Source organism: Iodobacter arcticus (genome assembly GCF_042664895.1).
Lineage (GTDB): Bacteria > Pseudomonadota > Gammaproteobacteria > Burkholderiales > Chitinibacteraceae > Iodobacter > Iodobacter arcticus.
In genome coordinates this window covers 1-115,343 of the sequence record NZ_JBHTBQ010000033.1, presented here as the reverse complement: position 1 = coordinate 115,343, position 115,343 = coordinate 1, and the positions used below count along the sequence as shown (strand labels likewise).

The 115,343-nt window shown below is 49.1% G+C and carries 96 protein-coding genes and 2 pseudogenes (1 of these 98 running past the window's edge); 46 read left to right on the top strand and 52 right to left on the bottom strand.

What is annotated here, in order from left to right; translation table 11 throughout:
- On the bottom strand, window positions 1-733 hold the 5' portion of the coding sequence (locus tag ACFQNF_RS14615) for a GNAT family N-acetyltransferase (protein ID WP_380188671.1). The gene continues 8 nt to the left of window position 1, outside the view; only the first 733 of its 741 coding nucleotides appear in the window; its start codon is at window positions 731-733; its stop codon lies off the left edge, out of view.
- A 224-nt stretch (window positions 734-957) separates the two neighbouring features.
- Window positions 958-1,404 carry a rhodanese-like domain-containing protein gene (locus ACFQNF_RS14610; RefSeq protein ID WP_380188670.1) on the bottom strand — a complete coding sequence of 149 codons (447 nt, stop codon included), beginning with the start codon at window positions 1,402-1,404 and terminating at the stop codon, window positions 958-960.
- 77 nt (window positions 1,405-1,481) lie between these two features.
- On the opposite strand from ACFQNF_RS14610, the gene pdxR reads away from it, so the two are divergent.
- Entirely contained in the window at window positions 1,482-2,936 is a 1,455-nt protein-coding gene (gene pdxR, locus ACFQNF_RS14605; protein WP_380188669.1) for a MocR-like pyridoxine biosynthesis transcription factor PdxR, read from the top strand.
- Between the two features lie 70 nt (window positions 2,937-3,006).
- On the opposite strand, the gene ACFQNF_RS14600 is transcribed toward pdxR, so the two are convergent.
- From ACFQNF_RS14600 to ACFQNF_RS14575, 6 genes are all read right to left on the bottom strand, one after another.
- The gene (locus tag ACFQNF_RS14600) at window positions 3,007-5,163 is read right to left on the bottom strand and encodes a putative bifunctional diguanylate cyclase/phosphodiesterase (RefSeq protein WP_380188668.1); all 2,157 of its coding nucleotides are present in this window, start codon (window positions 5,161-5,163) and stop codon (window positions 3,007-3,009) included.
- An 83-nt stretch (window positions 5,164-5,246) separates the two neighbouring features.
- On the bottom strand, window positions 5,247-7,055 hold the full coding sequence (locus tag ACFQNF_RS14595; RefSeq protein ID WP_380188667.1) for a M61 family metallopeptidase: 1,809 nt from the start codon (window positions 7,053-7,055) through the stop codon (window positions 5,247-5,249).
- Window positions 7,056-7,131: 76 nt separating this feature from the next.
- On the bottom strand, window positions 7,132-8,394 hold the full coding sequence (locus tag ACFQNF_RS14590) for a diguanylate cyclase (protein WP_380188666.1): 1,263 nt from the start codon (window positions 8,392-8,394) through the stop codon (window positions 7,132-7,134).
- A 141-nt stretch (window positions 8,395-8,535) separates the two neighbouring features.
- Entirely contained in the window at window positions 8,536-8,940 is a 405-nt protein-coding gene (locus tag ACFQNF_RS14585; RefSeq protein WP_380188665.1) for an RNA-binding S4 domain-containing protein, read from the bottom strand.
- Between the two features lie 71 nt (window positions 8,941-9,011).
- Window positions 9,012-10,832 carry a translational GTPase TypA gene (gene typA, locus ACFQNF_RS14580; protein WP_380188664.1) on the bottom strand — a complete coding sequence of 607 codons (1,821 nt, stop codon included), beginning with the start codon at window positions 10,830-10,832 and terminating at the stop codon, window positions 9,012-9,014.
- A 160-nt stretch (window positions 10,833-10,992) separates the two neighbouring features.
- Window positions 10,993-11,835 (bottom strand): phytanoyl-CoA dioxygenase family protein, encoded by an 843-nt coding sequence (locus ACFQNF_RS14575; RefSeq protein WP_380188663.1) that lies wholly within the window; start codon window positions 11,833-11,835, stop codon window positions 10,993-10,995.
- Between the two features lie 381 nt (window positions 11,836-12,216).
- Between ACFQNF_RS14575 and ACFQNF_RS14570 the strand changes: the two genes are divergently transcribed.
- The 3 genes from ACFQNF_RS14570 to ACFQNF_RS14560 are packed head-to-tail and all read left to right on the top strand — an operon-like array spanning window position 12,217 to window position 18,498.
- Entirely contained in the window at window positions 12,217-15,951 is a 3,735-nt protein-coding gene (locus ACFQNF_RS14570; RefSeq protein WP_380188662.1) for a hybrid sensor histidine kinase/response regulator, read from the top strand.
- Window positions 15,929-16,318 (top strand): response regulator, encoded by a 390-nt coding sequence (locus ACFQNF_RS14565; protein ID WP_380188661.1) that lies wholly within the window; start codon window positions 15,929-15,931, stop codon window positions 16,316-16,318. The genes ACFQNF_RS14570 and ACFQNF_RS14565 overlap by 23 nt, the downstream gene beginning before the upstream one ends.
- Window positions 16,315-18,498, top strand: coding sequence for an EAL domain-containing response regulator (locus ACFQNF_RS14560; RefSeq protein WP_380188660.1), 2,184 nt, complete (start codon window positions 16,315-16,317; stop codon window positions 18,496-18,498). The genes ACFQNF_RS14565 and ACFQNF_RS14560 overlap by 4 nt, the downstream gene beginning before the upstream one ends.
- 1 nt (window position 18,499) lies before the next feature.
- Here the strand turns inward: ACFQNF_RS14560 and ACFQNF_RS14555 are convergent, their stop codons facing one another.
- From ACFQNF_RS14555 to ACFQNF_RS14535, 5 genes are all read right to left on the bottom strand, one after another.
- Window positions 18,500-19,465 (bottom strand): transposase, encoded by a 966-nt coding sequence (locus tag ACFQNF_RS14555; protein WP_380188659.1) that lies wholly within the window; start codon window positions 19,463-19,465, stop codon window positions 18,500-18,502.
- An 84-nt stretch (window positions 19,466-19,549) separates the two neighbouring features.
- On the bottom strand, window positions 19,550-20,641 hold the full coding sequence (locus ACFQNF_RS14550) for a T6SS immunity protein Tli4 family protein (protein ID WP_380188658.1): 1,092 nt from the start codon (window positions 20,639-20,641) through the stop codon (window positions 19,550-19,552).
- On the bottom strand, window positions 20,642-21,739 hold the full coding sequence (locus tag ACFQNF_RS14545; RefSeq protein WP_380188657.1) for a T6SS immunity protein Tli4 family protein: 1,098 nt from the start codon (window positions 21,737-21,739) through the stop codon (window positions 20,642-20,644).
- 2 nt (window positions 21,740-21,741) lie between these two features.
- A complete protein-coding gene (locus ACFQNF_RS14540; RefSeq protein WP_380188656.1) occupies window positions 21,742-23,415 on the bottom strand; it encodes an esterase/lipase family protein in 1,674 nt (557 codons plus the stop codon).
- 18 nt (window positions 23,416-23,433) lie between these two features.
- Window positions 23,434-26,127, bottom strand: coding sequence for a type VI secretion system Vgr family protein (locus ACFQNF_RS14535; RefSeq protein WP_380188655.1), 2,694 nt, complete (start codon window positions 26,125-26,127; stop codon window positions 23,434-23,436).
- A 364-nt stretch (window positions 26,128-26,491) separates the two neighbouring features.
- Here ACFQNF_RS14535 and ACFQNF_RS14530 point away from each other — a divergent pair, with 364 nt between their 5' ends.
- The 11 genes from ACFQNF_RS14530 to ACFQNF_RS14480 all read left to right on the top strand — a co-directional run bounded on the left by ACFQNF_RS14530 (window position 26,492) and on the right by ACFQNF_RS14480 (window position 36,487).
- Window positions 26,492-27,652 carry a benzoate/H(+) symporter BenE family transporter gene (locus tag ACFQNF_RS14530; RefSeq protein ID WP_380188654.1) on the top strand — a complete coding sequence of 387 codons (1,161 nt, stop codon included), beginning with the start codon at window positions 26,492-26,494 and terminating at the stop codon, window positions 27,650-27,652.
- Between the two features lie 476 nt (window positions 27,653-28,128).
- Entirely contained in the window at window positions 28,129-28,830 is a 702-nt protein-coding gene (locus tag ACFQNF_RS14525; protein WP_380188653.1) for an ABC transporter permease, read from the top strand.
- 12 nt (window positions 28,831-28,842) lie between these two features.
- Complete coding sequence (locus ACFQNF_RS14520) at window positions 28,843-29,721, top strand: glycine betaine ABC transporter substrate-binding protein (RefSeq protein ID WP_380188652.1); 879 nt, start codon at window positions 28,843-28,845, stop codon at window positions 29,719-29,721.
- Between the two features lies 1 nt (window position 29,722).
- On the top strand, window positions 29,723-30,373 hold the full coding sequence (locus tag ACFQNF_RS14515; protein ID WP_380188651.1) for an ABC transporter permease: 651 nt from the start codon (window positions 29,723-29,725) through the stop codon (window positions 30,371-30,373).
- Window positions 30,370-31,488, top strand: coding sequence for an ABC transporter ATP-binding protein (locus ACFQNF_RS14510; protein WP_380188650.1), 1,119 nt, complete (start codon window positions 30,370-30,372; stop codon window positions 31,486-31,488). The genes ACFQNF_RS14515 and ACFQNF_RS14510 overlap by 4 nt, the downstream gene beginning before the upstream one ends.
- A gap of 150 nt (window positions 31,489-31,638) precedes the next feature.
- Entirely contained in the window at window positions 31,639-32,457 is an 819-nt protein-coding gene (locus ACFQNF_RS14505) for a siderophore-interacting protein (protein ID WP_380188649.1), read from the top strand.
- Window positions 32,458-32,876: 419 nt separating this feature from the next.
- A complete protein-coding gene (locus tag ACFQNF_RS14500; RefSeq protein ID WP_046351320.1) occupies window positions 32,877-33,089 on the top strand; it encodes a hypothetical protein in 213 nt (70 codons plus the stop codon).
- 138 nt (window positions 33,090-33,227) lie between these two features.
- Window positions 33,228-33,908, top strand: a complete 681-nt coding sequence (gene tsaB / locus ACFQNF_RS14495; RefSeq protein WP_380188648.1) for a tRNA (adenosine(37)-N6)-threonylcarbamoyltransferase complex dimerization subunit type 1 TsaB — start codon at window positions 33,228-33,230, stop codon at window positions 33,906-33,908.
- Window positions 33,909-33,910: 2 nt separating this feature from the next.
- Entirely contained in the window at window positions 33,911-34,351 is a 441-nt protein-coding gene (rimI, locus tag ACFQNF_RS14490; RefSeq protein ID WP_380188647.1) for a ribosomal protein S18-alanine N-acetyltransferase, read from the top strand.
- Complete coding sequence (locus ACFQNF_RS14485; protein ID WP_380188646.1) at window positions 34,348-35,187, top strand: uracil-DNA glycosylase; 840 nt, start codon at window positions 34,348-34,350, stop codon at window positions 35,185-35,187. The genes rimI and ACFQNF_RS14485 overlap by 4 nt, the downstream gene beginning before the upstream one ends.
- Window positions 35,188-35,284: 97 nt before the next feature.
- Complete coding sequence (locus ACFQNF_RS14480; RefSeq protein WP_380188645.1) at window positions 35,285-36,487, top strand: EAL and HDOD domain-containing protein; 1,203 nt, start codon at window positions 35,285-35,287, stop codon at window positions 36,485-36,487.
- Between the two features lie 119 nt (window positions 36,488-36,606).
- Here ACFQNF_RS14480 and ACFQNF_RS14475 read toward each other — a convergent pair whose 3' ends face one another.
- A complete protein-coding gene (locus ACFQNF_RS14475; RefSeq protein WP_380188644.1) occupies window positions 36,607-37,047 on the bottom strand; it encodes a hypothetical protein in 441 nt (146 codons plus the stop codon).
- A 385-nt stretch (window positions 37,048-37,432) separates the two neighbouring features.
- The gene (locus tag ACFQNF_RS14470) at window positions 37,433-38,491 is read right to left on the bottom strand and encodes an ABC transporter substrate-binding protein (protein ID WP_380188643.1); all 1,059 of its coding nucleotides are present in this window, start codon (window positions 38,489-38,491) and stop codon (window positions 37,433-37,435) included.
- Between the two features lie 205 nt (window positions 38,492-38,696).
- Here ACFQNF_RS14470 and ACFQNF_RS14465 point away from each other — a divergent pair, with 205 nt between their 5' ends.
- From ACFQNF_RS14465 to ACFQNF_RS14450, 4 genes are all read left to right on the top strand, one after another.
- The gene (locus tag ACFQNF_RS14465; RefSeq protein WP_380188642.1) at window positions 38,697-40,382 is read left to right on the top strand and encodes a glutamine--tRNA ligase/YqeY domain fusion protein; all 1,686 of its coding nucleotides are present in this window, start codon (window positions 38,697-38,699) and stop codon (window positions 40,380-40,382) included.
- Window positions 40,379-40,756 carry a hypothetical protein gene (locus ACFQNF_RS14460; RefSeq protein ID WP_380188641.1) on the top strand — a complete coding sequence of 126 codons (378 nt, stop codon included), beginning with the start codon at window positions 40,379-40,381 and terminating at the stop codon, window positions 40,754-40,756. The genes ACFQNF_RS14465 and ACFQNF_RS14460 overlap by 4 nt, the downstream gene beginning before the upstream one ends.
- A 93-nt stretch (window positions 40,757-40,849) precedes the next feature.
- Window positions 40,850-41,923: a uroporphyrinogen decarboxylase gene (hemE, locus tag ACFQNF_RS14455; RefSeq protein WP_380188640.1), complete on the top strand. Its 1,074-nt coding sequence runs from the start codon at window positions 40,850-40,852 to the stop codon at window positions 41,921-41,923.
- 291 nt (window positions 41,924-42,214) lie between these two features.
- Complete coding sequence (locus ACFQNF_RS14450) at window positions 42,215-44,401, top strand: primosomal protein N' (RefSeq protein WP_380188639.1); 2,187 nt, start codon at window positions 42,215-42,217, stop codon at window positions 44,399-44,401.
- 183 nt (window positions 44,402-44,584) lie between these two features.
- On the opposite strand, the gene rnk is transcribed toward ACFQNF_RS14450, so the two are convergent.
- From rnk to ACFQNF_RS14435, 3 genes are all read right to left on the bottom strand, one after another.
- Window positions 44,585-44,968, bottom strand: a complete 384-nt coding sequence (rnk, locus tag ACFQNF_RS14445) for a nucleoside diphosphate kinase regulator (protein WP_380188638.1) — start codon at window positions 44,966-44,968, stop codon at window positions 44,585-44,587.
- Window positions 44,969-45,116: 148 nt separating this feature from the next.
- Window positions 45,117-45,617, bottom strand: a complete 501-nt coding sequence (locus ACFQNF_RS14440) for a DUF934 domain-containing protein (RefSeq protein ID WP_380188637.1) — start codon at window positions 45,615-45,617, stop codon at window positions 45,117-45,119.
- Complete coding sequence (locus ACFQNF_RS14435) at window positions 45,617-47,278, bottom strand: nitrite/sulfite reductase (protein ID WP_380188636.1); 1,662 nt, start codon at window positions 47,276-47,278, stop codon at window positions 45,617-45,619. The genes ACFQNF_RS14440 and ACFQNF_RS14435 overlap by 1 nt, the downstream gene beginning before the upstream one ends.
- Before the next feature lie 432 nt (window positions 47,279-47,710).
- Between ACFQNF_RS14435 and pepN the strand changes: the two genes are divergently transcribed.
- The 8 genes from pepN (at window position 47,711) to ACFQNF_RS14395 (ending at window position 61,943) form a co-directional block, all read left to right on the top strand.
- Complete coding sequence (gene pepN / locus ACFQNF_RS14430) at window positions 47,711-50,329, top strand: aminopeptidase N (protein WP_380188635.1); 2,619 nt, start codon at window positions 47,711-47,713, stop codon at window positions 50,327-50,329.
- A gap of 478 nt (window positions 50,330-50,807) precedes the next feature.
- Window positions 50,808-52,442, top strand: a complete 1,635-nt coding sequence (locus ACFQNF_RS14425; RefSeq protein ID WP_380188634.1) for a DUF2138 domain-containing protein — start codon at window positions 50,808-50,810, stop codon at window positions 52,440-52,442.
- Window positions 52,443-52,902: 460 nt separating this feature from the next.
- Window positions 52,903-53,544, top strand: a complete 642-nt coding sequence (locus tag ACFQNF_RS14420) for a DUF1175 family protein (protein ID WP_380188633.1) — start codon at window positions 52,903-52,905, stop codon at window positions 53,542-53,544.
- Window positions 53,472-58,013, top strand: a complete 4,542-nt coding sequence (locus ACFQNF_RS14415) for an alpha-2-macroglobulin family protein (protein ID WP_380188632.1) — start codon at window positions 53,472-53,474, stop codon at window positions 58,011-58,013. The genes ACFQNF_RS14420 and ACFQNF_RS14415 overlap by 73 nt, the downstream gene beginning before the upstream one ends.
- A complete protein-coding gene (locus ACFQNF_RS14410) occupies window positions 57,994-58,503 on the top strand; it encodes a DUF2300 domain-containing protein (protein ID WP_380188631.1) in 510 nt (169 codons plus the stop codon). Before ACFQNF_RS14415 ends, ACFQNF_RS14410 begins: the two co-directional genes overlap by 20 nt.
- 340 nt (window positions 58,504-58,843) lie before the next feature.
- Window positions 58,844-59,620 carry a YfaP family protein gene (locus tag ACFQNF_RS14405; RefSeq protein ID WP_380188630.1) on the top strand — a complete coding sequence of 259 codons (777 nt, stop codon included), beginning with the start codon at window positions 58,844-58,846 and terminating at the stop codon, window positions 59,618-59,620.
- A 54-nt stretch (window positions 59,621-59,674) separates the two neighbouring features.
- Window positions 59,675-60,454: a hypothetical protein gene (locus ACFQNF_RS14400; protein ID WP_380188629.1), complete on the top strand. Its 780-nt coding sequence runs from the start codon at window positions 59,675-59,677 to the stop codon at window positions 60,452-60,454.
- Window positions 60,405-61,943, top strand: coding sequence for a YiiX/YebB-like N1pC/P60 family cysteine hydrolase (locus tag ACFQNF_RS14395; protein WP_380188628.1), 1,539 nt, complete (start codon window positions 60,405-60,407; stop codon window positions 61,941-61,943). Before ACFQNF_RS14400 ends, ACFQNF_RS14395 begins: the two co-directional genes overlap by 50 nt.
- A gap of 162 nt (window positions 61,944-62,105) precedes the next feature.
- On the opposite strand, the gene ACFQNF_RS14390 is transcribed toward ACFQNF_RS14395, so the two are convergent.
- Window positions 62,106-63,581, bottom strand: a complete 1,476-nt coding sequence (locus ACFQNF_RS14390; protein ID WP_380188627.1) for a B12-binding domain-containing radical SAM protein — start codon at window positions 63,579-63,581, stop codon at window positions 62,106-62,108.
- 493 nt (window positions 63,582-64,074) lie between these two features.
- Between ACFQNF_RS14390 and ACFQNF_RS14385 the strand changes: the two genes are divergently transcribed.
- Genes ACFQNF_RS14385 through ACFQNF_RS14375 form a run of 3 tightly spaced genes read left to right on the top strand, consistent with a single transcriptional unit; the run spans window position 64,075 to window position 67,239 of the window.
- On the top strand, window positions 64,075-64,509 hold the full coding sequence (locus ACFQNF_RS14385; RefSeq protein ID WP_380188626.1) for a hypothetical protein: 435 nt from the start codon (window positions 64,075-64,077) through the stop codon (window positions 64,507-64,509).
- Window positions 64,506-65,810, top strand: a complete 1,305-nt coding sequence (locus ACFQNF_RS14380) for a KGGVGR-motif variant AAA ATPase (protein WP_380188625.1) — start codon at window positions 64,506-64,508, stop codon at window positions 65,808-65,810. Before ACFQNF_RS14385 ends, ACFQNF_RS14380 begins: the two co-directional genes overlap by 4 nt.
- The gene (locus tag ACFQNF_RS14375; RefSeq protein ID WP_380188624.1) at window positions 65,803-67,239 is read left to right on the top strand and encodes a hypothetical protein; all 1,437 of its coding nucleotides are present in this window, start codon (window positions 65,803-65,805) and stop codon (window positions 67,237-67,239) included. Before ACFQNF_RS14380 ends, ACFQNF_RS14375 begins: the two co-directional genes overlap by 8 nt.
- 102 nt (window positions 67,240-67,341) lie before the next feature.
- Here ACFQNF_RS14375 and ACFQNF_RS14370 read toward each other — a convergent pair whose 3' ends face one another.
- From ACFQNF_RS14370 to ACFQNF_RS14360, 3 genes are all read right to left on the bottom strand, one after another.
- The gene (locus ACFQNF_RS14370) at window positions 67,342-68,439 is read right to left on the bottom strand and encodes a site-2 protease family protein (RefSeq protein WP_380188623.1); all 1,098 of its coding nucleotides are present in this window, start codon (window positions 68,437-68,439) and stop codon (window positions 67,342-67,344) included.
- Between the two features lie 138 nt (window positions 68,440-68,577).
- Window positions 68,578-69,171, bottom strand: coding sequence for a GNAT family N-acetyltransferase (locus ACFQNF_RS14365; RefSeq protein WP_380188622.1), 594 nt, complete (start codon window positions 69,169-69,171; stop codon window positions 68,578-68,580).
- A 107-nt stretch (window positions 69,172-69,278) separates the two neighbouring features.
- Window positions 69,279-70,307, bottom strand: coding sequence for a hypothetical protein (locus tag ACFQNF_RS14360; protein WP_380188621.1), 1,029 nt, complete (start codon window positions 70,305-70,307; stop codon window positions 69,279-69,281).
- A gap of 127 nt (window positions 70,308-70,434) precedes the next feature.
- On the opposite strand from ACFQNF_RS14360, the gene ACFQNF_RS14355 reads away from it, so the two are divergent.
- The gene (locus ACFQNF_RS14355) at window positions 70,435-70,983 is read left to right on the top strand and encodes a ClbS/DfsB family four-helix bundle protein (RefSeq protein WP_380188620.1); all 549 of its coding nucleotides are present in this window, start codon (window positions 70,435-70,437) and stop codon (window positions 70,981-70,983) included.
- Here ACFQNF_RS14355 and ACFQNF_RS14350 read toward each other — a convergent pair.
- Window positions 70,929-71,744: an isocitrate lyase/PEP mutase family protein gene (locus tag ACFQNF_RS14350; protein WP_380188619.1), complete on the bottom strand. Its 816-nt coding sequence runs from the start codon at window positions 71,742-71,744 to the stop codon at window positions 70,929-70,931. The two genes, ACFQNF_RS14355 and ACFQNF_RS14350, sit on opposite strands and share 55 nt — an antisense overlap.
- Before the next feature lie 290 nt (window positions 71,745-72,034).
- On the opposite strand from ACFQNF_RS14350, the gene ACFQNF_RS14345 reads away from it, so the two are divergent.
- Both ACFQNF_RS14345 and ACFQNF_RS14340 read left to right on the top strand, forming a co-directional pair.
- The gene (locus ACFQNF_RS14345) at window positions 72,035-72,904 is read left to right on the top strand and encodes a bifunctional transcriptional activator/DNA repair enzyme AdaA (protein ID WP_380188618.1); all 870 of its coding nucleotides are present in this window, start codon (window positions 72,035-72,037) and stop codon (window positions 72,902-72,904) included.
- 25 nt (window positions 72,905-72,929) lie between these two features.
- Complete coding sequence (locus tag ACFQNF_RS14340; RefSeq protein WP_380188617.1) at window positions 72,930-73,481, top strand: DNA-3-methyladenine glycosylase family protein; 552 nt, start codon at window positions 72,930-72,932, stop codon at window positions 73,479-73,481.
- 30 nt (window positions 73,482-73,511) lie between these two features.
- Here ACFQNF_RS14340 and ACFQNF_RS14335 read toward each other — a convergent pair.
- From ACFQNF_RS14335 to ACFQNF_RS14315, 5 genes and pseudogenes are all read right to left on the bottom strand, one after another.
- Window positions 73,512-73,655: pseudogene (locus ACFQNF_RS14335) on the bottom strand (IS3 family transposase); the annotation flags it as partial.
- Window positions 73,656-73,804: 149 nt separating this feature from the next.
- Window positions 73,805-75,025: a C-terminal helicase domain-containing protein gene (locus ACFQNF_RS14330; protein WP_380188616.1), complete on the bottom strand. Its 1,221-nt coding sequence runs from the start codon at window positions 75,023-75,025 to the stop codon at window positions 73,805-73,807.
- 50 nt (window positions 75,026-75,075) lie between these two features.
- Entirely contained in the window at window positions 75,076-76,500 is a 1,425-nt protein-coding gene (locus ACFQNF_RS14325; protein ID WP_380188615.1) for a DEAD/DEAH box helicase family protein, read from the bottom strand.
- Entirely contained in the window at window positions 76,497-78,494 is a 1,998-nt protein-coding gene (locus ACFQNF_RS14320) for a phospholipase D-like domain-containing protein (protein ID WP_380188614.1), read from the bottom strand. Before ACFQNF_RS14320 ends, ACFQNF_RS14325 begins: the two co-directional genes overlap by 4 nt.
- Entirely contained in the window at window positions 78,494-79,813 is a 1,320-nt protein-coding gene (locus ACFQNF_RS14315) for a hypothetical protein (RefSeq protein ID WP_380188613.1), read from the bottom strand. Before ACFQNF_RS14315 ends, ACFQNF_RS14320 begins: the two co-directional genes overlap by 1 nt.
- Window positions 79,814-80,004: 191 nt before the next feature.
- Between ACFQNF_RS14315 and ACFQNF_RS14310 the strand changes: the two genes are divergently transcribed.
- Window positions 80,005-80,403 (top strand): DNA glycosylase family protein, encoded by a 399-nt coding sequence (locus ACFQNF_RS14310; RefSeq protein ID WP_380188612.1) that lies wholly within the window; start codon window positions 80,005-80,007, stop codon window positions 80,401-80,403.
- A 15-nt stretch (window positions 80,404-80,418) separates the two neighbouring features.
- On the opposite strand, the gene ACFQNF_RS14305 is transcribed toward ACFQNF_RS14310, so the two are convergent.
- Window positions 80,419-81,309 carry a LysR substrate-binding domain-containing protein gene (locus tag ACFQNF_RS14305; protein ID WP_380188611.1) on the bottom strand — a complete coding sequence of 297 codons (891 nt, stop codon included), beginning with the start codon at window positions 81,307-81,309 and terminating at the stop codon, window positions 80,419-80,421.
- An 85-nt stretch (window positions 81,310-81,394) separates the two neighbouring features.
- Here ACFQNF_RS14305 and ACFQNF_RS14300 point away from each other — a divergent pair, with 85 nt between their 5' ends.
- Window positions 81,395-81,727 carry a DUF2917 domain-containing protein gene (locus tag ACFQNF_RS14300; protein ID WP_380188610.1) on the top strand — a complete coding sequence of 111 codons (333 nt, stop codon included), beginning with the start codon at window positions 81,395-81,397 and terminating at the stop codon, window positions 81,725-81,727.
- On the opposite strand, the gene ACFQNF_RS14295 is transcribed toward ACFQNF_RS14300, so the two are convergent.
- Complete coding sequence (locus ACFQNF_RS14295; RefSeq protein ID WP_380188609.1) at window positions 81,614-82,495, bottom strand: PhzF family phenazine biosynthesis protein; 882 nt, start codon at window positions 82,493-82,495, stop codon at window positions 81,614-81,616. The genes ACFQNF_RS14300 and ACFQNF_RS14295 overlap by 114 nt on opposite strands.
- Window positions 82,496-82,932: 437 nt before the next feature.
- Here ACFQNF_RS14295 and ACFQNF_RS14290 point away from each other — a divergent pair, with 437 nt between their 5' ends.
- From ACFQNF_RS14290 to ACFQNF_RS14280, 3 genes are all read left to right on the top strand, one after another.
- Window positions 82,933-85,053, top strand: a complete 2,121-nt coding sequence (locus tag ACFQNF_RS14290; protein WP_380188608.1) for a heavy metal translocating P-type ATPase — start codon at window positions 82,933-82,935, stop codon at window positions 85,051-85,053.
- A 282-nt stretch (window positions 85,054-85,335) separates the two neighbouring features.
- Window positions 85,336-85,542, top strand: coding sequence for a heavy-metal-associated domain-containing protein (locus ACFQNF_RS14285; RefSeq protein ID WP_380188607.1), 207 nt, complete (start codon window positions 85,336-85,338; stop codon window positions 85,540-85,542).
- A complete protein-coding gene (locus ACFQNF_RS14280; protein ID WP_380188606.1) occupies window positions 85,529-85,846 on the top strand; it encodes a metal-sensitive transcriptional regulator in 318 nt (105 codons plus the stop codon). The genes ACFQNF_RS14285 and ACFQNF_RS14280 overlap by 14 nt, the downstream gene beginning before the upstream one ends.
- Window positions 85,847-86,138: 292 nt before the next feature.
- Here the strand turns inward: ACFQNF_RS14280 and fabG are convergent, their stop codons facing one another.
- Window positions 86,139-86,879 (bottom strand): 3-oxoacyl-ACP reductase FabG, encoded by a 741-nt coding sequence (fabG, locus tag ACFQNF_RS14275; RefSeq protein WP_380188605.1) that lies wholly within the window; start codon window positions 86,877-86,879, stop codon window positions 86,139-86,141.
- 315 nt (window positions 86,880-87,194) lie between these two features.
- Window positions 87,195-87,482: pseudogene (locus ACFQNF_RS14270) on the bottom strand (DUF3579 domain-containing protein); the annotation flags it as partial.
- Between the two features lie 341 nt (window positions 87,483-87,823).
- Between ACFQNF_RS14270 and argF the strand changes: the two are divergent.
- The 8 genes from argF (at window position 87,824) to ACFQNF_RS14230 (ending at window position 93,994) form a co-directional block, all read left to right on the top strand.
- A complete protein-coding gene (gene argF / locus ACFQNF_RS14265) occupies window positions 87,824-88,738 on the top strand; it encodes an ornithine carbamoyltransferase (protein WP_380188604.1) in 915 nt (304 codons plus the stop codon).
- A 67-nt stretch (window positions 88,739-88,805) separates the two neighbouring features.
- On the top strand, window positions 88,806-89,426 hold the full coding sequence (gene leuE / locus ACFQNF_RS14260; RefSeq protein WP_046351288.1) for a leucine efflux protein LeuE: 621 nt from the start codon (window positions 88,806-88,808) through the stop codon (window positions 89,424-89,426).
- A 30-nt stretch (window positions 89,427-89,456) separates the two neighbouring features.
- Window positions 89,457-90,671 carry an argininosuccinate synthase gene (locus ACFQNF_RS14255; protein ID WP_380188603.1) on the top strand — a complete coding sequence of 405 codons (1,215 nt, stop codon included), beginning with the start codon at window positions 89,457-89,459 and terminating at the stop codon, window positions 90,669-90,671.
- 60 nt (window positions 90,672-90,731) lie between these two features.
- Window positions 90,732-90,953, top strand: a complete 222-nt coding sequence (locus ACFQNF_RS14250) for a DUF2788 domain-containing protein (RefSeq protein ID WP_231743389.1) — start codon at window positions 90,732-90,734, stop codon at window positions 90,951-90,953.
- 12 nt (window positions 90,954-90,965) lie between these two features.
- Window positions 90,966-91,277: a pyrimidine/purine nucleoside phosphorylase gene (gene ppnP / locus ACFQNF_RS14245; RefSeq protein WP_380188602.1), complete on the top strand. Its 312-nt coding sequence runs from the start codon at window positions 90,966-90,968 to the stop codon at window positions 91,275-91,277.
- A gap of 52 nt (window positions 91,278-91,329) precedes the next feature.
- Window positions 91,330-91,824 carry a YajQ family cyclic di-GMP-binding protein gene (locus ACFQNF_RS14240; protein WP_380188601.1) on the top strand — a complete coding sequence of 165 codons (495 nt, stop codon included), beginning with the start codon at window positions 91,330-91,332 and terminating at the stop codon, window positions 91,822-91,824.
- A gap of 40 nt (window positions 91,825-91,864) precedes the next feature.
- Entirely contained in the window at window positions 91,865-93,709 is a 1,845-nt protein-coding gene (locus ACFQNF_RS14235; protein ID WP_380188600.1) for a sensor domain-containing diguanylate cyclase, read from the top strand.
- Between the two features lie 99 nt (window positions 93,710-93,808).
- The gene (locus tag ACFQNF_RS14230) at window positions 93,809-93,994 is read left to right on the top strand and encodes a DUF3149 domain-containing protein (RefSeq protein WP_380188599.1); all 186 of its coding nucleotides are present in this window, start codon (window positions 93,809-93,811) and stop codon (window positions 93,992-93,994) included.
- A gap of 50 nt (window positions 93,995-94,044) precedes the next feature.
- Here the strand turns inward: ACFQNF_RS14230 and ACFQNF_RS14225 are convergent, their stop codons facing one another.
- From ACFQNF_RS14225 to ACFQNF_RS14130, 20 genes are all read right to left on the bottom strand, one after another.
- Window positions 94,045-95,670 (bottom strand): ArnT family glycosyltransferase, encoded by a 1,626-nt coding sequence (locus ACFQNF_RS14225; protein ID WP_380188598.1) that lies wholly within the window; start codon window positions 95,668-95,670, stop codon window positions 94,045-94,047.
- 116 nt (window positions 95,671-95,786) lie between these two features.
- Window positions 95,787-96,044, bottom strand: a complete 258-nt coding sequence (locus tag ACFQNF_RS14220; protein ID WP_380188597.1) for a type B 50S ribosomal protein L31 — start codon at window positions 96,042-96,044, stop codon at window positions 95,787-95,789.
- A 269-nt stretch (window positions 96,045-96,313) separates the two neighbouring features.
- The gene (gene rho, locus ACFQNF_RS14215) at window positions 96,314-97,570 is read right to left on the bottom strand and encodes a transcription termination factor Rho (RefSeq protein ID WP_046351280.1); all 1,257 of its coding nucleotides are present in this window, start codon (window positions 97,568-97,570) and stop codon (window positions 96,314-96,316) included.
- Window positions 97,571-97,695: 125 nt separating this feature from the next.
- Complete coding sequence (gene trxA, locus ACFQNF_RS14210) at window positions 97,696-98,022, bottom strand: thioredoxin TrxA (RefSeq protein WP_046351279.1); 327 nt, start codon at window positions 98,020-98,022, stop codon at window positions 97,696-97,698.
- 139 nt (window positions 98,023-98,161) lie between these two features.
- A complete protein-coding gene (radA, locus tag ACFQNF_RS14205) occupies window positions 98,162-99,514 on the bottom strand; it encodes a DNA repair protein RadA (RefSeq protein WP_380188596.1) in 1,353 nt (450 codons plus the stop codon).
- 95 nt (window positions 99,515-99,609) lie between these two features.
- Complete coding sequence (flgL, locus tag ACFQNF_RS14200; RefSeq protein WP_380188595.1) at window positions 99,610-101,064, bottom strand: flagellar hook-associated protein FlgL; 1,455 nt, start codon at window positions 101,062-101,064, stop codon at window positions 99,610-99,612.
- Between the two features lie 45 nt (window positions 101,065-101,109).
- Window positions 101,110-103,347, bottom strand: a complete 2,238-nt coding sequence (gene flgK, locus ACFQNF_RS14195) for a flagellar hook-associated protein FlgK (RefSeq protein WP_380188594.1) — start codon at window positions 103,345-103,347, stop codon at window positions 101,110-101,112.
- Window positions 103,348-103,441: 94 nt separating this feature from the next.
- The gene (flgJ, locus tag ACFQNF_RS14190; protein ID WP_380188593.1) at window positions 103,442-104,299 is read right to left on the bottom strand and encodes a flagellar assembly peptidoglycan hydrolase FlgJ; all 858 of its coding nucleotides are present in this window, start codon (window positions 104,297-104,299) and stop codon (window positions 103,442-103,444) included.
- 148 nt (window positions 104,300-104,447) lie between these two features.
- Window positions 104,448-105,539 (bottom strand): flagellar basal body P-ring protein FlgI, encoded by a 1,092-nt coding sequence (locus tag ACFQNF_RS14185; RefSeq protein WP_380188592.1) that lies wholly within the window; start codon window positions 105,537-105,539, stop codon window positions 104,448-104,450.
- Window positions 105,540-105,587: 48 nt separating this feature from the next.
- Window positions 105,588-106,271, bottom strand: a complete 684-nt coding sequence (locus ACFQNF_RS14180) for a flagellar basal body L-ring protein FlgH (protein WP_380188591.1) — start codon at window positions 106,269-106,271, stop codon at window positions 105,588-105,590.
- Window positions 106,272-106,287: 16 nt separating this feature from the next.
- Window positions 106,288-107,073 carry a flagellar basal-body rod protein FlgG gene (flgG, locus tag ACFQNF_RS14175; protein ID WP_046351274.1) on the bottom strand — a complete coding sequence of 262 codons (786 nt, stop codon included), beginning with the start codon at window positions 107,071-107,073 and terminating at the stop codon, window positions 106,288-106,290.
- Window positions 107,074-107,195: 122 nt separating this feature from the next.
- On the bottom strand, window positions 107,196-107,936 hold the full coding sequence (flgF, locus tag ACFQNF_RS14170) for a flagellar basal-body rod protein FlgF (RefSeq protein WP_380188590.1): 741 nt from the start codon (window positions 107,934-107,936) through the stop codon (window positions 107,196-107,198).
- Between the two features lie 59 nt (window positions 107,937-107,995).
- Complete coding sequence (gene flgE / locus ACFQNF_RS14165) at window positions 107,996-109,288, bottom strand: flagellar hook protein FlgE (RefSeq protein ID WP_380188589.1); 1,293 nt, start codon at window positions 109,286-109,288, stop codon at window positions 107,996-107,998.
- Window positions 109,289-109,353: 65 nt separating this feature from the next.
- Window positions 109,354-110,025, bottom strand: coding sequence for a flagellar hook assembly protein FlgD (locus tag ACFQNF_RS14160; RefSeq protein WP_380188588.1), 672 nt, complete (start codon window positions 110,023-110,025; stop codon window positions 109,354-109,356).
- 21 nt (window positions 110,026-110,046) lie between these two features.
- A complete protein-coding gene (gene flgC / locus ACFQNF_RS14155) occupies window positions 110,047-110,460 on the bottom strand; it encodes a flagellar basal body rod protein FlgC (protein ID WP_380188587.1) in 414 nt (137 codons plus the stop codon).
- Between the two features lie 11 nt (window positions 110,461-110,471).
- Window positions 110,472-110,876: a flagellar basal body rod protein FlgB gene (flgB, locus tag ACFQNF_RS14150; RefSeq protein ID WP_380188586.1), complete on the bottom strand. Its 405-nt coding sequence runs from the start codon at window positions 110,874-110,876 to the stop codon at window positions 110,472-110,474.
- Window positions 110,877-111,055: 179 nt separating this feature from the next.
- The gene (locus tag ACFQNF_RS14145) at window positions 111,056-113,242 is read right to left on the bottom strand and encodes a T6SS phospholipase effector Tle1-like catalytic domain-containing protein (protein ID WP_380188585.1); all 2,187 of its coding nucleotides are present in this window, start codon (window positions 113,240-113,242) and stop codon (window positions 111,056-111,058) included.
- Between the two features lie 2 nt (window positions 113,243-113,244).
- On the bottom strand, window positions 113,245-114,201 hold the full coding sequence (locus ACFQNF_RS14140) for a DUF3304 domain-containing protein (protein WP_380188584.1): 957 nt from the start codon (window positions 114,199-114,201) through the stop codon (window positions 113,245-113,247).
- A gap of 97 nt (window positions 114,202-114,298) precedes the next feature.
- On the bottom strand, window positions 114,299-115,069 hold the full coding sequence (locus ACFQNF_RS14135) for a DUF4123 domain-containing protein (protein WP_380188583.1): 771 nt from the start codon (window positions 115,067-115,069) through the stop codon (window positions 114,299-114,301).
- Window positions 115,066-115,343: DUF2345 domain-containing protein (locus tag ACFQNF_RS14130; RefSeq protein WP_380188582.1), on the bottom strand; the 278-nt coding region annotated here is incomplete at its 5' end. The genes ACFQNF_RS14135 and ACFQNF_RS14130, both read right to left, overlap by 4 nt.

The following is a 115,343-nucleotide window of genomic DNA, read 5'->3' as shown; positions in this document are numbered from 1 at the left end:
GCGATGAGGCCGCGTCTTTCATCGCCAACAAAGGCCTTGTTAAATCAGACAAAGCCAGCCGCTGCCGCCCTGCTTCATCAAAATTATCTGCCGACAACCATTGAGCAAATGCCTCTTCAAGCGCTGGCCATTCCTGATCCAGCACCGAAAACCACGCCGTATCACGGTTACGATTTCTATTCACCGTGGCTTGACGAAACACGCCTTCAAAGCTAAAGCCCAAACGCTGTGCGGCCTTGCGCGAAGGCAGATTCAACGCATTGCACTTCCACTCATAGCGCCGATAGCCCAGCTCAAACGCATTTTTCATCATCAGCACCATGGCTGCCGTCGCGAGGCGCGTGCCTTGCAAAGCTGGGGAGAAATGCAGCCAGCCCACTTCAATGGCAGCCGCCGCCGGATCAATCCGCAGATAAGAAGCCAAGCCTAGCGCCTTACCACTGGCCTCATCCACGATGGCGTAAAACTGCGGATCAATTCCGCTGCTCACCCTATCCAGCCAGGCATTAAAAGCCTGAACATCTGCAAAAGGCCCGGATGTTAGATAAGTCCACATCCGGCCATCATCCGCCGAAAAAGCCTGCCATAAAGCGTCAGAATGCTGATCCAGTTGCAAAGGCTCCACCCGACAGCCCCAACCACCCAGCTCCTTAGCAGGAGGAAAATCAGGTGCAACCCAGTTTTGCAGCGGCAAGCCAACAGGTTGGCCGAATTGGTTTAGTTCGTAGTTCATGCAAGTCCTTCAAGATCAATGAGTAAAACCAAAGTAGGGCGCACTCGAAGCGAAGCGCAGTGCGCCATAAACATAAGCCAAGCAGATTTCACAACTCAATTTCGCGCCTTGTGGCGTACTGCGCTATCGCTGACCGACAAAACCCGTCGCCCAGCGAAGCTTCGAGTACGCCCTACTTCTAAAGATTGGATTAATTCAAGAAGTGATTTCTAGCCATACCCCCCTCAACAATCACACTCAACCGTCCCGCCCACCAACACCCCCGCCTCTTTTCCAACGGCAAGCGGATGCCCATCCCGCTGCCAGAAATCCAAGCCACCAATCAGCTCTTTTACGGTAAAACCCAGCTTGGCAAGCTTATAGCTGCCCCATGTCGAGCCATTACAGCCTATGCCATCGCAATAACACACATAAACTTTGCTGCGATCTAGCTGCGCCGTGCTCGCTTCGTCCATTAAGCGATGTGGAAATGAGATTGCACCGGGGATATGGCCGCGCCCATAGGCCTCACTACTGCGGGTATCCAGCGCAATAATCTCTGGGTGTTGCACGTAAAGATCGCTGGCTAAATCGGCAGCGTCGGTATGAAAACGTAGTTTGTCTGCCAAATACGCTGCGGACTCAGCTGAGCTAGCTAAGCCGCTACTTTTTACTGCGGATTGATCGCTCATCACACTCTCCGAATTAATTGTTCACAGCGCTAATTTAAAGGTAAATTGGCCTGCTGCTACCTACCAATTTCATTACCATGAGCAAACCACTTTCAGCCCCCGTCTGGCCTACCCTATTTGCGGCAAGCGCAGGTACAGGCATGGGGATTCAAGCCCAGCTGATCCACACCCTGCGTAAAGCCTTGCTTGCCGGGCGATTACCTCAAGGCAGCCGCGTGCCTGCCAGCCGGATGCTCGCCAAAGATTTAGCCATTTCTCGCAGTAGTGTAGAGGCCGCTTATGCGCAACTAGAGGCCGAAGGCTATCTGCAGCGGCGAGCAGGCGCGGGGAGCTTTGTTGCATTTACGCCGCAAGCGCGGCCCGCAAAAAAAGCCGTTAGCGCAGCGGCGCAGCTTTCACGGAGGGGACAGGGGATTGTAGATGCAGGGGGATGCAGAGATACCACACTGCCCAGCCTGGCTTTTAATGCAGGCCAGCCCGATACCCGCGCGTTTCCGCATGCCTTGTGGCAAAAGCTGATGCAGCCGCGTTGGAGTAAAAGCGGCGCAGCACTCGCCAACTATGGCCCTGCACAGGGCTTGCCGGAGTTGCAATCGGCCATTGCGGGCTATTTGGCACAAGCTCGTGGTGTGGATTGCCAGCCAGAGCAGATTCTTATTTTGAATAGCTCTCAGCAGGCTTTGCAAATGATTGCCCAACTGCTGATCGATCCGCAAGACACCGTTTGGCTAGAAGACCCTGTATATCTAGGCGCTAGAAACGCCATGCTGGCGGCAGGTGCGCAGATTGTACCGGTGCCGGTTGATCAGGAAGGCTTTAACACCGACATCAGCCAAACACTGGCCGCGCCCCGATTGATTTACACCACGCCATCGCACCAATACCCGCTCGGCATTGCCATGAGCTTGCCTCGGCGAATGGCGTTGATTGCGCAAGCTGCGGCGCATCAGGCATGGGTTATTGAGGATGATTACGATAGCGAATTTTATTACGACCAACGCCCGCTGCCTGCGCTGCAAGGGCTAGATCAGCAAGGGCGAGTGATTTATGTGGGCACCTTCAGCAAGGTATTGTTCCCCTCATTGCGGCTCGCCTATATCGTCTTGCCACCCGCCTTAGTCCCTGCATTTATTACCGCAAGAATCGCTTTTGATGGGCATAGCGCACAGTTTCTACAGGCCGTTACGGCTGATTTTATAGCGCAGGGCCACTTTGCCGCGCATTTACGCCATATGCGCCTGCTTTACCGCAGCCGCCGAGATTTACTACTGGAATGCCTGCAGCCCATATCCGATGTCATCAAGCCCATCAACACGGCAGCGGGCTTGCAATTTGCACTGCAACTCCCAAAGGGCTTAGAAAAACCATGGACTATTAAGGGATCAGCTGCGGGGCTGGCGCTAAGGCCGCTCTCGGGATTTTATCAAGCAGAGGCTGAAATCGAGGGCTGGCTCATTGGCTATGCCTCATTAAGCAATGAGCATATTCGCGCCGCTTGCGATCACTTAATCAGCAGTTACAAGGCTATTTAAAAGAATGCTAGGCCGTGCCCTATCAACGCAGCAACGATAAGAGCCTAAAAAAACAGACCGTATTTTCAGCTTAGGAAAAATGACGCTGCGGATAGCTGTCCTCGCCCATATTAGGCGGGGTAATCGGCAGGTGCTTGCGAGAATCAGCCATGCACCAGAGTGAAAACGCATCAGCAGGCATAGGTGCTGCAATTAAATAACCTTGCGCCTCATCGCAGCCCATCACCGCTAGCGCTTGCCATGCGGCTTCGGTTTCCACCCCTTCTGCAATCACGGATAAACCCAGAATATGCCCCAGCTCAATAATCGAGCGAACGATAGATACATTTTCAAAACGCTCGCTCATCGACATCACAAAGCTTTGATCAATTTTTAATTCATGCACCGGCATTTTGGCTAAATAGGCAAAAGACGAATACCCTGTACCAAAATCATCAATCGATAATTTAACACCCATGGCACGTAAATACTCTAAATTGCGCATTAAATCCTTGGGATTTCTCATCACCCCTGTTTCGGTGATTTCCAAGCATAAATTCTGTGGCTGCACTTGGCATTGCGCCAGTTGCCGCTCTAGAAAAGACACAAAGCTAGCATCTTCAACATCGCTTACGCCCACATTCACCGAGATACACAGCTCCAGCCCTTCTTCAATCCATACCGCAGCCTGCATCAATACATCGTGCACCACCCACTCGGTAATCGCCCTTAATTTGCCTGTTTGCTCGGCAAAAGGAATAAACACACTGGGGGCAATAAAGCCCCTCACCGGATGCTGCCAGCGCACCAGCGCTTCTGCTTCGCTCACCACGCCGTCGATCATTTTGACCTTGGGCTGGTAGTAAACCAGTAAATGCCCTTCGGCCAATGCCTCACGCAGATCGCCCATCAAGGTGAGCTGGTTACGTGAATACGCCTCTTGCTCCGGATCATAAAAAGCAAAGCTGCGCCGAGCAGATTTAGCCCCGCAAAGCGCCACCTCTGCATTACGCAGCAAAATATCGGCACTGAGCCCATGCTCCGGAAATAAAGCCACACCCGAGCTGGCACTAATATCTAAGCGCTCTCCTCCCATTAAAAGTGGCTCGGTCATGCTGGCATCCAGCCGCTCTAATACCTTAAGCACATCATCGCTTAATACACGCTCCAGCAATACGCCAAAGGTATTCCCCCCCAAACGAGCCACTTTAATTACAGGACGGCGAAGCACATTTAAGCGCTCAGCAATATGCCTTAAGACCTCATCTCCCTGCTGATAACCCAGATATTCGTTAATAAAATGAAAATCATTGATATTCAGAATCAATAAAGCAAAAGAGCCCCTTTCCGGGTTTAAATGCTCTGCTGCGAAATGCAAAAAACCCACTCTATTGACAAGGCCTGACAATGAATCTACATAAGCCAATTCCCGTAAGGACTGATCTCTTGCCGAAACAAGCTCACCCAAGGCATTAAATGCTCTTGCAATATTGCCTAATTCATCGTTTCGCCCAGCCTGAATCCTCACCCCAAAATCGCCCGTCGCCATTCTGCGTACTGCCCTGGAAAGCGTGGCAAGTGGTGCAGAAAAATGATGAGCCACCAAATAGCAAACCGCGCATGCCGCAATAAAAAGAATTAATCCCATACTCAATGCTTGCCACCTTGCTTGCATCAGCGATTTATGAAAAAGATCACTATCAATATCGGCAGCAATTAAATAATGAGACCCATCGGCCATCGGCATAGGAAACAAATAGGTTCTGGACTCTCCCCAGGCTTCACTCACAATCACTGAGCGGGGATGCCCATCTTTTAAAGCCAACAAAGCAGGGCTGGTTGGATTTTCATTGAGTTCCTGATAGCGACCATAGTTTGCTTTAGCAAGCAAGGGTGGCGTAGCGCTATCAATCAAATAGGCAACCTTGCCATTCTCCAACTTAAAGGCATAGAGATCTCGTAAGCCCGCAATCTGGCAATAGCGCTCTAAGATCGCCAATTGCTGAACATACTCTTCAGAAGAGATCTCTTCCCCTGCCAGCGCACGAGTTAAATAATGATTAGGCAAGATCATCGGCAAGGTTTGCACCGCAGCAGACAGACGACGATCTGCATCACGGCGCACCTCATCACACATCACTGACTGAAGCAGTAGCGTGAAAATAATCATCAGCAATAGATTTAACAGGAGCAGCACCAGTAAAATTTTTACTCGCGCACTATTGAGCTGACGAAATCTAAGTTTCATAAACTGAGCAACCATCTGAAACGACATTTCAATTGTCATCCCAAATTGATAGCAGTCAGATGCTAGCAAGACAATGTCATTTCCTAATTAAGCAGCCAATCAGCAGACGTAATATTGCCCCCATTACTTCCTGAGGTTAACCTTAAGCCGCAGGTATTGGCCTCTGCAGATTGCAAATGCACATTAAAATGCATCAACTCATCACGGCGAAAAGCCACAATCTCGACTTCGCCATTAGTCGGCTGGCTAGCCAGCAATGCATCCAAATTACCACTGGTCACACGCAAACGATTCATTGCAATCAATAAATCGCCCGCAGATAAACCTGCTTTTTGCGCAGCACCGCCATCCAGAACATGGCTTAATTTTACAAAACCACCCTCATTGCTGGTACGCACACCTAGGCTATTGCTGGGCGAAAGCACTTTATCCAGCCAGCCGCCCTTGTCGGCGGCGCTCACTGCAGCACGCATCTGCCAATCTACGCCAAATTCTGCCAGTAAGGCTTGCAGGGGCAGCTCGTCTGTTGAACGTAATGCCGAATCAAAGAACGATTTTAGATCAAGGCCACTCACTTCAGAGGCTAGCGCTTCCCAAGCCGTTTCTGCCACGCCTTCGCCCTGAGTAGCAAAATCTTTGCCATAACGCAGCCACAGGGCACGCATCACATCATCTAAGGATTTCTGCCCCTGGGTTTGCTTTCTGATGTGCAAATCTAGGCAAAGCGCCACAAGCGCGCCCTTGGTGTAATAACTCACTAGGCTATTCGGGCTGTTTTCATCCTGGCGGTAAAACTTTACCCATGTATCAAAGCTTGAATCTTCTAAAGATTGCTTGGTACGGCCATTGCCTCTTTGCACGCCCGTAATCGTTTGCGCGAGTAAATCCAGATATTCTTGCTGGCTAATTAAACCCGTGCGCACCAGGGTTAAATCATCGTAATAAGAAGTAATTCCTTCAAAAGCCCACAATAAACGCGTGTAATTTTCCTGGCTTAAATCATAAGGCGCATAGGCTGCGGGCTTAATCCGCTTTACATTCCAGCTATGGAAATACTCGTGACTGCAAAGGCCTAAAAATTGACGGTAGCCTGTTTTAATTTGCGTTTCGTGCGCTAAAGGCAAATCATCACGATTACACATTAATGCCGTGGATGAGCGATGCTCTAATCCGCCATAACCATCGCCCACCGCCATCGTCATAAATACATAACGATCAAATGGGGCAGGCTCGCCAAAAAGCCTAATCTGGTATTCGCAAATTTGTTTTAAATCTTTTTTCAAACGCTTTAAATCTGCCTGATGCCGGCCCGCAATCACAATATCATGTGGGATGCCGCAGGCTTTAAAGCTAATCTGGCTAAATTCACCCATTTCAACCGGATGATCAATTAGCTCATCATAATTAGCAGCCTGATAACCGCCAAACTGGCCCTGCTTCGCATTACGTGCAGCTAAAGTAGTCGCCACTTTCCAGTTTTTATATTCCTTACCTTCCGGTGCAACAATTTCTACATTGCATGGTGTATTTTCTTGCCCTTGCACCGCTAAAAAGACGCTGGTGCCATTAAAAAACCCACGTGTCTGATCTAAATAAGCACCACGCACAGATAAATCCCAAGCATAAACGCTGTAATGGATTTCTAAAGGCCCTTTAACCACCTCTGCCTGCCAGCTATGCTTATCACTTTTTGTAATTGCAACGGCGTTGCCTGCCGATTCAGCGCGAATCTCAACAATATTGCGGGCAAATTCCCGAATTAAATAACTACCCGGTATCCATGCAGGCAAATACACAGTCTGGCCATCTGCGCTGGGGTTTTTAATTAAAACAGAAACATGAAAAATATGGGCGTGCAAAGACGCAGGGGAAATTTTATAAGAGATGGTCATGAATAGTCTTTAAACAAAAGTCGATAAAAACAGCCGTTTTATTGCACTACACTTTTAAAACGATAACGATCAATACTTAAGCTTGATGCAAACCCACCTGATTACGTCCTGCATGCTTAGCTTGATAAAGCACGGAATCTGCAGCGTCAATCAGCTGAGCTGCATCCATATTATTTTTTAAAGTAGCAACGCCCGCGCTAAAGGTAACTTGAAACTGAATATCATTCGATGATTGTATTAGTTCAGAAAAACGCTTGCGCCAGTCGTCTACCTTTTGCGCAGCACGAACCAAGCTTGTTTCTGTAAAAACCACGGCAAATTCTTCGCCGCCATAGCGCCCCGCTGCACCTTCACCATTAATCGATTGACGTAATAAACGCGCTAAACTTTTAATTACTTGATCGCCGATGCTATGGCCATAATTATCATTAATTTTTTTAAAATGATCGATATCAATCATAGCAAAAGATAAAGAAAGGGCTTCTTTTTTAGAGCGTGCAACAGAGCGCTCTAAAAAATCAATAATATGCGTATGATTCAATAAAGTAGTCAGGCTATCACAACTCATCCAGCGTCGTAATGAGCGATAGCGCGCACAGGTCATATTCACCGAAGCAATTAACTCTTCTTCCGGCATGTTTTTAACCCAGAAATCATCGCCCCCCATACTGCGAGCCATTAATTGCTTAATGCGATTTGTTTCAGTCGATAAGAAAACAATAGGAACACTATCAAATTGCGTATATTGCCTAATCACCTTCGCGATTTCATCTCCAGAACACTGAGGCATATAAACATCCATCAGCACAATATCAGGAGAAAATCGCTCAAGGGGAAAGAAAACATCCAGCGGGTTTTTAAGCACCTGAACTTCCATCCCTGCCTTGATTAAAATATTGGCACTCACTTTCCCCATCGCATCTGAATCATCAACAATCAAAACGCGATACGGTATGCTCATACTTTGCTCTAATAAAACATCTAACCGATCAATTAGCTTTTGAATATCTAAAGGAAAATAAACAAAATCGCTCACGCCAATTTTCATCAGATGAATTTGCTGCACCACACTTAATGACGAAGTTAAATATAAAAGTGGTCCACGGGATAGTTTGCCAATCAAAGGGAGAATTTGCTCAGCGGTGCAATCCTCTAAGCCTGCTTCACCCAGCAACACCGCAAAAGGCGCTCTTGTATACATGGCGGCCAGCAGTGCACTTTGTTTTGAGAATGCTTGGCATTCAAAGCCAAAAAATGTCAACTGCCTCGCTAACTCAGCGCCTCCCTGAACCTTCCTCGCGGATAAATAAATAATGGGTTTCTCTTGATTCGCATTCATATTGGCCCGGCTTTACGCTTCTTAAAGTAACTCAGCAAAACACCAGCTCAAAGCTTACAAAAAGAGTTGATGCATTCTTATATGGTTTTTTTAAACCTGTCTCTATCAGAATATCAGTCTTTATCAAAATTTCCGCAAATCCTATTCGCTTGAGCTGTTTTTTTGCTCAAACTGATGCAATTGCCGCCGCCATTTTTTACTAGGCCTCCCCTCTCCTGCCGGGTGCTCAAAGCGGGGAGCAAGCTGGCGCGCTTCTTGATCACGCTGCCGCCGCAACACACTCTCCTCACTTTCCTGATAAAGCATGCGTGCCGCCGTGGCCGGCCCGCGCTGCTCAGACAAGCCCAGCACGCTGATTTCAAATTCGCCTTGCTCGGTGCGTATCCGTAATACATCGGCTAATTTTAGCAAACGCGCGGGCTTGATTCGTTCTTTATTAAGATGTACATGCCCTGCATCAATTGCGGCACTTGCTAATGAGCGCGTCTTAAAAAACCGCGCAGCCCACAGCCATTTATCAATCCGAACACTTTTTGCCTCGATCATTTTACTCCCCTGAAACAAAAACACCCCGCATCAGCGAGGTGTTGTGTATCCCGAAAAACCGGAATAAAAGCTTAGTGTGTTTTTGCTTTAAAGTGACGACGACGATCTGTTTCGTTTAAGTAACGCTTACGAATACGGATGCTTGTTGGTGTAATTTCAACCAATTCATCATCATCAATAAACTCAACCGCTGATTCGAGTGTCATTTTGATCGCAGTGGTCAAACGAACCGCTTCATCAGTACCGGATGCGCGAACGTTAGTCAGTTGCTTACCCTTAACCGGGTTAACCACCAAATCGTTATCACGGGTGTGAATACCAATCACCATACCTTCGTACAATTTATCGCCTGGGGCTACAAACATACGACCACGGTCTTCCAGCTTCCACAATGCGTAGGCTACAGCGTCACCGTTTTCTTGTGAAACCAATACGCCGTTATGACGGCCTGGCATATCAGCTTTAGCCGGTGCGTAGTCATCAAATACGTGACCGATCAAGCCAGTACCACGCGTCATAGTCATGAAATCGCCTTGGAAGCCGATCAAACCACGCGCTGGAATATGGTATTCCAGACGAGTACGGCCTTGACCATCGGATTCCATATTGGTCAACTCACCACGGCGGCGACCAATTTCTTCCATCACGCCACCTTGATGTTCATCTTCAAGATCGATAGACAGATTTTCGTAAGGCTCACATTTTACACCGTCGATTTCTTTGTAAACAACGCGTGGTTTAGCCACGGCCATTTCAAAGCCTTCACGACGCATGTTTTCTAGCAAAATAGTCAGGTGCAATTCACCACGACCTGAAACGCGGAAGATATCAGCGTCTTCGGTGTCTTCTACTTTCAGCGCTACGTTGATCAGCAGCTCTTTAGTCAGACGATCACGGATTTGACGGCTGGTAACGAATTTACCTTCAGTACCAGCTAATGGTGAAGTGTTCACCATAAAGTCCATGGTCAGTGTTGGCTCATCGATGGTTAACATCGGCACGCCTACTGGCATTTCTTTATCACAGATGGTTACGCCGATACCGATTTCATCCAGACCAGAGATAATAATAATATCGCCAGCTTGTGCTTCTTCAACCGCAACGCGTTCCAGACCACTGAAACCCAATACTTGATTGATACGGCCTTGACCAACTTGGTCGTCGTGATTCATCACCACAACAGCTTGGCCTGGCTTGATACGGCCATTCAGTACACGGCCCACCCCAAGGCGACCGGTGTATGTGGAGTAATCCAGCGCAGAAATTTGCAATTGCAATGGTGCATCAGGATCGCCAATAGGCGCTTGAACGTGTGTCAGTACGGTATCTAGCAATGGGCGCATGTTATCGGACTCGGTTTCGAGTTCGAGCTTAGCGTAGCCATTCAGAGCAGATGCGTAGATAACCGGGAAATCGAGCTGTTCGTCTGTTGCGCCGAGCTTGTCGAATAAATCGAAAGTTTGGTCTACAACCCAATCCGGGCGCGCGCCAGGACGGTCAACTTTATTAATCACAACAATAGGCTTCAGGCCAAGCGCCAAAGCTTTTTTAGTTACGAAACGGGTTTGTGGCATAGGGCCATCAACCGCGTCAACCAGCAGCAATACGCCATCAACCATACCCAGAACACGTTCCACTTCACCACCGAAATCGGCGTGACCTGGAGTGTCTACGATGTTGATATGGTAGCCTTCGTATTGAAGCGAAGTGTTTTTAGCCAGAATAGTGATACCGCGCTCTTTTTCGATATCATTACTGTCCATCACGCGTTCTGTAACCTGTTGGTTATCGCGGAAGGTGCCGGATTGGCGGAGAAGTTTGTCAACGAGGGTAGTCTTACCGTGGTCAACGTGGGCAATAATTGCAATATTACGAATGGCGCGGGTTGTCATTGTCTGGGCTGCAGATTTTAAAAAAGTGCGCGATTGTACCACGCGAAGTGGATTCCGCGACTAAGTTCCGACGCCTTAGGAAATAATTCATAATAATCAGTCGATTACTGGTCAATAAATTTTCCACACTGCTCGTTTTCTGCCAAAAAACCACCCCATATTACAAGCCCGACACCTCCATTTGCTGCTTTGCCGCATTAAATATCAAGCCCGGTTGGCTAGCAGAGCGTGAGCCTGCTAGTGGCTGATTACTACTGGCATGATAGCTATAAACCAAAGAATATTTAGTATGCGCTGTGCGATTTCTGCTGGCTGCATGAAAAGTACGCGCATCAAACAGCACCACATCCCCGGCTTGTAAATCCGGAAACACTGCGCGCGCCACCCAAGGTGCCGCCAGCGGGTGATTGGCCATTAAAAACTCGCGCTCATCATAGGCCTCATCAGGGAAATCGACCTGATGTGAGCCTCCAATAAAGCCTAGGCCACCGTTTTCACTGGTTTCACTGCCCAGCGCCAGCCATGCAGAAACCAACTCAGGACGGGCAAAGCGCCAGTAACGCACATCCCGATGCCATCGGGTATCGCTGCTAAAACTAGGCTGCTTACTCATTAAACTATTATGGTGCACTTGGGTCAGCGTGATTTTCGGCGTGTCCAACAAGTGGCTCACCATGGTAAGTAATTGCGGGTCCCCCGCCCAAGCGGCAAACACAGGACCTCTTGCTGCCATATTTCTTAAGCGCCGAATCGTGCCACCGCCCTCCACTGCCGTCGATATCGGCGCACCGGGATAACCCAGCTCGGCCTCTAATTCAAAAGGGGGCTGCCGTGCGGTTACCGCATCCATTGCCGCCACACGAATTTCATTCACTCGATCTGGCGATAGCAAGCCGCGCAGCAAAACGACGCCATCGGCCTGAAAACGTTCACGCAACGAGGCTAAATGAACAGGCAAGCAAAATTCAGCAAACAAGACCATCACTCCGGCTAATAAAGTCAAATTGTAACAGTCCCTATTTAGCCACGTCCTGCCTACCACCTGTATTTCATACCTTGGAAATCCCTAATGAGAAAGCTTCTTTTGATCAAGATCATCTTTTTAATGGCGTAAGCTCCGCCCCACTTAAACGCGCTTACTGTAAAAACAAAATCATATGCCAGCCCTTAGAACAAGCCATCTTTTACATTCAAACGCATTGAAATGGTCATTCTGGCCGAATCGAAAACGGATTGCGCTTTCGAAATTCTCTGTTAGTATTTCTTAACACTACCTGTCTTTTTTACCCGCCAGCTTGTCCCGATCCTGATTACTTTGCTCATCTTTGGTGCTGGCCGTCTTATCCGAACGCTTACTTAAGTAGTATTGTTTGCGGAAGAGCATATGTCGATCATTGGTTCAGAAGAAGGCGAAAAGCCAAGCAGCCAAGACGGAGTTACTGAATTTCGTCGCCAAAAAACGCTGCTAAAAACAGGGGCCCTGCAAGACGCTATTTTCAACAGCGCCTACTTCTCCAGTATTGCCACGGATGAAAAAGGCGTCATCCAGATTTTTAATGTCGGTGCCGAGCGCATGTTGGGCTATGAGGCGCTCGATGTAGTCAATCGAATCACCCCCGCCGATATCTCTGACCCGCAAGAAGTGATTATGCGGGCAGCAGCCTTAAGCTTGGAGCTCGATACCCCTATTACGCCCGGCTTCGAAGCTTTGGTATTCAAAGCCTCGCGCGGTATTGAGGATATTTACGAGCTTACCTATATCCGCAAAGATGGCAGCCGTTTTCCTGCCGTGGTTTCAGTGACTGCACTGCGGGATGAGCAAGACGCCATCATCGGCTATTTACTGATTGGCACCGATAATACGGCGCGTAAACAGGCTTCGCAGTATGCCCGCAGTTTGCTTGAGGCCAGTCTTGATCCGCTGGTGACCATCAGTGCCGAAGGCAAAATAACGGATATTAATGAGGCCTCGATTAAGGCCACCGGCGTGGTGCGTGAGAAGCTGATCGGCACTGATTTTTCTGACTACTTTACTGAGCCTGCCAAAGCGCGTGAAGGCTACCAGCGGGTTTTTGCCCAAGGTTTTGTAACAGATTATCCGTTGACGATCCGGCACAGCGATGGCCGTCTTACCGACGTGCTTTATAACGCTTCCGTTTATAAAGATGTGCGCGGTAATGTGCTCGGTGTGTTTGCTGCGGCCCGGGATATTACCGAGCGTAAGCGGATTGAAGCTGCGCTACTTAAAGCCGGAGCCTTGCAAACTGCTATTTTTAACAGCGCTAATTTCTCCAGTATTGCCACCGATGCCAAAGGCGTGATTCAGATTTTTAACGTCGGTGCCGAGCGCATGCTGGGCTATACCGCCATAGAAGTCATGAACAAAATCACCCCTGCAGATTTCTCTGACCCACAGGAGCTGGTGGCCCGTGCTGAGGCGCTGAGTATTGAGCTGGGTACGCCCATTACCCCGGGTTTTGAGGCGCTGGTATTTAAGGCGGCACGCGGCATTGAGGATATTTATGAGCTAACTAAAATCCGCAAGGATGGCAGTCGTTTTCCCGCGGTTGTTTCCGTCACCGCACTGCGTGATGCCGAAGATGCCATCATCGGCTATTTACTGATTAGTACCGACAACACGGCTCGTAAACTGGCAGAAGAAGCACTGCTTAAAGCGGGCGCACTACAAAGAGCGATTTTTAACAGTGCCAATTTCTCCAGCATTGCCACCGATGCCAAAGGCGTGATTCAGATTTTTAATGTGGGGGCCGAGCGCATGCTGGGCTATACCGCAGCCGAAGTCATGAACAAAATTACCCCTGCAGATATTTCTGACCCGCAAGAATTAATCGCTCGCGCCACAGCCCTCAGCTTGGAGCTAGACACCCCGATCACCCCCGGCTTTGAAGCCTTAGTGTTCAAGGCAACGCGCGGTATTGAAGATATTTACGAGCTTACTTATTTTCGCAAAGACGGCAGCCGCTTTCCAGCCGTGGTCTCTGTCACGGCGCTACGCGATGCGCAAGATGCCATCATCGGCTATTTATTGATAGGCACCGACAATGCCGCCCGCAAGCAAGTTGAAGAAGCCCGTACCGTGCTCGATCAGCGCTTACGCGATCAGCAGTTTTATACCCGCTCTTTGATTGAATCCAATATCGATGCGCTGATGACCACCGATCCGCAGGGCATTATTTCCGATGTAAACCAGCAAATGATCGCACTCACCGGGCGAACCCGTGATGAGCTAATCGGTGCGCCCTGCAAAAACTTTTTTACCGACCCAGTGCGGGCCGATGCCGCCATTAAACGTGTGCTTACAGAAAACAAAGTCAGCGATTACGAGCTAACCGTCAGAGCGCAAAACGGTGTAGAAACCGTGGTGTCCTACAATGCGGCCACCTTTCATGATCGAGACCGCAAGGTGCAAGGCGTCTTTGCAGCGGCGCGGGATGTAACCGAGCGCAAGCGCTTTGAACTTACCTTACAAGAAAAAAACATTGAGCTAGAACACGCCAGCCGAATGAAATCAGAGTTTCTCGCCACCATGTCGCACGAGCTGCGCACGCCGCTTAACGCCATTATTGGCTTTTCTGAAGCCTTAAAAGATGGCTTTATGGGCCCGACCAGTGACATTCAGCACGAATACATCGGTGATATTTTCACCAGCGGCCAGCACCTACTCTCACTGATTAATGACATTCTCGATTTATCCAAAGTTGAAGCGGGCATGATGACGCTAGATTTGGAAACGGTTGATTTGCACAGCCTGCTGGCAAGCAGCCTGTCTATTGTCAAAGAAAAAGCCGCCACTCAACGCATCCGGCTAGAGCTGGACGCCAGCGAAGACTTAGGTATTCCTCAGCTCGATCAGCGAAAAACCAAGCAAATTGTTTACAACTTGCTCTCTAACTCGGTCAAGTTTACCGCCAGTGGGGGGTGCGTCACCCTCAAAGCGCGTCGTGTTTTACGCAGCAGCGTAGGGCAACTATCTGGCACATGGCCAGTGCATAGTTTTCCTTTAGCCGACAACGAATACAGCGAGTTTCTTGAAATTTGCGTAAGCGATAATGGCATCGGTATTTCCAAAGCCAATATGGCGAAATTATTTCAGGCCTTTAGCCAGATCGACAGCCGCTTAGCGCGTAAATTTGAAGGCACAGGCTTGGGGCTAGCCATGGTTAAACAGCTGGCCGAGCTGCATGGCGGTACGGTGGCCGTCGCGAGTGCTGAAGGCGAAGGCGCGTGCTTTGCCGCTTGGCTCCCCTTACGCAGTATGCCGTCTGCAACGCCCTCTTCCGCAATAAGTAGAAACTTTGCTGATACCAAAGAATGCATAGCATTAGTCATCGAAAGTAACGAGCGAGTGGCCGATCTGATTGGCCTGCAACTTGAAGCAGAAGGCTTTTCCGTACGCTATGCGGCCACAGCAGAGGCCGCATTACGACTCGCCCCACAGCTAAACCTGCGCTTGATTACGCTCGACCTAGATTTACCAGGCACAGGAGGCGCTTGGGAGTTTCTTTTGCAAATACGCGAAAACCGTCACTTAGCCCATGTGCCTGTCGTGATTATCTCTAATCATAGCGATAGCAAAATGGCTTTACTTGAAGGCGCCGCTGCCGTTTTACAAAAGCCAATCAGCCATACCGAGTTAAAAATAGCCCTAGCCAACCTGCGCTTAAACCCTAGCCTGCAAAACCCTTACACCGTCCTAGTGATTGACGATGATGCCAAAGCGATTGATGCACTGACCGTCTTTTTATCCGCCCCAGCCTATATTGTCGTGCGGGCGCTCAGCGGTAAAGAAGGGCTAAAGCTAGCGCAGCAACTTAATCCTGACTTAATTTTACTCGATCTAATCATGCCTGATATGAGTGGCTTTGAAGTCGTAGAAGCATTAGAGCTTGATCCTGCTACCGAGCATATTCCCATCTTAATAGTGACCTCCAAACAGATCACCGAGCTGGATCGGGCTGCACTTAATAGCAAGCCTGAGCGACGGATTCAGATTGTTGAAAAAGCGGGGTTTGACCATCTAGGCTTTACCGCCAAAGTGAAGCGCGCATTAAGGCCCCCATTAGAAAGGACACCCGATGGCCAGAGTATTAGTCATTGAAGACAACGCGGCGAATATGAAGCTGACTGCGCTGCTGCTCCGAAATGCAGACCATACGGTGCTGTGTGCAGTCGATGCTGAAACCGGCCTGACACTGGCGCGCGCCGAGCAGCCGGATCTCATCTTAATGGATATCCAGTTACCGGATATGGATGGCTTAGCTGCAACCGCCTTGCTCAAACAAGACCCCAGCACCGCCGCGATTCCGGTGATTGCACTCACGGCACTGGCCATGAAAGCCGATGAAGAAAAAAGCCAGATCGCCGGTTGCGATGCCTATATTGCCAAACCACTACGCTACCAAGAGCTGTATGCCGTCATCAACACCTTGCTGGCTAAGGGCAAGCCGGCAGATCAGATGCCATGAGCAGCACGGCTCCCACCATTTTGATTGTGGATGATGAAATTCAGAATCGTAAGTTGCTCGAAGCATTGCTCAGACCAGAAGGTTATTTTACGCGCTGTGCAAGCAGTGGCGAAGAAGCACTGGCCTCGATTGCCGAGCATGCGCCAGATTTAATCTTGCTCGATATCATGATGCCGGGCATGGATGGCTTTGAAGTGGCCGTCATCCTCAAAGCCAACCCTGCCACTTCCAATATTCCCATCATCATGGTTACGGCACTCGACGATAGAAGCGCACGACTGGCAGGGCTTAATGCAGGGGCTGAAGAGTTTTTAACTAAGCCCGTTGATCGCGCCGAATTATGGCTACGAGTGCGCAATTTACTGCGTTTAAAAGCTTTTGGAGACTTTCTACAAAACCATAGCGTGATCTTGGAGCAAGAAGTACAGGCTCGTACCGCTGATTTACAACGTTTTCGTTCTGCGATGGATGCCACGGCCGATGCTATTTTCTTGGTTAGCCGCAATACCATGCGCTTTGTTGAAATCAATGCCACCGCTTGCAGCATGCTGGGCTATACCCGCCAGGAATTATTTGACTCAAGCCCCGCTGAAATTGGCGAAGTCTCGCTTGAAGCACTGGAAAACAGCTACGACAACATCATCGCAGGCCAAAAAATTGATGTGCTGGTGGACACCACGATACGGCGTAAAGACGGCACTTATTTACAAGTAGAAGTTCATCAACAAGCTCAGAAATCAGGAAATGACTGGATTATTGTGGGCGTAGCACGCGATCTGACCGAACGTAAGGAATCAGCGCAGCGCCTGCATCAGTTGGCCCATTACGATGTGCTGACCGGCCTGCCTAACCGCACCCTGTTTTATGAGGCACTTAAAAACGCGCTGATTCAAGCCACAGATAGCGATTGGTTGCTCGCCGTGTTATTTGTTGATTTAGACCACTTTAAAAATATAAACGACACTTTAGGCCACGCAATCGGCGATGAGCTACTCAACCAGTTTGGCAATCGCTTAGTTCAATGCGTACGTCCCCGTGACACGGTGGGGCGCTTAGGCGGCGATGAATTTGCGCTCATTTTGCTGATGCATGACGAGTCCTCATACCCCACACTCGTCGCCAACAAAATACGTGAAGTATTGCGTGAACCCTTTGAGATTCAAGACCAGGAAGTGACGATCAGCGCTAGCATGGGCATCACCATTTACCCCGATGACGCCACGGCCCATGAAACACTCATCAAATATGCCGATACCGCGATGTACAGAGCCAAGCAAGCAGGGCGTGATACCTATCGTTTTTTTACCGCGCAAATGAATGCCGAAGTTTTAGCCCGGCACGATCTTGAAGTGGCTTTACACAAGGCCGTAGAAAACAAGGAATTTGTACTACATTACCAGCCCAAAGTGCTGCTCAAAAGCGGCCGAATTATAGGGCTTGAAGCCTTATTACGCTGGCAGCGCCCTGGATATGGCTTAATCTCCCCCCACCTCTTTATCCCTATTCTCGAAGAAACAGGGCTGATTGTGCGAGTAGGAAGCTGGGCCATCACAACTGCTTGCCAGCAAATCGGACAATGGCTGCACGGCGCAATTGGCCCTATGCAAATCTCTGTCAACGTGGCGGGTCGCCAATTTATTGAAGGCGACTTAGAAGGGGATGTGCTTAAAGCACTGCTTGATCATGATATTCCCGCCGATTTGCTCGAATTAGAGCTAACGGAAGGATCGTTAATGGTGAATACCGAGCGCACCATCACCATCTTGAAAAACCTGAAAACGCGCGGCGTGCAAATTTCTATTGATGACTTTGGCACCGGCTACTCAAGCCTCGCCTATTTACGGCGCTTTCCAATTGATAAACTCAAGATTGATATCGCGTTTATTCGCGAAGTGACCACCAATCCTGACGATGCAGCCATTGCGCTGGCCATTATCCGCATGGCCCATAGCTTAAAACTTGAAGTGATCGCCGAAGGAGTAGAAACCGAAGCCCAGCTCGCGTTTTTACTGCGCTACCACTGCGATCAAATCCAAGGCTATTACTTCAGCCCGCCATTACCCTTATTGGAGCTAGAACAAATATTACTCTCGGAAACACTGGATCTAGTCGGGATGGCAGATTCAAACACCGAGCGGCAGGATGAATTGCCTATTACATTTAAAAGCGCACCTCAATGAATTATTGGGGTTTGTAAATGTTTTCATACTTGATCCAAGCAGGGCTGCCAGATCGGGTTATCTTTTCTATAGATGAGCACTGCTGACACCAATGGCCACTACAAACCGATCCAGAGGGAGATTTCCATATATGGCCACGTTTACATTGCCAAAGCAGAGGGGAGTAAGGGTCATAAATTTCAGATAAGCAAACCCCTCCTCTTGCTTTTGCCAAGTCTTGCATCTTGGCCAGCGTTTTTTGACGGCGGTCTTTAAAGCATTGCATGCAACCAAAGCCCGCTCTCATGCTATCGGGTCTGGCTGTAAATTCATGCCCATTTTTACAACGCCATGCAACGGCAGATTTACAGCCCTTATATTCAATCGTCAGACATTGCCAGCCGCGTGCAGCAGCTATCTTTTTGATCTTTTCTAAATCACGCTGCCTTTGTTCATACTTAGCGCAAATAAGGCAAAATTTCCCTGCAATTAAATGACTGGGATAACATTGCCAATGATGCCCCTTAGCGCAGCGAACAGGCATTCTTGTCGATAAATTTACATAATGATTGGATAAGCACTCACCACCCCAAGCTTGCACAATGCCTTGAATGGCCTTCAGGCTGATTAATTTTTGTTTTTCAATTGTGGTATGACTTCTTACGCATGCCTTCCAGCGTTTTATAGCCTTTTGCACCGCGCTGGGCAATAAGCTCTGTGCAGCTTGCGATGGTTTATTTAATTCATTGAGCGCTCGATCTTTTTTCTCTGCGTTCGCCTGCTTTCTTCTTAAAAGGGCTTTTGCATGGAGGTGTGTTTTTCTTTCCTCCATCATTGCGACATCCATACCGCTAAATTTCATCCGCCACGTATAAAATGTAGCGGGGGAAATGCCATGCCGACGGTGTAGCTCTATGGCTGAAGCTCCTGCTTCACCTTGCTTCAGAACCGCAAGGATAAATTCAAATGAGTAGGTTTTTTTAGCCATAATAAGCAATTTAAATGGTTGGGATAGGTAATATCTAAAGATGTGCTCGTTTTAAAAAAAGAATTTTTTAAGCGTAAATGTAGTTTACTTTGTAGGCCGTGTTTGAATTGAAGCAGTGAGTTTATCCCATAGCGCAATAGCCTCATCATCCTTAAGGCTTGGTTCATTGACACCCTTGCTATTTTTGCTTACGCCGGTACTTAATTCCATATTTATATATGGTCTGAACATATCTTTTGCTACGCCAATAGACTTGAACTTAAATTCATGCGTCCATGGCATCCCTTTTTCATCGGGGGGCATCCACGATAATTGCTCCGCACCATCCCAATCGCCAATTTTACGCTCGCCTTTGCGCAAAACTTTAATTCGATTAAACAATGATAACATCCCGAAAACGCCAGCACTTTCTGCTGCTTCTTTCATCATATATTCAAGACTGTCTTTGGGGTTTGCTTTATCTGTTCGAATCGTCGAAATCGAAAATCGAACATCTGGATATTCAGGGAAGCTAAAACCTATCGAGGTCATTTCGTGGTATTTCCCCTCTGCCTCGGGAATGAAACCCGCTTCGATGCAAATGCCAGAATCAGTTGGTACGTTAGCATCGGTGCGAGAGCGTAATACACTTGCAATATTCTGCATTTTTGCAAGAGCACCAGTATATGCTTTCTTATCAAAGATAAAATCTGTTGTTGACGAGCTTAGTGGAGCATTAGATATTTTTTGAACAAATCCATTTTTATCTATTTTAATAAATGAGTGTAACTGGGCCGAATAATTTGATGTGTAATCTGTATAACCAACAACAACCTTACTATCTTTATTTGGTCCATCAAAAACTCCAATTAAAGCCAATGGTTCTTTGTTATGTTTTATGGCTTTGATTTCTTCAATTTTTTCCTGCGTCAGCTCTCGAATTTTGGCACTCTCTCCTGGAAATGCAGAAATACTATATTCAACAATTGTCTCACCCCATGAAATCTTAGCGCTCATAGGAACTTGAATAATAAAACGCCCGAAACAAACAGATTTAGTTTGTTTAAACATGGCTTCAATGGTTGAATTGGTCAAATTCATTTTAGAACCCGCACCTGCCCATGCGCCATTACTCAATGCCAAAGTAAAAATAAGAAAATAGCCATTGAGCCTTCTTTTTTCGAATATAAACATCATTTACTTTGTGGGCCGCGTTTGAATTGACGTAGTGAGTTTATCCCATAGCGCAATAGCCTCATCATCCTTAAGGCTTGGTTCATTGACACCCTTGCTATTTTTGCTTACGCCGGTACTTAATTCCATATTTATATATGGTCTGAACATATCTTTTGCTACGCCAATAGACTTGAACTTAAATTCATGCGTCCATGGCATCCCTTTTTCATCGGGGGGCATCCACGATAATTGCTCCGCACCATCCCAATCGCCAATTTTACGCTCGCCTTTGCGCAAAACTTTAATTCGATTAAATAATGATGTTAAGCCAAATAAACCAGCCTCTTCTCTGGCATTTTTCATTATATTTTCGAGGCTACTTTCAGGGTTTACTTTATTTTTACGAATCGTCGAAACCGAAAATCGAACATCTGGGTATTCGGGGAAGCTAAAACCTATCGAGGTCATTTCGTGATATTTGCCTACAGCTTCTGGCATAAAGCCCGCTTCGATGCAAATACCTGGAACTGTAGGTATTTCTGCATCCGATCTCAAACGCAACAAACCTGCAATTTCCTGAAATTCGACAACAAACTGTTTGTATGATTGTTTGTCATACTTATCGTCCCCGTTTTCATCTCTTGCTGATTTTAAGGTGATGTCAGCTTTTTGTATAAAACCCGTTTCGCCCAATCGAATAAATGAATGAATTTGTACGCCTAAATTATCTGTAAAATCAGGATAACCAACTACTATTTTACTTTCTTTATTTGGCCCGTCAAAAACGCCAATAAAGGTCGATGGCTCACGGATGTGTTTAATAGCCTTTATTTCTTCTGTTTTTTCTCGTATTTTCACTGGAATTTTTACACCACCGTTTGGGTAGGATTCTATGTCGTATCTAACATGTGTTTCTCCCCATGTTACCAATGCACTCACAGGAACCTGAAGAATAAAACGCCCGAAACAAACTGATTTGGTTTGCTTAAATAATGCGTCTATCTTTGGACGGGTCTGATTCATCGTAGAATCCTTATCTGCAAATGATGGTGTGCTGGCAACAATTCCAACAATTAGTAAACCAAGGTAATTATTTGTCGAACAGTTAATATTAATCATGCTTACCACCCCATGTTTGCTGCGATGCGAATAATAGAATGGATTGTTGATGCAACTGCGTTTGGATTTTGATAGCTATCTTGATGCCCGTAGCCCGTTTGCCTAAAAATAGCCTTAAATTTAGGACTACTGCTATTTAACTGATCATCCGCCGAAAAAGCGGGCACGGTTTCATCCCCAGGGTCTTGCGGGGCGAGAATGCGTGCTTTAATAATCTGCCCAGTCTTTTTATTTTTTAATTTTAACGTCCCCGTATTGTTATCGCTATCAATTTCCAGCCCATCAATATCATCATCTGTATATGACTCAGGCGTATCCAACTCCCAAACAACCTCTTTAAATGCTTTGTGTTTTGGGTCATTGCCGTAGTGGGCATAACTTATGCCATGGTAATGATTCGCAATATCCACGTGAAATAGCTGTGCATGGATAATTTTTCGCCTACTCAGCTCCAAACCCGAGGTTTCTAATTTGGCAGGATTAAGCCAATCTTCAACTAAAAGTCCCCACCATTTTTCTTTGGTGCTGACCTTATAAATCTCAGCATAGGGATCTCCTGCCTTAGGCCTACTTCCAAGTTCCTTACCCTTTTTATTAACAAATTTTAACCAACCCTTGCCATACTCATTATTCGGTGCGAGCTCCAACCCTCCCTGAGCGTTGGCTAAAACAGCAGTAACATTTGGGCCTTTATGCCCAAGCACCAGAGAAACAAGCCCCCCACTTTCCCAGCCTGCCCGCATCCGGCGATAGGCTGCAGCAGCGCCCAAGGCGGGCATTACGCCATGCACGATCCCAAGTACTTTATCGCTCAAATTGCCATAGCTTGGATGGCAAATTGCACGGGCGACCAAGCCGCCCATTGAGTGGGTAACTAAGATGACTTTTTCACATTTTTTGCCTTGGGCCTTATAGCCCTCGATTAGCTTATCAACCCGGCCCGCTAATTTTTTCCCTGCAATACCATTGGATTCCAACCAGTTATAGCCAAAGGCATGCACAGGAAAGTAGCAATTAGTCATCACTTGTTTCAATTCATCTTCAGTGATTTTTGTGAGAGTGTAGTTTTTATCCAGCTCCCAATTAGCGGGATCACCCTCGACAATTTTTTTGCCTTCGGGGCTGAGCTGCGCGTTAGCAAAAGCGAGGTTGAGTTGAATTTCCATGGTATTGAGTACACCACCATAGCTATCAAACATCACTTCACCCCAGCCTCGTTCACGCGCTTTTTGCGTGGCGGTTTTTTTGCTGTCGCCAATAAGCAGAGGGGAGCCTTTGGTAACACTCACATTATTGTGCCTGTCTTCTGAAGACTCTTTCCCTTGTTTATCTTGGCGAGGGTCATAAATATCCACTTCTGTTGTACGGGGATCTAGCGCCAACTGGCGTTCTTCTGCATCAGTAAACAGCATGCCAAGGCCCCAAGTCATCCGATCAGGCCGCCATGCAATATCACTACTTTTATTCAGCTGTTTGAGCCGTTTCTCATCCTTGATTCGCAAGTTACTTCCCATGATGCCAGGGATAAGAATCACGGGAATAACCCGTTCCGGCAAAAAAGACGCACTTTGCACGGTGTCTAGGTCTTTGGGGGTGGTAAAGCCTTCAGCATGTTGAGAGCCATCCGCATTTTGCTGAGTTGGGATGGATTGAGATATTGGCTGTGGTGTTGGCATGGTTTGGCTTTTGGTCAGTTATTCGGGTAGCAATTCAATGCGATAGCGTGCAAAGCCCATTTCGGACTGGAATTGCTCCGTCTGCCCTTCGGCATTGGTTTCACCTTGCAGTACACGGCCATCTTCCATTTTTAAGCGGTATTTCCGGTTTTTAATTGGCTCGCCCGTACCTACCCAATTCAGAATCGCTTTCTGGTCAAATTTGGCTTTTTGCGGGGAGAAAGTGCCAGCGGGGCTGCCTCCGCCCGCTCCATTCATCTCATGTTGTGCTGCTTTCTGGTTGTGCCTACCGGAGCATTGTGTGGTAATCGCACCACCACCCATATCGATTTGCGCCCCATTGGCAATGGTTTGCACCTTGGGGGCTTGCAGCACAATCTCTTCACTCGAGGTCAATACGATTCTTTTAGTCGCGGTAATGCGAATTTCGCCGTCATGCGCTTGAATGTCGATATGCCCGCCTGCTGCAATTAACTTCATTCCCAGTTTTTGCACGAAAAAGCTCAAAGAGTCTGCAACACGAACCAGCCATTTTCCGCCAATGCTGTGATTGGTGTGCTTGACGCTCACCAGATCAATATTGTTACCGGCGGTGATCGTCAGACTTTCGGGTGTGGCTGCAGCAATGCCTAGCGGGCCTGAAATCCCCACTATGGGTTTGCCTCCACCAGCGGCATTTGCCTTGCTATTACTTCCGTTTTCCCATTCTTGTACGTACTTTAATAACTCACTTTGCCCTTTGGTTTCTGTTTCATCCGCATTATGTTTGACCGACAAATCAGAGAGCGATTTTGCAATCCCGTTAGCGGCTTCAAGTTGCCCCAAGAAAATATCACGGTCTAGCTGCTTACCTCCGGCTTGAGCGCGCTCTTCCGCAGAGATTAATACGCCTTGTGCCGCTCGCAATGCCATCCTAGCATCGGTGCGTAACTCTGCGCCTTCGCCTCGAGCCTCACCTTTGCCATCTGTACGCGGGTGGATCAAGTAGCCGAGGTTGAGCTGGGTTTTAGCGTGCTCGCTACTGAGCTTGGTACGTACCTCACCTTGGGTATCATCAAACAGTAGCTCGCCATATTGGCCACCATCGTGCTCTTTGGTTTTTATACCCGATAGCGTTTTATTGGCAGGAAGCGCTCCCGCCCCACTAAAGGTGGCCGGAAGATGACTGCCGTTATAAACCACCCCTGTCACAATGGGCCGGTCGATATCGTTGTCGAGGTAGCTGACTAAAACTTCTTGGCCGATACGCGGGATAAATTGATGGCCCCAGCTGGCCCCCGCAGAAGGGTATGCCACGCGAACCCAGCAAGAGGATTTATCATCCAGATTTGCACCGAAATCAGGGTGCTCATCTGCTCGCTGCCATGAAAACTGGATTTTGATTCGGCCCAGCTCATCGGTATGGACTTCTGATCCGGCAGGGCCGACCACGGTGGCGGTTTGCACCCCAAAGCTACTGGGCTTGCTGCTTTCGTCATAGCTCGGGTTCAGTGCTTGCCCTCGGCGCTGGGCGGTAAAGTCTGCCTGATAAGGCGCATTTTCCGCTGCTACCGCAGGATTTGAGCCTGCCAATAGGCTCGGTGCAAGCATCAGCAGTTGCTGGGTTAGATCGACGGGTAAATTATTATTGGCGGTAAATTTAAGCTCGGTAACCACGAACTCTCGTTTTTCCGGCTCGTCCCATTCGTGGGCGGGGTGGTCTTCTAAACGAAACCATTGCCCAGCCTGCAAAGATCGCAAGGTGCCAGAGCCGCTAAAAGACTTTTTAGCCTGATCGTGTGATTGCTGGCGTAGCTGTGCATAGTGGCTAAGGTCTTCAGAATTGTTCGCATAGTAGTGCGCGAGTGCGCCGTAATCTTCAAAACTAGACTGAATTTGCTGGCCGCCTTCACCCTGATCAACCGGGCTATCATCAAAACTTTGATTGGTCTTAACGGCTTTGTAATCAAAGCTGGCTAAGGCTACGCTGCTGCTGCCCAACTGGCGCTGAGTGATCCAGTCGGTGAGGGAATCCGCTTCCTCGGTGGCTGCCGCTCGATGAAACCTGACGTGCGAATCACTGGCTTCTGGAATAGCGTAAGCATCATCAAAAATCACCAGCTGCACTTGCGGAGAATCACCGGCTAAATGAACGAAGCGCCAAGATAAGCCTTCACGCTGCATGATTCTGCATAAAAACGCATAATCAGATTCATTTTTTTGAGTGGTATAAGATTGGGAAGGGTAATTACCAGATAGCTTGAAATCTAACGTTTGTACTGAAGCAAAGGCGGGGTTTTTAGCTTGATGCTCGGCCAGTATCTTTTTAATAATGTCTGGCGTGCTTAAATCTTGCAGCACCCGCGAAGTAAGGCGGTATCTGAGCAATGCAAAAGGTGGTTCAACCGTCAGCTTGTATTGAGCAAAGCCCCCATCAGAGCCCAATAATTGCGCCTGAGAAACGACCCCACAGCGCTCCACCATCCCGCCTTCTGCATCCGTGATTGATAAAACGACAGGCAAACCTAGTAAGGATTTGAGCTCTAAAGCCGCATCTGGCGATAAGCAATCAATGTAATAAAGAAACGGCTGGTTAATGCCTTCAGTGCCCGTTACCCGCTGAGGTAACAACTGATCACCCCAAGCTGCACCATCGCCAATCTGCAATGAGATCAATCGCTTATCTTGATTAAATGCAGCTGCGAAAGAGGCAAGGAGCTGGTCGGGGCGCATGGTGCATTCCACAATTTTAACAAGCGGCCAGATTACCCGATGTTTTGCTTGCACGCCCAAACAATTACAAAAACCTTGGCTTACCGCACTTTTAACATACCTAACCAGTAAGTATTTGTACTTAGTTAATCCTGATGATGCCTCCTGCTCAAACTCATTAGAAACAACTTAGGACAGGATTCTGCCAGTCCTATTAACTTAAGGTGTGTACCTGCAAGCATGGCATTCACGGCTAAAGCCGCTCCTACGAAAAACAGCACGCTTTCTGGTTTTACATAAGTTGATAGAACTGGGCTTAGGTAGCTCTAGCCAAAAAGCCCGCTCATCGGCATGATCGACGTTCTTCACCTTTTGAGCCCCCGCCATGCGACAGACCTCCAGCTCCTTGCCGCTTTTGACCGCCGGCTTTGTTACTGTATTAGTAGGCTTTACCAGCTCTGCCGCCATTGTTTTTCAGGCCGCCACCGCAGCGGGTGCAACGCCGGGGCAGCTTGCATCCTGGATGTGGGCGCTGGGCATGGGGATGGGGCTCACCTGTATTGGCTTATCGCTACGTTATAAAAACCCAGTTGTCACGGCATGGTCCACGCCGGGTGCGGCGCTGCTGGCGGGCAGTTTGCAGGGTATTCCTATGGGAGAAGCCATTGCCGCATTTATGTTTTGCGCTGCGCTGATTACCTTAAGCGGCATAACAGGTTGGTTTGAGCGCATCATGAGCCGCATTCCGCTGCCGATTGCAGCCGCCATGCTGGCTGGTGTTTTAGCGCGTTTTGGCATCAATATTTTCACCGAAATGCAAGGCCAGTTCACCCTTGTCTTTGCCATGTTCATTGCTTATTTAATCTGTAAAAGATTTTGGCCGCGTTACGCCATCATGATGGTCTTGGCGCTAGGGATTGCGATTGCAGCAGGGCAAGGTTTATTGCATATAAAAGAAGTGAATATCGCCTTTGCCAAACCAGAATTCATGATGCCGGTTTTTAACTGGCAGACCATGCTCAGCATTGGAGTGCCACTCTTTGTCGTGACAATGGCTTCGCAAAATATGCCCGGTGTGGCGGTGATTCGAGCCAATGGCTACAACACACCCATTTCGCCCTTAATCAGCTGGACCGGCATCACCACCTTGCTACTTGCGCCTTTTGGCTGCTTCTCGCTCAATTTAGCCGCCATTACCTCCGCCATTTGTATGGGCAAAGAGGCACATGAAGACCCCGCTCAGCGCTTTAAAGCCAGCATTGCCGCAGGCTGTTTCTATTTATTACTGGGCGTTTTTGGCGCAACCATCGGGGCGCTCTTTACTGCGTTTCCTAAAGCTTTGGTGTTAGCCATTGCAGGCCTCGCTCTGCTGGGCACGATCGCCAACAGCTTGAGCACAGCGATGAGCGATGAACAAATTCGTGAGCCTGCTCTAGTGACATTCTTGGTCACGCTTTCAGGCATTTCACTCTTAGGAATTGGTGCAGCTTTCTGGGGGCTTATTGCGGGCGCAATAGCGATCCTTATTATGAAAAAAAACCTATGAAACAATGATTTACAAAATATGCACCTTGATTATTTTATGCCGTAGCAATGCGCGAAATAAGCGCGCAACGGCCATGACATTGCAATGAAAATAAGCGTTGCAATTAATTACAATGTCTTACATTTACATTGCGAATTTGCTTAGCATCATGATAAAAACTGTCCTCTTCTATTAAATATCACCCTCAGAAAGTGGTGATCAAGGCTAAAAGCCTTCTCTCTTTGCACTGACGATATCGTGGCGCTAAGCCTTTAGGTTTTATCGAAACAAGCTGAGAAACATCATCTTGGCTCCAGTCAGTGCAATTCATACTGCGATTTTTATTTTTCAAAATCGCCAGGCTCTGTTGCCGCTTGTTTCCACAATAGTGCGAAACAGGCGTCAAACAAGCTCAAGCAAGGCAACCCTCAACATTTAAGTTGTCACTCTCATCATTGCGAGCGGATTTTTACGCTCTACAAGAAAGGAGTCAGCACATGTCAGTGCACCTAAAACGCGGCCTCTTCATTGCCTTTTTGGCAGCGATCTTCGCCCTTATTCAGTCGCAACCTGCCTGGCTAAAAACCTACCAAAACGATCTGATCTACTTGGGTCAGCAGCATCTTCGCCTTGCTGGTTACTCTATGTTTTTAGCTTTGATTGTTGGCCTGCCTGCCGGCATTGTGCTGAGTAGAAGCTGGGCCAGACGCTACGCCGAGCCCATATTGCAGATCTTTAATGTTGGGAACACCCTCCCTCCGCTCGCCGTACTGGCTCTGGCGATGGTGCTGGTTGGCATTGGCGACAAGCCTGCCATTATTGCGCTGTTTTTAGCCTCTCTCCTCCCTATTGTCCGCAATACTTACACCGGCCTTTGCGGTGTATCACCTGCTTTGCTTGAAGCCGCACGCGGCCTTGGTATGACCCCCAGACAAAGCCTTTACTACGTTGAGCTACCCAATGCCGCGCCGGTTATTTTGGTGGGTGTACGTCTGGCTTTAGTCATCAATGTGGGCACGGTACCGCTGACCTTCCTCATCGGGGCCAGCAGCTATGGCGAGCTAATTTTCCCCGGCATCTTTTTAAATAATCAGACCCAGCTCTTAGTGGGTGCAGGTGCAACCGCTATTGTGGCACTGGCACTTGACCAAACCGTTGCCCGTATTGGCCGCATTTTTGCCAAACGTGCATCAAACTAACAGGAGCGAATCATGCAACGATTTTTCCTCTCTATCAGCCTGATGCTGATCGCCAGTCTGGCCCACGCAGCACCTATTCGCTTAGGCAGCAAAGACTTTACCGAGCAGCATTTACTCTCGTCGATGACCAAGCAATATCTGGTGAGCAAAGGCTTCGAGGTCTCCACCACCACCGATTTACCCAGTGTGATCATGCGTGGTGCCCTGATCAATAAACAGCTTGATCTGGTATGGGATTACACCGGCACTGCGCTGATCGTTTATCACAAGCTCACCGAAGCAAACCCCAAGCAAAGCTATGACAAAGTAAAGGAGCTGGATATTCCTAATGGCTTAATCTGGCTCAAGCCCGCCGCTATGAACAATACCTATTCCTTTGCCATGCAACGCAAGCGGGCTGAGGAGCTAGGTATCACCACCATGAGCGGCATGGCAAAAGAATTCAACCAGCATAAACATTGGAAACTAGGGCTGGATATCGAGTTTGCAGGCCGGCCCGATGGTTTAGCCCCGATGAAAGAAAAATATCAGCTGGAGCTTGATCGCCCGCAAATGAAGCAGATGAACTCAGGCTTGGTTTACAACGCCATCCGTGATGGCTTTGTTGAAGTGGGCTTGGTCTACGCCACAGATGGCCGAGTCAAAGGTTTTGATTTTATTATCCTCGAAGACGATCTGCATTTTTTCCCTAGCTATGCGGCAACGCCGGTTGTAGAGAAATCTGTACTTGCTGCCAATCCAGGCCTTGAAGAAGCCCTCAACACCTTGTCTGCGCTACTCGACAACGACACCATTTCTACCCTCAACGCCAAAGTGGATATTGAACACCTGCGTGTGGACGAAGTAGCCGCTCAGTTTCTGAAAGACAAAGGCTTACTGCAAGGAGAATAAGATGGAAACCATTCACTATATTTGGGAAAACAGCAGCTTTATTCTGGGATTAACCCGCGAACACATGATGCTGGTCTCTATTGCCGTGGGCTTTGCAATTTTGCTAGGCGTACCAATTGGCGTGCTGATTGTTCGGCTCCCCTCGCTTGCACCCTGGGTGCTGGGCCTTGCCACGGTTATTCTTACTACGCCATCAATTGCACTATTTGGCCTGATGATTCCGCTATTTTCAATGATCAACCAGGGCATCGGCTATGTGCCGGCGATCTCGGCGGTGTTTTTATATTCACTACTGCCGATTATTCGTAACACCCATACCGCCTTGCAACATATTGATCCGGGCGTGCGCGAATCGTGTAAGGGCCTTGGTATGAGTTTTTTCCAGCGACTTTGCTGGGTAGAGCTACCACTGGCTGTGCCGCTTATTTTTAGCGGCATCCGCACCGCCGTAGTCATGAATATCGGCGTGATGGCGATTGCCAGCACCATCGGTGCAGGTGGCCTTGGCCTGTTGATTTTGCATGGCATTAGTCAGAGTGATATCCGTCAACTCATCGCTGGCGCAGTGATGATCAGCCTGCTCGCCATCGTGATGGATCTTATCCTCAATCGTATTCAGCACTACCTCACTCCTAAAGGTATCCGCTCATGATTCAGCTAGAAAATCTCAGTAAGACATTTACCCAAAAAAATGGCCAAACCGTAACTGCGGTCAACAATGTTAATTTGCATGTTGAAGAAGGCAAAATCTGCGTCTTGCTCGGGCCATCAGGCTGCGGCAAAACCACCACACTTAAAATGGTGAACCGCCTCATTAACCCTAGCTCAGGCCGAATTCTGATTAACGGCCAAGACACCCAAGAAATGGATGTTGTGGCGCTGCGCCGCCAGATTGGCTATGTCATTCAGCAGATTGGTCTATTCCCAAATATGACCATCGAAGAAAATATCTGCATCGTGCCCCGCCTTTTAGGTTGGGATAAAAAGCGCAGCCGCGAGCGGGCCAGAGAGCTGATGGATATGGTGGCACTCGACCCCAATCGCTTTCTAAGCCGCTACCCGCGTGAAATGTCGGGTGGCCAACAGCAGCGCATTGGCGTAATCCGCGCACTGGCAGCAGATGCCCCCGTACTACTGATGGACGAGCCCTTCGGTGCGGTTGATCCGATCAATCGCGAATCAATTCAGAACGAGTTTTTGCTGATGCAGCGTAAGCTCAATAAAACCGTACTGATGGTCAGCCACGATATCGACGAAGCCATCAAATTAGGCGACGACATTGCCATCTTCAGGCAGGGGAAAATTGTGCAACACGCCACGCCTGATCAACTGCTCGCCGCCCCGGTGGACGATTTTGTGGGCTCTTTTGTAGGGCAGGATCGCACATTGAAACGCCTGCTACTGATTAATGCAGGCCAGGTCTGCGATGGTCAAACTACCTTGACGGCGCAACCTTCTACCGACTTAAAAGAAGCATTTAGCTTAATGGACGATAACGAGCAGCGCTTTCTGACCATTGTTGACGATAAAGCCACGCCACTGGGCTATGTTTCCCGCAGGGAAATCCGCAACGCCAGCGGCACTTGCCTTGATAAGCTCCATCCTTTTGAAGTCACCGCCCAGGCCAGCGACAATTTGCGCATCATTCTTTCCAAGCTTTATGAGCACAACCTCGTGTGGATGCCAATTGTGGATGATGAGAATAATTACCAAGGAGAAATCTCGCAAGACGATATCGCCCGCCATTTAAGTACGCCAGCGCTATAAAGAGAGCAGCCATCGCCATGCTGGCGATGGCAGTTTCAAGGACTCTTATTTCAGCAAGACAAGCGGCTAATGCGCCGACAACACAACTGGTAACCATTATCATTTATACTACGGTATCGTCATCAAGATGCCGCCAAAAAGTGAGCTGCCATGAGCCAAGAATCGCCCCCTAAACAAGCCCCGCGCAAGTTGCAAGTACTGCAAAGCGTGCAGCTTACTCCGCATTTGCAACGTCTTACTCTGGGAGGACCAGCGCTACAAGGGTTTCCCAGCCCAAGCAATGGCGCGCATATCAAGCTGCTATTACCACAAGAGGGCCAGGCACTCACCCTGCCTACTGTTGGCCCCAAAGGCTTAATCTGGCCCCCCGCGCAAGAGCGGCCTGTAGTGCGCACTTATACGGTTCGCCAATTTGATGCCGAGCAACAAAAATTAGTCGTTGATTTTGTGATTCACGAGGAATACGGCCCTGCTTCCTACTGGGCGCAGCATGCACAAATAGGCGACGATGTCGGTCTGGCAGGCCCCGGCGGCCCGGCTCGTTTTAATCCTGATGCAGATTACTTTTTATTAGCGGGTGATTTATCTGCCCTGCCAGCGCTCTGCACAGTGCTTGAAGCCTTGCCTGCAAACGCCGTTGGCACCGCTTTGATCGAGATCCCCACAGCAGAAGACCAGCAGCCCCTGCAACACCCGGCTGGGGTTAATATTGTATGGCTAATCAGCGCCACGCCTAGTGCTCTGCTACCACAAGCCGTTTTAGATCTGCCGTGGCCGGAAGGATTAGTCTCTGCCACCGTGGCCGGCGAAACAGAAGCCGTAGTGCAAATCCGAAAATATCTGCGTATTAATAAAAAACTCAATGTAAATCAGTGCTACGCCGTGCCTTACTGGAAATACCAGCTTAGCGAAGAGGCCTACCACGACGAGCGCCATCGCATTATGGATGAAGTACTGACACCGGCGTAAGCTATACTCCTTATAAATTTGTGACAAACCCTGTCACAGAGAGAAAAAATGAAGAAAGCAAAAAGTTGATTTACTATTTTTCTTCATACAGCCCGCCACCTTCATCAAATGGCGGGCTGCTCATTTATGCTTTAAAAACAAATTATTACAGAATAAAGACATAAAAAAATTCTGTAATTTGCACTTTTTTATCAAAAAATACAAAAAACCGTTGACAAGGCGCAAGAAGACAGCAACAATCACTCCACTAATTTGATTGAGCATAACCTTGTAAAGCGAATATCTTTATTCGCAATGTGTTTGTAGCAGTACTATCCAGCAAGCCTTCTCAGCTTTTCTGCAAGTTCTCCCCGAACCAGGTGCTCTTCTTTTGGTGCTTTGCTATCCAATGTTTGGATGGCCATTTACTAGGAGCCATCATGGCACAATTTGATTTTATCGTAGAAGCACGTCCCTCCACCCGCCACACAGGCATGGAAGGTTGGTACCAAATCGTCGTTTGTCACGGCAAGCAAAAAAAACCAGTCACCGACTGGCAAGCAGCACCCCAAGCACACGACAATAAGTTGCACAGCGTATTAAACAGCGCCGCAGCTTTAGCCAAACAACAGATCCAAGTGCAATTTCACTAAATCTGCAATGTAAGCTAAGTAGTTCACTCAAAAGCCCACGACAACGTGGGCTTTTTACATTTTGCGAAACCTATTCCCAAAACCTGCAATACCGGCTCGCATGGTAGAATCTTAGCTTAATTGTTCATCTGCCAGCCCATGCCCTATCTCGCGCTCGACACTTCTACCGAATATCTTTCACTCGCAATCAGCACCAGCAAGGGCATTGTTGCCCGTGATTGGCCTGCCGGGCAAAAACATGCCGAGATGATTCTTCCCTCCTTAGCGACGCTACTGGCAGAATGCCAGCTCAGCATGAAAGACATCGAAGGGGTCGCCTTTGGCAACGGCCCCGGCTCCTTTACTGGGCTGCGTATCGCGGCGGGGATCACACAAGGCTTAGCCTTTGCGCAAGATATCCCTGTATTGGGGATATCTACCTTAGCGGCGCTAGCTGAAGGCTGTCAGGCCAATCAGGTTTATGTATGTCTGGACGCCCGGATGAACCAAGTCTATTGCGCGGCCTATCGCAAGGAAGCGGGCGTGTGGCAAACCATTATCGAGCCCTGCCTGAGCGATCCAGACGCGATTCCCCTTCCGGATGGCAGTAACTGGCTAGGCGCAGGCAGCGGTTTTGCAGCGTATGGCGAGACACTCAAGCAGCGCCTCGGTACTCAGCTAAACGGTGCAAATGCAGCGCGCTTTCCACAGGCCAAAGATATCCTGACGCTGGCCCTGCCTGATTTTGCCGCTGGCAAAGGCATGCCCGCAGCAGAAGCTGAGCTGGTATATTTACGCAATAAAGTGGCACTCAAAACCCACGAGCGAATCAAGAAATGATAGTGCGCGAGTTAAATGCCAGCGATATTCCACAACTCATGGCACTGGATGCGGCCACCAATTCGCACCCCTGGGATATCAGCCACTGGCAGCATTCTTTAAAAGCCGATGTTTGCCTTGGCATTGATGGCGAAGCGGGCCTGAATGCCTTTGCTGTAGCGATGAAGATGGTTGATGAAGCCGAGCTACTCCTGATTGCCGTTGCGCCCGTATTACAAAGCAAAGGCCTTGGCCAGCGTATTTTTAGTGCGCTAAGCGAAAAGCTAGCCAACAACGGCGCGCAAAGCCTATTTTTAGAAGTGCGTGAATCCAATCACCAAGCAAGGCGTTTTTACGAATCAGCGGGCTTTGCCGAAACCGGCATCCGCCCTGCTTACTACCCAGCAGCCAGCGGCTCTGGCCGTGAAGATGCTTTAATTTTTGCACTGAGTATTTTTAAATGAACCGCCGGGCGCTGATACTGGATGAGCTGGGCCTTAGCCCGGTTTGGATACGCAAAGATATTCTGGCTGAGCTGCAAGCGGCTGAGCCCGCCCCCATCCCCCCAGCCAGCAATGCCGCCCCTGCGCCTCGTCCGCAAGGCTTTTCACCTGTGGTAGTAGCGGCACATCAAGCGCTTGCGCCATTAGTGAGCTCGCCTAAATTCACCCCGCCGCCCGTTATCGCTCCTGCTAATCAGCCGGTAGAAGACGAGCGATCGAAACACATCTCGATAATGAGCTGGGAAGAATTACGCAATGCAGTCAGCAGTTGTACCGCCTGTGCACTTTGCCAAAGCCGCCAGAAAAATAGCGAACAGCCTGTTTTTGGCACGGGACCAATGCAGCCAAATATTATGGTACTCGGTGAAGCACCGGATAGCGACGAAGAAGCTCAGCAAACCCCGTTTCTAGGGGAGGCCGGCAGACTGCTCGACAATATGCTGGCAGCCATCGGAGAAGAGCAGCAAGTTTACAAAGCCAATATTATAAAATGCCGCACGCCCAATAAACGCAACCCACAAGCCGCCGAAGTCCTGCAATGCGCGCCGTTTTTAAAGCGCCAGATAGAGCTACTCCAGCCCAAATCATTATTTGTAGTAGGCCGCTTCGCCCTAAAAACATTGCTGGAAACCGACGAGCCCGTCAGCGCACTACGTGAAAACCTACATCATTACAAGCAGATCCCGCTGATTGTCAGCTACAATCCCAGCTATCTGCTGCGTAACTTACCAGACAAATCTCGCGCATGGCACGATCTGCTGCGCCTTAAAGCCTCAATCAACAAGCACTCGCTTTAAACCGACTATCTTGTCTGGTGACAACAAAATAAACGTGAGCGCTTCAGTCTTAAAAATTAGCGGCTAGACTACAGTACTCACCTTCGCTCAGACCGCCATGCAAAACGCTTATCACCTAGGACGACAACCCATCCTAAACCGCCAGCAAGAACTGGTGGCTTACGAATTGCTATTCAGAAGCAGCAGTCAGCGTAACGAAGCCATCGTTCCCAATGATTTTCTGGCAACGCTAGATGTCATTCAGCACGCCTTCAGCACATTAGGTGCAAGTAGTGTATTAGGAGATAAACTCGGCTTTATTAATGTGAGCGCAGATTTATTAATGTCTGATGTCTTAGAATTATTACCCCCACAGCAAGTTGTATTAGAAATTCTGGAAACAGTCGACATTACCCCGGCGATTATTGAGCGCTGTCTTGCCCTAAAAAAGAAAGGCTTTAAATTAGCCCTGGACGACATTATTCATTTAGGCGACGCACAGCGTGCCATCTTGCCACACCTCTGTTTTGCCAAATTAGAAGTCATGGGCATGAGCAGCGCGCAAATGCGCAGATTAATCAGCGAGCTACGCGCCTATCCGCTGCAAATACTCGCCGAAAAAGTAGATAGCCCGGAGCAACATCAGCTTTGCATGAAGCTGGGGTTTGATTTATTTCAAGGTTATTACTTTGCCAAACCCACTATTTTATCCGGCAGCAAACCACAGCCTTCGCAAATGGCCTTATTACGCCTATTAGGGCTTATCAATTCCAATGCGGATAATAGCGATATTGAAACCGCATTTAAGCACTCGCCCGATCTCACCATTAATTTACTAAAGCTGGTTAATTCAGTCGGAGCAAGCTCCCCCAAAAAAATAGATAGCCTCTCTGCCGCCATCACCGTATTAGGCCGCCGTCAATTAGGTCGCTGGATTCATTTACTGGTTTATGTACAGCAATCGGGTAAAGCCATCAATAACAACCCCCTCGTACAAACAGCGGCTATTCGTGGCAAGCTCATGGAATTACTGGCACTAAAACAAAAGCCAAACAATCAAAATTTTGCCGATCAAGCTTTTATGGTGGGTATGTTTTCATTAATTGATGTTTTTTTTAATGCACCACTTCAGGATTTACTAGAGCCGCTCAATCTGAGCGACGATGTAAAAGACGCCCTCATGGGGAAAAGTAATTTACTGGGCAATTTACTCACCCAAGCCCTACTGACAGAAGACAACACCCCTGATACCAACACCAACCCGCCCTGCGATTTTGAAGCACTACTCAATGCCATGAGCTGGGCCAATGAATTAGGCTAGGCCAATTGATCCTGTTGCAGAATGGGTGCAAACCGCGGGCAATACTGCAAAGTACGCGACTTACACCCGCCCTGCGATCATTTGATATTTGCAAATACAGACAAGCCCAAAACAAACACCTAGCCTGATACGGTTAAGCGCTGACTTAGTCTGATCGCAGCATCGACACCTTCTTCCATATCGGGGACGGCATCAAATTGCACTACACAGTAGATTTTCCAGCCTTCCGCTCCACGCTTAACGTGATAGCAAGTGCCATACTGCCAAGGAGTCAGATCTAACCGCGTTACCGACCAGATCAGCTTGACGGTGGCAAAGTTGTCATCAATAAAGAGTACTTCTTCTATCTTGTAAGTTGCGCTGAGAAACCCTTGCTGCTCAAACCAACCTAGCAAAGCTGCTGTTGCAGGCAGCAATGAATCCATCGTCTCCCAAACGGTGCCCTGCCCTTGGTGAACAGTCATAAAGGGCAAAGCAAACATGGACGAGGTCGCGTTCGCATCCAAGGCTGAATAAGCCTCACCATATTGCTCAAAAAACGCTTCCAATCCTTGGTTCACCTTCATCACTCCATTCTCTCAATATTTCTTTGATTTATACATGGAGCTTTAAAGCAATACAACAAGTTGCTTATTCATTTTTGCTTTTATTTACTGGGGTTTTTCCGTAGGTAGTTGCAAAGAACGCGTTAAGCACTACCCCGCTGAAATTAAGCAAATGATTGTGTAGCTTGTTTAAGGCACAGCAAAAGATTTTAGTATAAAAATAACGTCTTTTTAAAAAATAAATTAAACATACTTGAATTATTAAAACAATTGCGGGGATATCTATTTAGCATTCAAACTATGAAATTATTTTTTTTGATTTGCTCAAACTAAAAAGCCACGGGCAGGTGATCAGCGTACCTACAAAAATCACCCACGCTGATGCACTCGTTTCTTAAAGTTAGCGTACTTTAATGCCCGTCCAGTAGCGGCTCAATAAGCGCCGCTCTTTGGCATCATACGCGCGTAATAAAGTCCACCTAGCAAAGTCCTGAGGCTTGGGATTGAGCACCGGATGCTGGCTAAGCTCTGGGTCTAAAAAGGGCACTGCGGTGCTGACAGGGCTGATGCCACCGCTGGCTTTTGATTGTGCCGCTGCCGTTTTTCCTTCCAGCAGGAAATCAATAAACTGATGGGCAAGATCCGGCCTTGGTGCGTCTTTCATGATGGTGACGGTATCCATCCACCATTCATTGCCTTCTTTTTGCGCGGTAAATTCTAAGTGAAATTTACGCTTGGTCTCTTTGACTTCACGGCGCGCCTGAAATAAATCTGAGCTATTGCCCATCGCCAGCCAGATATTGCCATTGGCAAGCTGGCGGCTATAGCTATCGTTATTAAATGCGGCCCAATAAGGCTTGGCTTTACGGATTACATCACTGGCGGCTGCTAAATCTTCTGCCTTACCAGAGTTGGGATCTTTCCCCAAATACATCAGCGCTGCGGCAAATAACTCGCGCGAGCTATCTAACACGGTGACTTTGTTTTTTATCTTTTTAAGCTGCTCCGGGTCAAAAATAGCGGCCCAACTGCTTGGGTCAACGCCTGCGGCTTTCAATTTTTCTGCGTTATAGCCCAGCAGGGTTACGCCAATCATAAAGGGCTGGTGATAGGCATTATTGCTGTCGTAGGGCACGCGTAAAAAAGCGGGCAGAATATCTTTGCTATGCGGAAGTTTGTTTTTATCAAGGGCGAGTAGCTTATTGGGGCCGATCAGCGCAGGCAGAACAAAGGTCGATGGAAATACCAGATCGTATCCCTTAGCGCCCGCAGCCAGTTTGGCAAGTAGCTCTTCATTATCACCATAATAACTTTGCTCAACACGGCATTGGCAGCGTGCTTCAAAGGCCTTGATGGTGCTGGCTGGCATGGAATTACTCCATACATAAATTGATAATTTATCCTCAGCATTCGCCCAAGATACATGAAGTAAAAAGCCTAAAAATAACCATTTCCACATAGTGTGTATTTCCTTTTTAGTGAGCTTGAATCACTCTGTTTAGCAAATAAAATAACGCTTTCTGGTCGCGCTATTTTAAAAAAGGCGCAAAGATATCACGCAAGTGCATATTGCCGCATTGCTGAAACATACTCCTAGACCCCAATTGGCACTCGGTTACGGTAGAATAGATGGTATCTAAGTATCTACAGAACCCTATTCAGACATGAGCAATGAAGCCCCGATTGTAAGCAATTTTATTCGTAGCACGATTGAAAGCGATCTTGCCAGCGGCAAGCATGCCCGCATTCAAACGCGTTTTCCGCCTGAGCCGAATGGCTATCTGCACGTTGGCCACGCTAAATCGATTTGTCTGAACTTTGGTGTTGCACAAGATTACCAAGGCCAGTGCAATTTGCGCATGGACGACACAAATCCTGAAAAAGAAAATGAAGAATTCGCGCAAGCCATTGCTAGTGATGTGAAATGGCTGGGTTTTGAATGGGCGGGCGAGATTCGCCATGCTGCCGATTACTTTGATCAGCTTTACGCCTATGCAGAAGAATTAATTCTGGCAGGCAAGGCCTTTGTTTGTGAGCTGAACGCCGAGCAAATGCGCGAATATCGTGGCAATTTTGAAGTGCCGGGTAAAAACAGCCCTTCCCGCGATCGTGCGATTGAAGAAAACCTGGATTTATTCCGTCGTATGAAAGCCGGTGAATTTGTCGATGGCAGTAAAACACTGCGTCTTAAAATTGATATGGCTGCGCCTAATTTGAATTTACGTGATCCGGTGATCTATCGCATTAAGCGCGCGCATCATATTCGTACTGGCGACAAATGGTGCATCTACCCGATGTATGACTACACCCATTGTATTTCTGATGCGCTGGAAGGCATTACGCACAGCCTGTGTACGCTCGAATTTGCCGATCACCGCCCGCTTTACGATTGGGTGCTAGACAATATCACCATCGATTGCCACCCACAGCAGATCGAATTCTCACGCCTTGAGCTGCTTTACACCATGACCTCCAAGCGTAAGCTGGCTGCGCTGGTGAACGAAGGCCTCGTGTCGGGCTGGGATGATCCACGTATGCCTACCGTGATCGGTATGCGCCGCCGTGGTTATACGCCAGAGGGGATTAAATTATTTGCCCAACGCGTGGGCGTATCTAAATCAGAAAACGTAGTGGATTTAAGTATTCTGGAAGGCGCAGTGCGCGAGCAATTAGAAAGCAGCTGCCCGCGGATCATGGCCGTGGTTCGTCCCTTGAAAGTGACGCTAACCAATTATGAAGAAGGCGTTACTGCTTCCCGCGCCGCACCGTACCATCCGCAGCACCCGGAATTTGGCGAGCGCAATGTACCGATCTCGCGCGAGATCTGGGTAGAGCAAGATGATTTCGCCGAAGTGCCGCCAGCAGGTTGGCAACGCCTGACCGTGGGTAGCGAAGTACGTTTGCGCTATTCCTATGTAATGAAATGCGATGAAGTCGTCAAAGACGCCACAGGTGATGTCATCGAGCTAAAATGCAGCTTAGATATGGCAACGCTGGGCCAAAACCCGGTTGGGCGTAAGGTAAAAGGCGTGATTCACTGGTTGTCAGCAGAGCACGCTGTGCCTGCCGAAGTGCGCCTCTATGATCGCCTGTTTACCGAAGCACGCCCTGATGCGGTGCGTGGTGCGGATGGCGAGTATGTAGATTTCCGCCAGTTTATTAATCCGGAATCACTGGAAGTGCTTACGGCCTATGTAGAAACCGTGGCGCGTGATTTAGCACCGGAAACACGCTATCAGTTTGAGCGGCTGGGTTATTTTGTGACCGATCGCAAAGACCACGTTGCCGGTGAAAAAATTGTGTTTAACCGCGCCGTTACCCTGAAAGACACCTGGAAGAGCGCCACATGAAAAAGTTACTAACACTGGTTTTACTGGCATGTAGCGGTGCTTTGTTTGCTGCAACACCTCCTGTGGTTTATCAGGGCGAAGCAGGTTTACATCCTGCACAAGTCGCTTTGGCTTATCTGAAAGACAAAATCAGCAACCCTGCTGGGCAGTTTGAATATCAGCGTTTAGATATTCAGCAGCGCTCGCAGGGCGAGGATTTTACTCACACTCAGATCAGTGTAGAAATTAAAGGCTTGATGGACGATAGCGTGGCGAATGAGCGTTATCGCCTGAAAATGGCTTTTGTTGATGCTGCGTGGGTGATTACGGCAGAGCAAAAAGATCATCGCTGCCGGCGTGGCTTGAAAGGCTATACCCAGAAGCTCTGCCGCTAAAAAAATGTGGCATTTCCGGGCAAAGCAGGCCTGTTCTTCAGCAATTCGCCCCGTACATGGGGCGTGTTGCTTTAAAAGGGAAGTGATTAATAAATGAGCCAATTACAAAACGATACTTTCTTGCGCGCGTTATGCCGTGAGCCTGTTGAATACACACCGGTCTGGCTGATGCGCCAAGCTGGGCGTTATTTGCCTGAATACTGCGCCACACGCAAAGTGGCAGGTTCTTTCTTGCAGCTTTGCAAAAATACCGAGCTCGCCACCGAAGTGACCTTACAACCGCTTGAGCGCTACCCTTTGGATGCCGCTATTTTATTCAGCGATATTCTGACTGTACCCGATGCAATGGGGCTGGGGCTGTATTTTAGCGAGGGTGAAGGCCCGAAGTTTGAGCGGCCACTCAGAGACGAGCGAGATATTCTAGCGCTGACCGTACCTGATGTAGGCACCGAGCTGCGTTATGTGACCGATGCTGTGTCATCGATTCGTAAGGCCTTAAATGGCCGTGTGCCCCTGATTGGTTTCTCGGGCAGCCCGTTTACTTTGGCCTGCTACATGATTGAAGGCCAAGGGTCTGCAACATTTAGCCGCGTAAAAACCATGCTCTACGATCGGCCCGACCTGTTGCACCATATCTTGGATGTGAATGCCCGCACGGTGATTGATTATCTGAATGCGCAAATTGAAGCAGGTGCACAGGCGGTGCAGATTTTTGATACTTGGGGCGGTGCTCTGGCCTATGGCAAGTATCAGGAATTCTCACTCAATTATATGAAGCAGGTGATTGCCGGCCTCAAGCGTGAGCACGACGGGCGCAAAGTGCCGGTGATTGTGTTTACCAAGGGCGGTGGCCTGTGGCTGGAAGATATCGCCGATAGCGGCTGCGATGCAGTAGGCTTAGATTGGACGGTTGATCTGGCCGATGCACGTCGCCGTATTGGCGATAAAGTGGCTTTGCAGGGTAATTTTGATCCGAATGCTTTGTTTGCCAATCCTGCCGCAATTGAATCTGAGGTGGATCGTTTATTAGCGAGCTTTGGCGAGGGTGAAGGGCATGTATTTAATCTGGGCCATGGCATTTCGCAATTCACCAACCCAGATCATGTCACCACTTTGGTGAATAGTGTACATAAACTGTCACGAAACTATCATCAAATTCACAAATAAAACAAGGGCTTATACTGAAATAACATTGGTTTTTTTTGATATAAGCCTAAGTTATACACATTACTCATGGTTATGAAGAGCGGGTTGTCAAGTGTTAAGGTAAAATTAATCCTAGGTTACTGATTTTTTTAAGTCATTGATTTTAAAGGGACTAATTTAAAGTTCAAAAAATAGGCAAGCTAAGCATAGCCCCGAATCTATTGGGGTTTGTGCACTTATCTTCAGTTAATCCACAAAGTTATCCACACAATCTGTGGGTAGTCTTGTTTTGCAGCCATTTGCAGGGCGTTTATGACCGGAGTATTAAAGAAATGTGTTTATGTTTCGGTGGCGCTCGATGTTCCGCTTACACGCCTTTTTGAATATAGCGTTACAGCAGAGCGCACGCCAGCTATTGGTGCTCGGGCGATTATTCCCTTTGGCCCGCGTCGTTTAGCAGGCGTCGTACTGGGAGTTGCCGCTGAAACGCAATTTGATAGCAGCAAAATCCGCTCAGTGATTGCTCTGCCTGATGATATGCCGCCCTTGCCAGAGGATGTACTGGCGCTGAGCCGCTTTTGTGCCGAGTATTATGGCCACCCCCTAGGCCAAGTCTTGGCCACCGCCCTACCCGTCGCTTTGCGCCAACCCAAGACCTTTGTGCCTCCTGAGCCAAGCGGCGTGTATCAAGCCAGCAATCTGGATGCGCTATTACAAAGCTTGTCTCCCCGTGCCTTTGCACAAAAGCAGCTTGCCTTGATGCTGGCCCAGCCTATGGCGCGTGCCGAGCTGGCAGCTATTTCGCCAAGCGCCAATAAATGGCTAAAAAACTGGATAGATGCAGGCTGGGTGGCTTTTACCGAAACACTGCCTGATGCGATTCCCTTGCCTGTTGGGGCGGCCGAGGCTAATGCAGAGCAAGCCGCAGCCATTGCCTTGATTGATGGTCAGCATGCCTCATTTGCCGCGTTTTTATTGTTTGGCATTACCGGTAGTGGCAAGACCGAAGTCTACTTGCAGACCATCGCCGCTTGCCTTGCCAGAGGGCAGCAAGCTTTAGTGTTGGTGCCCGAGATTAACCTTACCCCGCAGCTGGAAGCGCGATTTAGAGCGCGTTTCCCTAGTGCCCGCATTGTGGCGCTGCATAGTGGCTTAAGTGATAAAGAAAGGGTGCTGAACTGGCTGTCTGCCAGCCGTGGCGAGGCACATATTGTGCTCGGCACGCGTTTGGCCGTATTTACGCCGATGCCGCGCTTAGGAATGATGGTGGTGGACGAGGAACACGATGCCTCGTTTAAGCAGCAAGAAGGTCTGCGCTATTCGGCAAGGGACGCCGCCGTGTATCGAGCGCATCAGCGACAAGTGCCCATTGTGCTTGGCTCGGCCACACCTGCATTGGAAACTTGGCATAACGCCCGTCAAGGCCGCTATCGCTTAATCACCCTGCAACACCGCGCGGTAGGCGGTGCGATGCCTCCGCAAATCGAAATTATCCCCATGCACCGCGCCAAGGTGGTGGAAGGCCTGCATCAGGCCACTTTAAACATCATGCGTGATCATCTAGCGGCAGGCCAGCAGGTGCTGGTGTTTATTAACCGCCGTGGTTATGCGCCGGTACTCTCTTGCGGCGAATGCGGCTGGTTAGGCGAATGCAAGCGCTGCTCGGCCAAATTGGTGCTGCACTTAAAAGAGCGCCGTTTGCGTTGCCACCATTGTGGCTATGAGGAAGTGATTCCTACCGCTTGCCCGGATTGCGGCAATCAGGATATACGCCCGCTTGGCCAAGGTACACAACGAATTGAAGCCGCTTTAGAAACGCTGTTTCCTGACGCAAACATCTTACGCATCGATCGGGACAACACACGGCGCAAAGGCAGCTTGCAAGAAATGCTGCGCCAAGTAAGCGCGGGCGAGGCTAACTTGCTAGTCGGCACGCAAATGATGGCTAAGGGCCATGATTTCCCCTCGCTTAATTTAGTGGTGGTGTTAAACGCTGATGCAGGGCTGTTTAGCGTTGATTTTCGCGGTGAAGAGCGGATGTATGCCCAGCTTTTACAAGTAGCGGGCAGAGCCGGGCGCGCAGGTACGCAGGGCCGAGTGCTCATCCAAACTGGCTATCACGACCATCCCTTTTACGGCCAGTTGCTAGCGCAGGATTATGCGGCCTTTGCCGATGCGCAGCTGGACGAGCGTCGCAGCATGCAGCTGCCGCCGTTTGCGGCTTATGCGCTCTTACGTGCCGAGGCCGAAGATGGCGCACTGGCGAAAGCGTTTTTACAGCAATTACAAGCCGTGCTCACCGATGCGGCAGGTGTGCAGATGTTTGATCCGATTGCCGCCACCATGCAACGTAAAGCGGGCATGGAGCGCTGGCAGCTACTGGTAATGAGTGACACGCGCCATCCTCTGGTCAACGCACTAAAACGAATCGCTCCGCTACTGGAAGCACGTAATAATAAAGTGCGCTGTATTCTGGACGTGGATCCGATTGAAATGTAATTGCTATTAATATGTCGGGCATTTGCAGCTAAATGCCTGCGATATTTGCGCTTAAACGGGCAAGATTAAAGCAAGTGGGTTTAACACATTCAATAAAAAAGGCTGAGCCTGTGCAATACAGAACTCAGCCCCTAGCAGGCTTGCTTAATGAGATCAGTTCAATCAAAAAGCAGTATTTTTATATTATTTGCTTACGCTTAATATTTTAACCTTTACTTCTTTACCGCCCGGCGCAGGCCAATCAATACTTTGCCCCACCGATAAGCCTAATAAAGCACTTCCCACAGGGGCGGTAACAGAAACCTTACCTGCTGCACCGTCTATTTCATGCGGGAAACACAGCGTTAGCTCAAACTCTTTATCACCCGGCGTCATTAAAAAACGTGCCGTAGAATGCATAGACACCACATCATCAGGCATATCGGCCTGCTCCAGCACTGTGGCCCGGCCCAATTCTGCCTCTAATGCATCCGCATCCGGAAAAGCATCTGCAGGCAATTTATCCAGCAAAGCATAAAGACGATCACTATCTAAAGTGGATACGGTAATCGGTGGCAATGCGCTCATTATTTATTCTCCAAACCCGCCAGCAAAGGCAATCATATTTAACAATGGTAATTAGATGCACTAAATAGAAACTAGTTCCCCGATAAACGATCAGGCAAAAAAATCCCCATCGCGTGATGAGGATTTTTAAAATAGGCAAGTTGCTAAGTTAAGCGCGGCGTCTGAATAATGGCTGTTGCTGATCCAAGCCTGTTTGATAAACTTCAGGGAAATCATTCAATCCCAATAAAGCGTCTTCCAAGTTTTTATCGTTATTCACCACAAAAGCATTAAAACCACAGCGTTTTAAATAGCCCATCGTATCTTTAAATACATCCCCAAACGCACGTAATTCGCCCACAAAACCAAAGCGCTCGCGTAATACGCGGCCAATTGAAAAACCACGGCCATCGGTAAAAGCCGGGAATTCCACGGCAATCAGCGCAAGGCTGGCAGCCTCTGCACCCAAGCTTTCCGGCTCATCATCAGGCGCAAACCACACACCAAAATCGCCACGACTGATCAATGCTGATTTTTGTGCCAAATACTGTGCCAAGGGCACAATCACTAAGCCACTGGCTGGCAACGCAGCAAAGCTGCCATCGTCACTAAGGCGTAGCAGCTGAGCATCGCATTCCACAATTGCTGCATCTTTAATCATGCGCGCCATTATGCCGTCTCCTTCGCATAAACACGGGTCTTAAAGGGCAGCATACCAATGCGATCAAACACATCAATAAAGCGCTCTTCACCCAAGCGATTTTCTACAAATACGGCCATGATTTTTTCGATGACATCCGGCATTTGTTCCTGAGCAAAAGAAGGCCCAACCACTTTGGCTAAAGTCGCCCCATTCCCCTGACGCCCGCCCAAAGACACCTGATACCATTCGGAGCCATTTTTATCGACCCCTAAAACACCGATATTACCGACGTGGTGGTGACCACAGGCGTTCATACAGCCCGACATATTTAAATCAATTTCGCCTAGATCATGTAAATAATCTAAATCATCAAAGCGCGCTTGAATCGCAATCGCAATCGGGATTGATTTGGCATTAGCAAGCGAGCAGAAATCGCCACCGGGACAGCAAATCACATCGGTCATTAAGCCAATATTAGGCGTAGCAAAACCAATTACCTTGGCTTTTTCCCATAATTCAAACAAATCAGCTTGTTTTACATCAGCCAGAATCAAATTCTGCTCGTGCGAGACGCGTAATTCTCCGAAAGAATAAGCATCGGCCAAATCGGCCACAGCAGCCAATTGATCGCTAGACGCATCCCCCGGTGCAACGCCATGCTTTTTAAGGCTTAAAGTAACGGCGGCATAGCCTGCTTGCTTATGCTTAAACACATTACGTTCTACCCAGCGGGCAAATGCTTTGCTATCTAATTGCTGCTGAACAAAGCCCGCATCGTCCCCTGTAAAAGCGGTGTAATCCGGCACGGTAAAGAAGCCTTTCATTCTATCGATTTCGGCAGCGGTTAAAGTTTGTGGGCCGTCTTTTAAAAATGCCCATTCTGTTTCAACTTTGCTGGCGAATACTTCGGGCGTCATGGCTTTAACCAGAATTTTAATTCGCGCTTTATACTTATTATCACGACGGCCATAGCGGTTATACACACGCAATACCGCATCTAAATAAGTCAGCAAATGAATGCTAGGTAAAAACTCACGAATCACGCTGCCAATAATCGGCGTGCGGCCCAAGCCCCCACCCACAATCACTTTAAAGCCAATTTCCCCGGCTTCGTTTTGCACCACATTTAAACCAATATCATGCACCCAAATCGCAGCGCGATCTTCTACTGCGCCATTGACTGCAATTTTAAATTTACGCGGCAAATGGGCGAATTCAGGATGGAAAGTCGACCATTGACGAATAATCTCGCACCAAGGGCGCGGATCAAGTAATTCATCGTGCGCCACACCCGCAAACTGATCTGAGGTGGTATTGCGAATACAGTTGCCCGAGGTTTGAATAGCGTGCATTTGCACGGTGGCTAATTCAGCCAGAATATCAGGCACATCTTCTAATTTGGGCCAGTTATATTGCAAATTTTGGCGGGTAGTAAAGTGTGCATAATCTTTATCATATTTACGCGCAATTTCTGCCAATTTGCGTAATTGGATGCTAGTCAGATGCCCATAGGGAATCGCCACGCGCAGCATAGGGGCATGGCGCTGGATATAAAGGCCGTTTTGCAAACGCAGTGGGCGGAATTCTTCATCGCTCAGCTCACCCGCTAAAAAGCGGCGAGTTTGATCACGGTACTGAACCACACGCTGGTCTACGATGCGTTGGTCGTAGTCGTCGTAGATATACATCTGAACCATCCAAAAAAGAGATCGGGCTATGTATTAAATGCCGCAATAAAAAAGGCAGAAAATCTCACTACTTGCAGAGATTGTCTACCCGAGAGCGCTCAGCATTTAAGCCTATTTATGCCTCAGACTATACCAGCGGCACTTTACAAACCAAATGACTATTTTTGAATAAGGTTAGGCTGCAATCGGCATATGCCCGCTTGCCTTCTGGAGTAAGAGACGGCTCCGTAAATAAATTACCCATAAGCCCGGTTTAAAGCAGCTCGTATAATGCGCTGCAAAAATCATCAGCAAAACAATGCACTGGGCATTATTTACCTTGCTCTCTTCTGGCACAGGCTAATCGTATAGGATAACCACGATGGTGATTTGTTTACACGGCTCTTGCACGAAGAGTATCCTCGCATTTCAATCGAACTTTGAATCCACAGCATGACACTCCAAAGCACCCCAATTAATCGCCTCGATTACACTCCTCCGGCCTTTTTAATCGACCGAGTGGATCTTACTTTCGAACTGATCGAGAGCCAGACCCGGGTTCAATCCCGCTTGGTACTCAAACGCAACCCTGAGGCCGCTCCCCAATTACCACTGGAGCTGGCAGGCGAAGAGCTGACACTTGAATCGATCAAGTTAGACGGCGCGCCACTCAAGGCCGATGCTTATACGGTTTCTGCCAAAGGCTTAATCATCGCGGCGATGCCCGACGAAGCCATATTAGAAATCGTGACCCTGATTAACCCGCTCACCAACACCAGCTTAAATGGGCTGTATGTTTCGAGCGGTAATTTTATTACTCAGTGCGAGGCAGAAGGCTTTCGCAAGATTACTTATTACTTAGATCGCCCTGATGTGATGGCTAAATTTACCACCACCATCATTGCCGATAAAACGCGTTACCCGGTACTGCTCTCTAACGGCAATCGCGTCGATAGCGGCCAGATGGATAAAAACCGCCACTGGGTAAAATGGGTCGATCCGTTTAAAAAGCCGGCTTATCTCTTTGCTCTTGTAGCCGGTAAATTAGTCATGCTGGCCGATCAGCACACCACGCCAAGTGGCCGCCAGGTTGCGCTGGAAATTTTTGTAGAGCCTGGCAATCTAGATAAATGTCATCACGCCATGGCCGCCATTAAAAAATCCATGCGCTGGGATGAAGAGCGCTTTGGTCTGGAATACGATTTAGATTCCTACATGATCGTTGCCACCAGCGATTTCAATATGGGCGCGATGGAAAACAAAGGCTTAAATATTTTCAACACCAAATACGTGTTGGCCAAGCCTGAAACCGCCACCGACGTTGATTTTGACGGCATCGACGCCGTGGTTGCGCACGAATACTTTCATAACTGGACCGGTAATCGTGTGACCTGCCGCGATTGGTTCCAACTCAGCCTAAAAGAAGGGCTCACCGTTTATCGCGATCAGGAATTCTCCAGCGATATTGGCAGCCGCTCGGTTGAGCGTATTAATAATGTAAAAGCACTACGCGAAATGCAATTTGCCGAAGATGCGGGCCCACAAGCGCACTCGGTACGCCCAGAAGCTTACTCAGAAATTAACAATTTCTACACCATGACCATTTACGAGAAAGGCTCGGAAGTGGTGCGCATGTATGCCACCCTCTTGGGCAAAGAGGGCTTTCGTAAGGGGATGGATCTCTACTTTAAGCGCCACGATGGTCAGGCGGTTACATGTGATGATTTCCGTGCCGCCATGAGTGATGCAAATGGTGTTGATCTTACTCAGTTTGAAGAGTGGTATAAGCAGGCAGGCACGCCAGAATTAGCCATCACCAGCCAATATGACGCCACAGCCAAAACCTACACCCTGCATATCAAACAAAGCTGCCCTGCCACGCCGGGCCAAGCCGAAAAACGCCCTTTCCATATTCCACTGGCGCTGGGCCTATTGGATAAGCACGGCAAAGACTTGCCACTGCAATTGCTAGGTGAATCAAACGCACAGGGCACAACACGCGTACTGGAGCTCACTGCCGCCAGCCACCGCTTTAGCTTTGTTAATATTGACGAAGCGCCAACGCCATCCTTGCTGCGTGATTTTTCTGCGCCAGTGAAGCTCAGCTACGCTTACCGCGATGAAGAGCTGGTGTTTCTGATGGCTAACGACAGCGATGCCTTTAATCGCTGGGAAGCCGCCAATACCTTTGCAAAAAACCTGCTGCTCTCGCTTTACGCCAGCAACGATGGACAGCAACTCGCGCCTACCAGCTTTATCAATGCGCTGCGTAAAGTATTAAGCGAAAAGCTCGATCCTTCCCTGATTGCGCTGATGCTGGATCTGCCGCGTGAAAACTATCTGCTAGAGCAAATCGATAGCGTCAACCCTGCGCAATTGCATCTGGTGCATCGCAGTGTCAAAGCACAAATCGCCCGCGAATTACGCGCCGAGCTGCTAGCAACTTACAACAAGCTCAACGATGGTAGCACCTACCGGTACGAAGACGCGGGTAAACGCAGCCTGAAAAATATCTGTCTGGATTACTTAGCCGAGCTGGATGAGCCCTTAGTTACCGAGCTATTAAGTAAGCAATATCGCCTTTCCGACAATATGACCGACCGCCTTGCCGCGCTCAAAGCACTGGTCAACCGTGATGGCGGCGAGGCCCAGCTGGCAGATTTTGCGGTGCAATGGCACGACGACGCGCTGGTGATGGATAAATGGTTTGCCCTGCAATCCACCAGCCGCCGCCCAGGCGCACTGAGCCGTGTGCAAGCGCTGATGGATCATCCGGCATTTTCAATTAAAAACCCGAATAAAGTACGCGCGCTGATTATGGGTTTCTGCCTGCAAAATGCACCGCATTTCCACGCAGCAGATGGCTATGGCTATGCTTTTGCCGCAGATCGGATTATCGAACTCGACAAGATCAACCCACAAGTCGCAGCCCGCCTCGCATCCAGCTTTAACCGCTGGAAAAAAATGGAGCCACAACGCAGACAAATGATGCAAGACGAGCTGCAACGCATTGCCCAGCAAAGCGATTTATCCAGCGATTTGGCGGAGATTGTAAATAAAGCGCTGAGCTGATTTACGAAGCATATACGACATAGCAAAACCCAAACCTTGAACCACAGAGGAAAGGGAAAACAGTTTCACGGAGAAAAACTGAACTTAAGGTATGTCGTACGGTGCAGTATTAATTGCTATGTAATATCAGTATCTAAGTGAATTATCTGTAAACACAAAATACCTTTAGCTACGTCTAAAGGTATTTTTTTTGCTTAAAAACGACTCAAAAACCCTGACACAGATATTTCACCCTATAATGCTTAGCCACCCAATAGCTTACAATAAAAAACAACATTTAATCGGCGGAAATCCCACCCCAAAATAAAATCCAAATCTTGAAACACTTCGGCCCCAGAAAACATAAAGTTGCACGAAGAAAGCCTTGTATAGATATGTTTTTCTCCGTGGCCCTCCGTGCTCTCCCTTTCCTCTGTGGTTCAAGGGTGGGTTTTACATAACTTCCACTAACGCGTACTAGCAAACATCCAGCGAAAAGATGATGAAAAAAATCTCCTTAAAATGGATATTGGCACTCACCCTTGGCAGCGTCACCGCGCTTGGGGCTTACTGGTTTTTCAAGCCGGGCACGGAAATCCCGCCCAAGCTGGATACGCCGATTATTGCACTGGCCGCTGGCTTAGCCGCGCCTGACGTTGTGCTGGCGACCCCTAATTTGGCACTGCTGCCTGCCGCGCTGATGCACGTACCACTATTTAAAAAGGTGCTCACCGAAGATGCGGTGGATTATTACGAGCATCATCCGGACAAACTAGGCCTAGAAGGCTCGCTCAGGCGGATTGCTTTTGAGCACGAGCTGAATCTGCAAGACCATTTTATGAATGCGCTACTGTCTGAGCCTGCCGAAATGGCGATGTGGAAAAGCGACGATGGCCGCCCAGGGCATTGGGTGCTGCGCATCACAAAAAACAATTTCGCCAGCCTGCTGCAATGGGTGGCTAAGGCTTCATTAAGCGACAGCCAGCTTAGCGTGGATGGCAACATCGCCAAAGTGCCATTGTATAAATTGCAATATGGTAATGACGAAGCACTTTGGTTTTTTAGCCAGAACAATAAGCTGGTTGTGCTTTCAGATAAAAGCTGGCTGGAAGGCAAACAGGCTGCGGCATGGACTAAAATTTTAAGCGGCCTGCTTGATGACAAGGCCAATCCTTTACTCCAGCATTACGGCGTGCAAGCGGCCAGCAGCGGCCATACTGTGGTGGCCAATATGCGCTACCTTTCATTTGGCTATCAAAGCCTCTTTGCCAATGTAAAAGCATTACGCATGGATGTCAGCAAGGAAAACGGCTGGTTCAGCCATGTACTGCTTCATCAGCAAACCCAATGGGATGGCATGGCGCTCTGGCAATCTGCCCCCGATGGCGCTGCGCTCTGTCTATCCGCCCCCGTGGATTGGAAAACACTGAAACCTGTGAGCAAAAAAGCCAATATACCCACCGAATGGCTGGCACAACTGGAACCTGCCGCAGGCGTGTGCTGGTATCCGGATTCATCGCTCTATACCCCGCTGCTACTGGCACAAACCCGCGAGCCAAAGCAGTTTGCCAAGCACGCCCCCAAGCTATTTGACTGGCTGATTGGGGCAAGTGAAGCAGGCTTACGGGATGAAGAAGCATCGCGCCTGCCGATGAGAAAAAGTAAAAAAGACGGCAGCCTGCTCTTGCAGCGCGCGGTCAGCGCCGACGATGGCAACCTGAGTAAAGACGCCAAAGACGCAGCGCCCAATGTTGATAAGCTCACGCTGGCCCGCTATTTTGACGTCAGCATGGCGCAATCCGGATCATCCATCGTGTTCTCGCCAGACAGCAAACTCGTCAGCACCGCCATGGCCGTACAGCAAAAACGCTACGCCGCACTGGCAGACCGGATGGAAGGCCCAAAACAAGGCTATATCGCCCCGGAAGCGCTCTCCAAACTACTGACCACCGCCACCCTGTCCACGCTGCCAGGCAAAGCACAGCCCTTACTACAAAACGCCGCCGTAACGTATCTAATCCCACACATCACCGCGATAGGCGAGTTCACCAATACAGGACTGCAACTCAGCCCCAGCACAGATCAGCGCAAAGATCAGCACTGGGAGAGGCTGGAGTGGAAGAATCCGAAGTGATTGGCTGGGTTAACAACAAACCCAAATCTTGAAACACGGAGGGCACGGAGAACGCGGAGTTTCACGGAGAAAAACAAGGCTTGAGAGTAGGGATTTAGGATTTCAAAAACCCAACGGCTGGGGTTTATCTCGCGGCTCGTGGCACGGGGCTTAAATCTCCCCTTGAAACACGCCGTAGCGAGGAACAAGCGGGGCGGGGGATCGCTTGGGAGCGAGGAACGAGCCAATCCCGCCCGCCGCCGACTCGATTGGACCGCAGTAGGGGCCTTCGTGTTTCGTGGGGTCGCCTTCTTTGCTTACTTTCTTGGCGAAGCAGAAATTAAAGACTTCGCGGGGATCCCGCACCTAAACACAGTGCCGAAGGCACTAAAAAGATCTTTTTGATTTTGTTTGGCTCCAAAACAACGGCGGGTTTCACCCGCCCTACAGATCATTCACAACACAAGGAAACCAACCTTCTGTGTTTTTAAGTAAATATCTCTGCACTGGTCTTATCCTGCTCAGCACCGCCTGCCATGCCGCAGAACCGGTCCTCAATCCAGCGCAAACACAGGCTTTTCGGGGCTGGTTTGTGCGGATTGTGAATGAGCAGCTTCGCCAAGGGCCGAACCCGCGCTGGCAGCATAGAGATTGCGCTGGGCTAGTGCGTTTTGCGGTGGCAGAAGCCTTACAAAAGCACGACGCGGCATGGCTGCAAAGTAATGGCATTAGCCGAACCGGCTTGCCACCAGAAGTGGATTTAAGCCCGGCCAGCCGCGATGCATTGCGGCATAACTGGAAGCAGGCCGACGGCAAACGTGCCGCCTATGTGCCGGCTTTTGGGCTGGTGCAAAACAATGCCCGCCTGATTGGCAAAGATATTAATCAGGCAGAGGCAGGTGATTTACTGTTTTTTGACCAGGGCGACGATCAGCATGTGATGGTCTGGACTGGTCGTTATATTGCCTACCACACCGGTACGTCTCACCCAAAGGACTCGGGTTTAAGAGCCGTAAGAATCGATCAATTAATGCAATGGAAAGACACGCGATGGCAGCCACGCAACGACAACCCCAATTTTATCGGCATCTATCGCCTGGCTTTCTTGCCCTCTGCTTCTTAATTTGCAGCCTGTTTAGCACCCCCAGCTTTGCTGCGGATTACGCCGTGCGCGGCAATACTTTTTATTTATTGTCTGATTCTGGCTTTGCCAGCACCGACGAGGCCACGGTAAGGCTGGAAGCATCCACTTATGATGCGCAAAGCTATGGCGGGGTGGATATTCTGGTTTACCGCGTTCCCAAACCGCTGGATTTTCTAAAGCAGCAAAAAGACCCGCATAAGCTTGATTTGAAGGGTAACTATCAGGGCGAAGGCGCGGCCAATGCGCTGCGCTATCTGTGGGATCAGTGGTATGCCCGCTCGCGTAAAGCGTGGCAACGCGTATTTTCTGCCCCTGCCCGTGGTGCCGTTACCCAAGCCGCGCCCGCGCTCAAAACCCCGCCGCCCACCACCACCCGCTATACCGCTGTGCGCCAGTATCAGCCGCTCAAGGGTTTTGAGCTGGTGAACGAGTTTCGCTATCCACTGCATCTGGCCAAACCAGAAGCCGCGAATAAAGCCGGTCGCCTAGAAGGCAGTAGTAGCGAGCGCGGCGTTACCCCTGGCAATGTTCGCGTGCCTTTGGGCAAGCTGGCTCCTGGCTTATATATTATCGAAGGCTATCTAGGCAGCTACCGTGCAGCCACCCTGCTGTTTGTCTCCGATACCGCGCTGGTTACTAAGGTATCCAGCGAGCAAATGCTGGCATGGACGGCGCATAAACAAAGCGGTGTCGCCGTAGCCGACAGCGAGCTGGTCTGGAGCGATGGCAATGGCACTCTAAAATCGGGCGACACGGACAAGGAAGGCATCACCGTCTTTAAAAAAACCGCACCCGAGCAAAGCTATGTTTACGGCGTAGACAGCAAGGGCGGCGCGATGATCTCGGAGAACTTCTACTACCCAGCCGAGGTAAACAATAGCAAACTCTACATCGTGACCGATCGCCCACTCTACCGCCCCGGCGATGAAGTGAATGTGTCGCTAGTAGGCCGCCAATTTGAAAGCGCCCGCGAAAGCAGCCGGCTTAAATCTGAAACCGTGCAACTGATGTTGCGTGATCCTGCGGGCAGCGAGCTATCGCGCCAAGAAATCAAAATCAGCAGTGACGGTGCAATCAGCCGCTTTACCCTGCCGGATAATGCCGTGGCGGGTGGCTATGAGCTGAGGTTGGTTTATCAAAACACGCCCTATGCCGCGCCGTTTCGCGTGTCTGAATACACCAAGCCGCATTACGATATCAGCATTGATCTAGACAAGGCTGCGCTTAAAACCGGCGAAGAAGTCAGCGGAAAAGTCAGCATGCGCTACCCCGATGGCCGCCCTGTGGCGGGGGCCAGCGTAGAGCTGGTGCTGCGCAGCCAGCGGGTATCGATGGTGAATGCCGAAGTGCAATACCAAGGCCTGTTTCCCCTTAAGGTAAAGCAAGACACGCTTAAGCTGGATGCCAGCGGCAATGCCCGCTTTAGCCTGCCTGCCGCGACCGACCCTAGCCGCTATGTCTTGCGCGTCATCGGCAGCCAATCTGGCGCTTACCCTGTTACGGCCAGCCGCGAAGTGCTGATCGACAGCGCCGCCAGCCGCTACCGCATTGTGCCGGACAAGCAGTTTTCTGCCCCCAATGAAACGGCCCGCTTTAAGCTGATTAGCGATTGGCCGGGGCAGAATAAACCCGCCAGCTGGAATGCCCAGCGTCTGGAAGATCGCAGCGCACAAAGCGGCACGCTCCCTGGCAATGCCCAGCAGTTTGATATTCAGTTTAAGCAGGCTGGCAATTACCAGATTAATTTGCTGGATGCTGCGGGTAAATCGCTTGGTCAAAGCAGCTTTATTGTCAGCGGCAAGGGGCTAAACGTTGCACCAGGGTCTATCTCGCTGCTGTTTGATCGCGAAAACTACGCGGTGGGTGAAACGGCCGAAGGCGTGCTGAGTTTTCCTGAAGATGTGAACGATGCCCTGCTCACCTTAGAGCTGGAAAACGTGCAGGAAAAAGCCACGCTGGCCCAAGGCGGCGATTGGCTCAAGTTAAAGAAAATCAATGCCCGCCAGTGGAAAATCAGCCTGCCTATCGTCAAAGACTATCGCCCGAATATGACTTTCTCGGTGCTGTATATCAAACACGGCAGCCATACCTTCCAGAACCGTGGCTTGGCGGTGATTCAGCCCAAAATCGACATCGCCATTAAGAGCGATAAAAAAGAATATCAACCCGGCGATATGGTGACGCTAGAGCTAAGCAGCAGCGTGGCAGGTAAAGGTGCACCGGCCCAGCTTAGCTTGGGTGTGGTCGATGAAATGATTTATCTGCTGCAGCCTGAAATCACGCCGGATATTTATGACTTTTTCTACCACGCCCGCCGCAATGCGGTGCGCACCAGCGCCAGCTTGAATTTCTACGGCTACGATATGGCATGGTCGCCCCGCGCCGGGAGTGATGATGAAATGCGCTATAGCTCGCGCTCGCAAAAAATGCTGGTCCGCCCGCGTCGCGACAATATGGATACCGCCTACTGGAACGGCGCACTGAAAACCGACGCCAATGGCAAGCTTAAAATCCAGTTCCGCATGCCCGACGCGCTTAGCCGCTGGCGCATTACTGCCAGAGCGATTACCACTGATGGAGCAAATGACGGGGTAGTCGGGCAAAAAACCCACTATATCAACTCAAATAAAGCCGCCTATGTGCAATGGGCCGCGGCCAAAACCTTCCGCGAGGGCGACACCCCCAGCCTGCAAATCGCCATCACTCAGCAGGCCGACAAAGCCCAGTATCAATTGGTGACGCGCTCAGGAAATAGCGTACAAAAAGAACAAACGCTCATCCTAGCCAAGGGCACCAGTTATATTCCCCTGGAGACTGGCCCGCTGCAAAACGGCCAGTTGATTGTTGAATTAAAACAGGGCGGCAAACTGGTCGACCGGCTGATTACCGATCTTAGCCTGCAAGCAGCGCAAGCAATGCACACGGTCAGCCAGAGCATTCAGCTTAAAGAGGGTAAGGCCGATATCAGCTTGCCTGCCGATGCCCAAGCCGTGCGCTTGCAACTATTAGATAGTGGCGACGCAGCGTTTCGCAGCGTGATTGATGATTTAATCGATTACCCATATGGCTGCGTAGAGCAAACTGCTAGCCGTCTGTTGCCCTTAAGCCTTGCTTACCAAAAGCTCAGCGACGCACCAGCGCCTATGCGTGCCGCCTTGCGCCAGCGCATCGAAAACGCACGTTTACGCTTACTGAAAATGAGCGGCAGCGGCGCAGTCTTTAGCTGGTGGGGCGATAGCACTGCTGGCGACCCGATGCTGACCAGCTACGCCCGCCTTGCCGAAGCACAGGCCAGCCGTGCGCTGGGCCTAAGCCCAAGGCTGGCCAACAGCAAATCCTTCCAAGCGCTGTATGCCAATCAAGTGAAATCCATGCCACCGCTGCATCAGGCGCTTACTTTATGGATGGCAGCCGACACGGGCGAGGCGATTCGCACTCAGCTCTCCGGCCTTGTCGATCAATTGGCAAAAACCAGCCCTTCGGCCAATACGGCCAAGGCCAATATCATGAACGTGCCCGATTCGGCACAAGGCCAGCAGGCCGCACTGGTCTTGGTCAGCAAGCTGGCCAGCCAGCACAAGCTCGCACTGCCGGATGCCATCAAAACATCGGCCAAAGCGGCAACGCTCAGCCTTAAAAAATCAAACGAGCCATGGCTGCAAGCATTGGCAGTATGGAGCAGTGGCGAGCAAGCCGACACCACACAGCTGCTGGCCACACTCAGCCAAAACACGCCAACGCTAGAGCGCTCCCTTGCCCTGCTGTGGTTGCAAGACGAGTGGAAAACCGCAAAAACCAGTACCCTTGCGCCACAGGGTGCATGGCGCAAAAACGCAGGCAGCAGTGGCGGCATTGAATGGCATTTAAACAGCAAAGCCACAGAAACATTGGTCGTTCAGGTAGCTAAAGCACCGGCCTTACTTAATGCCACGCTGAAATACGATAGCGCCAGCAAAGTAGCAAGCGCCCTGCCAGTGAGTATTACGCGTCAGCTCTATGTATTAGAACCCAAAGGAGAGGCAGGCTTTACCGCAAAGCCTGTGCCTTGGACCAGCAAGCTGGCTACCGACAAACTGTATATTGATGAAATCGTGCTGCAATCGAAAAAAACCTACCGCTACGGGCTGATTGAAGCCGCGCTACCACCTGGGGCCATGGTTGAAGAGCAGCACTGGGGCTTAAATATCGACAATCTGCCGGGGCAGGATAAATACGAGGATGCAGAAGGAAACGAGCAAAACACCCTCGCCGTCCAGCCCATGCAGCAGCGCCCCCTAGGCTACGCCCAGCCTGTGGCCGTGCTGGATGGCAAAGTCGTACAGCGGCAGATTATTCGCTTCACCCAAGCAGGCCGCTTTACCCTGCCTGCGGCACGCTATTTCAGAATGTATCAGCCAGACGAAGCCGCGCTAGAAGAAGGAGCTGCTCGTGTTGTGGAGATTCGCTAAGCCAAAATCCCCCCTAGCCCCCCTTTTTCAAAGGGGGGAAGCGACCTATGCAGCGCACTGGGGAGCTGTTTGCTCTGCGCAAAACGGCGACAGTAAGCATCACGCCTCCCCCTTTGAAAAAGGGGGATTGAGGGGGATTTGCCTGTTCATTCTGCTCCTCACCAGCAACCAAGCCACAGCCAGCACCCCCTGCCAGCCCTTGCCAGAAATCCAGCAAAGGCTGGAGCAACTGGCGCGTGGCTGGCATAGCACACTAGCGCTAGAAACCGGCTATGCACCGCCAGCACGCTATACCGTTTGCCAGTTAAAAAGTGGCCTGCCCTTTGCAGATCACAAGTTAAAACGTATTTATATCCGGGGGCTAGCCAGCGAGAACGATGAAATCACCCTCGCCCACGAATACCTGCACCTCGCCTTCAGCCACCACCCGCGCGGCCACGACGAGGTGTTTATCGAAGCCATGGCAAGACGCCTGGTGGGGGTGCTGTGACTGGACTGACAAACCCAAATCTTGAACCACAGAGGAAAAGGAGAACACAGAGTTACACAGAGAAAACCAAGGTTTTGCCTTGCTACGCCCCAAGTACAGCTCGCTATCTCGGGAGTAACGATTGTGTCATTCCCGAGTGCGTTTGTCGGGAATCCAGAGGCATTGCTGGACCCCCGATAAAAACACTCGGGGATGACGATTTTGATGTGATTGCTTTTCTCCGTGAAACTCCGTGTTCTCTGTGTCCTCCGTGGTTCAAGATTTGGGTTTTACTTACATACTGAGCCCCTACTACAGACCTTAATTTCCGCCCTAACGCGCATTAATTCGGATCAACACCATGAAGCCTTTAGCCCTGTTTTTCTGCCTTTTGAGTCCTTTTGCCGCTGCTGCCGGTTTGCAAATTGACTCTCCTGCTGGCGGTTGGCGTAATACGACGGGTAAGCCAGAGCGCTATACGCAAAACGTGCAGTATCCGGCCACGCTGGTAAATACGCCTGAAAACCAAGGCAAGATGGCCTTGATTCGGGGGCATATCGGCAAAACGCCTAAGGAGCTTCCCAAGGGGGAAGACAACCCTCCTTACCGATTAATCGTTAACGGCGTACCCATGCCACTGCGCGTTGATGCGGATGGTAGCTTCTCGCGCCCCTATTCTTTTGGCCGCGGCGCAAATAGCGTAGAAATTCAAAGCCCGGATGGTAAAGAGCGCGCGGCCACGCAGTTTTTTGATAGCAATAAAGATCGCCCGCAAACCAAATTACGCGTGGTGCTGTCGTGGAATACCAATAGCACCGATCTGGATTTGCACGTCATTAGCCCAGATGGCGAGCACACTTATTATGGTAACCGCGTCAGCAAAAACGGCGGCGCGCTCGATATCGACGTTACCTCTGGCTACGGCCCTGAAATCTACGCCAACCCCAGCCCGCCCAAGGGCCGCTATCTGGTGTATGTGAATTACTACGGCGGCTACAGCGAAAAGCCTGCCATGACCATCGCCCAGCTTTCCATCATCAACAACGAAAACACCCTGCACGAGAAACAACAACTGTTTAATGTTCCCATGCGTAAAACAGGGGATTTAACACTGGTAGGCAGTTTTGTTTATCCATAGGCGAACCGGGCATGAACGCATTCTACTTACACACCTTCTGCACAAAGTGATTCAATGACCGCATCTACCAATACCCCTTGGTCTCGCTTGTTTCCTGCTTGCTGGCTCATCCTTACCCTCAGCCTACTTATGCTCTGGCATGGCCCTATTACCCAGCATGCGCATTACCATGATTTTGCTGATCAGCGCGCTGGCTTTGGCGTACCTAATTTATTGGATGTGTTTTCTAATGCGGGCTTTGCACTGATCGGTCTGTGGGGCTTAAGGCTCTGCTGGCATCAAACAAGCATCAGCCGCGCGGGCTGGGTTTTGGGATTTTTTAGCCTGATTCTGACTGCGCTTGGCTCAGCCTGGTATCACCTTGCTCCTGATGACACACGACTGATTTGGGATCGCTTACCCATTGCGCTGGCTTGTGCTGGTTTTTTAGCTGCGCTGGCCAGCCAATTACATGGGCAGCTTAATAGCCGCTGGTTTGCTTTACCTTTGGCGCTCTGGGCGGTATTTTCAGTGGGCTATTGGGTATTCACTCAGGATTTGCGCCCTTATTTATTGCTACAAGCCTTGCCCTTGATTTTGCTGCCTTTGTGGCAATGGCAAATCAGTGGAAAATGCCGTGCTTTTTGGCTGATGCTATTCGCCAGCCTTTGCTATATTTTAGCCAAAATCACCGAGCTGCAAGATCAGGCTTTATTTCATGCACTGCACCAAATCATTTCTGGCCACACGCTTAAACACCTTTTTGCAAGCGTTGCCTGCCTGTTTATTTTGCTATCGAGAAAATATGAAATTGCCCAAACTACAGCCCATGCATCTGATTCGCCGCGCAGCTAAGCCGCTTCATCACTTGCTTGGCGCGATGCTGTTTAGCTTCAGCATTCCCGCGCTGGCTGGCAGCAGCTTGCCCGATTTTCAGGCCAATATCAGCGATATGCTGAGTATTCGCGCCGAGGCTTATCAATTTGCCGAGCTGCACCAAATTATTGGCAGTAGCGCTACGCCTAAATTAAACCGGCAGCAAAGCGAGCAATTGCGCAATATTATTCAACGCTATATGAGCAGCCGTGCACGCCTCATGCCCGAAGTAGAGCGGGTTTCGCCTTGCTTTTCGCTGATCGCCCCCATCCGCCTCAATATACAAAAGCCAAGCGATACCGGCCTGCCCGAGCTATGCACAGCGGCCAAAGGGCGAATGTGGTCGCCCTCGCTCAACCCCTATGATGCTGCGGGCAAACAGCTGATTGGCGAAATAGCACGCGGTCTGGCTGCTGCGCTAGTGCTGATGGATAGTTATCAGATTGCCATTGAGCCCTACGCCCAAAACGCCGAGCTGCGTTATTTGATGAATTACGATATGCAAAACAAGGTGCAAATTGACCAGCTTATTCATCAATACCGCTCTGCCGACATTCATTCCCAGCTACTGCTGGCCACCGATCTGATCGATCAGTATTTTAAAATCCAGCGCGAAGGCGGCAGCACGCCGGATGCGCTTGAACAATATTTTTACACTCTGAGCCAAAGCACGGTCTGGTATGTGAATCAACGTAAAAGCACCTGGACTAACCCGCTGCAAGTCACGCAATTTGTGCTGGAAGACTTTAATCAACAGAAAAAAGTAGCGCTCAATACACTAAGTTTTGGCCTGAGCTTTGGCTTTGGCCAGATGGTGGGACTGGTGCAAACCCGCAGTGGCAAGCTGCGCCACTTAGATAAAAGTAAGCTGGCCCAGCTTGAATCCGAAATGAAGCCGCTGGATATTTTGCTAGAGAAAACCCCTTTCCGCCTCACCGATAAAATGATCCCCGGCTATTACGGCCATATGGCGGTGTGGCTGGGCAGCGAGGCCGAGCTCAAAGAAATAGGCGCATGGGAAACCATTCCCAGCCAGTGGCAAGAGCAAGTCCGCAAAGGAAAACGAATCGTTGAGGCGCTGCGCTCTGGCGTAACGCTCAGCACACTCGATCATTTTATGAATATTGATGATCTTTTGGTGCTGCGCGATCAGCGCCCGCTTAATCCAGAATACCTGCGCAATGCCGCCCTCACCGCCGTGCAGCAACTTGGCAAAGAATACGATTTTAATTTTGATGTAATGACGCACGAGCGCATTGTTTGCTCGGAGCTAGCCTATGTGGTCTTTCCGGATATCGACTGGCCCTTAGCACAAACACTGGGGCGCTACACCATCAGCCCGGATAACGTCGCCCAACTTGCCGTGGGCGAATCACCGGTTTTTAGCCCCGTGATTATGTATCGCGATGGCAAGCGAGAAGCTGATCAATTGCAAGAAAAGTTACAAGCACTTATTGCAAGGAATTAAGCCCAGCCTAATACATTGGAAAAGCGTAGTGTTGCATAGGGTGTGCATTCGTTTTTCTTGCGCGCCGCCTCTCTGCGCTCCGCCTGCATCGTTGCACGCCATATAAAAACCGACTCCCCCAATGGCATAGAGCGGTGCGCAAGAAAATATTGAGTCAATCAATCACGCATGCAAATGCATCGCCTGCCTTTGTGGCGCAGCAGTGGCTTTATTTTTAGATTGCTTACCCGCGTAATCACTGGCAATTAAATCTTGTGCCGCGGCCAAAGCCACGCCCTGCTCTTGCACCAAATATTGCACCACCATTTTCGCCAGCCTATCCAGCGCAATGCGGTGTGTGGCATCGGTGTTTTGATACAGCCAATCGCTGAATGCCATAAAGCGATTAAATGGCGAATCACCTAGTAATACCGGCAGAGTATGGGCAAAACGGCCAGAATTGGCGACTAAATCCCAATAGCGTGAAAAGCGCACCAAGCGCTGCATGGTGGCAAAATCAATCACCCGATTTGCCAGAATGGTATACGGCGGAAAGCTGTCGTAGACCATGCCAAAATCCTCGGTATGGCGAATAATCGGCGTGCCGCGCAGGCGTTTTAAAATACCAAACTGAATCTCATGCGGGCGTAGCGCATAAAGCTGATCAAAGCCGCGGCCAAAGCTCGCCATATCTTCCCCCGGCAAACCCGCAATTAAATCCACGTGCAAATGCGCGTGGGAATGCTCGATCAGCCAGGAAATATTATCTGCCGCCTTTTCATTGTTTTGCTTACGGCTCACCAAGGCTTGCACTTCAGGGTTAAAGCTTTGAATACCAATCTCAAATTGCAAAGCACCGGCAGGAAACTGACTAATGCCTGCCTTTAAGGCTTCGGGCAAATGATCAGGCACTACTTCAAAGTGAGCAAATACTGGGTCATCTGGGTGGGCGGCAATTTTATCCAGAAAGAACTGCATAATCTTTAAACTGGATTTGATGTTCAGATTAAACGTGCGATCCACAAATTTAAACAGCCGCGCGCCGCGCTGATACAGCGTTTCCATCTCGGCTAAAAACACATCCAAATCAAACGGCCACGCCGTTTTATCCAGCGCCGACAAACAGAATTCGCACTTAAACGGGCAGCCTCGAGAAGCCTCTACATACAGGGTGCGGTGAGCAATATCTTCATCGATATAGAGGGAATACGGCAGCGCCAAATCATTCAATGGTGGTTGCACACCCACATGCGTTTTCATCAAAGGCTGCGGGCCTTGCAAAATCTGCTTACAAAGCTGCGGCAAAGTCACCTCGCCCCAACCAGTAATTAAATAATCTGCCTGCTTAACAATACTTTGCTCAGCGCTTTCATAAGACACCTCGGGCCCGCCCAAGATAATCTTGATCTGCGGCGCAACGCGTTTAAGCATCGCCACCACCCGCTCGGTTTCCTCCACATTCCAGATATACACGCCAAAACCAATTATTTTTGGATTTTTAGCCAGCAATTGCTCGACGATTTCGGTGGTCTTGGTGCCAATCACAAACTCCGCCAGCTGCGTCTCCTCCCGCAAATCGCCCATATTGGCCAGCAAATAACGCAGCCCCAGTGAAGCATGGGTGTAGCGAGCGTTGAGAGTAGAAAGAATAATCGACATGGCGGACATCTGGCTTGAGGCAAAGAGGGGTATTTTACGGGTTTATAAGGTGGAAAGAGAAAAGAACTAACCTTCATCAATTTTGCCACGGGACAAAACACGGAATAAATCATAGGTATGCATACACGCTCAGAAAAAAGCAAGAAGCATCAAAATTAACATAATGATCGAAAAGACCATTAGGCTCGTATATAAAAAGCTCATTCAAGGCACTCACTCCAAACGAGCTTCCATGTAATTTAAGCGCAGTGGTAAACTTAACCCATATTAAAAGTAAATGGCTCCCCACTTACCTAAGTACGCCACAAGCATCACTACAAACTACGGTTTATCATAAAAAATGATTAATACATATTAAAAACAGCAATAAAAAAATCAATAACCTCACTGCAAAAAAATTGGTTTGACAGTTTTTTCGATACTATCCATCAAAACAAACCAAAACCATTCAAACACAAGACACTTTTGAGTTAGATATTGGAAACATATGTCAATGAACACTGACTTTCTCGACGCTCATGATCGTCACAGACAAGATGCTGATCTATTGTTTGAAGCTTCACGCTGGGCCAATGCCGATCATCTTTATGGTGTAGCCGCTGAATGTGGGTTAAAGCGACTAATGATGCTATTTGGAATGCAAGTTGAAGCTACAACGGGTGCACCAAAGAATCTTCAAGACCGCGCACATATAAATGAAGCAAAAAAAGGTAGTGCTTGGGATCGCTATGAATCTTATCGTTCTGGATATACAGCCGGCGCAAGTTATCCACTCCCAACAATTAATCCATATGCCGATTGGGATGTGGCTCAACGCTATGCCCATCAATCCCATTTCGATGAAGTGCGTGCAAAAGTACATCAAAACGGAGCCAACGTTGTGCATGTGCTGATAAAAAAAGCAAAATTGGATGGATTATTTTCATGAGCACCTTTGATGAGATTTTGCCTGCGATCAAAGAAATACTGCAGGCGCAAACCGAAAACTTACAAAAACTTGGCGCCATCGTAATCAATCGAGATTTAAATGGCCGTGTGCGTTTAGTCGTAAACGAAAGCATACGAGATGACACTGAAGCTAATCATGCCCTTAACTCGATAGTTTTGGAACTACATACGCGCCTTGGCGCACACTCATTCCCTCCAGAGCGTATGGTTTTATTTGAAGCCGACGTACACACAGTGATACAGAATGCACCACACTTCAAATTGGAAGGTTTTGACGCCGTAACGATTGTCGATCGACTAACCACAGATACTGACTGGGCAAATATAGAGCCTATTGCAGCCGGTGCACCACGCATTGTATTTTTTTCAATCAAAGGGGGTGTAGGACGATCTACGGCACTTGCTGTTTCCGCATGGTCACAGGCACAACAGGGTAAACGCGTTCTGGTACTAGATCTCGATTTAGAGTCACCTGGACTATCGAGTTCATTACTACCAGAGGAGCGCCGCCCCCAATTTGGTATTGCCGACTGGCTGGTAGAAGACTTGGTAGACAACGGTGCGAGTGTCTTTTCAGGCATGTACGCGACAAGTAATCTATCCCACGATGGGGAGATTTACGTCGTTCCTGCGCATGGTCGCGATCCAGGCGAATACGTTGCAAAACTCGGACGAGTGTGGATGTCTAAAGTCGGCCCAGATGGCGTACGCGAATCTTGGTCAAAACGTTTAAATCGCTTACTAAACGATCTGGAACAGCACTTACACCCAGATGTAATCTTGATTGATTCACGAGCTGGCATCGACGAAGTCGCATCGGCTTGTGTTACCGACCTCGGGGCGTGTGGAGTCTTGCTTTTTGCAATTGATGGTGAACAGACTTGGTCTGGCTATCGTATTTTATTTCGTCACTGGCATCGTGCAGGAGTCGCAAGGGGCATCCGCGAGCGACTTCAAATGGTTGGAGCAATGATTCCAGAATTAAATGGTGCTGAATATTTCGAGGGGCTACGAGAACGAGCTTGGAATACTTTTACGGAAACGCTTTACGATGAAATCCCTGCGGGAGAAACCACGGGGGAGCGCTTTAGCTTTGATGAATCCGATGAAGCGGCCCCTCACTACCCTTGGCCAGTCAAATGGCATCGCGGATTTGCAGCACTACGTTCAGTACATACTCGTTTCCAGAATGTAGACCCACATGAAATAACAGCAATCTTTGGCCACTTAGTCGATGGCATAGATGCTATCGCCGCTAGCGAAGGAGAGAGGCATGGGTAACCTAGTTACATCAATTCGCCACGCCATGATCGCGGCAATTCCTTATACAACATCGAATTATGGAGAAGTAACAGATCAAAGTCTGGTTTATATCCCTCCTGCTCACCTTAAAGCACTAAGACTAGAATCAAATCTGGTTATAGGCTCACGTGGTGTCGGCAAATCGTTCTGGACGGCAGCGCTAGGATCCGCCACTTTACGCACTATGCTAGGGGCCTCAGTTCGCGAATTGGAACATACCCAAGTGCGTATCGGATTTGCGGTCAATGAAAACATTGACTTCTACCCAAACACCGAGGTTTTCGCCGACCTGTTAATGCAAGGTTTTAGCCCATATGAAGTATGGCGAGCTGTCGTCTTGCGCTGGCTTGCGGAATATATCAATGAAACAATTCCAACAGATAGCTGGTCACAAACAAGCTCTTGGGTAAGAACAAACCCTGAGCCTTTGGCTAGACTCATACAAAAAGCCAATCTGGCTTTTATAACCAATGGCGAAAAAGGACTCATCGTATTCGATGCGCTTGACCGCTCAAGCAACGACTGGCAAAGCATGGACACTATCGTCCGTGACTTACTCAGGGTAGTCCTATGGCTAAAATCCTACCCAGCAATCCATGCCAAGGTTTTTCTCCGAGAAGATCAGCTAGAACGAACTGTTACAGACTTCCCTGATGCCTCAAAACTAATGTCAACCAAAGCCGAGCTAACATGGCAACCCCATGACCTACACGGTCTACTTTGGCAGTTACTCTGCAATGCCCCGGATATACATGGGGAAATACTTCGAACAACCTATGAGCAAGCCTATGGAAGCCCTCCCGTTCAAGCAAATGGAATTTGGGCACTAGATGAAACGGCCAAACGCGAAGGACTCAAACAGCGAGCACTGTTCGAAACACTAGCCGGCCCTTGGATGGGAAAGGACCGGCGTCGCGGAGTACCCTATGTCTGGTCTGTAAGCCATTTAGCTGATGGTAATGGTCGTACATCACCACGATCATTTTTAGCGGCAATTCATGCGGCAGCGGAAGATTCTCTAGATAAATACACTAACCATCACGTAGCTCTACATTACGAAAGCATAAAACGCGGCGTTCAAAAAGCTTCAGAAATCCGCATTGCAGAGATGGCAGAAGATTATCCTTGGGTGAAAAACATTTTTGAGCCATTAAAGGGTGTAACTGTCCCTTGTGAGTTTTCAATTATCGAAGAACGTTGGGTTCAACAGTTTGCAGAAGGGCCAACAGCAGTTCCGCATGAGCGACTGCCACCACAACATGCAGCACGAGGTTGGCAAGGAGTTCGAGAAGACCTTGAACGACTCGGCCTATTTGAGACAATGAAAGATGGTCGCGTTAACATGCCTGATTTGTATCGAGTAGGCTTCGGACTTGGACGTCGCGGTGGAGTTAGGCCCATGAAATAAAAAAACCAAACAAAGTTCAACTTGGCTTTTATTTGCTCTTTTATTTAAATAAAAAGCCAGATCGTCCGATCTGGCTTTTTATTTATCAACGAAATTGCAGTTTTAACTTTTTAAAACCTGCAAAGGCATACGCAACATGTCATCGCCATGCCCAGCAAAATACCAAATGATGCCAATCAATGCGCCCACGGTAATTAAATACCACACCGCAGAGAAGATTTGCCCATAGCGATCCAGCGGCAATAGATGGCTTTGATGGCGGCCTCGCCATTCAAAGACGATTTCTACACTACCAATCAGCAATAAGAATCCTAATAATGCCAAACCAAGGGTATAGCTGATAAATACACCGAAAGCAGCGCCCGCCACACAGGCCACCAAGCCCAGCACGCTATTCATCGAAAAACTAATGCTTTTTAAGATGTGCCCGCCATCAAGCGGCAGAATGGGTAATAAATTAAATAAATTAAGTAGCGCATTAAATGCAGCCAAGCCTGCAAAAAACATCGAGCCCGTCAGCCAATAAACCACCAGACAAGCAATCGATAACAATAGGCCAAAGCTTGGCCCCATGATTGAAATCACTACATCTTGCCAGCGAGTATTAATTTTCTCATCCGACAATGCTAATCCGCCCATAAAGGGAATTAAATAAATGCCTTTGGTTTTGATACCAAAGTATTTCATCGCCCTGATATGGCCGTATTCATGAAAAACCAAACAGGCAATCAGCGCAATGGCAAACTGAAAAGAAAATAACCATGAATACGCCGCAACACTCGCCCCGGCTAAAGCCACTTTAACCAGTTTGGCACTTTTAAGCAGTTTAAGCGCCAAAGCACCCAGCCCAAGCAAGCTCAGCTTATTGGTTTTAGTAATCGGCACAACAGGTGTTTGCCGCTCGATATCCCGAGTATTGCGCTGGCCTTGTACCGCCTCTTGCTCATCAACGAGCAAGCGATATTTCAGCACAAAGGGCTGCCACTGCAGATCTGTTTCAAGGCGAACACGCGTGGTTACGGCGGTGCCATCTTGCGCTACCGCGGAGAGCTCAAATTGCAAAGCACTCAATCCTTCGCGCTCTGCCGAGGCGTTTTTTTCTGCAACTAAGGTATTGTCCCAAAATAGCTGCTGCCAGCCCGCTGGCGTACCTTCCAGCCTGAGCGCTTTGCCCAAGCAATTAATATTTAATAATTCCACGGGGTATCCAGTTCAATAAAAGTCATCAACAAGACATAAGGCTTGAGCGAATGCGGGCATTTTACGGGTTTCTGAGTATTTAGGGGCAAGCACTGCGGGTAAGTCCAGGCAAGGCTAAGTGCCCATCTTGTTTAAGAATCAGACAAACTGCCCCAGCGGCAACCCCAGTGCAAGGGTGGTATTCGCAAATGCCGCAGCGTGGTCGGATGCATGCTCAGACAACATGCGAAGCAGCACCACCTTGCCCAGCTCCGTGCTAGATAATGCGCCCGTATCATGGCTTCCAATCACAGCCACGCCAGAAACCGCTGGCCAGCCTGCTTTGGCGTAGAACGAAGCTAGTGGTGGATCGCAAGTAAACAAGCCGATATCAGCATGGCTGTTTTCAATACAGCGAGTGACTGTACTGACGACTAAACTACTTAGCCCCTGCTTCTGATAGGCAGGGTCGGTTGCAACACAGCTCAATGCGGCCACGCGAAAGGTCTGCCCGGCGTGGCTAAGTGTAAAATTCAGCACCGCAGCGTAGCTGAGCAGGCGATTGCCCCGATATATAAAGCAGGAAAGCGCATCTAGCGCCGGATCATGCTCCTCTGGCACGGTTTCGCCCTGAGAGGGAGCAGACTGATCAGGCCATACACGATGCATCAGCAAGGCAATATCCCGCCGCACCTGCCCAGAAGTCTGTCGGTAAGGCAGGATGCTCAGCAAGTCAGAAGAGACGGTACTCAAAGAATTAAAACTCCCAGATAGCAGATAAAATATGAGCTGCGAAAAACTGTATTTAGCTGCCCTTTGCACGTTTTGTTAAGACAAAGAAGCTGCTTTTTACAAATATGCTAAAGTGTTTTTAACACCTCATCCGTAAAATATGGCTCGTCCTCTACCCAGAAAATATAATCCAAGCCTAAATAATTCTGGCCAAAATCCAGAATATCGCCCACTGTGTTCTTTTTGCCGGTCTTAGGGTTAATCTGGCGAAGATTACCATCCTGCACGGCCATGCCTTTGACTAAGCTATTAGGATAATCTTTAAAAAAACCATAGCTCTGCGCCATATGGCTTTTGCGGTAAGGCATTAAATCCGGCCCACCCACGCCCATTTTTAACGATTGGGCCAAGGCAAACAGACCGCGCATATAGCCCTTATCATCGCCCGGCAGCCATTCATCCGGCAGAAAATTTAAATAAACCATGGCGGTGGATTGCTTAAATGCGCCAGCCAACACGCGCATATTGTCGCCAATCGCATCTACATAGGCCTTAGGGCTGAAATCTTTTGGAAAAGTAGTGCTGCCATCGGCGTTTTCAGTGCCGATATCAATCGAGCTTTCGCTAAAATTAATCCCTGCAATCTTGCCATCAAATTCACGGCCCAATTGCTGGATTAGTTTTTGATAGCTCTCCCGCACCGATGGCTCCCACATTTTGGCCGACCAGCCATATTCATCATCCGTCACCGGCTTATTGGGATCGCGCTCGGGCGCACTCAACATGCTTTGCTTGACTACACCACCTTTAAAAACAGGATCTTGCCGCAGATAATCAGGCACATTCACACGGGGCGTAAAAGACTTTTCCTGCAGCTGAATCCACAGTTTTTTATTCATCGAATTCAAATAGGCAATATCCGCTTTAATGGCACTAAAATCGTAATGATCTTTCCTTGGCTCCAGATCCCGCCATGTGTAAACAATTTGCGCACCACTAAAGCGTGGATCAAGCAGACCCTTATCCGCCTTGATATTTGCGCCGTCTGCCTCGCGGTGATTAATATAAATAAAATGCTGCAAAGTAGGTGCGGCGGCCAAAGCCGCCGAGCTCATTACGGATAAAACCAGAGCAAAACTGAATAATCGGCTAAGCATAATAGCTCTGCATGGGATGATGAATGCTAAAGTTAACCTGAATATGCCAGAGCAGATACCCAGATTATTTACATATCCTGAGTAGAATTTTATTTATGCCACTCAATTAATTAGCAGGGGTTATGCCATGCCACTTCCATGCAATAAAGCAGAGCTGCTTCTGAACTTTGACAGCGCTTATTCCAAGCTGATCAAAGAGCTCGCCACCATACCGGAGCAAGATACAAGATTGCCCGAAATAGAAGGAAAAATATCAGCGTGCGATTTACTTGCCTATCAAATAGGCTGGGGCCAGCTTTTATTGCAATGGGATAAAGACGAGTTACAAGGGAAGCCCGCACAAATGCCTGCGCCGGGTTTTAAATGGAATCAGCTTGGGCTGCTCGCCCAAAGCTTTTACGCCCGCCATTGCAATTCATCACTCAGCCAATTACATGCTGAATTTGCCGAATTAGCCGGACAAATCCGACAATTTATTCTGGATAATGAAGAAAGCACGCTTTTTGAACAGGGCAAAAGGAAATGGGCGGGGGATAAATGGCCAATCGTAAAATGGATACAAGTCAACACCATTGCCCCCTACCAAAGTGCGTGCTCAAAACTGCGCAGATGGAAAAAAAATCAGGCTCTGCCCGCTCCTGATCTCCCCAAGGCTTCGGCCTCTGCAAAGCCATAAAAACGCTCACCCATCAATTGCCAGGTGCCCGCCTCACGCGCCTCAAACGCAATATCGCGCAAGGTGCCCATGAGTGCCAGCATCGGACAAACACCCAGACTCACCCGACGCACGCCTGTGGCAAACAAGGCCGCAGCGGAAGGCGCGCCTGGCATGGCCATGACGCTGACGGGGCCATTTACCAACTGGCAAAGACGCGTTAACGAGGGCAAATCAACTAAGCCCGGCACAAACACCATATCGGCCCCAGCAGCCAAATAGGCATTGGCCCGCTCTACCGTGATGGTTAAACGCTCTTCCTCATTCACGCCCAAGCCCAGCAAATAGGTGTCAGTACGAGCATTAATCCACAGCAAACCTCCCGCCGCCTTGCGGGCCGCGCAGATTCGTTCCACTTGAGCGCTTAAATCAAACAGCTCCGCTGCGCCATGCTGGCGATCTTCTAAATTCACCCCCGCCGCAATCACCGCCTTGATGGTCGCGGCCACCGACTCGGGGGAGCTTCCGTAGCCCGCTTCAATATCTGCAGTCACGGGCACATCTACCGCGCGGCAAATGGCCGCCAGCTCGCTGAACATCAGTTGGGGATCAATTTGCTCGCCGTCTTTAAGTCCACGTGCATAGGCCATTCCGCCACTCGTTGTGCCAAGGGCCGCAAAGCCTGCGGCGGCAAAAACCCGCGCACTGCCTGCATCCCAAGCATTAGCCAATAAAAATTGGCCCTGATTGTTTAGTGTGCGAAATTGCTGAGCAAGTTGCATGGTGCGTCTCCTAAAAAAACCGCATCTTGCCGCGAAGGCAAAGACTAGGCTAGCGCTTTTCGGACGTGGGCATGGCTGTAGCTTAAAAGTTATGCAGACACTGGGAACCCAAATCTTGAACCACGGAGAGCACAGAGAACACGGAGTTTCACGGAGAAAACTTATCTCGGTTTTCCTCCGTGACCCTCTGTGTTCTCCTTTTCCTCCGTGGTTTAAGACTTGGGTTCTCTAGCCCTGCCACGTCCGAAAACCGCTAGCCCGTATCAAACTTGCCTGTCATGATTCCGCCCATGGAACTCGATCACGATATTTGCTACAGAGCACTTGCCAGCCGCGATGCGCGCTTTGATGGGCGATTTTTTATTGCCGTCAAAACCACCCGCATCTATTGCCGGCCCATCTGCCCTGCCCGCACGGCTAAGCAAGTGAATGTTTTATTTTTTCATACCGCAGCCGAGGCTCAGGAGCTGGGCTATCGCCCCTGCTTACGTTGTCGGCCCGAGGCCGCACCGCATTCTGGCGCTTGGCGTGGCGTATCTAACACAGGATTTTCCAATACGGTCAGCCGTGCGCTCAGGCTGATAGAGAAGGGGGATTTAGATGAGGGCACACCTGCCGCTCTAGCCGAAAAATTAGGCGTGGGTGAGCGCCAATTGCGCCGCCTGTTTGAGCAATATGTGAGCGCATCGCCACAGGGCGTGGCACAAACACGGCGTGTGTTACTCGCCAAGCAGCTGATCCACGAAACGGCCATGCCCATTACCGATATTGCTTTTGCCGCAGGCTTTGGCAGCGTACGCCTCTTTAATGAAGTCTTTCAGCAGCTTTACCAGCGTCCACCCAGTGATTTACGCCGTGATAAGCAGGCCGGATCATCTAGCGGCGTTACCCTGCTGCTATGCTATCACCCACCTTACGATTGGCAAGCCATGCTGGCCTATTTATCGGCCCGCGCTATTACGGGGCTAGAAATCGTAGAGGATGGCATTTACACGCGAACCATCTGCATCAATAGTGTGCAGGGCACGGTGTCGGTACAACAGGCAAATAGTCATGCGCTAGCAGCCACTATTCGTTTTCCCAACTTGGCCGCCTTGCCACAAATTATCGCCCGCCTCAGGGCCATGTTTGATTTAGCCGCCGACCCAGACATGATTTAACCAGCAATTAGCCAGCGATCCACTGATGGCAAAGCTCACCGCCAAACGAGCCGGCCTGCGTGTACCCAGCGCTTGGGATGGTTTTGAGCTGGCAATGCGTGCGGTACTTGGCCAGCAAATTACCGTCGCCGCCGCGATTAAACTCGCGGGCAAAATGGTGGCGCAATATGGCGAGCCATTAGCCACACTCGATGCGCAACACCCCTCTTTAAGTCATGTTTTCCCCACAGCGGCCATCTTGAGCAAGGCGAATTTCACCGGCATGCCACAAAGCCGCGCCAACACCCTATCGGCGCTGGCCACCGACTTTGAGGCCGACCCTAATTTATTAAGCAGCGGCAGCAACGTGGCCGAGACCTGCACCAAATTGCTCGCCATTGCCGGCATTGGTGACTGGACCACCCAATACATCGCCATGCGCCAATTGCGCGAACCTGACGCCTTTCCCGCCAGCGATGTCGCCCTGATCAAAGCCATCACCCAACTAGAAGGGCCGTGCAAACTCAGCACCAGAGCCGAAACATGGCGGCCTTGGCGTGCTTATGCGGCGCAACATCTTTGGACTGAGGTAGCCTGAAATCCGTAGACACGCTTATTTGGCAAACTTTATTAAACCTTCTTTGGGGCGTTTTTGTACCAAGGCCAACATCAATGCCGTACTCACTAACTCTTTTGTCATTCGACTATCCATCGCATAACCGACGATCTCGCAGCTAAATACATCCTTGATTCCAGCCAAATAGAGCCAGCCCTAGGTCAAAATTCGATCGACGGAGTGGGTCAAATTTCAATCGACGTGAACAGCCCCGTCAAAACTTTACGGTTTTTCTCACTCATTTCGGCCTATTTTTTCATGGCAGAAACCATATTTAAACTACTGTCTGTTTGGTTGGATCCACCCTAGGATCTGTTGTATGTGCTTGGTGAAAAGTTTGGTGCTACATCCGCAATTTCATCTAGGTAAGCACGCATTTCTGGGTCTTTTTCATTGCTCATATTAAGCACAATACCGTGTAGTTGAGCGCGTAAATCTGCCCAGCGTGTGCGTAATACTTGCCAATTATGTTCATCGTAAGTGCCTTGAAAAATGACTGGCCGTATATCGATTTTTGGAATATCGGCAGATTCACCATCGCGCTTAATCACTCGATCCAGCTCCTGCTGCCAAAAGCTACCAACCCGATCAACGCGGCCAATTTGTTGTTCAACCACACCAGGATTCCACTCTGGATGGAGCAAAATCACAGTTTTGCAAGCTTCGTGCAGATTCAGACCCTCTCGGCCAACCATTGATTGCGCCACCAACACCTTGATCGAACTGTGCGGACGATTAAATGCCAGCTGCATCATGCGTCGACTGTGCTGGCTGGTACCGCCGTACATCAAGCGAGCAAACGTGCCTTGGCTGCTGCCGTACTCATCGTTTAGGCGCTGCTGTAAATGTGGCCACAAGCGCTCAGCTTCCTGCTCATCGAGTTGGCCATCGCCGTTCTCATCGCCTTCATTGCGTTCGCACAATGCCTGCATCAGATCAGCAAAGGCTTTGGCATAACTCTCAGGGCATTGCAACTCGATCGACTCACCCAATTGCTCGGATAGTGCACGGCTAACCAGCGCAAGGGCGTGAGCGTCATCTTCGCCCTCTTTGGCATTGGCCAACACGGTGCAAAATGCACCGTAGAGACTACGCATATGAGGCTCATGCCCTTGGCGAAAGCCCTCTTCAAGCATCCCTAGCAGAGCATTACGCTGGCTTTTCCGACGCTTTTGCAGCTCACGGTATTGCTCGGCCAATGTCACATCCAGCACGTCTAAACATAAATTTGACTGCAATTGCTGATGCGCAGCACGCACAGCTGGCCAATCGCTTTCATTGGCTCTTCCATCTACTTCCCCATGCACCTTGGCTTGAGGCCAGGGCCGGCCTGCAGCAAGTGAGCGCAACATGGCACGGGCATTCAGCAGTTGCACCAAGCAAGTTAACGGTCGAGTAAAGCGACCAAAGACCAAGGACTTTTCACCGCGCTCACTGACCTCTTCAATGGCCGCCACTGCTGCTAAGGTCGCAGGATGGTTGAATAATACTTCATCTCCATTTTTATCAATGAAGGGTTGCTGCATAACCGTGCTCCACCATTGCGCACGCTGCAGGCGTTTAAACTCTGCAGGGCTCAACGAGGCTTTGTCTGTCGCTGCTGGTTGATTTGCCGCCAGCTCATCGGTTCGCTATCTTGCTCGGCAACATAGCTGGGACTATCGATTACGGCCGCGAGGCCATGACCATTACCCATGGTCAGACGCAGACGTTTGAGCTGTTCATTCTGGCTGTCGCGCAGGCCAACCGTCACCACTGACAAGGCTTCGGCCGCGCATACTGCCTGCTGCCAGGCGGGATCAAGCGTTGCCACATCAATGGCAATGTCGCGCTCTTGCCGATAGGCGTCATGGGAGAGTTGGGTCGCCTTTACAAACTGCTGTACGGCTTGGTCTTCGCGCTTATCGCGGCGCAGGACAAAAGGAGACAACGCAGCCTGAAAGCTTGCCGCCGCTGCGGCATAAGCGGCTCTGACAGCGGCATCGCTAGGGCTGGCGCGGACTTGCTGCACCGCATGGGCATAGCCTGTTACCGCACTTTCGACGACCTGCAACTGCTCTGGCTTGAGCCCAATACGACGCAAAATCTGCTGCCACTGGCTAACATCCAACTCAACAGGTGTCGCGGTCATGGCAAAGCGTCGGGAATCAGACGATGTTTGGATTAAGCGCCCAAGCAAGCCAGATAGGCCACTGTCATCATTACGACTCTTGTGCGCCTCGTCGATTACGACCAGATCAAAGTGCCCCAAACCTAGGCCGACCACCTCTTCAAGGCAGGGGCGGAGAGCCTCATATCGTTTGTATTCGCTTGCATCCAAGGCGCCTGGCCATGGCGTACGGTTTATTAGTGCATCCATTTGTTGATACAGCGGATGCTGGGAGCCTGCAGGTATGGCGTTACAGATGCTGGTAGCCGCATTTTTCATTGAAACGTACTCAGCCCAAGGATAATTCAGGGCCTCATTCTGAAAGTAACCTCGCGGAAAACGCCCTTGGGTTTTCTTGCGCCAATGGGCATACACCTCAGGCAATAATGCCCAGCGCCATGCATGCGAATCTTGACCCAAACGCCAATTAGAAAAGCCATGAGAGACCATAACTACCGACTCTGCAAACCATGGTTTCTGCTCGGCAACCTGTTCAGAGTCCCAGACTGAGATGTATTGCCATAGGCTGCGCAGTAGCGGTGCAGCTTTAACCTCACCACGGCTTAACTCTTCCTGCCATTGGTAACCCAGCACCGGCGGCACCAGTACCGCAACGCGGCCACCGGCAGCAACCACAGCTCGGATCACCGCAACGGCAATGCGGGTTTTTCCCATGCCGACTTCATCCGCCACGATCACCCCATTGACTGGTAACCGTTTAGCCAAAGCACGCACACTGGCGCACTGCCCCTGATTCAGCCAAGGGCTAGGGTTTGTACCGAAGCCCTGCTGCTGGACGAGCTCAAGCAACTTGTCTGCAACAACCTGCCATCCTTGAAATTGCTGATTCATTGCGGCTCTCCAATTGGGCATAGGTTTGCTACATCCCAAGACGTCTCGATTCGAGCCAGTAAGGCTCGATAATTCGCCCCTTCAGGGCTCGACGCCTGCTCGGCAAAAACGGGCAGGAATGCCGCTTCGCGCAACGGACTTAGGGGGTTGAGGCGCATAGCCCGGAATATGCTAATAACCGGATCCTTTGCAACTTGCAGCAAGGACTGCTCAAGCCGCGTGCACCAGGCTAACCAGTCGAGTGGGTGCAGATCCACCTGCTTGGCAGCTATCTGCTCAATCAACGCCATCATCCGGCGGATCGGGTAGCCGGTGCAGCCAGCATCAACTACTGCAGCAGCACTGGTCTGCCCCGTACTACCTGGACTCTCTTCAAGCTCATCCAGCGTCTTGTCTTCATCCACAGCGGACTGCGGGAAATTAGCCAGTTGCCACCAGACCTCATCCAGATCCAACACAGGCATAGCCGTTGCGGCTAAGCGCCCTAACTCATCCAACACGGGCAATACAGCACGATGAACCTGACCAGCTATTGACCACTGAATAGTCACCACTCGCGGTGGAGGACCAAGCCATTGCCACTCGCCTGACTTCAAACTGACGCACGCGACACCGTTAGCATCTAGCGGCGTTACTGGCACTTCAGTTTGCTCAGGGGCGCGCAGCGAACTGCCCTCCTCTGTTACTTGCCAATTAAGCCACGCCAGCGGCGCAGCTAGCGGGCCCCCCTCATGCTCGGGCATTGGCTCACCAGCCGACAATTGCTCAAAAGCTGAAATATCCGTGTCCCACTGCACTGGCAGTAGATTGGTAATAATTCGTGCGGCGCTTACATCCCCCTCGGCGCGCCAATACACCCCCTCTGGGCTAAGCAACATGCCGGCTTCAAGATTGCCACCAGCGGTTGACATCGGATTGGCGAACCCTGGGCCAGTTAAGTTGCCAGAGCCTAAGTAAACCCAAGTACTGCTGCAGCGTGCGCTGTCCTCTCGGTAGTTAGCGGAGAAAATAAACTTCGCATGTAGTGAACGCGGCATCGCCGAGCCAAACACCTCAGTATTCTGAGCCGCAGCACGAATGCTGTAGCCAGCGGCCTGCATCGCACTTAATCCCTCAGCAACAGCTTGGCAGGCACCAGGATTAACGAAAACGTCAACTTCCGGACGTGCAGTTAATAGACCCGCTTCTTGCAGCGTCTTAGTGATTTTACTCAGCACCGAGGGTAGCTGCCCTTCTCCATTGACGCCCTCGAAAAACCCCGAGCCCATGCCGAGATAATTACGTTTAACGTCAGAGGCATGCAGCTTGATCAACGGCACCAGTTGTGTCAGCAAAGACTGCTTGCGGTTATCAAAATAACGCGGGGGTGCATTGGCCGTGCTGTGTCCAGCCACAGTACTTAACCAGCCGCTTAGCCGCTGCATGGACTGCGCAGTTAAAGAGCCTGACTGGTGACTGGATTTGGCATGCAGAATTCGTGTATCGAAATAACCGCTAAGCCACTCCAGCATCTGCCAAGCAGTACGGATGTCCGTGCAGTTTTGTCCAAGCCAAGCGGGCTGTTGGTGTACATGTTCACTGCTGCACTCAATACACGAGACCAGATCGAGCGACTCAGTAACTGTTTGTACAGTCCAATTACCTGTGGATACGATCAAACGCACTAGCCAGCGATGCGGCTCTTTTTCATGGCGAAAGCCCAGCACAGCCACTTTTGCATGCAGTAAAGCAAAAGGCTTTTTTTGTTCCGACTTGAAGATCAGATGCGCGACCCCTGGGGCATCCGTCAAGGGAATGGCCGCATGCGCGGGGTCGAGTATCACTGCCAGCGTAAGTTGCCCCTGATAGGCGCGCTGCGCCGTGGTTTGCCGAGTAAAACGCTCAGCAGCCTGATCGAGAAAATTACAATCGGCAGAATAACCACACAACCAACCAAAGCTACCTAAATAGTGATCGGGCGCTTCAAAATGATGCAGCAGAGATGGCGTGGTCATTATGATTCTTCGCTATGCGTGAGTGGGGCTGCGCTGAGCCATGTATCCAGATCGCCATGCAGGTCGGCGTTCAAATAGAACAGATTACTCATGCGACTCGACATGCCTGCAGGCCATTTCAAGCGCCGTTGATCAGCCTCTTCACCCGAAACTTCAGCCTCAGCATGATTAGAACTGGAGCTACCCTCAAATGCTGGGCCTGGCAATACAACGGAGCCCATCAGGCGCAACACACGCCCGTCACGCTCGACCAAATGCCGAACAATTGCCGCATTCGCTTCAGCGCTGCACTCACGACTAAATTGAAGGGCAGTAGGCTCGCTATGGCCCAACACCAAGTACTCAGAAGCCCGTTGACGCAGCTTAGCGAGTGCCGACAGCACCGAGTTCGGCAACGTCGATTTGTTCAAGTCAAAAGATCGGCTATCCGGCAAGGTTCCGAGATACAACTCCAGTGCATCAAGCACCTCTAAACTCTGATCGCGCAGCGCAAAAAAAGCCGCGCCGGTTTGTAGATCATGCCAATGCTCTACATCGAGCATCGTTGGGCGGCTATCCCAACTGGGCACTTGCTCTGGTTGCTGACGCAGCCCTTCAACCCATTGCAGGGCATTGCGCCGGCGTTGCTTGCTGGCATGCGGCTCGGTTTTGCTGCCGCAATGCAATACATCGGTCAATAGTCTCCGAAATGTTTCGTCCATTGGCTCAAGAGGTGATAAGGATGCATAGAGAATTTTTTTATAGCGCGCCTTGTCCACGTCACACTTACCTTGGCTCCATTGGTAGATGTTTTCGAAAAGTTCACGGCCATAGACGCCATTTGAATTGGTGCCTAAGCCGAATCGACGTAAACACTCTTCACTAAGTTGGTACTGGTTAAAACGTGTGGCATCAGATTGCACTAAACCCAGCGCAGGTAAAGCCTTCACCGTTACCATACGCATCGGCTGCGTTACGTAAAAACTAGATTTAGATGCTCTTTCAAATGTTATTTCTTTATTGTTTTTAAGCTTGTTTGCACCGCGCAAGCGAGGGTCTGGTTTCCAGCCATTATGATCAAGCGCAAGCCAGCAAGATAACGCTTCAATTGCATTTGCACATTGAATATTTGTATTTTTTTGATTATTAATTTTTAATTTGCTAGCTAATGCAACTCCTAATAAGGCATACCAAAGCTGCTTGCCATACCAGACCCCACCAATCCCAGGAACGGCTTGTTCATTAAAAAACCGGACTGTAAATCCTAAACCTAATGTTCTGGCTCTTCGCGTAGAAGTAACCGTATCAGGGCCGAGCAACCCCCATGTTATTCCGTTCATTTGAATCCTTTATTATTGTTTAGTTTTAGGTATGCATAGAATGAGCGCTGTTAGAAAATAAAACTCAGCCGAAATTGCCCCTTCACTCGCTCTATTTAAAACTTTAACTGATATCGGCATGCCAAGATTGGTCATAATATTTAATGCGTACGCACTGATCCAAGCCTTCTTTTTTTGCTGAGGCAATTCACATGTTTTCATCGTATTGCCAAAAATACGCTGGTACTGCTGCATGGCCAGTTCAGCATGATTGCGTAAGTTGTAGCCCACCATTTTTTGCCAGCACCCTATCGGCGCTGGCCACCGCCTTTGAGGCCGACCCTAATTTATTAAGCAGCGGAAGCAACGTGGCCGAAACCTGCACCAAACTGCTCGCCATTGCCGGCATTGGTGACTGGACCAGCCAATATATCGCCATGCGCCAATTGCGTGAACCTGACGCCTTTCCCGCCAGCGGCGTCGCCCTGATCAAAGCCATCACCCAACGAGAAGGGCCGTGCAAACTCAGCACCAGAGCCGAAGCATGGCGGCCTTGGCGAGCTTATGCGGCGCAACATCTTTGGACATCACAGGCGGATACGATCGCTTAGAAACTAGTCTTTTTCTCACGAATTACGCCCATTCACAAAGTCATTAGCCTGCCCAATAATCCAAGCAGAGAAATCAGCTAATTTGCGGCTGGCGCTGCTTCTTTCAGGCCAAATCAGCCAATAGGGGTACTGATAAGGGACTTCTATCTCAGTGATTTTCACTAAACTACCCGCCGCAATATCGCCGCTCACCAAAGATAGGCGGCTCAGTGCAATCCCATGCCCTAAACGAACTGCTTCAACTTCTAAATTGCTGTCGTTATACGTATAAGCAGGCTTAGGCCGCCAATCTGCAAGGCCCGCAGCCTGACACCAACTAGTCCATTGGATGGCAGGATTAGCAATAATCACCGCAGTTTTCACCTCTGCTAACGTTTGTGGGCGCGGCGTAAAATGGGCCGCGGCGACTAAAAGCACGGTTTCATCCATTAAATGCTGCTGTTGCAGCCCCTCCCAATTACCCGTCCCCATGCGAATCGCTAAATCAAGCAAGCCATCACTCATATCCTCAAAACCTAAGCCTGCACGCAAGTTGACGGTGTATTGCGGGTATTTCGCTTTAAAATCAGGCAGACGCGGCAGCAACCAGTGCAGGGCAAATGAAGGCACCACGCCGATGGTGATGTCATGCGGCTTGGGGCAACTTTGCAGCCTTTGGGTCGCCTCTACCATATCACCCAAAGCACCCCGCACCCGCAGCGCGTAAATCCGCCCCTCTTCCGTCAGCAGCAGCTTTTTCCCTTCGCGCAAAAACAACGACAAACCTAAAAAGTCTTCCAATGTGCGTAATTGATGGCTAATCGCGCTATGCGTGACATGTAAGGATTCTGCGGCTTTAACCACACTCCCCAAGCGCGCAACCGCTTCAAAAGCACGTAAAGCCCCAAGGGGCGGCAATGCGTTCATGTTAGTTTTTCTCACACAAAGGCTGAAAATTGATCAGCAACACACTTGATATTCTTGGATATAGTGAATTGATTATGCCAAGGAAATGAAAGATATGTTCACCTATCTAAGAATTAACTTACAAGCAGGTGAATTATTTATGATCGATTTAGCCCATGCGGCCCACATGAGCGGTGAATCAGGCGAATTGTGGCTAACCCACGATCGCTTCAGTGAAGATTTTGAATTAAAGCAGGGCACGCAGCTTGCTCTACCCAAGGGGAAAGTGCTGATTGAAGGCCTTGGGCAGTTTTCAGTTTATCTTTTATTTGGAGCAGGACAGTTCAATCTCCCGCTCAGTCAAATTCAAAGCCTTGCCTCCAACCTTAACCTGCAAAATAGTATTTCCTTCCGTTGTCAAAGACACCACGACTTCTGAAGGCATTTCCATCGAATAGCCCTGCTCCATGACAATTTTTTTTGCTTGTAAAGAGTTAACTAGCCCCTGTTGAAACAGATATGAAGCAAGAGCACCGTTAGACGTCCCTGTCGCGGATTCCTCTGGAATGCCATAAAGTGGTGCCAAGTTTCTACAGTGGGCCATCCCTTCGTTCAAAGTCTCTAGTGTGAATACGTGAAAGCCCACGACGTTCCGCTGCCTGCTGATGTCGGCAACTCGGTCAAAGTCGGGCTTCATTTCGTGAAGGATTTTCAAGGACTTGACCGGAACCATGATATCCCGGATGCCGGTGCTCACTATCTGTACGGGCATACCCGCCATAAGTTCATTCACATTCAGATTCAGAGAACCTGCAATATCAGCAGGTTCTAAAACGTCAAAAAAACTTGGGGCTTTCTGATCCATCAGGATCGACAAATCATCGGCTACAACCACTTTCATCAACCCGGCTTTGGTTTCCTGCGTGTACTGGCCGGGCCGCACGAATCCCAACTTTGCCAGAGCAAAGAACGTTGCTATCGTGGCATGCCCACAAAGATCCACTTCATCTGTTGGCGTAAAAAAACGCACTTTGAAGTCCGCGACACTGGATTTCATCAAAAAGGCTGTTTCGCTGAAGCCAATGATTCTGGCAATTTCATGCATTTGCGATTCAGTCAAAGCGTCCGCATCGAAGACGACTCCGGCTGGATTGCCGCCTTGACTGGTCTTCGCAAATGCATTGAGTGTGTAAGCTCTGATTTTCATGTTTCTGATTCCTACCCATTCTGTTGGCGCTGATTGAAAACTGACCTAGGGCAGATTGCTGATTTTTGTCCTAGCACGCAATTAATCTAGGTCAAACCACAATATTGCTGCTGACCCGCCGCTGTGGGTCGGTCTCTGCCTACCGATCAGGCCACGAAGTATACGGGTCAAATCCGATACAAATGGCTGATCAGGTCGAAAGAATGGGGTAAAACATGCGATTTCACTCCGCCCGAGGCACAAACCACCGATGATTTACGAGCAAGAAATGGCAGCAAAAAAACTGATCTTGGTGCCTGAAAATACTTGACCACTAAATCATTCACTCAGCTTTTTTAAGCAAGCGCTCATAGAACGCACTATTTTGTCCTCTCCCCAAAAACCCCTTCCAACATACCCTACATGGGCATATTATCATTACCAACAGGAGGGGAAAAATGACTTCAGAAATCCAACTTCGTCTTGGTGGTATGACCTGCGCAGCGTGTGCGGCGCGGATTGAGAAAATCCTCAATCGTCAGACTGGCGTGGCCGCCGAGGTTAATTTTGCGACTGAAACCGCACATATCAACCGTAGCGACCTCAGCATTACCGCCGAATCGCTGATCGCCACCATCAGCCGTGCAGGGTTTACGGCCGAGCTAGCCAGCACGCCTGCTGCTGCAGAGAAAGACGAGCGCTGGCCGCTACTGATCGCCGCCCTGCTTAGCCTGCCGCTGATGGCCAGCATGTTTAGTCTTGAGCACGCCGAGCTATTGCCGCGTTGGCTACAAATGCTGCTCGCCACACCAGTGCAATTTATTTTGGGCTGGCGTTTTTATCGCGGGGCGTTTTTTGCGCTGAAAAGTGGCGGGGCAAATATGGATGTGCTGGTAGCGCTGGGCACGACCATGGCTTACGGCCTGTCTGCCGCCGTTACCCTGCTGGGCCTGCACGAGCAGCACGTTTATTTTGAAGCCAGCGCGGTGATTATTACGCTGGTACTGGCAGGAAAATGGCTGGAAAGCCGCGCCAAAAAGAAGACATCAGGGGCGATTAGCGAGCTGTTAAAGCTTCAACCCAAAACAGCGAGAGTAGAAACGGCGGAAGGACTGATTGATCTACCCATCAACCAACTCAAGCCCGGCGATATTGTGATTGTGCGCCACGGTGAAGTCATTCCCGTTGATGGCGTGGTCATTGAAGGCCAAGCAGCGGTCGATGAAAGCATGCTGACGGGTGAGAGCTTGCCAGTCGAAAAAAATATCGACAGCAAAGTTTTTGCCGCCACTAAAAACAGCAGCGGCATGCTCAAAATCAAGGCCAGCAGCGTGGGTAGTAAAACACAGCTGGCTGAAATTGTACGGCTGGTGGCCCATGCCCAAGGCTCTAAAGCGCCAATCCAGCGGCTTGCTGATCAGATTTCCGGTGTATTTGTGCCCATCGTGGCGGCGATTGCCGTGCTTACATTTTTTGGCAGCTTTTGGTACTGGGATAGCGCCGTTACGGGGCTGATTCACGCCGTTGCCGTCTTAGTCATCGCCTGCCCTTGCGCCTTGGGGCTAGCCACACCCACGGCCATCTCGGTAGGGATTGGCCGTGCGGCGCAGCAGGGGATTTTATTTAGAAATGCCACAGCGCTAGAGCATGCAGGCAAGATTGAAATGCTGGTGGTCGATAAAACCGGCACACTCACCACTGGGCAAGCCAAGGTGGTAGAGATCATCAGTTTACAGAGTGGCATCTCCAAAGATGAATTGCTGCAGCTGGCTGCCAGTTTGGAGCAAGGATCGGAACACCCATTAGCCCACGCCATCTTGGCCGCCAATATCCTACCTCTACTGCCTATCAGTGACTTTGTAGCTGTACCGGGGCAAGGCGTGATGGGTAAGCTCGGTGACGGCAGTGAAATCAAGGTCGGCATTCCAAGCTGGGCAGGCGAAATGCCTGAGAAAAATACCCAGCCACATACCTTGGTCAGTATCGCCAAGAATGGCATCCTGCTGGGGCAATTAGCACTGGCCGATACACTGCGAGCCAGCTCGATAGAAGCCGTTAAACGCTTGCAGGCAATGGGCATTGAAGTGGTGATGCTGACTGGCGATCAGCCTGCCACCGCTGCCGCCATTGCCAAGGCCAGTGGCATCCGCCAGCATCAGGCCTTAATGCGCCCGCAAGACAAAGCGGCGTTTATCCAGCAGCAAACTAAAGTTGTAGCCATGGTCGGTGATGGTGTAAACGACGCCCCCGCACTCGCCGTTGCAGCAGTGAGCTTTGCGATGGGAGCAGGTAGCGATGTGGCGATCGAAGCCGCCGACATCACCCTGCTGCATAACGACTTACTAGCGGTGAGCGACGCGATTGCACTATCCCGCGCCACCATCAAGAAAATCCGCCAGAATCTATTCTTCGCGTTTTTCTATAACACGCTTGGCATACCGCTGGCGGCCATCGGCCTGCTTAACCCGGTACTGGCCGGAGCGGCCATGGCGCTGAGCTCGGTTTCGGTAGTGAGTAACTCACTATTACTGAGGCGGTGGAGAAGTGAAGGGGTTTCAGAACAAAAACCCACCTCTTAAAACACGGAGGACACAGAGATCACGGAGTTACACGGAGAAAAGCAGCTCATGTAAGGATACACCGTCGTGCCCACACGATGGGCAGGGCATGGATGCGTGAGCTTTTAAGAGCCTTAGGTTTTCTCTGTGGAACTCTGTGTCCTCCGTGCTCTCTGTGATTCAATATTTGGGTTTTACTCAGTTTCACGGCGGGTTACGACCGAAATAAATCAGCGTCTTTAATGAGCATCAAGAGCGGCCTAACCCGCCCTACATTTTTTTATACATTTAAAGGAGCAACAAATGGAACACAGCACCCTTAAAATCGAAGGCATGACTTGTATGGGTTGTGTACGTACTTTAACCAGCGTGTTAAGCGCCCTACCCGGCGTGAGCCATGTGGCGATTGATTTAGAAAGCGGCATCGCTAAAGTAGATCACAACGCCGTCCTTACTTCGACTGACTCCCTGAGTGACGCGATTGAAGGAGCGGGCTTTGAGCTTGTCTGATTGCTGCCCAGATGAAGGGCCAAAAGTGGTTCAGCCGGGCAAGCAAAAGCTGCTTTCCCGCCTCAATCGTATTGAAGGCCAGGTACGTGGCGTGATTAAAATGGTCGATGAGGATAGATACTGCGTGGATGTACTGACGCAAATCTCGGCCATTAAATCAGCCATAGATTCAGTCGCCATGCAACTCTTAGAAAACCATGCTCACGGCTGTGTGGCAAAGGCAATTAAAGAAGGAGAAGGGGACGCGGCGATTGATGAGCTGATGATGGTGGTTAAAAAGCTCAGTGGAAAAACGCTGGGGTAAAACACACCCTAACTCCGTAGATACAGATCCCGTAGGGTGGGTTAGGCCAAACGATGCACTGAATATGAGCGCTACCGTGTCTTGGCCGTAACGCGCCGCAGCGCAGTGCCATGGTGGGTTACGGCCGAATAAGATCAGCGAAGCAATATCCATCAAGAGCGACCTAACCCACCCTACGTTATTACAGGGGCAAATAAAGAGAGGACACGAAGAAAACCAACATTAGGTTTTCTCTGTGTCCTCTGTGTTCTCCCTTTAGCTCTGTGCCTACAGAACGTAGGTTTTTCCAACCTTACAACGTCAACCCACCCGTCACTTCAATCGCTGCACCGTTAATATAGCTCGCTTCATCGCTAGCTAAAAATGCATACACATTGGCAATTTCTTCTGGTCGGGCCATGCGCTTCATGGGCACACGCGCTTCCATATCTTGAATCACTTTTTCTGGCATGGCTTTCAGGATCGGTGTTGCTACAAAGCCGGGGCAAACGGCATTAGCACGAATACCTTTCTTACCCAGCTCTTTAGCCCATGTTTTAACAAAGCCAATCACCCCAAATTTAGCCGCTGCGTAATTAGTCTGGCCAAAATTGCCGTACACGCCCACTACCGATGAGGCATTTAAAATCACACCACTGCCCTGCTCTACCATGGTATCGACCACAGCGCGGGCGCAGTTGTAAACGCCTTTCAGATTAATATCGATCACGCGATCAAACTGATCTTCGGTCATTTTGATCAGTTGTGCGTCTTGCACAATACCGGCGTTATTCACCAGCACATCGATGCGGCCAAATTGCGCCTTAACCGCCGCCACCATTTCGGCAATCTGGGTTTTATTGGTCACGTCCACCACATGCCCTACCGCCACTGCGCCGCTTTGTACAAGGCTAGAAACGACGGCATCAATACCGCTCTGGTTCACATCACACACCACCACTTTAGCGCCCTCTGCGGCAAACTTAATCGCTGTGGCCTGGCCAATTCCGCTGGCGGAACCTGTGATAATCGCAACTTTATCTTTCAGTCTCATAACACACCTTTCATATCAATTGAAAATGGCCGTGCCCGGAGCCAGTTAGATCATCAGGCAATCTTGCTAACTGACTGATTAATCAACAGCAAACAAGCAATTAATTCAGCATAGACGCTCTTGGTGCAACGCAACAAGCCAATCATCACAGGAATCAAAAGATTCATACTATTTTTAGTGCATCAAACAAGCCAATAGCCGCAGCAAAACATGCAAAGATCGGCATCAAAGGAAAGAAAGCGCGCAAGGAAGATGCAGCCAGACAAGGTCTGGCTGTCACAATCGCGTTTATTCTGCGGGTTTATCCGCGTAATGCTCACTCAGCAGGGAGCGGCAATCAACAATGCGTAAATCATTGTCGCGGGCAAAGGTCATGAGGAATTCGAAGACACGCGGATCGATTTTTTCAAGCTGTTTGTCCACAGCCACACAACGAACATTGTCGTGCACCATAGGGCGAACAAAAGGGGCGTAAGAAAGCTTTTGATCAACGCCAAATGTGCTTAAGATGCCAGACAAGCGATCGGCCCAGTCGCTGGGCCGAAATTCACGCCCATTACTGGTAATGCCCTGAATAATGATTTCGTATGGATTGCAGATCATTTTAACAACAGCGTATTTAATGGTGGAATATCCTCCAGATTATACCATCGCAGGCCAAACTGCTGCCTTAGAAATTCTCAAACACTTGCAGATCAGACACCACGAATAAAACAATAAGACGCTGACAAAGCTTGCCAGCCGCCTGCAAACGGTTGAATAATGGTTGTTTTTTCTCAAAGTGGCTCAACCCGTTTCAAAAATGAAAGCAGCCTAGTCTGCGTAAAAAATCATGGTGTAGCGTCGAAAACCTGTAAGAAATTGTGCGGAGCACAGTGGATCAGAGCTTTGAGCGCACTGAGATTTATCTTTCTTGAAGCGGCAGCCCATTCGGACTGTTCCCTATGCGCCATTATCTGCAATTCACTGATTTCACCCGCGAAGAATACGATTACTTATTCAAACGCGCCGCCATTCTTAAAGCAAAACTAGCTGCAGGCGAACTTTATCAGCCCCTGATCGGTAAAGTTTTGGCCATGATTTTTGAAAAATCATCCACCCGTACCCGTGTTTCTTTTGAAGCGGGTATGGCGCAATTCGGCGGCCATGCCATGTTTTTGCAATCCAAAGACACCCAGTTAGGCCGTGGCGAGCCGATCGAAGATGTGGCTAAAGTGATTAGCCGCATGACCAATATCGTGATGGTTCGCACTTTTGAGCAAAGCATTGTTGAACGCTTTGCCGATAATTCATTAGTGCCCGTGATTAACGGGCTGACCAATGAGTATCATCCATGCCAGATTCTGGCCGATATTTTTACCTATATCGAAAAAAATGGCTCGATCGAAGGCAAAACTGTAGCCTGGATTGGGGACAGCAACAATATCTCCCGCACCTGGCTGCAAGCAGCAAAGATTTTTAACTTCAAACTCAATCAAGCCTGCCCGCGCGGCTATGAAATGACGGTTTTAGACGGCCAGAAATACGGCATTGACCATTTCGAAACCTTTTATGATCCGTACCAAGCGGCCAGAGATGCCGATATCGTCAGCACCGACGTTTGCACCTCAATGGGGTTTGAGCGCGAAACCCTGCAACGCCGAAAAGACTTTTTGCACTATAAAGTCAGCGAAAAAGTGATGCTGCAAGCCAAGGCAAACGCGATGTTTATGCACTGCCTACCTGCGCATCGCGGCGAAGAAGTCGACCCGGAAGTGATCGATGGCCCACAATCGGTAGTCTGGGATGAAGCAGAAAATCGTATGCACACACAAAAAGCAGTGATTGAATACCTATTACTCGGTAAAGTAGAGGATTAAATAGCTAACTACCCAGAAATGGGCACACATTGCTTATTTCCAGCCCCGTGATACAGGATCACCCTTAATGTTTGGCATTACCGATTTAAGCAGCTATTTACTCGGCACTATTTTTATTATCTTATTGCCGGGACCCAATTCCATTTTTGCACTTTCTGTTGCAGCCAAACAAGGCGTGCGTGCAGGCTATGCCGCTGCGGCAGGCATTGTAACGGGTGACTTTATCCTGATGCTATTAGCCAGCGTTGGTGTTGCTTCTTTAATGCGCACTCACCCGGCAGCCTTTGATATGGTTCGTTATGCAGGTGCGGCATACTTAGCTTGGATGGGTTTAAAAATGCTGCTTGCCAAACCGCAAGCAACAAGCAGTACCCCTATTGAAGTGCCATCTAGTCATATTTTTAAGCAGGCACTCTCAATTTCACTGGTTAATGTGAAAGCTATATTATTTTTTATGGCATTCTTCCCCCAGTTTGTGGATCCAACTTATGATCGGGTTCCATTGACGTTTGTAGTACTTGGCATGATCGTACAAGCCGTAAGTTTGGCTTATCTGACCTTTTTAATTTTTGCTGGCGCTGGCCTTTCTCGGCGGCTAGCAGGCAAACAGTGGCTGGGCCGCTGGCTGGCTCGCCTGACCGGTGTACTTTTCATCAGTTTTGGTGCGCGGCTTGCTCTTATTCACTAATCCTTGCCTTTCTCCCTTCTTGGAGTTCTCATGTCTGATGTAAAAAAAGCGGTTCTTGCCTACTCCGGTGGCCTCGATACCTCGGTAATTCTGAAGTGGTTGCAAGATACATATCAATGCGAAGTGGTGACATTTACCGCAGACCTGGGCCAAGGCGAAGAGCTTGAGCCAGCTCGCCAAAAAGCGGTGCAGTTTGGCATTCAGCCAGAAAATATTTTTATTGATGATTTACGCGAAGAATTTGTGCGTGACTTTGTATTCCCCATGTTCCGCGCAAACACGGTTTACGAAGGTGAATACCTGCTGGGCACGTCCATTGCCCGCCCGCTGATTGCTAAGCGTCAAATTGAAATTGCTAATTTAACCGGCGCAGATGCCGTTAGCCACGGAGCCACAGGCAAGGGCAACGATCAAGTTCGCTTCGAGCTAGGCTATTACGCCCTGCGCCCAGATATTAAAGTGATTGCACCGTGGCGTGAGTGGGATTTAAACAGCCGTGAAAAGCTGCTTGATTACGCTGAAAAACACGGCATGGATATTGCCAAGAAAAAAAATGGCGGCAGCCCTTACTCAATGGATGCCAATCTGCTGCATATCTCTTACGAGGGCCAAGCACTGGAAGACCCAGCTGCCGAGCCAGAAGAAGACATGTGGTTATGGTCGGTTAGCCCGGAAAAAGCACCGGACGCGGCTGAGTATGTAGAGCTTGAATACGAGCAAGGCGATATCGTCGGCATTAACGGCGTGAAGATGAGCCCTGCCACCATATTAACCACGCTGAATAAACTCGGTGGCAAGCACGGCATTGGCCGTCTTGATCTGGTCGAAAACCGCTTTGTAGGCATGAAGAGCCGTGGCTGCTACGAAACCCCAGGTGGCACGATTATGCTCAAGGCGCACCGCGCCATTGAATCAATCTGCCTTGATCGGGAAGTGGCTCACCTTAAAGACGAACTGATGCCTAAATACGCCAGCCTGATTTACAACGGCTACTGGTGGGCACCAGAGCGCCTGATGCTGCAAAGCATGATTGATGCAAGTCAAACCCATGTAAATGGCTGGGTACGCGTCAAGCTCTACAAAGGGAATGTCATTGTGGTGGGCCGTGATTCTAAAGAATCACTGTTTGATGCCAACATTGCCACCTTTGAAGACGACGGCGGGGCTTATAATCAAGCAGATGCAGCAGGCTTTATTAAACTCAATGCACTGCGCATGAGAATTGCCGCCAAACTACGTAAGTAAGCTTATCGCTATTTTACAAAGCCGGCTTCGAGCCGGCTTTGTTCGTCAAAGGAAACCATCATGCTTGAGGCGCTTCAAAATATGTCTGAGGAAACATTCACCACGTTATCGGTGTCTATCCTCTGTACCGGCCTCATCATTTATATGGGCTTTATCATTTATCGCTTAGCCGCAGATTCTAAAGCAGGAAAATACGGTTCCTTGGTTTTATTTTTTACGCTAGGGTTTGGCGTATTCGGCTTTATTATTAAGACAGTGCTCACCGAAGTCATTCAAAAATAAAGAGAATTCTCTATGTCACAATTTGATAATGTATCTGTACTCAAGCAAGGCAATGTTTATTTCGACGGCCTATGTGTATCGCACACACTGATTTTAGCCAGTGGTGAAAAGAAAACGGTCGGCGTTATTTTGCCATCGGCTTTAACCTTTAATACTGGGGCAGCAGAAATCATGGAAATCGTTGCGGGCCTTTGCCATGTAAAACTAGCCGGTGAATCAGAGGCTACCCCCTATACTGCAGGTCAAAGCTTTAATGTGCCAGCCAACTCTAGCTTTAGCATTGAAACACTGGAAACACTGCATTATGTTTGTCATTTTGCTTAAACCACAAAACACCAAACAGATTTAATTAACTACTTACAAAAAGGAGAAGCCTGTGCCTTCTTTCGACATTAGCTCCGAACTCGATATGGTTGCCCTCAAAAATGCGATTGATGCGGTTGATCGTGTGATCAATAATCGCTTTGATTTTAAAGGAACCAGCGCCAAAGTCGATTTAAACGAAAAAGACGAAACCATTACCCTGCATGGCGATTCCAATGCGCAGCTCGATCAGATTAAAGATATTTTATTTCCAGCCTTAGAGAAAAAAGAAGCCGATAGCAGTAAGCGCTTAGAAAGCGGCGAAATACAAAAAATATCTGGTAACAAAGTAAAGCTAGAAATGAAAATCAAGGCTGGGATTGATCAAGACTTAGCAAAAAAAATCATCAAACTGATTAAAGATGAAAAGCTAAAAGTGCAAACCGCCATTCAAGGTGATACCGTGCGTGTAACGGGTGCCAAGCGTGATATTTTGCAAGAAGTCATCGCATTAATGCGTAAATCAATTACTGATTTTCCATTACAGTACCAAAACTTCCGCGACTAATCATTGAGGATTAGGGCGGCAGATCGTTGCCGCCCACGCCATGAACTGGACCACTCGCCAATCTGCTTTTATCACCCTGCTTGCCATGCTTTTTGGCCTGGGGATGATTTTTATTCTTGCCTATCAAGTCAATAGCTCTTACAGGATTGAGGTGCAACGCACCCGTTTGAACGTGACTCACCAATCCAGCGAAGTAGCCAATCAAATCAGCAGTGCATTAAGAGAAATAGATATTGTTCTTAAAGATTTAAGCGATCGGATCAGCCCTCAAGACCTTCTGAATGCAGAGCAAGGCGACAGCCGCAATGCAGAATTACAAAATATTTTATTAGATAAACTGCTTCAAGTGCACCAAGCGGACAATATCGTCCTCGTGAGCAGCAATAGCAGTATCACCCATCGTGCGCTAGATACACCCGGCCACGGGCAATTAATGGACGATGCTTATTTTCAGCTGATTCGTAACAATCGCTATCAAGAGCGAATTTATGCTCGCCTTGCCAGCCATAGTCAGAATACAGGCATTGTTGTTGCCAGGCGGGTTGAATCGTTGACTGCTGAATTTTCCGGATTAATTGTCGCCAGCATGACCCGCAGCTATTTAGATGGTTTATTAAGTGCGCTTCCTTTAGGCAAGCACGGCAGCATTCAGCTCATCGATCAGAATAAAAACATCCTTGCAAAATACCCACCCAATGCGCTCGCCTTACCCTTAGACGAGGCAGGCATCAAAGATTTGCTCGCAGGTAAAGAAAGTAAAATATTAGTTAACCACATCAGTCCCACCCAAAGCATCAGCAGCTATCATTTAATAAAAGAAACGCCTTTTATTGTGATTGTGAATGCCTCATCTGACGATTATTTATTACGTTGGCGAAACAACACCCTGTATTACTTACTAGGTGGTGGAACGCTACTGATTATGGCTTTGCTAATGTGTTATTTCTTTTGGCGATCACATCGTTTAACTCAAAATCTGCATAAAAAAGAAAAACACTTAAATGCAAGCGAGGCACGTTTCAGGCAAATGATTGAAACCAGTCCTGTGGCCATTGTGCTTGCCCGTATGCCGGATTACTTTATTACTTATATCAATCATCAGGCCGCAGAATTATTTGACCAAACACAGGCAGGCGCTTTATCGCAACGCGCTTTTGAATTATATAAATCCAAACCCATGTTTATGGAGCAAGTTCAAAAAATTCAACAAGGGCAATGCCAGCACAATATTGAAGTAATGCTGCAACGTAAAGATGGCCAACCGTTTTGGGGTAATCTTTCAATGTCTATGCACGAAACCAACCAAATCACGACGCTTATGATTGGTATCAGCGATATCACCAGCAAAAAACAACTGGAAGCCGATCTGCAACATAAAGCCACAATTGATAGCTTATCTGGCTTATTTAATCGTGCTTATTTTACCGAACGCGCAAATCATGAAATTGCACGTGCCAAACGTAATCAGCAGCCACTGATTGTGATCATGCTCGACATTGATCACTTCAAGCGTATTAATGATAACTGGGGGCATGATATTGGTGATAAAGCGATTCAAAGCCTGGCCGAGCTTTGTCGCACCACATTACGGGATATCGATATTATTGGTCGTATTGGCGGTGAGGAATTTGCCATTTTATTACCCGAAACGGATTTAGAAAAAGGCTATCCGGTTGCAGAGCGCTTGCGTCAGCGCATTGAAGCACAGCGTATTTCATTAGCAAACGAGCAAACGCTGCAATTCACTGCCAGTATTGGACTAAGCATACTCTGCGCCGACGATGATAAACTTGATCGCATCCTTAAGCGTGCAGATCTGGCACTTTATCAGGCAAAAAACGAGGGTAGAAATCAGACGGTTATTTACAGCAAAATCGCCGAATAAGCACAAAAAATGATAAAGACATACAAAGCTTGATTTTCATCAATGCTCAGAGCAACGCTTTGTATTTATATAGCATTATATAAATACATGGTGATCATCATGGAAAACACACCTCTGCAAGCGCTGTTTACTTCTGATATTGGCTTATTAAGCTTATTTACTATTCTATTTATTCTGGGAATGGCCGCGTATATTTTTTTCTACGTTCGGCGCAAAGTGATCGAAGAAACAGCAGCACACGAAAAAAGAATTGAGAACAACACAAAAAAACAATCATCACTCTAAAAATAAAACATCTAAAGGATCGCTTACTTATGTAAGCGATCCTTTTTTGCTTATTGCACCGTAATCAAAGCAAAAGACTCTTTATGCTCCCCCGCGCGATTGCCACGCCATAGCACCGTGCTGCCCAGTGGCTCGCCACCAATGGTCATCCGTAAAGAACACAACTCCGCTTTAGCCCCCTGCTTCAGAGTAATCCCGGCAAAATACTCAAATGAAGCAAGAGGAGCTGAAGGAATATTGCGCCCATCGATACAATCCTTGCGCTCTTGCATGGCATCACGCAAAGAATAAGAAACCGCCCGATAACTTTTTTGAGCATCCAGCCAAGGCTGCCACAAGCTAATCAGCACGCCCCAAACCAAAGCCACACCACACGCCCAGTTCGTCACCGCCAAGCGCCCTGGCGGGCGTTTACGTGCAATCACAAAGCACCAGATGATCGTTAAGCACAACGCAAAAACCAAACCTAAGTAATCCCACTGCGCAATATACGCCGGGCTTGCCTCACGCAGCGTTCTTGCCATTCCAGTAGGCACTCCGATATGCACAGCCAGCCAACCCAGCCAGAGCAGGCCCGTAAACAGGCCAAAGGTCATCATGCCAAACCAATTGAGCGCCTGAGCTGCACCTCGGCGCAGATCATCTACTCCGCTGGCGGCCAGAATCGATAAAGGCAGTAAAACAATCAGCGCATGCGATTCACGCGCATCACCTGCCATCACAAACCAAAGCACATGCAATAGTAGCAACACGCTAGGCAATAGCATCTTTGGCTGAATCAGCTGGCGACGATTTGCCCATAAACCCCAAATTGCCAGAGGCAAAGCTGGCCAAGCAAACCACAATACGATGGATGAGAAAAAGCCAAAAGCATGAAACGCTTTAAAATCAGCCAGCCCGCCAAATGGCCCTAAAGCATATTGATTAATCCATAAATCAAAAACCGGGCGGGCATGCTGATAAAGATCGATAGGCCAGATTGCACTCAGCGGAACAGCGATCACCAAAGCAGATAGTAAACTCACGCCATAAGAAGTATTTCGCCAAGGCTTAAATAGAAACAGCAGCAAAGCCGATGCAAATGCCAGAATAAACTCAGCCCAGTTCCCGCCCAGAAGCAATAACAGCCAAGCGACTCCCAACACAAACCCAGCACTTAGCGGCTGGCGGAGTGCGTAGGCAAGCGCATAAATATGCCATGAAAAACCGGCCAGCACTAACACTTGCGGGGACAGATGATGGCCCCAGATAATCAAACCAATGCAGCCAATCAGGGTAATCACTGCCACACGGCCAAAGCGGCGGCCATACAGCTCTCGGCCTGCCATCCCCACGCCCCATAAACCGAGCGCCATCCAAATGCCCGTCGTTAAACGGGCCGCATCGTGCACTGCCATACCCAGCTTTTGCAAAGGCCAGGCCAATAAGGCAGCGCTCCAATAATACAAAGGGGCATGCTCTAAATAAGGCTGACCGGCAAACTGTGGTACCGACCAATAAGCCCCATGCATAAACTGTTGAATCACTGCCGCCGTTTCAACCTCATCCGGCTTCCAAGGATCATGACCAATCAGGCCTGGTAGCAACCAGACCAAGCAAAGAAGCAACAATAGCCAAGGCTTTTCGGTGCCTGCAGCCAGCGGTTCGCGCTCGATAGAAGGAATATAAGTCAACATGGTATTTGCCCAAGGCCTGCAGGAATCCAATAGCGGGTATTGGATTTTTAAAGACGACTTTTAAATGCAAAAAAGGCAGCGCGCGGCTGCCTTTTTCAGATACTGCGCAGGAACAATTATTCCTTGCTGCCGTACATGCTGTATTTTTGACGGAACTTGTCGATACGACCAGCAGTGTCCACGATCTTTTGTTTGCCGGTGTAGAATGGGTGCGATTCCGAAGAAATATCCAGCTTAACCAGTGGGTACTCTTTGCCGTCAGTCCAAACGATAGTTTGTTTAGCTGTCAGAGTAGAACGACTCATAAATTTGAAATCAGCCGCTGTGTCATGAAATACAACGTCTTTATATTCTGGGTGAATACCATCTTTCATTTTACTTCCCTTTATTTGTTAGCGTGCTGGGGTTGTGCCAACACTAGCCATAAAAACGAGATCATCGCACAAAAGCGCAGTTTGAACAAGCTGCGCTGTAGCAGCCTGCTGGACTTAGGTGGTCGAAGCGAAAAATCGCTTGATCGAGACCAGATTTTGCCGGATTTGCAGTGCCAATAACGAGTTATTGGTCAAAAATACGGTGAAATATGGGCCGATCAGGTGATTTTGCAGCCGACTGATGCTAAGTCCAATGGGCTGCTAGGTATTTATCGACGCATCGAATCAAAGAAATCCATATTATTCTTGGTGCCTTTGATTTTATCTAATAGGAATTCCATCGCATCCAAATCATCCATTGGATAAAGTAATTTGCGCAGAACCCAAATCTTTTGTAATTGATCTTGCTGAATCAGCAATTCTTCACGGCGCGTACCTGAACGATTTACATTGAGTGCTGGATAAGTGCGCTTTTCTGCCATCCGACGATCAAGGTGGATTTCGTTGTTACCCGTACCCTTGAATTCTTCGTAAATCACATCATCCATTCGGCTGCCGGTATCGATCAATGCCGTAGCAATAATCGTTAAGCTACCGCCTTCTTCAATATTACGTGCGGCACCAAAGAAGCGTTTAGGACGCTGCAATGCGTTCGCATCCACACCACCCGTCAGTACCTTGCCTGAGGCCGGCACGACGGTGTTGTAGGCGCGGGCCAGACGGGTAATCGAATCCAGCAAAATCACTACATCTTTTTTGTGCTCAACTAGGCGCTTGGCTTTTTCGATCACCATCTCAGCTACTTGTACGTGGCGAGTTGCTGGCTCATCAAAAGTAGAAGAAACCACTTCGCCCTTCACTGAGCGCTGCATTTCGGTTACTTCTTCAGGGCGCTCGTCAATCAAGAGCACAATCAGCATCACTTCCGGGTGATTGGCACTAATCGCATGGGCAATATGCTGCAACATCACGGTTTTACCGGTTTTGGGCGGCGCAACTAACAGTGCGCGCTGGCCTTTACCGATAGGGGCGATCAAATCAATGATGCGGCCAGTGACGTTTTCTTCGGCGCGAATATCACGCTCAAGATGCAAACGCTTATTCGGAAATAGTGGCGTTAAGTTTTCGAATAAGATTTTATGCTTGGCGTTTTCTGGCGACTCGCCATTGACCTTATCGACTTTAACCAGCGCAAAGTAGCGCTCGCCATCTTTAGGCGTACGAATTTCGCCATCGATGGTGTCCCCCGTATGCAGATTAAAGCGACGAATTTGGCTTGGACTGACATAAATATCATCAGGGCCAGCCAGATAAGAAGTATCCGGGCTTCGCAAAAAACCAAAACCATCGGGCAACACTTCCAGCGTTCCATCGCCGTAAATGCTCTCGCCTTTCTTGGCTTTTGTTTTCAGAATGGCAAAAACAAGATCTTGCTTACGTAGCCGGTTTGCACCGTCGATTTCGCAAGACGTAGCCATATCAACAAGTTCGGAAACGTGGAGGTGTTTTAAATCAGACAGGTGCATAGGGAGGGCGCGCTTGAGTAAATCAGGAAGGGAAAAATAGAATTTAATATACTGGGCGGGCCGAAAAGAATATCCGGCTGGCCCAGTTGAATACCCATAAGCCTATATGGGTTTACTTAGTGCTGTCAAATATTACTATCAAGAAATGCAGTGAGTTGCGATTTTGACAACGCGCCTACCTTTGTTGCCTTCACTTCACCGCCCACAAACAACATCAGTGTTGGGATGCCGCGAATGCCGTATTTAGGCGGAGTGGCTTGGTTTTCATCAATATTAAGCTTAGTCACTTTCAGGCGACCTGCATATTCAGCGCCTACTTCTTCCAAAATAGGAGTAATCATTTTGCACGGGCCGCACCATTCAGCCCAATAATCAACCAAAACAGGGCCTTGCGCTTGTAATACTTCAGCATCAAACGTGGCATCTGTAACCTGCGCGATATGTTCACTCATATTAAAATCTCCAGCATGGGGGGAATGGGGTTCATTCAAAGACTAGACTCATCGAATCCTAGACGAAGGAAGAAGTAGCCAGCAATGTTTAATTGATGTGGGCGAGCTGATCTTTTTCAAGCCCATTGTACTAGAAAACTTACAGTGCTGCGCTAACCGCCTCGTCTAAACGCTCAACCAGCGTCACCGTCATGCCCTCAATATTTTGCCGAGGGCGATTGCCTTTAGGCACGATCGCGTGGGTAAACCCCAGCTTAGCCGCCTCACGCAAACGCTCCTGCCCCCTTTGCACCGGCCTCACTTCGCCTGCCAGCCCGACCTCACCAAATACGACTAATTTTTCTGGTAGCGGGCGGTTTTTTAAAGAAGACACAATCGCTAATAAAACCGCTAAGTCTGCCGCAGGCTCGGCAATCCGCACGCCGCCCACCGCATTAATAAATACATCCTGATCAAATGCAGCGATCCCTGCGTGGCGATGTAATACCGCCAGCAGCAAGGCTAAACGATTTTGCTCAACCCCCACCGCCAAACGCTTAGGCTGAGGCGAGTGTGAATCATCCACAAGCGCCTGAATCTCCACCAGCAAGGGCCGTGTACCCTCTTGCGTCACCAAGACGCAGCTTCCCGGCACGGGCTCCTTATGCTGCGACAAAAATAGAGCAGAAGGATTAGACACTTCGCGCAGGCCTTTATCGGTCATTGCAAACACGCCTAACTCGTTCACCGCGCCAAATCGATTTTTTATCGCACGAATCAGTCTAAAACTGGAGTGCGTATCACCTTCAAAATAAAGCACCGCATCGACAATATGCTCAAGCACACGCGGCCCGGCAATGGCACCGTCTTTCGTGACATGCCCCACCAAAAAGATGGTTGTACCTGTGCGCTTGGCATAGCGTGTGAGCTGCGCAGCACATTCCCTCACCTGCGCCACGCTACCCGGAGCAGAAGTCAGCGCCTCGGAATAAACCGTTTGAATCGAGTCAATCACCGCAACTTGCGGACCGACTTTTTCGAGCGCAAGCAGAATTTTTTCCAAGCCAATTTCAGCATAAAGCGCTACTTTACCGGCAGGCAAACCCAAACGTTTGGCACGCAGGGCTATTTGTTGTGGGGATTCTTCACCCGACACATACAAAACCGGCCGTTCAGCCGCAAGCAAAGTCATCGCTTGCAGTAAGAGCGTTGATTTACCAATACCGGGGTCACCCCCAATCAGCACCACGCCACCGGGCACCAAGCCGCCACCCAATACACGATCAAGCTCGGCCATGCCCGTTGCAATTCGGGGGATTTCTGCGGCTTCTACATCAATGAGCTGGTGAATTGCGCCATCAGCCGCCAAAGACTGAAAGCGAGTAGCGGGCGCGGTCTCTGCCACGCCCTCTTGCAGGGTATTCCACTCGCCGCAGCCGGGGCATTGCCCTTGCCATTTGGGAGAAGCAGAACCACAGAGCTGACAAATAAAAGAAGATCGGATTTTAGCCATAGGCCAGATGATACAGGGAGTCAGTGGCGAGGTGTCTACGGGGATAATCGGGCAGCCTCAGAATAGGCGAGGCACACCTGCCTCGCCTTCACTGATTAACTAATGTACTGAAATAAGCTCAAGCCTTGCACTTGTGAAAAAGATTTGCGTGAAGCCTCGAGCAGCGTCTGGGTAAGGGAGAAATCGCTCAGCGCCTCGGCATAATCCAAATCCTGCAAGCCGGATAATGTTTGCCCGTACTGCACTTTAAGATCGCCATTGGTGTTTTGCACCGACTGCGTTTCAGCCATACGCGCCCCCATACTTCCTTGAGAAGACAACACATTAGTCAGCACATTGCTGGTATTTTGCAAAACAGAATTCAGCTGATTCTGAAAATTAGCCATCCCTGTTGGGCTAGTCTGATACGCATTCAAAGCATCAGAAAACACCTTCATGGTTTGGAAAATATCGCCATTATTACGGCTAGGATCAATATTAAATGAATCCAAAGTACTGCTAGACACCGATCCGGTTGGCGTAGCATTGCTACCCAGCGCGCCAATCACCACACTGGGTTTACCAGTAACATTCATCTTAATACCGTAATCCCATGCAGGCATTGCAATAGGATCACTCGCAATTTTTTTAAATTCAATATCTCCGCCTGGCAAATAGGCACGGGGGTAATTATTCAGCGTACCGGGAATAGCCGGTCTGACAGGCACAGCGGTGTAATCGTAGCCATCCACAATGGATTTATTAAAATTAGTATTCGCCGTTACGCCATCCGCAAGAAAAGGCTGATTATCAATTAAATCATAACTAATCAGTGGCTTACCCGGATTAGCCGGATCATTCACGGATTGAAATTCAACTTTAAATTTTTGCGAATGAGTGGGGTCATTCCACTTGGTTAAATCAACCACTTCGCCGGGGCTAATCACGCCGCTACCGCTATTGCCAGGCGCGACGCCATTTGCCGAGCTCACAAAACTACCATTACCTGTGCGGGCTGCCTGGAAAATCTGATAGCCCGATTCAGACACAGGAATCTGCCGGGAGCCAGAAATTTGCATCTGACGCTGCCCGTCGTCCCCAAAATATTGCACATTGCCAAATGATGTTTCAGTAAAAGGCTGTGTTGTGCCCTTAAAACCGGAGTAAAGATAAGAGCCCGTGCCATCGGTTGCATTGGCAAGGCTTATCATTTGCTTGTACTGACCCTGCAACTCTGCATCAAGCAGCTTTTTTTCTGCAACGGTTTGCGAAGGATTGCCCGCTTTCACCGCCAGAGAATAAATATCATGCAATAACTCGGTCACTTGCTGCATGGTGGCTTCAGACAAGCGCATGGCTGAATCGGCCGTTTTACTATTCACGGCATATTGATCATTCAGCTCTTTGGCTTGCATCACGTCCAAGGCTTTTGCCGATGAAATAGGATCATCAGCCGGTGTCAGCACACGCCGCCCGGTTGACAATTGATTTTGCAACTTTGCTTGCACGCTCTGATGCCGCTGCAACTCCGCAGCACCCTGCTTATAAATGGTGGTCGTTGCGATACGCATGCTATTTATTCCTTATAAATACCGGTAGGCCGCGATAACGCCGCCTTAACCACCAATCCGCACAATGGCATCAAAAGCTTGCTGAGCAATTTGAATCACTTTACTGGATGCCTGATAAGCCTGTTGATAGCGCAATAAATTAGCCGCTTCTTCATCCAGATTCACCGCCGAAACAGAATCACGAGAGATTTCGGCTTGTTTCAGCACCTCAGTTTGTGCCGTAGACATAATATTCACTTCATTGGTTTTTGCACCAATCACTGCCACCATCTGCCCGTACGCTTCCTGATAATTAGAGCGATTTCCATCAATAATTTTACGGCTTTGCAATTCGCCCAATTTCAAAGCATTTCGCCCGTCAGCATCTTGAGCTGTACCCGGTTTAATCGAAAATTTATCCCCTTGCGCTGGCTGCCCATCAATTTTTACATTCCAGCCATTCAATGAAATTGTTTGTCCTGCTGTATAAGTTGTCGGGGCAGAAACCGACCCTGTAACGGTATCAGTAAGGGTGTAAGTAGTGGGTGTAGTAAATGTAATATTTACCAGATTTTTTAATGCAGGGTTCGCTGCCGAGGTCGTTGTGAGCGCAGACGGCGTATCCACAGCAACCTGCCCAATTTTACCCGTACCTGTATTAGTGCGCTGGGTATCCGAAATAATAGCCACACCAGCGGCCAACACACGTGGATCAGTGGGTTTGATCGCCATGCCACGGCTAAAGCCAGCAAAAGGCTGAACCATAAAGCGATCGCCGCTACTTGGTGCGCCCTGTGAAAAACGAAGACGCAATCCATCAATACTGAGGGAGTTGGCATTATCCGTGAACTGCGCGCCAGTAATCATGGTTCGCTGGCCATCAGACTGGCGGGTAATCTGATAATCCGCACCGTCATAAAACACTTCGTAATCACTCGCCTGAACTTTGCTTACATCCTCAATATACCCCCCCAATAAAGGGGCAAGTAAAGGCGGCACAGGCACGGTATTATTCCGATTAGACAACACATTACCCACAGCAGGAGGCATGCTGATTCCCACTGTTTCACCCGCAGCCATCACGCCCGGCACACCCCAGTTCAAGCCCAAAACAGTTGGGTTGGTCCCCATCACTGCAGCGCTCACTGTTTGGCTTACGTTATCTGACAAACGGGTGATGCTGTATTCACTTCCAGCTACGCCGGTAAACGTCAGCGAATAATCACTCGCCACGCTTTTTACGCCCGTTGGTAAGCTCACGGTAGCAAATACAGTGCTTACCCCTGCAACGGTATGGGTTAATGACAAATTACTTTGCTGATAATCAAAGAAATTCGTCCCCATATTGCCGTATAAATCTTGCCCCTGACGCATCTGGGCATTGAAGGTTTGCCCCAGCACCAAGGCCATCCGTGCGATGGCATTATCGGCGGCATCCAGTGTTTTGTTTCGATACTCCAACAAACCACCCAACTTGCCCCCAGTAAGCATTGTTTCAGGGATTTCTGCATCAAGCGAGCCTTGGGTATACACAATAGTAAGCCGCTGCGGGTCACTAGCCGACGGCTTGGCCGCAATTGAATATGCCGTCCCCCCCACCACTAAGTTTTGCCCATTACCAATAAATACATTCAGTGTGCCATCGCTTTGCTTAATGGTCGTTGCCTTCACTAAGCTGTTTAAATCCAGCACCATCTGATCGCGCTGATCTAATAAATCATTAGGAAACTGCCCGCCACTACTTGATACCGCAATCTGGCCATTAATTTGTGCAATTTGCTTAGAAAGCGCGGTGACATGATCTGCTGCACTTACCAAACTGCCATTCACCCCTTGCCGCATTTCCAGCAAACGCTGATCAAACACCTGAAAACGATTTACCAAGCCCTGTCCATTACTCATTAAAGACTGACGGGCAGGCAAAGAAGCCGGGTTGGTGGCAATCCCCTGCACCGCACTAAAAAACGATTGCAAAACAGGCGATACACCCGCTGCCGGATCGGCCACCAGATTATCCACTTGTTTGATTTCAGCCTGATACGTACCGTAATAGCTATCTTGCGATACGGCAGTCTGCACTTGCTTGGTTAAAAACTCATCATATGAGCGCTGCACTGTATCCACACGCACACCAAGCCCGGTGAAGCCACTGCCCGTATATTGCGGATAAGGCGCACTTTGCTTAATGCTCTGACGTGAATAGCCCTGCGTATTGGCATTCGCAATATTATGACCTGTCGTACTTAAACCCAAGCTGGCTGCGTTTAAGCCACTTAAACCAATACCAAATACACTGGCGCCCATGATGCAACTCCTTTGCTACTATTTATCGGCACAAACTGCCAATACTTAAAGGCAGCTCAAAACCTGTGGTTTTTGCAGCCTCAGGTTTAATTGCTTACGCAAGCTGGCGGCGTAATTGCTCAGCCACTTGCGTTAATTTATTGGCATATTGTGGATCAGTGGCATAGCCGCCCGATTGCAAGGCTTTGGCATAGCCCTGCGCATTCGCCCCTTGCCCTACAGCATCGCTATAGCGGCGCTTAATCAGGCTGGCATAATCATGAAAAGCATCGGCATAAGAATCATAAACACGAAAAGTCTCTATCCGTTTTTGTGCCTGCCCACCCACAAACTCTGTTGTCACAATATCTGTGGTTTTGCCTTTCCAGTCTTTAGTGGCTTTAATGCCAAATAAATTATGGCTATCGCTCCCCGCAGCATCTTTAATCGGCTTTTTACCCCAGCCCGATTCTAAAGCGGCGTGCGCCACAAGCACATGCGGTGACACGCCCAGCGATGCCGCAGCACCTTCTGCATTAGCCGCCAATTTAGAAGCAAAAGAATCACCGCTTAAAACGGCACCTTTTGCCGAAACCTCGGCGGCTTTTGCCGCAGGCAAACTGTTATGAAATGAAGGCGAAGATTTTTGATAGAGCGAAGGATCACGCTGCAATTCAATTTGCCGCACAATCGACTCAGCAAAACCCACCCCGCCCTGCTTAGACCACATTTGAGAAAGCTGCTGATCGTGCATGCCACGGAACATATTGGCCGTATCTGATTCCATCTCATCGTATTGAGGTGTGGCTTCCCGCATGGATTTAAGCATCTGATTAGTCAGCAATGCTTCAAACTCACGCGCTACCGCCAGTGCGGCCTTGCTTGGATCTTGACGAGCCAGCTGGCGCAGACTGTCTACACCGCGCACATCAATGGCAAGCTCATTACTGGATGGAGTAGCAGAGGAGATCATACGGGGCCGCGCTTAATAAAAGTATTAAGCAGGTATGAAGCAATAACTATGCCGGAGTCGGGAGTCGGGAGTCGGGAGTCGGGAGTCGGGAAAGCGTAATTCAAAGTATCCCCTGATCAAGCAATGATTAAGAAATACTCATCAGCTATCAAATCACTTCTAGCTCAGCCTTCAAAGCGCCTGCCGCTTTCATGGCTTGCAAAATCGCCAATAAATCCTGCGGCGTTGCTCCTACCGCGTTCAGCGCCCGTACCACATCGCGCAAGGTGCTGGATTTTGGCAGACGCACGATAGGCCCTTTATCAGACTGAATCTGAATATCGGCATTTTGCACTTTAGTGGTTTTACCGCCAGCCAAAGGATTAGGCTGCACCACGGTATTTTCTGCCGTAATCGTCACGGTTAAATTGCCATGCGCAATGGCGCAGCTATCCAACTTAACCGCCTGATTCATCACAATCGAGCCCGTGCGCGCATTGATAATCACCTTAGGGCTGGATTCTGCGGGGGTGACATCAATGTTTTCTAAGCGTGATAAAAACGCCACGCGTAAATTATTATCTTGCGGTGCACGTACTTGAATCACTCGCCCATCCAAAGCCACAGCCGTGCTTGGATACTGCGCATTCACCGCATTCACCACGCGATTGGCGGTCGTAAAATCGGTCGTCAATAGCTCCAGCTGAATAAACTCGCCATTGCCTAATAAAGTAGGCACTGATTTTTCAACCGTCGCCCCCGATGGAATACGGCCTGTTGCCAGCTGGTTAACCTGAGTGCTTGATCCACCCGCCGATGCCCCCGCCCCAGCCACAATAATATTCCCCTGAGCCATAGCGTAAATTTGCCCGTCGGCCCCTTTCAGCGGCGCCATCAGGAGCGCTCCGCCGCGCAAAGACTTGGCATTACCAATCGAGGAGATCGTCACGTCCAAGGGCTGACCCGGCCTTGCAAACGCAGGCAAAGTGGAGGTGACGGTTACCGCTGCCACATTTTTTAACTGTAAATTGCCACCGCTCGGTACTTGAATCCCTAGATTGGTCAGCATATTCACTACCGACTGCACGGTAAACGGCGTTTGCGTGGTTTGATCGCCACTACCATCCAGACCTACCACGAGGCCATAGCCCACCAACTGGTTATTACGCACGCCAGCAACCGATGCCAGCTCTTTGAGCTTTTCAGCATGAGCAGGCACCAGCGCAAATAAAAAACAGCAGATCAGGGCAAAGCGAGACATACACACAACCTATTCAGACAACATTTTAAAAACACCAAAGCACAAATTTTAAAACGGCATCACATTTAAGAAAAACCGCTGCAGCCAGCCTATGGTATTGGCATCGGCCATAGAGCCAACGCCCAATTGCTCGATACGCGCATCGGCTACTTTATTGGATGAAATGGTATTGCCAGCCTTTATGTCGAGCGGGTTAATCACACCTGTAAAGCGTAGCGTATTAATTTGATTATTCACTGCAACTTGTTTCTCACCACCCACAATCAAATTGCCATTTGCCAGCAAATCAACCACCGTCACTGAAATCGTGCCTTTAAACGTATTGGTGCTATTGGTCGCGCCCTTGCCTTCAAATTTATTCGTTCCTGCTAACTTAACCGCAGCCTCGCCCTCGCGCGCAAAATATTTTTCAATATCAAAAGGCAACAGGGGAATATTGCCCTTGGTGCTGTAATCAAGCGATCCGGCTTTATTGCTGCTGCTATTGGAGGTATTGACGGCAGCGAGGTTTTCTTCGATGGTGATATTGAGCAAATCACCGATATTGCGGGCCACTCTTTCTTCAAACAATAAGCGCGAGCTATTGGGCTGAAAAATAGAGCCATTATTGATACTAGCCACGACCGGCTGGGCAGGCCTTGCCGTGGTCGGCTGAGTAATCACTGAGGGTGGCGTGGTACAAGCGGCAAGCAACACGGCAATCATTGCCGCAACGGCAAGACGAGCAATCATTTCAATCCTTTTAAAACTAAAGCTGCGTCAGTTTTTGCAGCATTTCATCAGATGTTTTAATCGCCTTCGAGTTAATCTCAAAAGAGCGCTGAGCCTGAATCATATTAATCAGCTCTTCAGTCACATTCACGTTCGACGTTTCTACATAGCCCTGATTGAGCGCACCCAAGCCATTAGTGCCTGGCGTACCGACCGTTGGCGCACCCGAGGCCGTGGTTTCCATATACAAATTTTCCCCAACCGATTGCAAGCCGGGCGGGTTAATAAAAGTAGCCAGCTGAATATTGCCCAGCTGCACCGGGGCCGCGCCATCATTATTCACAATGGCCGTAACCGTACCATCTTTAGCGATCGTCAACTTAGTCGTACCGGTTGGCACTTGCAAAGCAGGCTGCAAAGCATAGCCACTGGATGTCACCACCGCGCCTTGGCTATCCACTTGAAAAGAGCCATCGCGGGTATAGGCCGTTGTGCCATCGGGCATGGAAATCTGCAAAAAACCCTGGCCATTAATCGCCACATCCAACGTGCCGTCAGTCAGCTGCAAATTACCCTGCATATGAATACGCGCAGTGGCCACTGGCCGCACCCCCGTTCCCAACTGCAAGCCAGTAGGCTGCTGGGTTTGCGCGCTGGTCGAGCCACCGGGTTGGCGTAAATTCTGGTAGAGCAAATCTTCAAACACCGCACGTTCACGCTTATAGCCATTGGTGCTGACGTTGGCCAAGTTATGCGAGATAACATCGACATTCATCTGCATGGCATCCATGCCGGTTTTAGCAATCCACAGCGAGCGCATCATGATGCGTACTTCCTATTATTTTTAGTTTGATATGCGATGGTACGCACTAGGCAGAACCACGCTTTTTTAATCTGTGAAACACGCTGTTTAATCAATTTTTCTATGCGCGACTTGCAATCCAATCAACCTGTCAGCGTTAATAGCTGCGAGGCACTTCTTGCGTTTTGATCGACGGTTTGCATCATTTTAATTTGCAAATCGTATTGGCGCTGCGCGCTAATCATTTGCACCAATTGATCTACCGGATTCACATTACTCACTTCCAGTGATTCTGAAGCAAGTTTTACGCCAGCATCCGCCTGCGCCACTTCGCCATTTCTTTGGCGAAACAAACCATCACTGCCTTTTTCCAGCTCACTTTCAATAGGGTTGACCAATTTTAGCCGGCCAATTTCTACCGCCTGAGCTGGGTTATCAAACGGCGCACCATTGATCGTGCCGTCTTTTGCAATGGTAATACGCGTATTTTCTGGAATAGTCAGCGGGCCATTTTCACCCTGCACCACCAAACCACTACGCGTTTTTAAGAGGCCTGCCGCATCAATTTCAAAGCCACCATTGCGGGTATAAGCCTCCCCTGTAGGCGTTTGCACGGCCAGCCAGCCCTCGCCATTGACCGCCACATCTAAAGCACGGCCAGTTTGCTGCACAATACCGGGAGTAAAATCAGCGCCCGTAGTCTGCTCCACCACATAAGCACGGCTAGGTACACCTATGCCGCCAATCACCGGTACCGCACGCGCTGCCGTTAGCTCGGCCCTAAAACCCGGCGTGGCTACATTCGCTAAATTATTAGCGACAGACGCTTGCCTTAGCATCGTTTGCTTAGCACCCGTCATCGCTACATAGAGCATTCGATCCATTGATTTTCACTTTTCATGTAAGGCGGAAAAAACGCGGGTTGCACCCACCCTACAAATTATTAACGCAGATTTACAATCGTTTGCAAGATGGTATCTTGCGCTTTAATCGTTTGCGCATTGGCCTGATAAGTACGCTGTGCGGTAATCAGATTAACCAGCTCCCCGGTGAGATCAACGTTTGCATCTTCCACCGAAGCCGATTGCAAGGCCCCCAGATCACTGGTACCCGGATCATTGGTTCTGGGCTGGCCCGAGGTAAAGGTTTCTGCCCAGCGATTGTCACCTAAATTTTGTAAACCTTGCACGTTTGCAAAGTTAGTTAAAGTGACTTGCCCTACCGGCCTAGACTGACCATTTGAATACTTACCTTGCACAACGCCATCGCGGCTTACCGAAATACCGGTCAAAGTACCATCAGGGTAACCATCCTGCTGAATAGAATTCACCCCAAAAGGGCTACCATACTGGCTGGTACCATCCAGAGAAACGTGAAATGCAAAGGGCGTTGTTGCGCCAGAAGTCAGCGCGGTTGAAAACGCTAAGGGCGTATTACTCACTAATTTACCATTCGAATCAAAAGTCACATCAGGGTAAGGCAAACCAGCCACATTGGGCACAGAAACCAGATCGCTATCAAAGCGTGTACGCACCTCCCAAGTATTAGGTGCGGTCTTGGTAAAATACATGGTGAGATTGTGCTCAACACCTTGCGAGTCATAGACTTTTGCCGAAGTTGAATTCGTAAATGTCTTAGGATCTGCCGGGTTAAGCGCCCCAACATAATTAGTGGCAAGGGGGTTGGTCCGGTCTTTGGGCAACTGGCTGGCATCTAAATTCATACCCAGAGAAAGACCCGCACTTACACCGCCGCCTGCTACCTCAGTCCAGCCTGTGGTTTTAGCACCGATATTGCCCACTGATAATTGCAAAGGAGAAGGTGTGCCGCCTTTTTTCAAGGTGTTGGCATCAATATCATAGGGCCAGCCAGTGAGTTTTTTACCGCTGGCACCCACGATATAGCCTTCTTTATCCACTTGAAACTGGCCATTACGGGTGTAGCTCACCGAAATATCGTCAACCATGCGAAAAAAACCATTACCTGTAATCGCAATATCCAATGGATTACTGGTTGAGGTGATATTTCCCTGACCAAATTGTTGAGTGACCGCAGCAGTGCGCCCGCCCATCCCGGTAATCGTCGAGGAGGTAGCGAAAGAATTAGCATACATATCAGCGAATTCACTTCGGGACTGTTTAAAACCGACAGTACTGGAGTTGGCAATATTATTGCCAATTGCGTCCAGGCTCTTGGACGACACACTCAAACCACTCAAGCCCTGCTGGAAACCCATAACCTTACCCTCAAATTGTTCTATTCCACGACTAACAGCCCGGCTGATTTAACAGCAAACTAGCGCTAGCGGATTTGTTTCACATCACCAAACGCCACTGTTGTCTGGTTGGATAGCATGACATTCACACCGGTCTTTGCCAGCTCAACGCTACTTGCTATTTGCCAGGTCAGGGTATTTAAAGCAATTTCCTTGCCATCTTTCACACCGCGCGCAGAAATAAAATAATCGCCAGCCGCCGCCTTCTCGCCGTTTTCTAACTTACCATCCCAAAGCACACCCGCAGCACCGGCAGCTTGTTGCGGCAACGTAAGGTTGTCGACCACAGCACCATTTTTATCTGTGATCGTCACTTTGATATTGCTCACGCCCGCAGGCAGATCCACCCTAGCATCGGCTGATTTTGTGCCATCAAATTTCATTTGATTACCAACAGTCAGCACTTCTTTACCAATCAAGGCCGCGGCTTGGAAGCTTTGCGCCGAAGCAAAACTCGCCATCATCGATTGCATGGTGGTATTGAGTTTTTCGATGCCGGTCACGCTACTGATCTGCGCCATCTGGCTGGTGGTGGCCGCGTTATCCATCGGATTCATCGGATCCTGGCTCTGCAACTGCTTGACCAGCAACTTAAGAAAACGATCTTGCTGCTGGTCTGCAGCAGAAGCCTTGTTATCTGTTTTTTTATTAATTGCCGAATAGTCAGTCGTCGAATTAATCGTTGTGCGGGGAACCATGATGCCTCTCCAGAGCGTTTATCAAGACTGACCGAGCGCTAGCGTGCGCAGCAGCAGGGTTTTGGCCGTATTCATCACATCGGCATTGGTTTGATACGAGCGTGACGCTGAAATCATATTAGCCATTTCTTCAACCACACTCACATTAGGCATCGCTACATAGCCATTGGTATCGGCCAGCACATTTCTAGGGTCATAGACGAGCTTAGGCGGTGATTGATCTTCGATCACGTCGGCCACCCTGACGCCCACAGCCCCTTTTCCGCCGCCTGCAATCGGAGCCGACTGAAAAACCACCTGCTTGGCACGGTAAGGCTGGCCATTTGAGCTGGTAATCGATTCTGCATTCGCCAAATTAGACGCCACCGTATTCAAACGTGTGGTTTGCGCATGCATTGCAGAAGAAGCAATATCAAACACTCTGAACATCGACATGATTTAGTCCTTTATTGGCCAGTCAGCGCGGTGCGCATACCTTCAATCTTTTTTTGCATAAAGGTAATGCTCGCCTGATAGCGAATCGCGTTATCTGAAAACGCGGCCATTTCTGCATTCATATCCACCGTATTGCCATCAATGCCGGATTGTCTTGGATTGCGGTAAAGCAACGCTCTAGACAAGGGATCAACACTGTCTTTAGGCTGCAAATGACGCGGATCCGTACTTTGTAAGGGCTTGACTGGATTTTTTTGCAGGGCGGCTTCAAACGATTTTTTAAAATCAAAATCGCGCGCCTTATAGCCCGGCGTATCGTTATTAGCGATATTTGAAGCCAAAACTTCCTGCCGCTGGCTGCGCAGCGACAACGCCGTTGCTTGCGGGCGGAAGTAATCGTCCAAACGTCCTAACATAGCCAAACTCCTTATTCATCGAATCTCACACTACTGTAAGCAGGAAGTATGCCAAGCAAAAAGCCCGCATTCAGCGGGCTTTAGAAGGGAATCAAGCAAGGCTTCGGCAATTATTGCCGCCTTATATGCAACATCAGTAAAAAACACGAGCAGACAATAACCCAAAAAACGCTTACATCTTATTTTAATGCACCTATTGCTGCAGCATGCCGCTGCCGCTCAGCACTCATACGCAAGCTCTGATCCCGCAAAGCTTCTCCGTAACCTTGGGCATTTATTTGCCCTTCTTGATAGCGCTTTTTAGCATTGCTATTTTGTTGATTTAAGCTTTGCAGATTATTCTCATGCTGCTGATTTTCAAGCTCTCTTTTACGTGCTTTTTCTTTGCTAAGCGGATCCTGTGGCGAAGCAGGCAGAGCAGAAGCTCCAAAAACATGCCGCCAGCGCAAATAGCCATAAAGCCTGATCGGCTCTTGCCCCCCGCTTCTCACCGGGTATGTTTTATTGGTTTTCAGCTTTTCAATTCGTTCAATATTCTCTTGGTAATCTTTATTATCAACCGACTTCATTTGCTCATCGCTCAAACGATAGGGCGAACGAACCCTTTCTTGTTCGGCTTCAATACTTTTAATCATTTTTGTTCGTGTTTTCTCCATGCCACCTTCATTAAACCAAACCTGATCATCATCGCTAAAATTGCTGGGTTTAAACCATGCTCTGGAATCATGAACCAGTGTTTCAAATAACACCTTACTCGCTGGCAACACCGCCTCCTGCTTCGTCCATTCTGCAAAAACACCCTCATTCCAATCGGCCACTTTGGCTGGCCAGATAGAGAGCTCAGAAACAAGCGGTGTGTATTTTTCCAACATATTTAATTCTTGCTGCAAAGCCAGATCAGTTGTTTGTAAATCATGCCGGTCCTGCGTTTTTTTTGGTGCACTATCCAGCGAAGCAGACATACCGGCTAGCAAATGAACTTTGCCCAACATGCTTTTTCGCCAGCGTAAGAAAATGCCATAGTGACGATGAATAATCTGCAACAGAGGCTCTTCAACCTGTGTTTCTGTAAGCCACATTACCCCCGATGGCTTGCCGCTACCCACTCGGGTGGCCGCAATATAATCGTTAAAGGCTTTAACCGTGCCTGGATCAATCTTGAAATTGCTTTGATGAAAATCATTAAAATCTTTTAGACCTAGCAAGGGCACACTGGCAATCAAGGCTTCGCGGTACATTTGTGCCAAAGGAATTTGCGAAAGCTTTTTTGCATCCCCCGCCGCCGCCACACCAATAGAGCGTCCCTGATCATTTGGCGGATAGCCACCACCTACATCCGAATGCACACCGGGGTAGACCACCTCTTTACACTGTGCACCACTACCAATTGAATCAAGTGGAAACGAGCCACGCACTTCATGTGCCGATACCAGATGCACACAACGCTTAACCGCAGAACTGACCTGCAAGTTCTCCACACTAGCCCAAACATAGTGCCCTTCCACACCACCAATCGGCACAGAGTTAGCCAAACCAACCGAGGCAACCGTATCAAAAATGCCTAAAAAATCAATTTTTAAAGAAATACCTGCAATACCATCGCTGTAGTATTTTTGCAGCCAGCTACAGAAAACCCTAGCCTCGGCCGCGCCGCGTGAAAAACCAAACACCGAAAGACGTACAGAGCGAATAGTGGGTGAGCCTCGAACAATCGGTGCAATGGCTTTAGCTAGCTTTTGCGACCTATCCTGCAAAATAAAACCGCGGCCTCGGCTAGGTGCGCGGATTGAATATTGAGACCCTCGATCTCTCGCTGTTTCATCCAGCATTTCTGTCGCCAACTCAGCATCATCTTTTAAAGGATCACTGAACTGCGCCCCCATAATGGCCGCATGAATATGATTACTGACTTGCAATAAGGCCCAATTAATACGGACCTCGCCATGCTTCGACATGGCCAAGCCCAAGGTGTTGTCCGCCCCCTCCCCAGTATCACCCAGCTCAATAAAGGGCGTGCCGACGCCAGGAATATACGTTTTACGATAATACTTTTTCTCATCCTTTGGGATAACTGAAGACCACGCTGCGGCGGCATCTGCTTTAGCTGCTTGTTTAAGGACTTTCAATTTAGCAACGGTGGGTTCACCAGAGTACGCCTCATACAAACGCGCCACATTGCTATGAGCAAAAGCATCGGTATCACGGTATTTATTATTATTTGTACCGTCAAAAAAGAAACCTAGGTAAATGTCTTGCTCGCATGGCAGGCATTTGGGGCGATTTTGAGTTTTTGTACGCTGGCTATCCTCAGGCCCAACTAGCTTTAAAGGATCTTCCCTACACTCAGATGAAAATCTTGCTGACATGCCTAGTCTTCCTTGTAATCTAATTCGCACATTTTTTTATCCGATATGTCCCAATTTTTTCTGCAGTCCTCAATCAATTCTTTGCAGGCTTTGCGATTATCTTCTGGAACACCAGCAGAAAGGATTCCCTTTTCCGTACACCCCTCCCTATAACTACGCGCAATGCTCTCATTGGAATTAGGAGTATATTTCGGCAAATTCCTCTTACATTCTTTTTCCGAAAGCCGCTCAACACATGCGGCCATTGCGTCTTTTTTAATTTTTCCCGGCCAAGCCGGATAACCTGGCTCCACTTTGGATACGACCAGCTCCACTTCCTGCCCAGGATGAAACAAGACATAAAGATCACCGGCCTGCTGATAGCGGGGTATTTCTAATTCACGATGATATTTATCGGGTTTAGTATGTGTTTTATCCGCCTCTTGCCAATCAACACTCACGTACATTCCCGGCTGCCATTGTTTCGGCAAGCTAATACAGCAATTTTTTCCACCCGGCCCGTCTAAAAAATCAACAATACTGCCACCTATGGCCTGATTACTACGCAGATCAGTCAATGTGTATTTCACAGCCCAATCATGCATATAATTGACCGAATCAATAGAGGCCGAAACCGTATTGCCTGACTCATTCGCTGCGTCATTTTTAGCTTGGGCAGATGGCCCGTTCATTGCAATGCCCATCGCAATAAAAACAAGGCCATTAATCATGAGTGAATGCTTAAACACAAGCCATAATCTTGCCTCTACTTTACTCGCCCAAATAAGTACCACGATATGACTCAAAAACAATCCAAAAAGAGAAAGAACCATCAAATAAGCAGGGCCATAGCCCGAGCCTGTCACGGCCAAGTACAGGGCATAGGCATTCAAACAAGACACCACAATCATAAATAAATTAAATCCATGCTCAGCATCTGTAATTTCAGTTTGCTCTGGTGCTTTTTCTGGTAAGTCCATTGATAAACCTTTATAAAAAACTCAAATTAAGTAATAAAATATTTTTACGTATTTAACACTTTGCCCATTAAAAACACCTTTCCCAAACATTCAGCCATCATGCTGCTTCGCCGTGTAAATACTCAACACAAAAACTAAGAATTTCATCATCACGGCTACCCTGAATCAATGCTATATCGCAAAGCTCACTTATTTGCGCATAGGCTTTTGAAGGCTCAATGGGCAGCAGAGACTGAAGCCCGAGCAATTGGATATTTTGCAAAATTTGATCAGGCAAAGCCCAATCCATCATTTTTATAAATTGCGCTTCAGTCAGTACCAGCGCCTGATTTGTGATTTGAGTTTGCCCTCCGCCTTCAAGCTGTACAATTTGAGCGGCCCGATCAAAATAAACCACGCTGCTAAATGGAGATAAAAATGCAGCTTTTTGTTCTGGGCTAAGTTGCGCAAGCAGATTGGGCAAAATACGTGTGTCCGCGTAGCGCAATATATAGCTTAATTTTTCTGGAAGAATAGTGACATCAAAATACTGATCAAAATGGCTAAAGATGGCTTCTCTATCCAGAGTGCTTAAATAAAAACTAAGCATGGGCTGCCCATTGGTGATTTTCAATAGTAACTCTATTTGCTCATTAAACGTTATTTGATCCTCGCTATTTAACTCACAAAGCAGCGGGGAAACATCTGTTTCAGCCCCATGATCTTGATAAAGTGAAGTCCATATAATCCGATTTCTCATTTTCTTTAACAAACGAGGATCGAAACTATGGTCCAGCAAAGCATAGACTTGCGTTGATTCAGAAAGGTAAGTAGCCAATTGTGCAAGCAATACTTGGGCACAGTCTTGAGAATAAGCATTAATCATCATGATGATTTCTTCGCAAATGGGCTACCTGCAGCTTTCGCTTTTAGCATGCAAGATTTACAAAATGAATCTGGAAAAATAGGCAATGTGGGGTTCATTTTAGCCGGGCCACTCACATCATGAGTAGCGCCTTTAATACTTACTTCCCCAGGGCAGTGGATCTCGATATCGCCGCCTTTTAGCCGGATATAGCCGCCACCTGCCGTGACTAAGATTTCATCTTTAGCCGAAACACTGAGCAGCCCCTTGCAAGCCGTCACTTTTAGGTCTTTATCGC

Bases quoted from the DNA above. Each gene is read 5' to 3' on its own strand.
- pdxR (WP_380188669.1), top strand. From the start codon at position 1,482: ATGAGCAAACCACTTTCAGCCCCCGTCTGGCCTACCCTATTTGCGGCA.
- ACFQNF_RS14415 (WP_380188632.1), top strand. From the start codon at position 53,472: ATGGCAGCCACGCAACGACAACCCCAATTTTATCGGCATCTATCGCCT.
- ACFQNF_RS14295 (WP_380188609.1), bottom strand. From the start codon at position 82,495: ATGAAAATCAGAGCTTACACACTCAATGCATTTGCGAAGACCAGTCAA.
- leuE (WP_046351288.1), top strand. From the start codon at position 88,806: ATGTTTGGCATTACCGATTTAAGCAGCTATTTACTCGGCACTATTTTT.
- flgG (WP_046351274.1), bottom strand. From the start codon at position 107,073: ATGATGCGCTCGCTGTGGATTGCTAAAACCGGCATGGATGCCATGCAG.
- ACFQNF_RS14480 (WP_380188645.1), top strand. From the start codon at position 35,285: ATGCAAAACGCTTATCACCTAGGACGACAACCCATCCTAAACCGCCAG.
- ACFQNF_RS14185 (WP_380188592.1), bottom strand. From the start codon at position 105,539: ATGTCTCGCTTTGCCCTGATCTGCTGTTTTTTATTTGCGCTGGTGCCT.
- ACFQNF_RS14450 (WP_380188639.1), top strand. From the start codon at position 42,215: ATGACCGGAGTATTAAAGAAATGTGTTTATGTTTCGGTGGCGCTCGAT.
- ACFQNF_RS14375 (WP_380188624.1), top strand. From the start codon at position 65,803: ATGGGTAACCTAGTTACATCAATTCGCCACGCCATGATCGCGGCAATT.
- ACFQNF_RS14145 (WP_380188585.1), bottom strand. From the start codon at position 113,242: ATGTCAGCAAGATTTTCATCTGAGTGTAGGGAAGATCCTTTAAAGCTA.
- ACFQNF_RS14300 (WP_380188610.1), top strand. From the start codon at position 81,395: ATGAAAGATATGTTCACCTATCTAAGAATTAACTTACAAGCAGGTGAA.
- flgE (WP_380188589.1), bottom strand. From the start codon at position 109,288: ATGGGTTTCCAGCAGGGCTTGAGTGGTTTGAGTGTGTCGTCCAAGAGC.
- ACFQNF_RS14585 (WP_380188665.1), bottom strand. From the start codon at position 8,940: ATGATCGAGGCAAAAAGTGTTCGGATTGATAAATGGCTGTGGGCTGCG.
- ACFQNF_RS14570 (WP_380188662.1), top strand. From the start codon at position 12,217: ATGTCGATCATTGGTTCAGAAGAAGGCGAAAAGCCAAGCAGCCAAGAC.
- flgC (WP_380188587.1), bottom strand. From the start codon at position 110,460: ATGTCGATGTTCAGAGTGTTTGATATTGCTTCTTCTGCAATGCATGCG.
- ACFQNF_RS14360 (WP_380188621.1), bottom strand. From the start codon at position 70,307: ATGCTTAGCCGATTATTCAGTTTTGCTCTGGTTTTATCCGTAATGAGC.
- ACFQNF_RS14525 (WP_380188653.1), top strand. From the start codon at position 28,129: ATGTCAGTGCACCTAAAACGCGGCCTCTTCATTGCCTTTTTGGCAGCG.
- ACFQNF_RS14180 (WP_380188591.1), bottom strand. From the start codon at position 106,271: ATGATTGCTCGTCTTGCCGTTGCGGCAATGATTGCCGTGTTGCTTGCC.
- ACFQNF_RS14355 (WP_380188620.1), top strand. From the start codon at position 70,435: ATGCCACTTCCATGCAATAAAGCAGAGCTGCTTCTGAACTTTGACAGC.
- ACFQNF_RS14330 (WP_380188616.1), bottom strand. From the start codon at position 75,025: ATGCAGCAACCCTTCATTGATAAAAATGGAGATGAAGTATTATTCAAC.
- ACFQNF_RS14225 (WP_380188598.1), bottom strand. From the start codon at position 95,670: ATGTTGACTTATATTCCTTCTATCGAGCGCGAACCGCTGGCTGCAGGC.
- ACFQNF_RS14505 (WP_380188649.1), top strand. From the start codon at position 31,639: ATGAGCCAAGAATCGCCCCCTAAACAAGCCCCGCGCAAGTTGCAAGTA.
- argF (WP_380188604.1), top strand. From the start codon at position 87,824: ATGCGCCATTATCTGCAATTCACTGATTTCACCCGCGAAGAATACGAT.
- ACFQNF_RS14515 (WP_380188651.1), top strand. From the start codon at position 29,723: ATGGAAACCATTCACTATATTTGGGAAAACAGCAGCTTTATTCTGGGA.
- ACFQNF_RS14140 (WP_380188584.1), bottom strand. From the start codon at position 114,201: ATGGACTTACCAGAAAAAGCACCAGAGCAAACTGAAATTACAGATGCT.
- typA (WP_380188664.1), bottom strand. From the start codon at position 10,832: ATGACAACCCGCGCCATTCGTAATATTGCAATTATTGCCCACGTTGAC.
- ACFQNF_RS14390 (WP_380188627.1), bottom strand. From the start codon at position 63,581: ATGTCGATTATTCTTTCTACTCTCAACGCTCGCTACACCCATGCTTCA.
- ACFQNF_RS14325 (WP_380188615.1), bottom strand. From the start codon at position 76,500: ATGAATCAGCAATTTCAAGGATGGCAGGTTGTTGCAGACAAGTTGCTT.
- ACFQNF_RS14470 (WP_380188643.1), bottom strand. From the start codon at position 38,491: ATGTGGAAATGGTTATTTTTAGGCTTTTTACTTCATGTATCTTGGGCG.
- flgF (WP_380188590.1), bottom strand. From the start codon at position 107,936: ATGGATCGAATGCTCTATGTAGCGATGACGGGTGCTAAGCAAACGATG.
- ACFQNF_RS14220 (WP_380188597.1), bottom strand. From the start codon at position 96,044: ATGAAAGATGGTATTCACCCAGAATATAAAGACGTTGTATTTCATGAC.
- ACFQNF_RS14440 (WP_380188637.1), bottom strand. From the start codon at position 45,617: ATGGCGCGCATGATTAAAGATGCAGCAATTGTGGAATGCGATGCTCAG.
- ACFQNF_RS14160 (WP_380188588.1), bottom strand. From the start codon at position 110,025: ATGGTTCCCCGCACAACGATTAATTCGACGACTGACTATTCGGCAATT.
- ACFQNF_RS14310 (WP_380188612.1), top strand. From the start codon at position 80,005: ATGTTTTCATCGTATTGCCAAAAATACGCTGGTACTGCTGCATGGCCA.
- ACFQNF_RS14545 (WP_380188657.1), bottom strand. From the start codon at position 21,739: ATGATTAATATTAACTGTTCGACAAATAATTACCTTGGTTTACTAATT.
- ACFQNF_RS14135 (WP_380188583.1), bottom strand. From the start codon at position 115,069: ATGATGATTAATGCTTATTCTCAAGACTGTGCCCAAGTATTGCTTGCA.
- ACFQNF_RS14520 (WP_380188652.1), top strand. From the start codon at position 28,843: ATGCAACGATTTTTCCTCTCTATCAGCCTGATGCTGATCGCCAGTCTG.
- ACFQNF_RS14595 (WP_380188667.1), bottom strand. From the start codon at position 7,055: ATGACCATCTCTTATAAAATTTCCCCTGCGTCTTTGCACGCCCATATT.
- ACFQNF_RS14540 (WP_380188656.1), bottom strand. From the start codon at position 23,415: ATGCCAACACCACAGCCAATATCTCAATCCATCCCAACTCAGCAAAAT.
- ACFQNF_RS14395 (WP_380188628.1), top strand. From the start codon at position 60,405: ATGAAATTGCCCAAACTACAGCCCATGCATCTGATTCGCCGCGCAGCT.
- ACFQNF_RS14565 (WP_380188661.1), top strand. From the start codon at position 15,929: ATGGCCAGAGTATTAGTCATTGAAGACAACGCGGCGAATATGAAGCTG.
- ACFQNF_RS14290 (WP_380188608.1), top strand. From the start codon at position 82,933: ATGACTTCAGAAATCCAACTTCGTCTTGGTGGTATGACCTGCGCAGCG.
- ACFQNF_RS14610 (WP_380188670.1), bottom strand. From the start codon at position 1,404: ATGAGCGATCAATCCGCAGTAAAAAGTAGCGGCTTAGCTAGCTCAGCT.
- ACFQNF_RS14340 (WP_380188617.1), top strand. From the start codon at position 72,930: ATGGCAAAGCTCACCGCCAAACGAGCCGGCCTGCGTGTACCCAGCGCT.
- ACFQNF_RS14465 (WP_380188642.1), top strand. From the start codon at position 38,697: ATGAGCAATGAAGCCCCGATTGTAAGCAATTTTATTCGTAGCACGATT.
- ACFQNF_RS14425 (WP_380188634.1), top strand. From the start codon at position 50,808: ATGATGAAAAAAATCTCCTTAAAATGGATATTGGCACTCACCCTTGGC.
- ACFQNF_RS14320 (WP_380188614.1), bottom strand. From the start codon at position 78,494: ATGACCACGCCATCTCTGCTGCATCATTTTGAAGCGCCCGATCACTAT.
- pepN (WP_380188635.1), top strand. From the start codon at position 47,711: ATGACACTCCAAAGCACCCCAATTAATCGCCTCGATTACACTCCTCCG.
- radA (WP_380188596.1), bottom strand. From the start codon at position 99,514: ATGGCTAAAATCCGATCTTCTTTTATTTGTCAGCTCTGTGGTTCTGCT.
- ACFQNF_RS14435 (WP_380188636.1), bottom strand. From the start codon at position 47,278: ATGTATATCTACGACGACTACGACCAACGCATCGTAGACCAGCGTGTG.
- ACFQNF_RS14550 (WP_380188658.1), bottom strand. From the start codon at position 20,641: ATGATGTTTATATTCGAAAAAAGAAGGCTCAATGGCTATTTTCTTATT.
- ACFQNF_RS14255 (WP_380188603.1), top strand. From the start codon at position 89,457: ATGTCTGATGTAAAAAAAGCGGTTCTTGCCTACTCCGGTGGCCTCGAT.
- ACFQNF_RS14230 (WP_380188599.1), top strand. From the start codon at position 93,809: ATGGAAAACACACCTCTGCAAGCGCTGTTTACTTCTGATATTGGCTTA.
- ACFQNF_RS14560 (WP_380188660.1), top strand. From the start codon at position 16,315: ATGAGCAGCACGGCTCCCACCATTTTGATTGTGGATGATGAAATTCAG.
- ACFQNF_RS14590 (WP_380188666.1), bottom strand. From the start codon at position 8,394: ATGAATGCGAATCAAGAGAAACCCATTATTTATTTATCCGCGAGGAAG.
- ACFQNF_RS14530 (WP_380188654.1), top strand. From the start codon at position 26,492: ATGCGACAGACCTCCAGCTCCTTGCCGCTTTTGACCGCCGGCTTTGTT.
- ACFQNF_RS14305 (WP_380188611.1), bottom strand. From the start codon at position 81,309: ATGAACGCATTGCCGCCCCTTGGGGCTTTACGTGCTTTTGAAGCGGTT.
- ACFQNF_RS14315 (WP_380188613.1), bottom strand. From the start codon at position 79,813: ATGAACGGAATAACATGGGGGTTGCTCGGCCCTGATACGGTTACTTCT.
- ACFQNF_RS14235 (WP_380188600.1), top strand. From the start codon at position 91,865: ATGAACTGGACCACTCGCCAATCTGCTTTTATCACCCTGCTTGCCATG.
- ACFQNF_RS14405 (WP_380188630.1), top strand. From the start codon at position 58,844: ATGAAGCCTTTAGCCCTGTTTTTCTGCCTTTTGAGTCCTTTTGCCGCT.
- flgJ (WP_380188593.1), bottom strand. From the start codon at position 104,299: ATGATCTCCTCTGCTACTCCATCCAGTAATGAGCTTGCCATTGATGTG.
- tsaB (WP_380188648.1), top strand. From the start codon at position 33,228: ATGCCCTATCTCGCGCTCGACACTTCTACCGAATATCTTTCACTCGCA.
- rnk (WP_380188638.1), bottom strand. From the start codon at position 44,968: ATGAGCGCATTGCCACCGATTACCGTATCCACTTTAGATAGTGATCGT.
- ACFQNF_RS14385 (WP_380188626.1), top strand. From the start codon at position 64,075: ATGAACACTGACTTTCTCGACGCTCATGATCGTCACAGACAAGATGCT.
- ACFQNF_RS14285 (WP_380188607.1), top strand. From the start codon at position 85,336: ATGGAACACAGCACCCTTAAAATCGAAGGCATGACTTGTATGGGTTGT.
- ACFQNF_RS14400 (WP_380188629.1), top strand. From the start codon at position 59,675: ATGACCGCATCTACCAATACCCCTTGGTCTCGCTTGTTTCCTGCTTGC.
- ppnP (WP_380188602.1), top strand. From the start codon at position 90,966: ATGTCACAATTTGATAATGTATCTGTACTCAAGCAAGGCAATGTTTAT.
- ACFQNF_RS14600 (WP_380188668.1), bottom strand. From the start codon at position 5,163: ATGAAACTTAGATTTCGTCAGCTCAATAGTGCGCGAGTAAAAATTTTA.
- rho (WP_046351280.1), bottom strand. From the start codon at position 97,570: ATGCACCTGTCTGATTTAAAACACCTCCACGTTTCCGAACTTGTTGAT.
- flgK (WP_380188594.1), bottom strand. From the start codon at position 103,347: ATGGGCGCCAGTGTATTTGGTATTGGTTTAAGTGGCTTAAACGCAGCC.
- ACFQNF_RS14485 (WP_380188646.1), top strand. From the start codon at position 34,348: ATGAACCGCCGGGCGCTGATACTGGATGAGCTGGGCCTTAGCCCGGTT.
- ACFQNF_RS14460 (WP_380188641.1), top strand. From the start codon at position 40,379: ATGAAAAAGTTACTAACACTGGTTTTACTGGCATGTAGCGGTGCTTTG.
- flgL (WP_380188595.1), bottom strand. From the start codon at position 101,064: ATGCGTATCGCAACGACCACCATTTATAAGCAGGGTGCTGCGGAGTTG.
- ACFQNF_RS14350 (WP_380188619.1), bottom strand. From the start codon at position 71,744: ATGCAACTTGCTCAGCAATTTCGCACACTAAACAATCAGGGCCAATTT.
- ACFQNF_RS14380 (WP_380188625.1), top strand. From the start codon at position 64,506: ATGAGCACCTTTGATGAGATTTTGCCTGCGATCAAAGAAATACTGCAG.
- trxA (WP_046351279.1), bottom strand. From the start codon at position 98,022: ATGAGTGAACATATCGCGCAGGTTACAGATGCCACGTTTGATGCTGAA.
- ACFQNF_RS14510 (WP_380188650.1), top strand. From the start codon at position 30,370: ATGATTCAGCTAGAAAATCTCAGTAAGACATTTACCCAAAAAAATGGC.
- fabG (WP_380188605.1), bottom strand. From the start codon at position 86,879: ATGAGACTGAAAGATAAAGTTGCGATTATCACAGGTTCCGCCAGCGGA.
- ACFQNF_RS14345 (WP_380188618.1), top strand. From the start codon at position 72,035: ATGGAACTCGATCACGATATTTGCTACAGAGCACTTGCCAGCCGCGAT.
- hemE (WP_380188640.1), top strand. From the start codon at position 40,850: ATGAGCCAATTACAAAACGATACTTTCTTGCGCGCGTTATGCCGTGAG.
- ACFQNF_RS14555 (WP_380188659.1), bottom strand. From the start codon at position 19,465: ATGGCTAAAAAAACCTACTCATTTGAATTTATCCTTGCGGTTCTGAAG.
- ACFQNF_RS14250 (WP_231743389.1), top strand. From the start codon at position 90,732: ATGCTTGAGGCGCTTCAAAATATGTCTGAGGAAACATTCACCACGTTA.
- ACFQNF_RS14535 (WP_380188655.1), bottom strand. From the start codon at position 26,127: ATGCGCCCCGACCAGCTCCTTGCCTCTTTCGCAGCTGCATTTAATCAA.
- flgB (WP_380188586.1), bottom strand. From the start codon at position 110,876: ATGTTAGGACGTTTGGACGATTACTTCCGCCCGCAAGCAACGGCGTTG.
- ACFQNF_RS14500 (WP_046351320.1), top strand. From the start codon at position 32,877: ATGGCACAATTTGATTTTATCGTAGAAGCACGTCCCTCCACCCGCCAC.